Annotated in this window: 100 protein-coding genes and 4 tRNA genes (2 of these 104 running past the window's edge); 61 read left to right on the top strand and 43 right to left on the bottom strand. The window is 63.7% G+C overall.

Annotated elements, in window-relative coordinates:
• Both QEN71_RS22990 and QEN71_RS22985 read left to right on the top strand, forming a co-directional pair.
• Positions 1-1286, top strand: the 3' portion of a protein-coding gene (locus tag QEN71_RS22990) for an FAD-binding oxidoreductase (protein ID WP_201657288.1). It extends 295 nt beyond the left edge of the window; only the last 1286 of its 1581 coding nucleotides appear in the window; its start codon lies beyond the left edge, outside the window; its stop codon occupies positions 1284-1286.
• Between the two features lie 8 nt (positions 1287-1294).
• Entirely contained in the window at positions 1295-1687 is a 393-nt protein-coding gene (locus QEN71_RS22985) for a hypothetical protein (RefSeq protein ID WP_201657285.1), read from the top strand.
• On the opposite strand, the gene QEN71_RS22980 is transcribed toward QEN71_RS22985, so the two are convergent.
• The 8 genes from QEN71_RS22980 to QEN71_RS22945 all read right to left on the bottom strand — a co-directional run bounded on the left by QEN71_RS22980 (position 1688) and on the right by QEN71_RS22945 (position 13500).
• Complete coding sequence (locus QEN71_RS22980; protein WP_201657282.1) at positions 1688-2617, bottom strand: DUF1571 domain-containing protein; 930 nt, start codon at positions 2615-2617, stop codon at positions 1688-1690.
• Between the two features lie 63 nt (positions 2618-2680).
• Positions 2681-4471, bottom strand: coding sequence for an AMP-binding protein (locus QEN71_RS22975; protein WP_201657279.1), 1791 nt, complete (start codon positions 4469-4471; stop codon positions 2681-2683).
• Positions 4472-4548: 77 nt separating this feature from the next.
• A complete protein-coding gene (locus tag QEN71_RS22970) occupies positions 4549-5889 on the bottom strand; it encodes an acetyl-CoA C-acetyltransferase (protein ID WP_201657276.1) in 1341 nt (446 codons plus the stop codon).
• An 87-nt stretch (positions 5890-5976) separates the two neighbouring features.
• Positions 5977-6894, bottom strand: coding sequence for a MaoC/PaaZ C-terminal domain-containing protein (locus QEN71_RS22965; RefSeq protein ID WP_201657273.1), 918 nt, complete (start codon positions 6892-6894; stop codon positions 5977-5979).
• A 4-nt stretch (positions 6895-6898) separates the two neighbouring features.
• Positions 6899-8314, bottom strand: coding sequence for a 3-oxoacyl-ACP reductase (locus QEN71_RS22960; protein ID WP_201657270.1), 1416 nt, complete (start codon positions 8312-8314; stop codon positions 6899-6901).
• 130 nt (positions 8315-8444) lie between these two features.
• Positions 8445-10943 (bottom strand): acyl-CoA dehydrogenase, encoded by a 2499-nt coding sequence (locus QEN71_RS22955; RefSeq protein WP_201657267.1) that lies wholly within the window; start codon positions 10941-10943, stop codon positions 8445-8447.
• A 200-nt stretch (positions 10944-11143) separates the two neighbouring features.
• Positions 11144-11998 (bottom strand): TetR/AcrR family transcriptional regulator, encoded by an 855-nt coding sequence (locus tag QEN71_RS22950; protein WP_201657264.1) that lies wholly within the window; start codon positions 11996-11998, stop codon positions 11144-11146.
• A gap of 272 nt (positions 11999-12270) precedes the next feature.
• Positions 12271-13500 (bottom strand): MFS transporter, encoded by a 1230-nt coding sequence (locus tag QEN71_RS22945; RefSeq protein WP_201657261.1) that lies wholly within the window; start codon positions 13498-13500, stop codon positions 12271-12273.
• A 318-nt stretch (positions 13501-13818) separates the two neighbouring features.
• Here QEN71_RS22945 and QEN71_RS22940 point away from each other — a divergent pair, with 318 nt between their 5' ends.
• Positions 13819-14313 carry a GNAT family N-acetyltransferase gene (locus tag QEN71_RS22940; protein ID WP_201657258.1) on the top strand — a complete coding sequence of 165 codons (495 nt, stop codon included), beginning with the start codon at positions 13819-13821 and terminating at the stop codon, positions 14311-14313.
• A gap of 71 nt (positions 14314-14384) precedes the next feature.
• On the opposite strand, the gene QEN71_RS22935 is transcribed toward QEN71_RS22940, so the two are convergent.
• Both QEN71_RS22935 and QEN71_RS22930 read right to left on the bottom strand, forming a co-directional pair.
• A tRNA-Leu gene (locus tag QEN71_RS22935) sits at positions 14385-14471 on the bottom strand.
• 178 nt (positions 14472-14649) lie between these two features.
• Positions 14650-14736: transfer RNA gene (locus QEN71_RS22930), tRNA-Leu, on the bottom strand.
• 255 nt (positions 14737-14991) lie between these two features.
• Between QEN71_RS22930 and rnr the strand changes: the two genes are divergently transcribed.
• The 8 genes from rnr (at position 14992) to QEN71_RS22890 (ending at position 26986) form a co-directional block, all read left to right on the top strand.
• On the top strand, positions 14992-17448 hold the full coding sequence (gene rnr, locus QEN71_RS22925; protein WP_201657255.1) for a ribonuclease R: 2457 nt from the start codon (positions 14992-14994) through the stop codon (positions 17446-17448).
• Between the two features lie 129 nt (positions 17449-17577).
• Positions 17578-18321, top strand: a complete 744-nt coding sequence (gene rlmB, locus QEN71_RS22920; RefSeq protein ID WP_201657252.1) for a 23S rRNA (guanosine(2251)-2'-O)-methyltransferase RlmB — start codon at positions 17578-17580, stop codon at positions 18319-18321.
• A 200-nt stretch (positions 18322-18521) separates the two neighbouring features.
• Positions 18522-19661, top strand: a complete 1140-nt coding sequence (locus QEN71_RS22915; protein WP_290468217.1) for an IS481 family transposase — start codon at positions 18522-18524, stop codon at positions 19659-19661.
• A gap of 225 nt (positions 19662-19886) precedes the next feature.
• Positions 19887-20753, top strand: a complete 867-nt coding sequence (locus QEN71_RS22910) for an N-acetylmuramoyl-L-alanine amidase (RefSeq protein ID WP_201660392.1) — start codon at positions 19887-19889, stop codon at positions 20751-20753.
• A gap of 84 nt (positions 20754-20837) precedes the next feature.
• A complete protein-coding gene (gene rpiA, locus QEN71_RS22905) occupies positions 20838-21533 on the top strand; it encodes a ribose-5-phosphate isomerase RpiA (protein WP_201660377.1) in 696 nt (231 codons plus the stop codon).
• A 612-nt stretch (positions 21534-22145) separates the two neighbouring features.
• On the top strand, positions 22146-23213 hold the full coding sequence (locus tag QEN71_RS22900) for a sugar transferase (protein ID WP_201660374.1): 1068 nt from the start codon (positions 22146-22148) through the stop codon (positions 23211-23213).
• A 260-nt stretch (positions 23214-23473) separates the two neighbouring features.
• Positions 23474-24676 (top strand): polysaccharide biosynthesis/export family protein, encoded by a 1203-nt coding sequence (locus tag QEN71_RS22895; protein ID WP_377791836.1) that lies wholly within the window; start codon positions 23474-23476, stop codon positions 24674-24676.
• Positions 24677-24733: 57 nt separating this feature from the next.
• Positions 24734-26986, top strand: a complete 2253-nt coding sequence (locus QEN71_RS22890) for a GNVR domain-containing protein (RefSeq protein WP_201660367.1) — start codon at positions 24734-24736, stop codon at positions 26984-26986.
• Between the two features lie 462 nt (positions 26987-27448).
• Here the strand turns inward: QEN71_RS22890 and QEN71_RS22885 are convergent, their stop codons facing one another.
• Entirely contained in the window at positions 27449-28483 is a 1035-nt protein-coding gene (locus tag QEN71_RS22885; protein ID WP_201660364.1) for an acyltransferase family protein, read from the bottom strand.
• Between the two features lie 331 nt (positions 28484-28814).
• Here QEN71_RS22885 and QEN71_RS22880 point away from each other — a divergent pair, with 331 nt between their 5' ends.
• Positions 28815-29666: a methyltransferase, TIGR04325 family gene (locus QEN71_RS22880; RefSeq protein WP_201660362.1), complete on the top strand. Its 852-nt coding sequence runs from the start codon at positions 28815-28817 to the stop codon at positions 29664-29666.
• A 98-nt stretch (positions 29667-29764) separates the two neighbouring features.
• Positions 29765-30757 carry a cupin-like domain-containing protein gene (locus tag QEN71_RS22875; RefSeq protein ID WP_201660359.1) on the top strand — a complete coding sequence of 331 codons (993 nt, stop codon included), beginning with the start codon at positions 29765-29767 and terminating at the stop codon, positions 30755-30757.
• Positions 30758-30817: 60 nt separating this feature from the next.
• Here QEN71_RS22875 and QEN71_RS22870 read toward each other — a convergent pair whose 3' ends face one another.
• Positions 30818-32188: a calcium-binding protein gene (locus QEN71_RS22870; RefSeq protein WP_201660356.1), complete on the bottom strand. Its 1371-nt coding sequence runs from the start codon at positions 32186-32188 to the stop codon at positions 30818-30820.
• A gap of 419 nt (positions 32189-32607) precedes the next feature.
• Between QEN71_RS22870 and QEN71_RS22865 the strand changes: the two genes are divergently transcribed.
• The 7 genes from QEN71_RS22865 (at position 32608) to QEN71_RS22835 (ending at position 40875) form a co-directional block, all read left to right on the top strand.
• Positions 32608-33711, top strand: a complete 1104-nt coding sequence (locus tag QEN71_RS22865; protein WP_201660353.1) for a glycosyltransferase family 4 protein — start codon at positions 32608-32610, stop codon at positions 33709-33711.
• The gene (locus tag QEN71_RS22860) at positions 33699-34919 is read left to right on the top strand and encodes a glycosyltransferase family 4 protein (protein ID WP_201660350.1); all 1221 of its coding nucleotides are present in this window, start codon (positions 33699-33701) and stop codon (positions 34917-34919) included. The genes QEN71_RS22865 and QEN71_RS22860 overlap by 13 nt, the downstream gene beginning before the upstream one ends.
• Before the next feature lie 58 nt (positions 34920-34977).
• Positions 34978-36396 (top strand): hypothetical protein, encoded by a 1419-nt coding sequence (locus tag QEN71_RS22855; protein WP_233472124.1) that lies wholly within the window; start codon positions 34978-34980, stop codon positions 36394-36396.
• Positions 36397-36525: 129 nt separating this feature from the next.
• Positions 36526-37434, top strand: coding sequence for a glycosyltransferase family 2 protein (locus QEN71_RS22850; protein WP_201660347.1), 909 nt, complete (start codon positions 36526-36528; stop codon positions 37432-37434).
• A 51-nt stretch (positions 37435-37485) separates the two neighbouring features.
• Complete coding sequence (locus QEN71_RS22845; RefSeq protein WP_201660344.1) at positions 37486-38592, top strand: glycosyltransferase family 4 protein; 1107 nt, start codon at positions 37486-37488, stop codon at positions 38590-38592.
• An 89-nt stretch (positions 38593-38681) separates the two neighbouring features.
• Positions 38682-39785, top strand: coding sequence for an acyltransferase family protein (locus tag QEN71_RS22840; RefSeq protein WP_201660341.1), 1104 nt, complete (start codon positions 38682-38684; stop codon positions 39783-39785).
• Position 39786: 1 nt separating this feature from the next.
• Positions 39787-40875, top strand: a complete 1089-nt coding sequence (locus tag QEN71_RS22835) for an acyltransferase family protein (RefSeq protein ID WP_201660339.1) — start codon at positions 39787-39789, stop codon at positions 40873-40875.
• A gap of 258 nt (positions 40876-41133) precedes the next feature.
• Here QEN71_RS22835 and QEN71_RS22830 read toward each other — a convergent pair whose 3' ends face one another.
• The gene (locus QEN71_RS22830) at positions 41134-42312 is read right to left on the bottom strand and encodes an acyltransferase family protein (RefSeq protein WP_201660337.1); all 1179 of its coding nucleotides are present in this window, start codon (positions 42310-42312) and stop codon (positions 41134-41136) included.
• 268 nt (positions 42313-42580) lie between these two features.
• On the opposite strand from QEN71_RS22830, the gene QEN71_RS22825 reads away from it, so the two are divergent.
• Positions 42581-43366 carry a glycosyltransferase family 25 protein gene (locus QEN71_RS22825; protein WP_201660335.1) on the top strand — a complete coding sequence of 262 codons (786 nt, stop codon included), beginning with the start codon at positions 42581-42583 and terminating at the stop codon, positions 43364-43366.
• Positions 43367-43576: 210 nt separating this feature from the next.
• On the opposite strand, the gene QEN71_RS22820 is transcribed toward QEN71_RS22825, so the two are convergent.
• From QEN71_RS22820 to QEN71_RS22790, 7 genes are all read right to left on the bottom strand, one after another.
• Positions 43577-44872 (bottom strand): oligosaccharide flippase family protein, encoded by a 1296-nt coding sequence (locus tag QEN71_RS22820; RefSeq protein WP_201660333.1) that lies wholly within the window; start codon positions 44870-44872, stop codon positions 43577-43579.
• The gene (locus QEN71_RS22815; protein ID WP_201660331.1) at positions 44860-46824 is read right to left on the bottom strand and encodes a hydrolase; all 1965 of its coding nucleotides are present in this window, start codon (positions 46822-46824) and stop codon (positions 44860-44862) included. The genes QEN71_RS22820 and QEN71_RS22815 overlap by 13 nt, the downstream gene beginning before the upstream one ends.
• A 249-nt stretch (positions 46825-47073) precedes the next feature.
• Complete coding sequence (locus tag QEN71_RS22810; RefSeq protein WP_201660329.1) at positions 47074-48252, bottom strand: SGNH/GDSL hydrolase family protein; 1179 nt, start codon at positions 48250-48252, stop codon at positions 47074-47076.
• 22 nt (positions 48253-48274) lie between these two features.
• Entirely contained in the window at positions 48275-50602 is a 2328-nt protein-coding gene (locus QEN71_RS22805) for a condensation domain-containing protein (protein ID WP_201660326.1), read from the bottom strand.
• Positions 50603-50605: 3 nt separating this feature from the next.
• Positions 50606-60526, bottom strand: a complete 9921-nt coding sequence (locus QEN71_RS22800; protein WP_201660323.1) for a non-ribosomal peptide synthetase/type I polyketide synthase — start codon at positions 60524-60526, stop codon at positions 50606-50608.
• 528 nt (positions 60527-61054) lie between these two features.
• The gene (locus tag QEN71_RS22795; RefSeq protein ID WP_201660320.1) at positions 61055-61765 is read right to left on the bottom strand and encodes a 4'-phosphopantetheinyl transferase family protein; all 711 of its coding nucleotides are present in this window, start codon (positions 61763-61765) and stop codon (positions 61055-61057) included.
• Positions 61766-62439: 674 nt separating this feature from the next.
• The gene (locus QEN71_RS22790; protein WP_201660317.1) at positions 62440-63174 is read right to left on the bottom strand and encodes a Crp/Fnr family transcriptional regulator; all 735 of its coding nucleotides are present in this window, start codon (positions 63172-63174) and stop codon (positions 62440-62442) included.
• A gap of 143 nt (positions 63175-63317) precedes the next feature.
• Here QEN71_RS22790 and QEN71_RS22785 point away from each other — a divergent pair, with 143 nt between their 5' ends.
• From QEN71_RS22785 to lepB, 4 genes are all read left to right on the top strand, one after another.
• On the top strand, positions 63318-63575 hold the full coding sequence (locus QEN71_RS22785) for a hypothetical protein (protein WP_201660314.1): 258 nt from the start codon (positions 63318-63320) through the stop codon (positions 63573-63575).
• Between the two features lie 1102 nt (positions 63576-64677).
• The gene (locus tag QEN71_RS22780; protein WP_223957428.1) at positions 64678-65448 is read left to right on the top strand and encodes a FadR/GntR family transcriptional regulator; all 771 of its coding nucleotides are present in this window, start codon (positions 64678-64680) and stop codon (positions 65446-65448) included.
• Between the two features lie 117 nt (positions 65449-65565).
• Positions 65566-66570 carry a Gfo/Idh/MocA family protein gene (locus tag QEN71_RS22775; protein ID WP_201660311.1) on the top strand — a complete coding sequence of 335 codons (1005 nt, stop codon included), beginning with the start codon at positions 65566-65568 and terminating at the stop codon, positions 66568-66570.
• Positions 66571-66708: 138 nt separating this feature from the next.
• Positions 66709-67410, top strand: a complete 702-nt coding sequence (gene lepB / locus QEN71_RS22770) for a signal peptidase I (protein WP_201660386.1) — start codon at positions 66709-66711, stop codon at positions 67408-67410.
• Positions 67411-67420: 10 nt separating this feature from the next.
• Here lepB and QEN71_RS22765 read toward each other — a convergent pair whose 3' ends face one another.
• The 5 genes from QEN71_RS22765 to QEN71_RS22745 form a co-directional block, all read right to left on the bottom strand.
• Entirely contained in the window at positions 67421-68455 is a 1035-nt protein-coding gene (locus tag QEN71_RS22765; RefSeq protein WP_201660309.1) for a quinone-dependent dihydroorotate dehydrogenase, read from the bottom strand.
• A 102-nt stretch (positions 68456-68557) separates the two neighbouring features.
• On the bottom strand, positions 68558-69397 hold the full coding sequence (locus tag QEN71_RS22760) for an arginyltransferase (RefSeq protein WP_201660306.1): 840 nt from the start codon (positions 69395-69397) through the stop codon (positions 68558-68560).
• Positions 69398-69565: 168 nt separating this feature from the next.
• A complete protein-coding gene (gene aat / locus QEN71_RS22755; RefSeq protein WP_201660303.1) occupies positions 69566-70303 on the bottom strand; it encodes a leucyl/phenylalanyl-tRNA--protein transferase in 738 nt (245 codons plus the stop codon).
• A gap of 16 nt (positions 70304-70319) precedes the next feature.
• Positions 70320-70865 carry an NUDIX hydrolase gene (locus QEN71_RS22750; protein WP_201660300.1) on the bottom strand — a complete coding sequence of 182 codons (546 nt, stop codon included), beginning with the start codon at positions 70863-70865 and terminating at the stop codon, positions 70320-70322.
• Between the two features lie 191 nt (positions 70866-71056).
• Positions 71057-71133: transfer RNA gene (locus tag QEN71_RS22745), tRNA-Met, on the bottom strand.
• A 282-nt stretch (positions 71134-71415) separates the two neighbouring features.
• Between QEN71_RS22745 and QEN71_RS22740 the strand changes: the two genes are divergently transcribed.
• Together QEN71_RS22740 and QEN71_RS22735 are read left to right on the top strand one after the other, a co-directional pair.
• Positions 71416-71913: a heme-degrading domain-containing protein gene (locus QEN71_RS22740; protein WP_201660297.1), complete on the top strand. Its 498-nt coding sequence runs from the start codon at positions 71416-71418 to the stop codon at positions 71911-71913.
• A 3-nt stretch (positions 71914-71916) separates the two neighbouring features.
• Positions 71917-72255: a DMT family transporter gene (locus QEN71_RS22735; protein WP_201660294.1), complete on the top strand. Its 339-nt coding sequence runs from the start codon at positions 71917-71919 to the stop codon at positions 72253-72255.
• A gap of 41 nt (positions 72256-72296) precedes the next feature.
• Here QEN71_RS22735 and QEN71_RS22730 read toward each other — a convergent pair whose 3' ends face one another.
• Together QEN71_RS22730 and QEN71_RS22725 are read right to left on the bottom strand one after the other, a co-directional pair.
• On the bottom strand, positions 72297-72650 hold the full coding sequence (locus tag QEN71_RS22730) for a hypothetical protein (protein WP_201660292.1): 354 nt from the start codon (positions 72648-72650) through the stop codon (positions 72297-72299).
• Between the two features lie 114 nt (positions 72651-72764).
• Complete coding sequence (locus QEN71_RS22725) at positions 72765-72998, bottom strand: hypothetical protein (protein WP_201660289.1); 234 nt, start codon at positions 72996-72998, stop codon at positions 72765-72767.
• A 155-nt stretch (positions 72999-73153) separates the two neighbouring features.
• On the opposite strand from QEN71_RS22725, the gene QEN71_RS22720 reads away from it, so the two are divergent.
• Together QEN71_RS22720 and QEN71_RS22715 are read left to right on the top strand one after the other, a co-directional pair.
• Complete coding sequence (locus QEN71_RS22720) at positions 73154-73429, top strand: hypothetical protein (RefSeq protein WP_201660286.1); 276 nt, start codon at positions 73154-73156, stop codon at positions 73427-73429.
• A gap of 232 nt (positions 73430-73661) precedes the next feature.
• The gene (locus QEN71_RS22715; RefSeq protein WP_012401047.1) at positions 73662-73949 is read left to right on the top strand and encodes a DUF1488 family protein; all 288 of its coding nucleotides are present in this window, start codon (positions 73662-73664) and stop codon (positions 73947-73949) included.
• A gap of 42 nt (positions 73950-73991) precedes the next feature.
• On the opposite strand, the gene QEN71_RS22710 is transcribed toward QEN71_RS22715, so the two are convergent.
• A complete protein-coding gene (locus tag QEN71_RS22710) occupies positions 73992-74972 on the bottom strand; it encodes an NAD-dependent epimerase/dehydratase family protein (RefSeq protein WP_201660283.1) in 981 nt (326 codons plus the stop codon).
• 141 nt (positions 74973-75113) lie between these two features.
• Between QEN71_RS22710 and QEN71_RS22705 the strand changes: the two genes are divergently transcribed.
• Both QEN71_RS22705 and QEN71_RS22700 read left to right on the top strand, forming a co-directional pair.
• Positions 75114-75839: a TetR/AcrR family transcriptional regulator gene (locus tag QEN71_RS22705; protein WP_201660383.1), complete on the top strand. Its 726-nt coding sequence runs from the start codon at positions 75114-75116 to the stop codon at positions 75837-75839.
• Between the two features lie 102 nt (positions 75840-75941).
• Positions 75942-77072, top strand: coding sequence for an enoyl-CoA hydratase/isomerase family protein (locus tag QEN71_RS22700; protein ID WP_201660280.1), 1131 nt, complete (start codon positions 75942-75944; stop codon positions 77070-77072).
• A gap of 25 nt (positions 77073-77097) precedes the next feature.
• On the opposite strand, the gene QEN71_RS22695 is transcribed toward QEN71_RS22700, so the two are convergent.
• On the bottom strand, positions 77098-77517 hold the full coding sequence (locus QEN71_RS22695; protein ID WP_201660277.1) for a hypothetical protein: 420 nt from the start codon (positions 77515-77517) through the stop codon (positions 77098-77100).
• A gap of 584 nt (positions 77518-78101) precedes the next feature.
• On the opposite strand from QEN71_RS22695, the gene ssuD reads away from it, so the two are divergent.
• Genes ssuD through QEN71_RS22675 form a run of 4 tightly spaced genes read left to right on the top strand, consistent with a single transcriptional unit; the run spans position 78102 to position 81362 of the window.
• Complete coding sequence (gene ssuD, locus QEN71_RS22690) at positions 78102-79259, top strand: FMNH2-dependent alkanesulfonate monooxygenase (protein WP_201660275.1); 1158 nt, start codon at positions 78102-78104, stop codon at positions 79257-79259.
• Between the two features lie 57 nt (positions 79260-79316).
• On the top strand, positions 79317-80141 hold the full coding sequence (gene ssuC / locus QEN71_RS22685) for an aliphatic sulfonate ABC transporter permease SsuC (protein WP_201660272.1): 825 nt from the start codon (positions 79317-79319) through the stop codon (positions 80139-80141).
• The gene (locus QEN71_RS22680) at positions 80138-81091 is read left to right on the top strand and encodes an ATP-binding cassette domain-containing protein (protein WP_201660269.1); all 954 of its coding nucleotides are present in this window, start codon (positions 80138-80140) and stop codon (positions 81089-81091) included. The genes ssuC and QEN71_RS22680 overlap by 4 nt, the downstream gene beginning before the upstream one ends.
• Positions 81092-81146: 55 nt before the next feature.
• On the top strand, positions 81147-81362 hold the full coding sequence (locus QEN71_RS22675) for a TOBE domain-containing protein (protein WP_012401038.1): 216 nt from the start codon (positions 81147-81149) through the stop codon (positions 81360-81362).
• 56 nt (positions 81363-81418) lie between these two features.
• On the opposite strand, the gene QEN71_RS22670 is transcribed toward QEN71_RS22675, so the two are convergent.
• The gene (locus QEN71_RS22670) at positions 81419-81694 is read right to left on the bottom strand and encodes a hypothetical protein (protein WP_201660266.1); all 276 of its coding nucleotides are present in this window, start codon (positions 81692-81694) and stop codon (positions 81419-81421) included.
• Between the two features lie 204 nt (positions 81695-81898).
• Here QEN71_RS22670 and QEN71_RS22665 point away from each other — a divergent pair, with 204 nt between their 5' ends.
• Both QEN71_RS22665 and QEN71_RS22660 read left to right on the top strand, forming a co-directional pair.
• The gene (locus QEN71_RS22665; protein ID WP_201660264.1) at positions 81899-82099 is read left to right on the top strand and encodes a hypothetical protein; all 201 of its coding nucleotides are present in this window, start codon (positions 81899-81901) and stop codon (positions 82097-82099) included.
• Between the two features lie 71 nt (positions 82100-82170).
• Positions 82171-82422 (top strand): hypothetical protein, encoded by a 252-nt coding sequence (locus tag QEN71_RS22660; RefSeq protein ID WP_201660261.1) that lies wholly within the window; start codon positions 82171-82173, stop codon positions 82420-82422.
• Positions 82423-82802: 380 nt separating this feature from the next.
• Here QEN71_RS22660 and QEN71_RS22655 read toward each other — a convergent pair whose 3' ends face one another.
• Entirely contained in the window at positions 82803-83069 is a 267-nt protein-coding gene (locus QEN71_RS22655; protein ID WP_201660258.1) for a hypothetical protein, read from the bottom strand.
• A 370-nt stretch (positions 83070-83439) separates the two neighbouring features.
• On the opposite strand from QEN71_RS22655, the gene dusA reads away from it, so the two are divergent.
• The gene (dusA, locus tag QEN71_RS22650; RefSeq protein WP_201660255.1) at positions 83440-84441 is read left to right on the top strand and encodes a tRNA dihydrouridine(20/20a) synthase DusA; all 1002 of its coding nucleotides are present in this window, start codon (positions 83440-83442) and stop codon (positions 84439-84441) included.
• 92 nt (positions 84442-84533) lie between these two features.
• A tRNA-His gene (locus QEN71_RS22645) sits at positions 84534-84609 on the top strand.
• A gap of 103 nt (positions 84610-84712) precedes the next feature.
• On the opposite strand, the gene QEN71_RS22640 is transcribed toward QEN71_RS22645, so the two are convergent.
• Positions 84713-84928: a DUF3820 family protein gene (locus QEN71_RS22640; protein ID WP_201660253.1), complete on the bottom strand. Its 216-nt coding sequence runs from the start codon at positions 84926-84928 to the stop codon at positions 84713-84715.
• A gap of 218 nt (positions 84929-85146) precedes the next feature.
• Here QEN71_RS22640 and QEN71_RS22635 point away from each other — a divergent pair, with 218 nt between their 5' ends.
• From QEN71_RS22635 to QEN71_RS22625, 3 genes are all read left to right on the top strand, one after another.
• Positions 85147-86199 carry an NADP(H)-dependent aldo-keto reductase gene (locus QEN71_RS22635; protein WP_201660250.1) on the top strand — a complete coding sequence of 351 codons (1053 nt, stop codon included), beginning with the start codon at positions 85147-85149 and terminating at the stop codon, positions 86197-86199.
• A gap of 279 nt (positions 86200-86478) precedes the next feature.
• Positions 86479-87537 carry a permease gene (locus QEN71_RS22630; RefSeq protein ID WP_201660247.1) on the top strand — a complete coding sequence of 353 codons (1059 nt, stop codon included), beginning with the start codon at positions 86479-86481 and terminating at the stop codon, positions 87535-87537.
• 230 nt (positions 87538-87767) lie between these two features.
• A complete protein-coding gene (locus QEN71_RS22625; RefSeq protein ID WP_201660245.1) occupies positions 87768-88190 on the top strand; it encodes a hypothetical protein in 423 nt (140 codons plus the stop codon).
• A gap of 65 nt (positions 88191-88255) precedes the next feature.
• Here QEN71_RS22625 and QEN71_RS22620 read toward each other — a convergent pair whose 3' ends face one another.
• Positions 88256-89083, bottom strand: coding sequence for an ABC transporter permease (locus QEN71_RS22620; protein ID WP_290370821.1), 828 nt, complete (start codon positions 89081-89083; stop codon positions 88256-88258).
• A gap of 22 nt (positions 89084-89105) precedes the next feature.
• The gene (gene nodI, locus QEN71_RS22615) at positions 89106-90020 is read right to left on the bottom strand and encodes a nodulation factor ABC transporter ATP-binding protein NodI (RefSeq protein ID WP_201660242.1); all 915 of its coding nucleotides are present in this window, start codon (positions 90018-90020) and stop codon (positions 89106-89108) included.
• 263 nt (positions 90021-90283) lie between these two features.
• On the opposite strand from nodI, the gene QEN71_RS22610 reads away from it, so the two are divergent.
• Positions 90284-90748, top strand: coding sequence for a universal stress protein (locus tag QEN71_RS22610; protein ID WP_028365167.1), 465 nt, complete (start codon positions 90284-90286; stop codon positions 90746-90748).
• 30 nt (positions 90749-90778) lie between these two features.
• On the opposite strand, the gene QEN71_RS22605 is transcribed toward QEN71_RS22610, so the two are convergent.
• The 3 genes from QEN71_RS22605 to lexA form a co-directional block, all read right to left on the bottom strand.
• Complete coding sequence (locus QEN71_RS22605) at positions 90779-91441, bottom strand: DUF2939 domain-containing protein (RefSeq protein WP_201660239.1); 663 nt, start codon at positions 91439-91441, stop codon at positions 90779-90781.
• A gap of 114 nt (positions 91442-91555) precedes the next feature.
• Entirely contained in the window at positions 91556-91900 is a 345-nt protein-coding gene (locus QEN71_RS22600) for a hypothetical protein (RefSeq protein WP_201660236.1), read from the bottom strand.
• Between the two features lie 27 nt (positions 91901-91927).
• Positions 91928-92578, bottom strand: coding sequence for a transcriptional repressor LexA (lexA, locus tag QEN71_RS22595; RefSeq protein WP_201660233.1), 651 nt, complete (start codon positions 92576-92578; stop codon positions 91928-91930).
• 365 nt (positions 92579-92943) lie between these two features.
• On the opposite strand from lexA, the gene QEN71_RS22590 reads away from it, so the two are divergent.
• The 8 genes from QEN71_RS22590 to QEN71_RS22555 all read left to right on the top strand — a co-directional run bounded on the left by QEN71_RS22590 (position 92944) and on the right by QEN71_RS22555 (position 101001).
• Positions 92944-93987: a sulfate ABC transporter substrate-binding protein gene (locus tag QEN71_RS22590; protein WP_201660230.1), complete on the top strand. Its 1044-nt coding sequence runs from the start codon at positions 92944-92946 to the stop codon at positions 93985-93987.
• 119 nt (positions 93988-94106) lie between these two features.
• The gene (gene cysT, locus QEN71_RS22585; protein WP_201660227.1) at positions 94107-95000 is read left to right on the top strand and encodes a sulfate ABC transporter permease subunit CysT; all 894 of its coding nucleotides are present in this window, start codon (positions 94107-94109) and stop codon (positions 94998-95000) included.
• A complete protein-coding gene (gene cysW / locus QEN71_RS22580; protein ID WP_201660225.1) occupies positions 94997-95965 on the top strand; it encodes a sulfate ABC transporter permease subunit CysW in 969 nt (322 codons plus the stop codon). The genes cysT and cysW overlap by 4 nt, the downstream gene beginning before the upstream one ends.
• 15 nt (positions 95966-95980) lie before the next feature.
• The gene (locus QEN71_RS22575; RefSeq protein ID WP_201660223.1) at positions 95981-97039 is read left to right on the top strand and encodes a sulfate/molybdate ABC transporter ATP-binding protein; all 1059 of its coding nucleotides are present in this window, start codon (positions 95981-95983) and stop codon (positions 97037-97039) included.
• Positions 97040-97094: 55 nt separating this feature from the next.
• Positions 97095-98021 carry a CysB family HTH-type transcriptional regulator gene (locus QEN71_RS22570; protein ID WP_201660220.1) on the top strand — a complete coding sequence of 309 codons (927 nt, stop codon included), beginning with the start codon at positions 97095-97097 and terminating at the stop codon, positions 98019-98021.
• A gap of 78 nt (positions 98022-98099) precedes the next feature.
• Positions 98100-99128 carry an asparaginase gene (locus QEN71_RS22565; protein WP_233472123.1) on the top strand — a complete coding sequence of 343 codons (1029 nt, stop codon included), beginning with the start codon at positions 98100-98102 and terminating at the stop codon, positions 99126-99128.
• Between the two features lie 308 nt (positions 99129-99436).
• Positions 99437-100699 (top strand): PQQ-dependent sugar dehydrogenase, encoded by a 1263-nt coding sequence (locus tag QEN71_RS22560; protein ID WP_201660215.1) that lies wholly within the window; start codon positions 99437-99439, stop codon positions 100697-100699.
• Entirely contained in the window at positions 100696-101001 is a 306-nt protein-coding gene (locus QEN71_RS22555) for a c-type cytochrome (protein WP_201660212.1), read from the top strand. The genes QEN71_RS22560 and QEN71_RS22555 overlap by 4 nt, the downstream gene beginning before the upstream one ends.
• 571 nt (positions 101002-101572) lie before the next feature.
• Here QEN71_RS22555 and QEN71_RS22550 read toward each other — a convergent pair.
• The 4 genes from QEN71_RS22550 to gcl all read right to left on the bottom strand — a co-directional run bounded on the left by QEN71_RS22550 (position 101573) and on the right by gcl (position 106819).
• Positions 101573-102712, bottom strand: coding sequence for an IS481 family transposase (locus tag QEN71_RS22550; RefSeq protein ID WP_290468220.1), 1140 nt, complete (start codon positions 102710-102712; stop codon positions 101573-101575).
• 416 nt (positions 102713-103128) lie between these two features.
• A complete protein-coding gene (locus QEN71_RS22545; RefSeq protein ID WP_201652055.1) occupies positions 103129-104037 on the bottom strand; it encodes a 2-hydroxy-3-oxopropionate reductase in 909 nt (302 codons plus the stop codon).
• An 80-nt stretch (positions 104038-104117) separates the two neighbouring features.
• A complete protein-coding gene (gene hyi / locus QEN71_RS22540; protein ID WP_201652057.1) occupies positions 104118-104918 on the bottom strand; it encodes a hydroxypyruvate isomerase in 801 nt (266 codons plus the stop codon).
• A gap of 125 nt (positions 104919-105043) precedes the next feature.
• Positions 105044-106819 carry a glyoxylate carboligase gene (gcl, locus tag QEN71_RS22535; RefSeq protein WP_201652059.1) on the bottom strand — a complete coding sequence of 592 codons (1776 nt, stop codon included), beginning with the start codon at positions 106817-106819 and terminating at the stop codon, positions 105044-105046.
• 187 nt (positions 106820-107006) lie between these two features.
• On the opposite strand from gcl, the gene QEN71_RS22530 reads away from it, so the two are divergent.
• A complete protein-coding gene (locus QEN71_RS22530; protein ID WP_201652061.1) occupies positions 107007-107918 on the top strand; it encodes a LysR family transcriptional regulator in 912 nt (303 codons plus the stop codon).
• Positions 107919-107939: 21 nt separating this feature from the next.
• On the opposite strand, the gene QEN71_RS22525 is transcribed toward QEN71_RS22530, so the two are convergent.
• Together QEN71_RS22525 and QEN71_RS22520 are read right to left on the bottom strand one after the other, a co-directional pair.
• On the bottom strand, positions 107940-108263 hold the full coding sequence (locus QEN71_RS22525; RefSeq protein ID WP_233471948.1) for a cupredoxin domain-containing protein: 324 nt from the start codon (positions 108261-108263) through the stop codon (positions 107940-107942).
• Between the two features lie 67 nt (positions 108264-108330).
• Complete coding sequence (locus QEN71_RS22520; protein WP_201652065.1) at positions 108331-109224, bottom strand: metallophosphoesterase family protein; 894 nt, start codon at positions 109222-109224, stop codon at positions 108331-108333.
• A gap of 156 nt (positions 109225-109380) precedes the next feature.
• Between QEN71_RS22520 and QEN71_RS22515 the strand changes: the two genes are divergently transcribed.
• From QEN71_RS22515 to QEN71_RS22475, 9 genes are all read left to right on the top strand, one after another.
• Complete coding sequence (locus QEN71_RS22515; protein WP_201652067.1) at positions 109381-110220, top strand: RNA polymerase sigma factor; 840 nt, start codon at positions 109381-109383, stop codon at positions 110218-110220.
• Positions 110210-111160, top strand: coding sequence for an anti-sigma factor family protein (locus QEN71_RS22510; protein ID WP_201652069.1), 951 nt, complete (start codon positions 110210-110212; stop codon positions 111158-111160). The genes QEN71_RS22515 and QEN71_RS22510 overlap by 11 nt, the downstream gene beginning before the upstream one ends.
• A gap of 201 nt (positions 111161-111361) precedes the next feature.
• A complete protein-coding gene (gene rpsF, locus QEN71_RS22505) occupies positions 111362-111736 on the top strand; it encodes a 30S ribosomal protein S6 (RefSeq protein WP_201652071.1) in 375 nt (124 codons plus the stop codon).
• Between the two features lie 76 nt (positions 111737-111812).
• Positions 111813-112112 (top strand): primosomal replication protein N, encoded by a 300-nt coding sequence (gene priB / locus QEN71_RS22500; protein WP_201652073.1) that lies wholly within the window; start codon positions 111813-111815, stop codon positions 112110-112112.
• A 2-nt stretch (positions 112113-112114) separates the two neighbouring features.
• Positions 112115-112390 (top strand): 30S ribosomal protein S18, encoded by a 276-nt coding sequence (gene rpsR, locus QEN71_RS22495; protein WP_012400321.1) that lies wholly within the window; start codon positions 112115-112117, stop codon positions 112388-112390.
• Between the two features lie 27 nt (positions 112391-112417).
• Complete coding sequence (rplI, locus tag QEN71_RS22490) at positions 112418-112870, top strand: 50S ribosomal protein L9 (RefSeq protein WP_201652075.1); 453 nt, start codon at positions 112418-112420, stop codon at positions 112868-112870.
• A gap of 174 nt (positions 112871-113044) precedes the next feature.
• Positions 113045-114433, top strand: a complete 1389-nt coding sequence (locus QEN71_RS22485; protein ID WP_201652077.1) for a replicative DNA helicase — start codon at positions 113045-113047, stop codon at positions 114431-114433.
• A gap of 149 nt (positions 114434-114582) precedes the next feature.
• Complete coding sequence (locus tag QEN71_RS22480) at positions 114583-115209, top strand: DUF47 domain-containing protein (RefSeq protein ID WP_201652079.1); 627 nt, start codon at positions 114583-114585, stop codon at positions 115207-115209.
• A protein-coding gene (locus QEN71_RS22475) for an inorganic phosphate transporter (protein WP_201652081.1) crosses the window boundary here: on the top strand, positions 115209-115343 show its beginning. The gene runs 876 nt beyond the window's last position; only the first 135 of its 1011 coding nucleotides appear in the window; it begins with the start codon at positions 115209-115211; its stop codon lies beyond the right edge, outside the window. The genes QEN71_RS22480 and QEN71_RS22475 overlap by 1 nt, the downstream gene beginning before the upstream one ends.

Genomic DNA, 115343 nt, shown 5'->3' with positions numbered 1-115343 from the left:
TGCCGGGCTCGGTCGTGCTCGATTTGCAGCGGATGAACCGCATTCTCGCCGTCGACGAATCGCTCGCGTATGCGCTCGTCGAACCGGGCGTCAGCTACTTCGATCTGCATCACTATCTGCGCGAGCGCGGCTACAAGCTGTGGGTCGATCCGCCCGCGGCGGGCTGGGGCAGCATCGTCGGCAATACGCTCGAACGCGGCTTCGGCACGACGGCCTATGGCGATCACGCGGCGACGCAGTGCGGGATGGAAGTGGTGCTCGCGAACGGCGACGTGGTGCGCACGGGCATGGGCGGCATCGAGATCGGCACATCGTGGCAGGCGTTCCGATACGGCTACGGGCCGTCGTTCGATCCGATGTTCATGCAGTCGAACTACGGCATCGTCACGAAGATGGGCGTCTGGCTGATGCCGGCGCCGAGCGCGTATCGGCTCGGCGAAATCCAGTTCCGGCGCGACGACGATCTGGAAGCGATCGTCGAGACGTTGAGGCCGTTGCGCCTGAACGGCACGATCGGCAACCAGGCGGTGATCGAAGGCGGGCTGCGGCGCGCGGCGGGTCTCAGCGCGCGCTCGCAGTGGTATCGGGGCGCGGGCGCGATGCCGGAAAGCGCGATTGCGTCGATGATCGAGAAGCTGAACATCGGCCGCTGGAATCTGCACTACGCGCTGTACGGCGAGCGCGAAGTCATCGACGCGCAAGAGGTTATCGTCCGGCGCACGTTCGGGCGCATTCCGGGCGCGCGCATGCTGTCGAAAACCTACGATGGCAGCGCGGAACCCGAAGCGGGCGGCGACCGCAACCTCGCCGGCATTCCGGCGATGACGGCATTCCGGATGCTCGACTGGCGCGGCGGACGCGGCGCGCACGTGGACTTTTCGCCCGTATGTCCGGCGACGGGCCGCGACGCGATGCGTCAATACACGATGGCGAAGGCGCGTGCGAATGAATACGGCTTCGACTACTACGGCGGCTTCACGGCGGGCGAGCGGCATCTGCATCACATCGCGGCCGCTATCTTCGACGGCAGCGACGCGCGCCAGAGCGAACGGGCGGGCGATCTGCTGCGAGCGTGGATGAGCGACGCGCACGGCGCGGGCTACGGCGAGTATCGCTCGCATCTCGTCTACATGGATTTCGCGGCGGCGCGCTACAACTTCAACGACGGCGCGATGCTGCGGCTGTCGGAGACGGTCAAGGACGCGCTCGATCCTGCGGGCATCCTGTCGCCGGGCAAGCAGGGCATCTGGCCGAAGGCGTTTCGCAACTGGCGCGGCTATACGTAAGAGGCGACATGCAGCGACGCACTTTCCTCGCAGCGGGCGCGTGGCTTCCGGCGACGGCGGCCTGGCGCGTGCCGTGGCTCGACGCCGACGACCTGCGCGCGGCTCTCGTGCTGATCGACAGCACGTTGCCCGAAGCGGCCGCGCTATCGGATCGCGCCGCGCGCATGCGTCTACCCGTGATCGACCTCGGCGCCGCGCCGCACACCGATATCGCCGCGCTCTGGTACGACACGCTCGTGCCGCGCGCCGCGCAGTCGGAAGGGCGTCTGACGCTGATCGGCGTCACACGCGCCGCGGACTATTTCGTGCTCGCGCGTCTCGCGCTGCCGCCCGCCGCGCGGACGACGCACGCGCGCAGCGTGCCGCAACGCGCGTCGGTTGCATTCGCACTCACGACCTGATCAGAACCTGTACTCGGGGTTCTTCGGATCGAACGCCATGTCGTCGAAGGTTTTCGGCGTGATCGTGAGGAACACGATGCGTTCGAAAATCTGTCCGTCGTTGCCATACGATTCGGCCATCCGGAAATACGGATGCCGCAGATCGAGCCCGAGCACTTCCTTCTTCGCGTAGTAATCGGGCTGGCCCGTCGGCGTCTCGTAGGTGAAGGCGATCACGCGCACGCCATCGACGGTTCTCACGTCGATCTGCGCCGGATGCCGGATGCCCGCTTCGGCGAACTTCTTCCCTTCGTCGAGAAACTGCTGCGCGATGAACTCGGTGCCGAGATCGCGCACCCGATGGTTCGACTGCGAGCGAGCCAGGCTGCCGTTGACCGACGTCCACAGCGGCATGATGTTGAAGATGCCGCCGAGGTGCCCGTACATCTCGTCGGCGCGCTTCGATTCGTCGTAGATGATTTCCTGGCCTTTGTGCGGACCGTCGGGCAGCCAGCGCGCGTAGATGCGCAGCGGCTCGCGCGTGAGCCGCACCAGCATGCGATCGGGCCGGCGCGGCCAGATGCCGCGAATGCGCTCCTGGCGCAGCATCGTGAACTCGTACGACGGATAGCCGTTCGGTCCTTCCTCGATATAGCGCGGCAACGTCATGGGATCGAACGCTTCGAACAGCGCGACCAGTTGCGCGTCGTCCATCTGTTCGAGCGTGCCCGTTTGCGCGGCGTTGCGCAGCCATTTGACCTGCTGCTCGAGCGGCAGGCCCGCGACTTTCGACGCGATATCGCTCGCGAGCGGCGCGCGCTGCGCGGTGGGCGCGGACGCCTCGTTCTGCGCGAATGCGGCCGCCGTGCTGACAACGAGTGCACACGCGAACTGCAGCGCGCGCAGCTGCATCCAGCGCGAGCGCCGTTCCACAACCTTCGGGTAACGCATGCATCGCTCCCAAAAGCGCGGACGGCCTCGCTGCTGGACGACGTCGTCAGACGCGCGCAGCCGTCACGGGTTTTTCTGTTTTGCCAGCTCCTGATCGCGCAGCTCGCGCCGCAGGATCTTGCCGACATTCGTTTGCGGAAGCTCGTCGCGGAACTCGACGACCTTCGGCACCTTGTAGCCCGTCAGATTCTTGCGGCAATGCGCGATCACCTGTTCCTCGGTGAGCGAAGGATTGCGCCGCACGACGAACACTTTCACGCGCTCGCCCTGCGCGACATCGGGAATACCGATCGCGGCGACTTCGCGCACGTCGGGATGCATCGCGATCACGTCCTCGATCTCGTTCGGATACACATTAAAACCTGAGACGAGAATCATGTCTTTCTTGCGGTCGATCAGGCGGATATAGCCGCGCGAATCCATCACGCCGATATCGCCCGTCGCGAGCCAGCCGTCGTCGTCGAGCACCTTCGCGGTTTCCTCGGGACGGTTCCAGTAGCCTTTCATCACCTGCGGACCCTGCACGCACAGTTCGCCCGGCTCGCCGATGTTCGCCCAGCTGCCGTCGTCCTTGCGAAAACGCACCTGCGTCGACGGCGCGGGCAGACCGATCGAGCCGTCGAACTCGCGCATGTGCTTGAGATCGACCGGGTTCATCGACACGATCGGCGAACATTCCGTCAGCCCGTAGCCTTCGATGATCGGCTTGCCCGTCACCTCACGGAAACGGTCGGCGACGGCTTTCTGCATCGCCATGCCGCCCGCCATCGCGAGCTTGAGCTTCGAGAAGTCGCGCTGGCGGAATTCCTCGTTGTCGAGGAACGCGTTGTAGAGCGTGTTGACGGCCGTGATCCCCGTGAAGGTTTCGTTGCGCAGGATCTTCATCACCATCTTCGTGTCGCGCGGATTCGCGATCAGGATGTTGCGCCCGCCGAGTCCCATGAAAATCATCGCGTTCACGGTCAGCGAATAGATGTGATAAAGCGGCAGCGGCGTGAGCACCGTTTCGATTTCGTCGGTCAGCTGGCTTTCGGCCCACACCTTCGCCTGCAGCAGATTCGCGACGATGTTCCGGTGCGTGAGCATCGCGCCTTTCGCGACGCCCGTCGTGCCGCCCGTGTATTGCAGGAAGGCGAGGTCGGCGGGCGAAATCGGCACGGGCGAGAGCGTGCGCTTGTAGCCCGTCGCGAGCGCATCGAGCAGCGGCACGGCTTGCGGCAGGTTGTACGCGGGCACGAGCTTCTTCACATGGCGCAGGATGAAGTTGATCAGCTTGCCCTTGAAGTTCAGGCCTTCCTTGAGCAGATCGCCGAGCCCCGTGACGACCACGTTCTGCACGCGCGTGCCGGGCAGCGAGTCTTCGACCGTCTTTGCGAAGTTCTCGAACACAACGATGGTCTGCGCGCCGCTGTCCTTCAGTTGATGCGACAGTTCGCGCACCGTGTAGAGCGGATTCACGTTGACGACGATCGCGCCCGTCTTCAGCACGCCGAACAGCGCGACGGGATACTGAAACGTGTTCGGCAGCATGATCGCGACGCGGTCGCCGGGCTTCACGCCGATACTCTGCAGATACGCGGCGAACGCCGTCGCCTTGCGCGCCAGTTCGCCATACGTGAGGCTTTCGCCGACGCTCACGTACGCGACGCGCTCGCGAAAGCGCGTCGTGCATTCGTCGAAGAACGCGACGACGGACGCATACTGCGACGTGTCGATCTCGCGCGGCACCTCGGGCGCGTAGGACGCGTACCAGATGCCGTCGGTGTTCGGCGCGCGCTGCGTCGGCGGCTGTGCCTGCGTTTGGGTCTGCGTCTGCGTTTGCATCGCGGAGTGCGAAGTGGTCGGCTCGGTCATCGTGCGTCTCCCTCTACCAGCATTGTCGTTGTATGTGTCGTGTGCATGAATCGTGCAATGTGCGGTGGCGCGCGATTCTACCGTTCCAGAATCGCGACGACACCCTGGCCGCCCGCCGCGCAGATCGAAATCAGTCCGCGCGCGGTGCCCGCCGGCTTGTCGAGCTGCGCGAGCAGCTTCGCGAGTCCCGCGACGATGCGTCCGCCCGTCGCCGCGAACGGATGGCCCGTCGCGAGCGATCCGCCGTTCACGTTCATTTTCGCGCGATCGATGCTGCCGAGCGCGCCGTCGAGTCCCAGCTGCGTGCGGCAGTATTCGTCGTCCTGCCAGGCGGCGAGCGTGCACAGCACCTGGGCCGCGAACGCCTCGTGAATTTCGTAATAGTCGAAATCCTGCAACGTCAGGCCCGCGCGTTTCAGCATGCGAGGCACCGCGTACGCGGGCGCCATCAGCAAGCCTTCTTTCTTTTCGAAGAAATCGACGGCGGCCGTTTCGTGCCACGTCAGCCACGCGAGCACGGGCAGATTGTGCGCGGCGGCCCATTCCTCGCTCGCGAGCAGCACGGCCGATGCGCCGTCCGTCAACGGCGTCGAGTTGCCCGCCGTCATCGTGCCCGCGTCTCGGTCGAATACGGGTTTCAGCGACGCCAGCTTGTCGAGCGTCAGGTCGCTGCGCAGATTGTTATCGCGCGACAGGCCGCGATACGGCGTCATCAGGTCGTTCAGAAAGCCGCGCGCGTACGCTTCCGTCAGCTTGCGATGGCTGTCGTAGGCGAGCACGTCCTGGGCTTCGCGCGAAATGCCCCAGCGCTTGGCCATCAACTCGCAATGCTCGCCCATCGACAGGCCCGTGCGCGGCTCGCTGTTGCGCGGCAGCAGCGGCCTGAAGAACATGCCGGGCCGCAACTTCGCGAGCGCGCCGGCGCGCTGTCCCGCCGACTTGCCGCGATTCGCTTCGAGCAGGATCTTGCGCAGCTTTTCGTTGACGCCGATGGGCGCATCCGAGGTCGTATCCACTCCACCCGCAATCCCAACATCTATCTGTCCGAGCGCGATCTTGTTCGCCACCAGAATCGCTGCTTCGAGGCCAGTTCCGCAGGCCTGCTGCACGTCGTAGGCGGGCGTTTCCTTGGCGAGCGTGGTCGACAGCAGCGCTTCGCGCGTCAGATTGTAGTCGCGCGAATGCTTGATAACGGCGCCCGCCGCGACTTCGCCGAGCCGTTCGCCGTGCAGGTTGTAACGATCGATCAGCCCTTGCAGCGTGAACGTCAGCATGTCCTGATTCGAAGCCGTCGCGTACGCGGTGTTCGAGCGCGCGAACGGGATGCGGTTGCCGCCCAGTATCGCGACGCGGCGCACGGCGGGCGGCGCGTTCGTCTGTGCTTGTGACTGTGACGCGGACTGTGACTCATTAGACATCGGGTGGCTCCCTGTGGCGTGTTCCGCCGCGCGTCGCGCGCGGCGTCCATGCAAACTCGTGAAAGCGGATTCGCGGTTGCGGATTCGCTATTGCAGATTCCACTGGAAGCGGCCGCGCAGATGCGGCTTGCCGCCCGTCGGATCGCGCACCTCGAACTCGCGCGAAGTGGGCGAGGGCGACGCCGTCCATAGCGACGCTTCGCCAGGCAGCAGCATCGGCAGCTTGAATTCGCCCGCGAGTGTCGCGTCGGCGAGCCGCTTGGGCGGCTGCAACGCGGCCGCCGTGCGCGCGAGCGTCCACATGCCGTGCGCGATCGCGCGTGGAAAGCCGAATGCCTTTGCGGAGAGCATCGACAGATGGATCGGATTGAAATCGCCCGATGCCTTCGCGTAATCGCGGCCGAGTTGCGACGCCAGTTGCCAGCGTGCCGCGCGTGCGAGTGTCTCAGAAGGCGTTTCCAGCGGCGACAGCGGATCGCCGTCCGCCTGCACGCCGCGCTTCAGATAAACGCTGTCGCCGTCCCACACGGCTTCGCCGCGCCGATAGACCCTTGTTTGCAGCACGAACGCCTGCCCCTTGTCGTGACGCAGCCGCGCGCCGAATTCGACTTCGACGCGCAACGTGTCGTCGAACGAAAGCGGGCGGCGCATGTGCACGCTATTCGCCAGATGCACGATGCCGAGCGCGGGCCACGGAAACGCCGGGTCCGTCAGCAACAGCAGATGCAACGGAAACGCGAGCAGATGCGGAAACGTAAACGGAATGCCTTGCTCGGGAAAAAAGCCGCATACGCGCGCATAACGTTCGATCGCGACGGAATCGAGCGACACGGCGGGGCGCACGAGCCGCAGCGCGGGCAGATCGGTCGGCCGGTTGCGCTGGAAGCCCTTGATCACGCCCGACAGTGCGCGCGCATAGAGCTTCGCGGGCTTGGGCAGTTCGGGCAGCACGACCGTTTTCGGGCGCGGCGCGCCGAACATCGAGCTGGAGTCGTAGAACGCCATGAACTCACGCTCCTATCAGGCTTTGTCCGCACACGCGCACGAGCTGGCCCGTCACGCCCGCCGAACCCGGATGCGCGAGCCACGCGATGGCTTGCGCGACGTCGGCGGGCTGGCCGCCCTGGCTCATCGAATTCATCCGGCGGCCGGCTTCGCGCAGCGCGAGCGGCATCTTCGCCGTCATCTGCGTTTCGATGAAGCCGGGTGCGACCGCGTTGATCGTGATGCCGCGCTGCGCGAGAAACGGCGCCATGCTTTGCACGCGCCCGATTACGCCCGCCTTCGACGCCGCGTAGTTGGTCTGACCGAGATTGCCCGCGATGCCGCTGATCGACGACACGCACACGATGCGCCCGCCGTCGCGCAGCGTGCCCACTTCGAGCAGCGCGTCGTCGATGCGCTCCTGCGCGGACAGATTGATGTCGATCACGTCGCGCCACGCCGCCGCGCTCATCTTCGCGATGGTCTTGTCCTTCGTGATGCCCGCGTTGTGCACGAACACGTCGACGCCGAGTTCGTCGAGCGCGGCCGCGATCTGCGTCGGCGTCTCGGGCGCGGCGATGTCGAACGCGAGCGCCGTGCCGCCGATCTGGCGCATCGTGGCGTCGAGCGCATCGGTGGCCGACGGAATGTCGATGCCGATCACATGCGCGCCTTGCGCCGCGAGCACGTTCGCGATCGCCGCGCCGATGCCGCGCGCCGCGCCCGTGACGACGGCACGCTGGCCCGCGAGCGGCTGGGTCCAGTCGAAGTCGGCGGGGAGCCTGGAGGGCGCCGTGCCGATCCGTACGGTCTGGCCTGACACATAGGCCGAACGCGGCGACAGGAAAAAGCGCAGCGTCGATTCGATGCCGGCTTCCGCGCCTTGCGCCACATAGATCAGGTTCGCTGCGATGCCGCGCCGCGCTTCCTTGCCGAGCGAACGCGTCACGCCTTCGAGCGCGCGCTGCGCAGTCCAGGCGCGCGGCGTCGCGCGCGATTCGGGCGGACGGCCGAGCACGACGATCCGGCCGGATTTGTCGAGCGAACGCAGCGCGTCGTGAAAGAACGTATAGAGCGAGTCGAGCTGCGCGCTGCTGTCGATGCCGCTTGCGTCGAACACCAGCGCCCGCACCCGCGCCTGCGAGCCGCCGGAAGGCTCGGCGGGTTCGAAGCGGCCCGTCATCAGACCGTGGCGGTTGGCGAGCGGCACCCACAGGCCCGCGCCCGGATGCGCGACGCTCGTCATGCCGATATGCGCGACGACGTCGGCGAGGGCGTCCAGCAACTGAGGCGACGGCCCCGCGCCGACGGCGACGATGCCGTCGAATTCGGGCGCATCGGCGCGGTAGCGGCGCAACACCTCGGGCTTCGGCAAACCGAGCGAGCGCGCGACCCGCGCGCCCAGCGGCGAATTGACGAAGTTCAGGTAGGAATCGTTCATTCTTATTGGCTCCCGGCCGGACGCATGGCGTCAGTGTGCACGGAGCGTGTGACTTGCCGCAAGCCACGTCCCTGTTCCCGTTGCGGCCACTTCGAGGTCGCTACGGGATCAGGCTGCATGAGCGAAGCCGTCATGCGGCGAGGTCCATCGCCTTGTCGAGCGCTTCCTTGCGTCGTTGCAGGTCGGCGAGCAGGCCGAAATCGGCGGGGAAGTCGTCGACCTTCACCACTTCGGCGCCATAGCGTGCATACGCGTCGAGCACCTTGCGCTCGTCTTCGTCGATCAGGCCGCGCTGCTGCGCCGCTTCGTTCCATTCGGCCAGATCGGCGAGACTTTGCGGAATGGGCTCGATCTTGCCGGCCTTGACGGCTTCGCGCAGGCGCTTCTCGATGTGCGCGACGCGCGGCGTCAGTTCGAACGCCAGTTCGCCATAGCCGATCGGATCGACGCCGACGTGCGGCACGTACGAATCCGCGATCAGCCGGTCGCGCGTGTCGCCCGGCGTCTGCATCAGTTCGGCGATCGCGCTGCCGAGCGCATCCGACGGCGTGCGATGCGGCAAGCCGAACGGAAACGCCAGCAAACGCACGAGACCTGCGGCGAAACGGTTCGGATAGTTGCGCAGCACGCCGTCGAGCGCCGTCTGCGCGCGATACAGCGCATCTTCGACGCCCCACTGCACGAGCGGCAGGTCGCTCTCGTGCCGGCCTTCGTCCTCGAAGCGCTTGAGCGTCGCCGAGATCAGATAGAGCTGAGACAGCACGTCGCCGAGCCGTCCCGAGATGCGCTCGCGCCGCTTCAGATCGCCGCCGAGCACGAGCATCGACACGTCGGCGAGCAACGCAAAAGCCGTCGAGAGGCGCGTGGCCGCGCGGTAGTAGCGCGCGAGCGGCGCATGCGCGTGCCGCGGCTTCGCGATCAGCAGGCCGCCCGTCACGCCGTTCACGAAGCTGCGCATCGCGTTCGACAGCGTGAAGCTCATATGGCCGAAGAACGCATCGTCGAAACCGCGCAGTGCTTTTGCGCGGTCGGGTTCACGCGTCGCGGCCATTTCCTTCAGCACGTACGGATGGCAACGGATCGCGCCCTGACCGAAGATGATCAGGCAGCGCGTGAGAATGTTCGCGCCTTCGACGGTGATCGAAATCGGCACCTGCTGGTAGGCGCGCGCGAGGAAATTCGACGGCCCCATGCAGATGCCTTTGCCCGCGACGACATCCATGCCGTCGTCGATCACTTCGCGATTGCGCTCGGTAATGTGGTACTTCGATATCGCCGAAATCACCGACGGCTTTTCGCCGAGATCGACGGCCTGCGCGGACAGGCGGCGCGCGGCGTCCATCACATAGAGATTGCCGCCCATGCGCCCGAGCGCTTCCTGCACGCCCTCGAACTTGCCGATCGACGTGCGGAACTGCCGCCGCACGGCCGCATATGCGCCGACGCCGCGCACCGCGATCTTCGACATGCCCACGTTCGACGACGGCAGCGAAATCGCGCGGCCGGCCGCGAGACATTCCATCAGCATGCGCCAGCCGTTGCCGACCTGTTCGCGGCCGCCGATCACCCAGTCGAGCGGGATGAAGACGTCGTTGCCGGAGTTCGGGCCGTTCTGGAACACGGCGTTCAGCGGCCAGTGACGTCGGCCGATGTTCACGCCGGGATGGCGCGTCGGAATCAGCGCGCAGGTGATGCCGGGTTCGTCGTCGTCGCCGAGCAGATGGTCGGGATCGAGCGCGCGGAAGGCGAGGCCGAGCACCGTCGCGATCGGACCAAGCGTGATGTAGCGCTTGCTCCACGTCACGCGGAAGCCGAGCGTCTCGCGGCCTTCGAACGTGCCTTTGCAGACGATGCCGATGTCGGGAATCGATGCCGCGTCGGAACCCGCGTAAGGACTCGTGAGCGCGAAGCACGGAATGTCGTCGCCGCGGGCGAGACGCGGCAGGTAGTGGTTCTTCTGCGCTTCCGTGCCGTAGTGCAGCAGCAGTTCGGCGGGGCCGAGCGAGTTCGGCACCATCACGGACACGGCGGCCGCCGAGCAGCGCGTCGCGAGCTTCATGATGACCTGCGAATGCGCATACGCCGAGAACGCCTTGCCGCCGTACTGCTTCGGAATGATCATCCCGAGAAAGCCTTTGTCCTTGACGAATTGCCACGCCTGCGGCGACAGGTCCTGCCAGATGGCCGTCGTTTCCCAATCGTTGGCGAGATCGCAGAGCGTTTCGCATTCGTTGGCGAGAAACGCCTGTTCTTCTGGCGTGAGCTTGGCCGGGCCGTAGCCGAGCAGCGTGTCCCAATGCGGACGTCCGGAGAAGAGCGCCGCGTCCCACCAGACCGTGCCGGCTTCGATCGCGTCGCGCTCGGTCGGCGACATGTCGGGCAGGATCTTGCGGAACAGGTTGAGCATAGGGCGGCTCAGCAACGCGCGGCGCAGCGGTTTGAGCGTCAGCACGAGCGCGGGCAGAACGAGCACGACAGCCAGCACGATCGATGCCGTCACGCCGACCGTGCGCGTCAGCGAGACCGCCGCGACCCACGCGGCGAGGAACGCGAGCCACCACGCGGCCCGCGCCTGCACATAGACAAGCGCCCCGGCAACCACGATCAGCGCAACGATGAACCACGTCATGGCAATCCCTCCTTCCGATTTCGCAGGGCGAGCGCAACCGCGCGATGCACGGCGGGCTCGCGATGTCTTCGAGTTGTCTGGTGGCGCGGCGATCGGCGTTCGCCGCTATCGTTCGCCTTTGTTCGCCGTTATTTCGCCAGTATCCGTCGCAGCCTGTGTGCCCGCCGCACCGAGAGGCGCGTCTAATGCGGGCGTCGTCGTCAGCCTTGCGCCGCGTAGCGCGTGCCGAAGTTCTGCGGGTCGTCGGATTGCGCCGTCGATGGCGGCTCGGACGTGCCGGCGGGTGGTGCGCTGCCATGCGTCGCCTGATCCGTCTGCGCCTGCCGCACGGCCTCGCACGCGATGTCGTCGCTGCCCGCGTCGCCGAGTACGGAGGCGAACACGGCCAGCTGGCTCGCGTCGGGCAGCGGCGCCTTCAGCGCGGACACGATCAGCGACGCGAGCCGCGCGATCAGTTGCAGGTCGTTCATCGACTTGCCTTGCGAGAATTCGCTGATGAGGCTGTCGGTGTCCGCGCCCGCCAGCACGCCGGAGAGCGCACCGATCGCGAAGTGCAGCCGCCAGCCGAGTTCCTCGCGCGGCAGATGCGGTAGCGCGCGCTGGAACGCATCGAAGAAACGCACGGCGACGGACGCATAGTGCGCGCCCAGAAAATCGCGGATGAACGGCGACGGATCCGTGTACGCGCGGCCCAGCAGCCGCAGAAACGCCTTGCCGCCGATCCGCGTATCGCGCGACACGCGCAGCGCCGGAATGAACATCGCGCCGAGCACGTGCTCGCAGGTCAGGCGCGAGCCGAGCAGCGAGTCGAAGCGGTCGAGCAGCTTCAGGCGCTCCTCGTTCAGCAGATCGAGGCGGCGCGACAGCATCGCGTGCATCAGCGATTCCTTGCTGCCGAAGTGATAGTTGACGGCGGCCAGATTGACTTCGGCCTTCGATGTGATCTGCCGCAGCGACATCGCTTCATAACCGTATTCGATGAAGAGCGTCTCGGCGGCATCGAGGATGCGCGATTTCGTGTCGCCGGCGTGGCGGCTCGTCGTGCGTGTTGTCATCTCGTCTCCCTGTCGAGCCCGAGCCGCGCTGCGTGGCGAGACTCTGGACTCCTGCAAACAATCGATTCAAATTGGAATTTGAAACGTGCGTTCTTTTTCAGGATAAGAACGGGGCGCAGGATCGGGCAAGAGGGGAGTGTCGACAGATTCCTCTAAAAGCGGTTGGAACGGCTCGCTGTCTGGGCGGCGACGCGGACAAAAAAGCCGCTCCGACGCGGATCGGAGCGGCTTTTGGCGTGGCGCCGTAGCGCGTTGGTCGATTCGCCGTGTGCTCAGTGAACCGTCGCCGTCTCTGCGACCTGTTCGGCGGATCGCGTCATGTCGATACCGCGCCGTTCGCGGCTGAACATGATGAACACGGCGATCACGACGGCCACGATGCCGATCACGACGGCCATCACGGTCGCGTAGTCGTTGCCGTGCGCTTCGGCGACGCCCGCCTGTAGCGGGCCGTTCACCGACGCGATCAGGTTGCCCAGCTGATACACGAGGCCGGGGAAGGTCGCGCGGATTTCATCGGGCGAGATTTCGTTCAGATGCACGGGAATCACGCCCCACGCGCCTTGCACCGAAATCTGCATCAGGAACGCGCCCGCGGCGAGCAGCACGGGCGTCGACGAGAACGCCCACAGCGGCAGCACGGGCAGCGCGATCAGTGCGGCGATGCAGATCGCACGCTTGCGGCCGATCTTCTCCGACAGCGCGCCAAAGAACAGCCCGCCGACGATCGCGCCGACATTCAGCGTAATCGTGATCCACTGGACCGTGTGCGCATCGAAGTTGTGCTGGATGCGCAGGAAGGTCGGATACAGATCCTGCGAGCCGTGCGAGAAGAAATTGAACGCCGTCATCAGCACGATTGCGTAGACGGAGAGCACCACGTTCTTCTTCAGCGTCGTGACGAGACCGGGGCGCGTCCTCTTTTCGAGCGTCTTGAAGGCGGGCGATTCGGGCACGTGCGCGCGGATGTAGAGCACGAGCAGCGCAGGCAGCACGCCGACGAAGAACATCCCGCGCCAGCCGATGTACTGGTACAGCTGGCCGAATACCAGCCCGGCGAGCAGATAGCCGCTCGGATAGCCCGCCTGCAACAGTCCCGATACGAAGCCGCGCGCTTTGGGCGGCACGGTTTCCATCGTCAGCGCGCCGCCGACGCCCCATTCGCCCCCCATCGCGATGCCGAACAGCGCGCGCAGGATCAGCAGCGTGGTGAGATTCGGCGAAAGGCCCGACAGCAGTTCGAGCAGCGAAAAGCACGCGATGTTGATCATCAGCGTGGGACGGCGGCCGAACTTGTCGGCGAGAAAGCCGAAGATGAGCGCGCCGACGGGCCGCATCATCAAGGTCAGCATGATGGCGAATGAAACCGATTTGATATCGGTGCCGAATTCGCTCGCAATATCTTTCAGAACGAAAACCATCAGAAAGAAATCGAATGCGTCGAGCGTCCAGCCTAAATATGCCGCGATCGTGACGTTTCTTTGTTCCCGAGTCCAGCTCATTTCAATTGTTCTCCTGTGATCCCGAATCGACGCATTAATGCGTGATGCGGGTCTCATGCAACTGGCTGTTGCGGTCTCCCGATTAACCGTGCAGGCCATTCCGGGTACAGGCAGATGGCGCCGCACGCCGCGCCCCGTCAATGAAGGCTCCGAAGAGTGTACGCCGTCGATTAAGCGGCTGCATGAAACGGACCCGCTTTATCAGTGCTAATACCTGGATAATCGGATGTGAAAGCGGAGATAATGTCGGGCGAATGAAATTAATGTATTGTTATTGACTGGAACTGGTTTGTTATTCGTAAAAATCGGGAATAAACATTGCTCGCTCCTTTCGAATCTCCACGGATCTTTTTAAGGCCGCGCACGCTCGCCGATCTCGACGATTGCATGGCGATGGATCGCGATCCCGAAGTTACGCGACATGTGGATGGGCCGTGGAATGATCCTGTTGCGCATCGGCGGTTTGTCGTCGATCGCATCACGCGCGCGTATCCGGAGGGTCTCGGCTACTGGTCGATCTTCGAGCGCGATAAGCCGACGCGCTTCGTCGGCTGGGTGCTGCTGATTCCCGAAGACGCGAGCGGGCCGGAGATCGAAATCGGTTGGCGGTTGGTTCGTGACGCGTGGGGAAGAGGGATTGCGAGCGAAGCGGCGCGCATCGTCGTCGCGCATGCGTTCGATACGGTCGGACTCGATTCCATCGTTGCGGGTATTGCCGAAGGGAACACCGCGTCGCAACGCGTGGCAGAGAAACTCGGGATGAAGCGGGAAGGGTTCGCGGACGGCTATGTGCGCTTCCGGCTGACGCGATAAAGCGGCAACACAAACAAAAAACCCCGCAGGCTTATCGCTTTGCGGGGTGATCTGTTTTAGCTTTGAGAGAGTGGTGCCCAGGAGAGGACTCGAACCTCCACGGTGTTGCCACCGCTAGGACCTGAACCTAGTGCGTCTACCAATTCCGCCACCTGGGCACGTCTCAAGCTAGACCGCTATTTTAGCGAGAAGATTCTGCGTGTCAATCGGTATTTCGAAAAACGCTTCATCTTTTCGCCTGGTTGTTCGCGGATCAAATGACTCACGACCAACCGGTGCTGCAACTGCTCTCACTACAATGAAAAACCGCCCGAAGGCGGCTTTTCATTTGAATCTTGGTGCCCAAGAGAGGACTCGAACCTCCACGGTGTTGCCACCGCTAGGACCTGAACCTAGTGCGTCTACCAATTCCGCCACCTGGGCAAGGTGCGTTTGAAGCAGAGACCGAGATTATAGCGGGTCGAAGAATGGTGTCAAGCGTTTCGCGAAAACATTCGCGAGACACGCCAGCTGGCCCCGAACACACGCCGCGCGCATCTCGCAATCGCCCGCCAGGCGGCGCGTGGCGGCCGGGACGGGTGTTAGAATCCCTCGAAGTATCAAGCGCAGTTGCAGTAGATATAGCAGCGTCATCCAATCGCCGACGTCCACGCAACGAGAACAATCATCGACAAGCCCTTGAGCAAATATCCGTATCCGATTCCAAGCCGCGAAGAAATCCTCGGCGTGCTGCGCACGAGTGAAACGCCGCTTGCAGCGAACGACATCGCCGAAGCACTGTCGATCAAGCGCCAGGAGCGCGAAGGGTTTTTCAAGCGCCTCGCCGCCATGGAGCGCGACGGCCAGATCAGACTCGATCAGCGCGGGCATTATCAACTCACTCATCCGTCGAACTTCGTCGCGGGCCGCGTCCAGGGCCATCGCGACGGCTACGGCTTTCTGATTCGCGACGACGGCCAGGACGACCTGTTCCTGCCGACGGGCGAAATGCAGAAGGTCATGCACAACGATCGCGTGCTCGCGCGCATCGTCGGCTATGACCGGCGCGGACGACCCGAAGGCCATATCGTCGAGGTGACGGACCGCGCGAACAAGCGCGTGATCGGGCGTCTGCTCAACGAGAACGGCGCGCTGATCGTCGTGCCCGAAGAGAAGCGCATCGGCCACGACATCCTGATCACGCAGAACACGAAGAAGGCGAAGGTCGGACAGGTGGTCGTCGTCGAACTGACGGACTTTCCGAGCCGTCACTCGCAGCCGCTGGGGCGTGTGGTCGAAGTGCTCGGCGATATCGACGACCCCGGCATGGAAATCGAAATCGCCGTGCGCAAGTACGGCGTGCCGCACGAGTTCAGCCAGGCCGCGCTCGATGCCGCCGCGAAGCTGCCCGACGAAGTGCGACCCGTGGACATCAAGCATCGCGTGGATCTGCGCGATGTGCCGCTCGTCACGATCGACGGCGAAGACGCGCGCGACTTCGACGATGCCGTTTATTGCGAGCCGGTGAAGGTAGGACGCGGCGAAGGCTTCCGCCTGATCGTCGCGATCGCCGACGTGTCGCACTACGTGCTGCCCGACGGCGGCCTCGATGTCGATGCGATCGAACGCAGCACGTCGGTGTATTTCCCGCGCCGCGTGATTCCGATGCTGCCGGAGAAGCTGTCGAACGGTCTCTGTTCGCTGAATCCGCAAGTGGACCGCTGCGTGCTGGTGTGCGACGTGGTCATCACCGCGCGCGGCGAGATCAAGGCGTATCAGTTCTATCCGGGCGTCATGCATTCGGCCGCGCGTCTCACGTACACGGAAGTCGCGGCCGTGCTGACCAACACGAAGGGTCCGGAAGCGACGCGCCGCGCCGCGCTGCTGCCGCACCTGCAGAATTTGTACGGCGTCTACAAGGCGCTGTTCGCCGCACGCCAGAAGCGTGGCGCGATCGACTTCGATACGACGGAGACGTACATCGTCTGCAATGCGCAGGGCAAGATCGAGCAGATCGTGCCGCGTCATCGCAACGACGCGCACAAGCTGATCGAGGAATGCATGCTGGCCGCGAACGTCTGCGCGGCCGACTTCATGAAGCGCAACAAGCATCCGGGTCTGTATCGCGTGCACGCGGGTCCGACGACGGAGCGCCTCGAAAATCTGCGCACGTTCCTGCGCGGCATGGGCCTGACGCTAGGCGGCGGCGACACGCCGCACGCGAGCGACTACGCCGCGCTGATGGCGCACATCCGCGATCGTCCCGACGCGCAGATGTTGCAGACGATGCTGCTGCGTTCGATGCAGCAGGCCGTCTACAGTCCGGACAACATCGGCCACTTCGGTCTCGCGTACGAGGCGTATGCGCACTTCACGAGCCCGATCCGCCGCTATCCGGACCTGCTCACGCACCGCGCGATCTACGCGATCCTGCAAGGCCGCAAGTACGAGCCGAAGGCGCCGCATGGCGTCGAGCTGAACACGGCGCTGTCGCCGCGTGCGCGTGCGATGCAGGCGGAAGACGAAAAGCGCACGGGCCGCGGCCGTCCGAACACGGCGATCTGGGAAGAACTCGGCATGCACTGCTCGGCCAACGAGCGCCGCGCCGACGAAGCCTCGCGCGATGTCGAAGCGTGGCTCAAATGCTACTTCATGCGCGACAAGCTGGGCGAAGAGTATGGCGGGATGGTGAGCGGCGTGACGTCGTTCGGCATCTTCGTGCAGCTCGATGCGTTGTTCATCGAAGGCCTCGTGCACGTGACGGAACTCGGCTCCGACTACTTCCAGTACGACGAGATCAAGAACGAACTGCGCGGCGAGCGCACGGGCATCCGTTACCGGTTGTCGGACCGCGTGCGCGTGCAGGTGAGCCGCGTCGATCTCGATGCGCGCAAGATCGATTTCCGACTCGTGCGCGACACGCCCGTGAAGTCGCAGCATCGCGCGACGACTGCGGAAAAGGCGAGCGATCTCGGCGGCGGCCCGCGCGTGCGTTCGATGGAACGTGCGGCGCAAGTCGAAGGCGGCCGTCGCAAGAAGGCGCCGCCTGCGCAGACGGCGGCCGTGAAGGAAGCGCGCGCGGCGCGCAAGGCAGCGGCGTCGAAGAAGCGTGCGGCGTCGAAGTCGTCGGCGAAACCGGCGCACAAGAAGCGTTGATTTCGCGGTTGGTTTTCTAGCTGGTCCTGTAATCGATTCTGTTGTAACGCCGCGCACGTGTGTGCGCGGCGCTCGTTCTCATCGGGCGCGCTGCGATCGCGGCGTGCTCATTCAAAGGTTGTTTCAGTCATGTCACGTCTCAAGGTTCTCTACGGTTTTCACGCGGTGACGGCACGTTTGCGTCACGATCCTTCGTCGGTCGAAGAAATCTATTACGACCAGACGCGCCGCGATCGCCGGATGACCGAGTTTCTCGGCGTGGCGAAAGAGGCGGGCGTCCGTCTGATCGCCGCCGACGAAACACGTCTGTGGGGGCTTGCGCACACGGAGCGGCATCAGGGCGTGGTCGCGCGTGCGGGCGACTTGCCGCTGGCGCAGAATCTGGCCGAATTGCTCGACGGCATTCAGGGGCCGGCGTTGTTGCTGGTGCTCGATGGCATTACGGATCCGCACAATCTCGGCGCGTGTCTGCGTGTTGCAGATGCGGCGGGTGCGCATGCTGTGATCGCGCCGCGCGACCGGGCGGTTGGTTTGAATGCGACGGCGGCGAAGGTCGCCAGTGGGGCGGCTGATACCGTGCCGTATATCACCGTGACGAATCTGGCGCGTGCGTTGCGCGAACTGAAGGACGCGGGCGTGTGGGTCGTCGGTACGGCGGGCGAGGCGACGGCATCGTTGTATGAGACGAAGCTCGATGGGCCGGTGGCTCTCGTCATGGGTGCCGAGGGGGAAGGGATGCGGCGCCTTACGCGCGATACGTGTGATGAGGTGATGCAGATTCCCATGGCTGGATCTGTTGAGAGTCTTAACGTTTCCGTTGCTTCTGGGGTTTGTTTGTTTGAAGCTGTGCGGCAGCGGGCTGTCAAGAAGTAGGTTTTTTTGTCTGCGACGCTAGTCGCGATTTTTTTGTCTTTGCTTTGGCATCCGCGAATTCGTATCGGTGCTTCATGCGTTGCCCCTGTGCGGGGCGGCACCTACTTTTCTTTGCAGCGGTGTACAGACTGGAGACATAGCTGACAGGTGTACAGGGACATGGTTGACACTTTCGGGTAATCAAACGCCCGGATTCAACCATGCCCTGGGAAGCAAAAAACACCATGAATCTCCGCGAAGAATTCGTCAGCCTGGCCGCCACACAGGCCCTGTCATTCAGCGAGCTATGCCGGCGCTACCGGATCAGCCGCCAGACCGGCTACAAGTGGCTGGACCGTCACAAGGCCGAAGGCCCCGGCGGGCTGGCCGACCGCTCCCGACGCCCGCACCACAGCCCCCTGCGCTCACCTGAACACATCGAAGCGCGGGTGCTGGAACTGCGTCGCGAACATGGCTGGGGCGGACGCAAGATCGAACGGCGCCTGAAGGATCTGGGCGAGACAGAGGTGCCCGCGCCCGCCACGATCACCGAAATCCTGCGCCGCCATGGGCTCATCGATGAACAGGCGTCGCAGCAGCGCCAGCACTGGCAGCGCTTCGAGCACGCGCATCCGAACCTGCTGTGGCAGATGGACTTCAAGGGCGACGTCCAGACGCTGAAGGATGGGCGCTGCATGCCGCTGACGGTCATCGACGATCACTCGCGCTACAACCTCGTGCTGAGCGCCTGCTCGCGTACGACCACACAGGTCGTGCAGGCCGAGCTTGAGCGCGCGTTCCGCTGCTACGGGCTGCCCGCGCGCATCAACACCGACAACGGCGCGCCGTGGGGCTCGCCCAGCGCGCCGGGGCAGCTCACCGAACTCGCGGTCTGGCTGATCCGGCTGGGCATCCTGGTGAGCTACAGCCGGCCGTATCACCCGCAGACCAATGGTAAGGACGAACGGTTTCACCGCACGCTGAAGGCCGAAGTGCTGGACCGGCAGGCCTTCAGCACACATGCGCACATGCAGCAGGCACTGGATCGCTGGCGGCACGTGTACAACGTCGAACGTCCGCACGAGGCACTCGGGATGGCCACGCCCATCACGCGCTACGCGTGTAGCCTGCGCGCGATGCCCGAGCGGGTGCCCGAGCCCGAATACGGCCCCGGCGATGAAGTGTTGCGGGTCAATGCCAGCGGCGTGGTGCGCCTGCGCGGCCAGAAACTGAAGCTGTCGATCGCGCTCAAGGGGCTGCAGGTAGCCGCCCGCATGAGCGAGAAGGAAGACGGGGTGATCGAGATCTGGTTCGCCCATCAGCGGGTCGCAAAACTTGACCTGAAGACTCCCAAACCCTGACCATCAGGTGTCAACGATGTCCCCGTACAGGTGTCAACCATGTCTCCAGTCTGTACACCGCTGCAAAGAAAAGTAGGTGCCGCCCCGCACAGGGGCAACGCTAATAAACCGAAAGCAAATCGCGGATGCCAGCGAAACAGTCAGCGCAGGGGCAACGCATGAAGCACAGATGCGAACCCGCGGATGCCAGCGAAAAAAGCCAGACCAAACAGAGACACAAAGGCAATGCAGATCAACCCCCGCATAACATCACTTCTAGCGTTAGCAGCACTGCTAACAGCCTGCACAACAACCCTGACAAACAAAGGCACCTACTACACAGACACATCACGCGAAGCGCAATACAAAGACACGCGCATCAGATTCCTGGTAATGCACTACACAGAAATCGAAGAAAAAGAATCGCTGGACGTACTGACGCAACAACAGGTCAGCGCACACTACGTAATCCCGGACCATCCCCGCCAGAAAGCTGGCGAGCCCATCATCTGGCAACTCGTCCCCGAATCGCAGCGGGCCTGGCACGCAGGCCTGAGCTCCTGGCAGGGCACAACAGAACTGAACGCCGCCTCGATCGGCATCGAAAACGTCAACCTCGGTCCCATCGACACGCCCCAAGGCCGCACCTGGCAGCCCTATCCGCCGGAACAGGTCAACGCGATGATCCGCCTGTCGAAGGACATCGTCACGCGCTACGGCATTCCGCCGACACGCGTCGTCGGCCACAGCGACATCGCGCCGCAACGCAAGATCGATCCGGGTCCGCTCTTCCCGTGGAAGCAGCTCTACGACGCCGGCATCGGCGCATGGCCCGATGATGCAACCGTCGCGCAGGAACTCGCCGGCCGCGATCCGCACGCGCTCGCCGATGTGCAAAAGCTTCAGCAAAAGCTCGCGCGCTACGGCTATGAAGTCGCGACGGACGGCGTGCTCGACGAGAAGACGCGCCGCGTGTTCGCCGCGTTCCAGATGCATTTCCGTCCCGCCGATTACTCGGGTACGCCGGACGCCCAGACGGACGCGATCGCCCAGGCGCTCCTCGACAAATACGTGCCGGCTAGTGCGCAAGAGCCGGCCAGGACCGCGCCATGAGCGGATTCGGGCGCAATAAGTCGAACCCCGCGCGCCGACTCCGGTAAACTCGATGTTTTCCGCCTGCCTGAAGCATTTCCCATCATGACTCAAGACGAACTCAAGCAACTGGTCGGCCGCGCCGCCGCCGACTACGTGATCGCCAACGTCCCCGAAGGCGCCATCATCGGCGTCGGCACGGGCTCGACCGCGAACTGCTTCATCGACGCGCTCGCCTCGCACAAATCGCGCTATCGCGGCGCCGTGTCCAGCTCGGTCGCGACGACGGCGCGCCTGCAATCGCACGGCATCCAGGTGTTCGACCTGAACGAAATCGACTCGCTCCAGGTGTACGTCGACGGCGCCGATGAAATCGACGCCAGCGGCGCGATGATCAAGGGCGGCGGCGGCGCGCTCACGCGCGAGAAAATCGTCGCGTCGGTGTCGGAGAAGTTCGTCTGCATCGCGGATGCGACCAAGCGCGTCGACGTGCTCGGCCAGTTCCCGCTGCCCATCGAAATCGTACCGATGGCGCGCACCGCGATCGGCCGCCGCGTGACGGCGCTCGGCGGCGTTCCCGTCCTGCGCGTCGCGAAAGACGGCACGCCGTTCATCACCGACAACGGCAACGAAATCCTCGACGTGAAGGGCCTGCGCATCAGCGATCCGCGCACTGTCGAAGCGCACATCAACGCATGGCCGGGCGTCGTGACGGTCGGGCTCTTCGCCGCACGCGGCGCTGATCTGTGCCTGCTCGGCACCGACAAGGGCGTCGAGAAGATCGAATACGCGCGCAGCTAGCCAGTCTGTAAACAACGCCGCGACACGGCGCTACATAACAGCGCCAATCAACAGCACCAGCAGCAAGCATCAACGACGCACCGCCTGCATCACGCAGGCGGTGCGTTTTTTTTTTGCGTGCCGTCCCGATACAGACGGCGAAGCATCCCATCGCGCAAGACCACCATCCTGACAGCGCGTCCATGCGCTCTCCGTTGGGTAGACCACACATCGCCATGCGTGCACCCGACATCGCGCGATCGACGCGTTCATCGGAAGAACGCATTCGTCGAGAGAAAGCGCGTTACGTACGCAAGCGCACATAGCGCGCGTAGTGGTTGCGATCGCATCGACCCGGCACGACAAGGCCTGGCGGGAGACTGTGAATGGTTGGTGGGGTTGCGCACGGAATACTCGACACTGTCCCCTTACCGTAGCGGCGTGGATTCGGATATCGCGAAGAAGGCAACGCTGGCAGCGCGGTACTGCTCGAGCCGCGCATGACAGGCTTGCGGCGATTGACGGATTGCGACGTCCCTGCGGGGAAGATGGTTCGCGGTACGGGAGACAGCCATGGAAACGGCAGGATGGCTAAACAACGACACTGAAAATGCGACGCAGCGGAGTAGGAATATGTCCGAGCTGGTGCAACGTACGATCGATATTGCGCTAATCGTGCTGGGCGCTTTCGGCGCGCGGCACCTGAATCTGAACGTGCTGCAGATCGGGCCGCCGCATGCGCTCGATCCGACACTGGTTGCCTTCGTCGCCGCGCTGGCGCTCTCGGTGTTTCCGGCGTGCGGCACGTATCCGCCGCGAGGCAGCCGCTCCGTCGCGAGCATCGCCGGGCGCACCACGTTCGCGTGGCTTGCGGTGCAGCTGTGCGGGTTGGCGCTGCTTTACGCGATTCATCGCGATCACCTGATTTCGTTGCCGTGGTTCATCTACTGGACGCTCACCACGGGCATTTCGCTGCTCGCTTCGCACACGCTCTTTTTCGCGGAACACAGCGTGTCGCGCCAGGTGGCGGCATGGCTGCGGCGCGAGGACGCGGCGCCCGATCTGCCCGACGTCGAAGCGCACCCGCGCACGATCCGGCACGTCGTCAAACGCGCTTTCGACGTCGTGGCGAGCCTGATGTTCATCGTCGCGCTGTCGCCGCTGCTCGTCGTGCTTGCGCTGGTCGTGAAGAGCGACGGCGGCCCGGCGTTTTATGGGCACACGCGCGTCGGCAGGAACGGGGAGAAGTTTCGCTGCCTCAAGTTTCGTTCGATGGTGGTCAATTCGGAGCAGGTGCTCAAGGATCTGCTCGCCAACGACCCCGCGGCGCGAGCCGAATGGGAGCGCGAGTTCAAGCTCAGGCACGACGTGCGCGTGACAGGCATCGGCCACTTCCTGCGCCGCACGAGTCTCGATGAGCTGCCGCAGCTGTGGAACGTCGTGCGCGGCGAGATGAGCCTCGTCGGCCCGCGTCCGATCATCGCGCAGGAACTGGAGCGCTACGGCGTCAACAGCAAGTACTACCTGATGGCGACACCCGGCATCACGGGGCTGTGGCAGGTCAGCGGGCGCTGCGAGACCGATTACGCGACGCGCGTGCAGCTCGATGTGAAGTATGTGAAGAACTGGTCGCTGCGCAGCGACATCGGCATTCTCTTCAAGACGTTCTTCGTGGTGATCAGGGGCAATGGTGCTTACTGACGAAGGAGCGGACGAAGGAGCGGACGAAGCGGCAGCGAGTCAGGGAAGCACCGTGGCGTGGTTGGTGGCGTGAACGAGAGCAGAGCGGAACAAGGCAAAAAATATAACGACAGATGGCGGACACAGGCCGTCGTCGATTGCGCACAGGACGCAGCGACGGCCAACAGTCAAGGTGGGGTTGAAAGATGAGATTCGATAGCGTTTGGCGAACGGGGATCGCGCGGGCGCGCGCGATTCGCCCGGAATCATGGAGGCGAGGGATGGACACGATTGCGTGGCCGGACGGGGCACGCGCGATCGGTGCCGCGGTGTTGCGATATCTCGCACCCGTGGCAGCGGCCGTTGCGTTGGCGGGATGTGCGTTTTCTCCGGGGATGACCTATCGGGGTTCATATACGGACAGCGCAGGCGCGACCTCGCAGGTCGCGGCGGCTCGCGAGGCGGGTTCGCACGAGGCGTCGGGCGGCGATCGCGCGCCCGCGGGCTCGCTGGTCGAGATCACGGACGACCTCGTCGAAAAGCAGTTGCTCGCGCAGCCATCGGGTATCCCCGACGGCGTGCGCAGCCTGTTCGCGAAGGCGGGTCCGTATCAGGTCGGTCCCGGCGACATCCTGAACATCGTGGTGTGGGATCACCCGGAACTGAATCTGCCCGCCGCCGGTGGTGGCGGCTCGGACTCGTCGGGCGCGAATTCCGTCGCGGCGGGCTACACGGTCGACACCGACGGCTTCATCCAGTACGCGTACATCGGGCCCGTCAAGGTGGCGGGGCTCACGGAGATGGGCGTGCGCGATCTGCTCTCCAGCAAGCTCGGGCGCTATGTGCGGCAGCCCCAGGTGACCGTGCGCGTGCAAACCTATCGCAGCAAGCGCGTCTATCTCGATGGCGAAGTGAAGACGCCCGGCGTGCAGGTGCTCAACGACATGGTGATGACCTTGCCCGAGGCGATCAATCGGGCGGGCGGTTTCACCGACCGGTCCGATCGCTCGCGCGTCGCGCTCACGCGCGGCGACGAGACGGTGATCGTCGACATACCGGACATGATCCGCAAGGGCGTCAACCCGGACCGGATCATCATGCGCGACGGCGATCTGGTGCGCATCTACGCGCAGAACGACAGCAAGGTGTTCGTGATCGGCGAAGTGCAGCGCCCCGGCGGATTGCCGTTCAACAACGGACGCATGACGCTGAACCAGGCGCTGGGCGACGCGGGAGGCATCAGCCAGGTCTCCGGGGACGCGTCGCAGGTGTATGTCGTGCGTAATCGCGATGCGGGCAAGCGCGTGGTGTATCACCTCGACGCAACGTCGGCCTCGGCGATGGCCACGGCCGACTCGTTCGAACTCAAGCCGAACGACGTCGTGTTCGTCGACGCGTCCGCGCTCGTGAAATGGAGCCGCGTGATCGGCCTGATTCTGCCTGCGACACAGGCGGCGGCGACGACCCGGGCGATCGGCTACTGACAGCCGTATATCGATGCACGTGCCCGCCACGTTGGCGGGCACCGACGGAGAGACAGATTGAAACAGCGCGAATATCTGCTAGAGGGGTCGCTCGACGACGGCATGGCGCCGCCGGACGGCGGGTATGTCGGCAAGCTTCTCGACACCCTGTATGAAGGCCGGAAGACCATCGTCATCGTCACGATGCTCTTTACGCTCGTGGGCATCGTCTACGCGATGCTCGCGCGTCCTGTGTATCAGGCGGACATGCTCATCCACGTGGAAGACAGCGACGGCGCGACCAAAAACGCGCTCGCCGATCTGTCGGCGATGTTCGCCGTCAAGACGGCGGCCTCGGCGGAGATCGAAGTGCTGCGCTCGCGGATGGTCGTCTCGCGCGCCGTCCAGGCCACGCAGCTCTACATCAGCGCCACGCCGCGCTATTTCCCGGTGGTGGGCCGCTGGATCGCGACGCACCTGAACGTGTCGAGCTGGTCGGGCCGCGGCGGGTACGCGTGGGGCGACGAGGCGATCAGCGTGAGCCGGTTCGACGTGCCCGACCGCCTGCACGGCGCGCGATTCATCCTCACGTACAAAGGCAACGGCGAGTACGTCCTTGTTCACAATGGGATGGACCTGCGGGGCAAGGTCGGCGAAACGCTGCATGTCGAGGTGCCGGGCGGCGCGATCGACCTGCTGGTGAGCGCGATCGACGGTCATTCGGGCGCGACGTTCGAACTGTCGCGTTCGTCCGAGCTTGCGGCGACGCTCGATCTGCAAAGCCGGCTGATGATCTCCGAGAAGGGCAAGGAGTCGTCGGTGATCGGCGCGGCGCTGGAAGGCGGCGACCCCGTGAAGACGAGCGTGATCCTGAACGCGATCGGCAACGAATACATGCGCCAGAAAGTGCAGCGCACGCAGGAAGAAGCCGAAAAGTCGATCGCGTTCCTGAACCAGCAGTTGCCGGAACTGAAGGCGACGCTCGAAAGGGCCGAAGAAGAATACAACCAGTTCCGCTCCGAGCACGGCGCCGTCGATCTCGGCGCCGAAGCGGCGGCCTTGCTGCAGAGCACGGCGGCTGCGCAAGCCCGCATCGCCGACTTGCGCCAGCAGCGTGCGCAACTCGACGCGCGGTACATGCCCGACAACCCCGCGCTGATCGCCATCAACGGGCAACTGTCGGAGGCCGAGAAGGCGATGGCCGAACTCGGCGTCCAGACCAAGCGGCTGCCGCCCCTCGAACAGAGCGTGCTGCGTCTGCAACGCGAAGTCCAGGTCGACACGAACATCTACACGAACCTGTTGAACACCAAGGAGCAGATGCGCCTGCTCAAGGCGGGCAAGGTCTCGAACGCGCGCCTGATCGACAGCGCCGCGGTGCCCGAAGGCCCGATCCGGCCCAGGCGGACGCTGATCGTCGTGGCGGGATCGCTCACGGGTGTGTTCGTCGGCGCGGCGATCGTGCTGTTCCGGCGCAGGATGAATAGCGGTATCGCAATGGTCGATGAAATCGAGGCAGGCGCGGGCCTGCACGTGTACGCCTCGGTGCCGCGCAGCCGCGTACAGCAGACGCTCGCGCGCCGGCTGCCCGAAGGCGTACCCGGAACGTGCAGCGTGCTGGCGCGGACGGCATCGTTCGACGCCGCCGTCGAGAGTCTGCGCAGCTTCCGCGGCGCGCTCGAGTTTGCGTTGCGCGATGCACCCAATCATGTCGTTCTGCTCGCCGGTCCGACGCCGATGGTGGGTAAGTCATTCGTGTCGGTGAACCTGGCGGCGCTGCTCGGCTCGTCGGGGCAGCGCGTGCTTCTCATCGATACCGACTTGCGGCGCGGCACGCTGAACGCGTATGTGGGCGTGCGTTCGATGCCGGGCATCACCGACATCATGCAAGGCGCGCCTTACGAGAGCGTGGTACATCGGCAGATCATGCCGGGTGTCGATTTCGTCGCTAACGGCGGTTACGTGGCCAATGCGAGCGAATTGCTCCGGCATAGCCGCTTCAGACGCTTCGTCGAGTGGGCAGACGGCGAATACGACGTCGTGCTGATGGACGCACCGCCCATTCTGCCCGTCGCCGATTCTGGCATCGTCGCTCATCTGGCGGGCATGGTGTTCCTTGTCGCGCGCCAGGGCGTGACGAGCGTGTCGGACCTGCGCGAATCGGTGCGGCGCTTCGGACAGATCGGCGTGCCCATCCGCGGCGTGGTCTTCAACGACATGACCTCGCGGCCCGGCAAGTACGGCAGCGAGTATGCAGCTTATGGCTATGCGAGCTACAGCAACGCAGACGGCGACGTGGGCAACGCAAGCAACGCAAGCAACGCGAGTTGAGCGCATGACGGGCATCGCGGGCGGTAACGACGCTCAGCGATGCCGGTGTGTCCTGTGAACGTATCAACGCAGTGGCGATCGACGCCGGACGGCGGTGTTCGCGGCAGATCATCGCCCGTGCACCGTCAATGCACCGTCAATGCAGCCAGTTGCCGAAGCATGGCCCGGGTATGGGTTTCGACATCGGGTTTCGACATCGGGCCACGCCCATCGGACACAGCGAGTCAGCTGTTTCTCCACTCCCCAATATGAATGTTTCGCCGACGCCGTCGAATCGCTCCGCGACCTGACGGCTTTGCGCGTCCCAGACTCCGTTGAACGGTCCGTCGCGAAGGCCGTGGCAGGCGCTACCCGGTCGACGCCGTCGACCGCCTGAAACGCTCCGGGATTGCGCTGCGCGTGAGCGATGAATGGCGCACACGTTCCGCGTGAGAGCGTCGTGTGCGGCAACGGATTCGCGGCCTAGGCCTGCCCGCCGGATTCGCGCAATCGCACGGCGGGCGCAGGTTGCAGCAGTCGACGCGCGCTTTTGTGCAGCGGTCTGTCGACGAACCAGTAGAGCGCGACGCCGACGGCCGTCGCCATGACGATGATGAGCGTCACGCCGATGGGCGCCGTTGCGCGGAAGCTGTCGGGCGCGCTCGCCAGCAGTCTGCGCGCGGCTTCGACGCAATACGGATGGCTCAGATAGATCGCATAGCTGGCATCGCCGATCAACAATGCGCCTTTCGTCAACGAGCCGGAACCGATCGCCGGTTCGAGACTCAGGCTGCTGGCGACCAGCAGGAAGGCGGGAACGCCGAAATAGACCAGATGCGCGCGCGACAGTTCGTTCCAGTTGATGTACGCCATCGATACATAAGCGGCCACTGCGATGAACCCGGCAAGCACAGGCGGAATACGGACGCCGCGTTTCCACAGCCGGTAGGCGACGAAGCCGAGCGGGAACTCGAAGATGCGCTGATAGGAATAGAACTCGGCGATGGCGTCGCGTGAACCCGACGCGGATGCCGCGCAGAAAATCACCAGGATGATCGCGGACGCAAACAGCAACCGGTACCGGCGCAGCATTCCCAGCGAGACGGCCGCGACCGCATAGAACATCATTTCGTAGTTCAAGGTCCAGCCGACGAACAGCATCGGGAAAATCAGGCCGCTTTCCTTGCGATACGGAATGAAGAACAGCGACTTCAGCAGATTGCCGAGATCGGCTGCCGTCGAGCTGAAGAGGGTGGGTGCGACGAGCGTGCCGGCCAGGACGACGAACGTCAGCAGCCAGTACAGCGGCACGATCCGCGCAATGCGATCCAGCACGAAACGCCGCGGGTTGAGATGGGGCGTGTCGAGCACAAGAGCGATCACGAATCCGCTCAGCACGAAGAAGATGTCGACGCCGAACTCGCCGAACGTGTGCCCCGTCGGCGCCATGATGTGATAGAAGATGACGCTGACGGCTGCCACGCCGCGCAACACGGTAAGGGACTGTAGCTTGTTCATGTCGGGAGCGCGGTCCGCGCATAAGCTCTGCATTTTCGCGGCTATTCTGACATTACAAATGCTTACGCGAGTGTGCAGTTGTGTGCGTGACCGCACGCACGGCAGCAACTGCCTCCACTGTCCCCACGCTTTCACGCGTCTGCGTCTGCCCGTCTTTTCTCATCCGGATATTTCTATCGCCTTGTCGTCATGACCTGAATCGACGGGGATGTTCGTCAACGCACGTTGGGTCTTCGGACGGGATAGTAGCCTCAACGCATGATTCGCCGCGTGCCATGAAGATACACGCATGCCTTTCGGATAATCGCCGTCGAGCGCACCTGGAACCCTCATGAAGAAAGTGCTGAAAGCCATTCTGATGCATAGCGTCCTGGGCGCCTGGCTCGGGAAGGTGCCAGGCGTGTCGCGGCTTTACGCAAGAACCGTCTGGTACGCGCAGATGAATCATTATTTCGGCCTTTACGGTAGCTTCGAAGATGCCGAGCGCGCCGCGACGGGTTACATGAAGGTCGGCTGGAACGACGAAGGCATCGCGAAAGTGCTCGTCAACGAGAAGCCGGAAGAGCCGCCGCAAGTCTTTCAGACATCGCAATTCGCCGTGTTGCTCTGGCTCACCAAGCTGCTGAAGTCGGGCCACGCGATTCTGGACATCGGCGGCGCGGGCGGGGTCTTCTACGAAATCTGCATGCGCTACGGCCTTCTGTCCGCGCCGATGCGCTGGCATGTGGTCGATGTTCCAGAGATGGTGAAGCGCGGCATCGCGCGCCATGAGCAGCTGAAATCGCCGATGATCAGCTTCGGCACGGATCTCGTGGAAGCACCCGCATCCAACATCATGCTGATGCTGGGCGTCATGCAATATCTGCCCGATCCGCTCGGCGAAAAAGGGCCGGGCATTCTCGAAAGCGTGCAGACGCTTCCGTCGCACATCCTCATCAACAAGGTGCCGCTGATGGACGACGGCGAAGCGTGGACGATCCAGAATCACGTGACGAGCGCGATGCCATACCGGCTCTTCAGCCGTCGCAAGTTCATGGACTATTTCGAAGCGCACGGCTACCGTCTGCGCGACCGCTGGATCGTTCCCGAACTGAGCATCGACATTCCGTTTCATCCCGAACGTACCGTGCCGTTTCTCGAAGGCGTCCATTTCGAACGTCATCCCGTCGCGGCAGCCGCGTAGCGACGCGCCGCCCAGAAAGGACGGGGTGTGGGATGCAGTGGCCGCACGCCTGATGAAGTGCATTCGCGTTGTGTTTCTCTAACCTGTGAAGGTGTCCCATGTCTGTGCCGAGCGATGCGGCTGTATTGAGTGATCCAGCACACGAACCGCCCTTCGACGACAAGATGCTTCGCGTGTCCGGAAGCGACTTCAGAAGCCGTTTCAATCTGCATTCGTTCCAGTTCGAGCATACGTTGCACCGGACGGGGCTGTTCGAGATTCCTCGCATCGTCGAACTTGCAAGGCGGATCATCGACAGCCATTCGAATCGCGATTTCAGCGCGCTCAACTTCAAGCGCGCGTCGATCGATGCAAAGTTCACGGCGATGCCGCCGGGCGAGCGGCTCGCGGAAACGGTTGCCCGTCTGGGTGAAATGGGCACGTGGATCAAGCTGAGCCGCGCGCAGGACTACGACCGCGAGTACGCGCAAGTGCTGGACCGCATCACGTCCGAGCTCGAAGACCTGTCCGGCCTGCCGCTGCGTAAGGACATCACGTGGGCAACGATGACGCTGTTCCTCGCGTCGCCGAAGATCGCCACGCCGTTTCATATCGATCACGAAACCAATTTCCTCTTCCAGGTGCAGGGCTCGAAGGACGTGTGCCTGTTCCCGGCGAGCGACCGCGAGCTGGTACCGGACCAGGAAGTCGAACGCTTCTATAACGGCAATGCGGAAGCCGCGCGCTATCGCGAGGAAATGCAGAATCGCGGTACCGTCTATCGGCTGACGCCGGGACAGGTCGTGCATCACCCGCCGTTGGCGCCGCACTGGGTGCAGAACGACGACAACATCTCGGTGAGCGTGAGCATCGGCTACTGCATGAAGCCGCTCGAGGAACGCGCGAGGGTCTATCAGGCGAACTACATTTTGCGCACGATGGGACTCAGGCCGTTGCCGCCCGGACTGTCGCCGTTGCGCGACAGCCTGAAGAGGAGGGTCATCTCGACCTTCGAGCATCGCGATCCGAAGAGCTACTACGACATCGTATTCGCGCCCATGAACCGGCTGAAATCGCCGTTGAATGCGGTACGGCGGCTGGTCGGACGTTGACTGCACCGGCGCGCCGGAATGGGCGCGCCGTTTTCCCGCACTCGCGCGCGACGCCGCTGTTCAGGTTCCCGGCGTATCCGCCGGCGTGATTTCCAGCAGAATGACGTGATCGGGTACGTCCACGGGCAGTTGACGCACGTCGCGATGGCTCGCCTGCGGCTCGGCCGAAACGAGCGGATCGTACACGTCGACATGGCGCACCGATGCACCGAAATCGATGCTGATGCGAGCGGGTGGATGCGTCACGGGCTTGCCGTTCGCGCGGTCCCAGATCTGCGTCTCGTTCCATAGCGCCAGCACGAAGCGTCCGTCCTTCTTTTGCAGCAGCAGGCTGTTTGCAGACACGGGCATGTCGGCGAGCGTATAGGGCAGCGTGCTGCGCGCCGGGTCTTTTGTCCTGCGCGCCGTGCCGGCTTTCAGGATCGTCGTGAGATTGCGGATCGCGTAGGCTACCGGCTTGGGACTGTTGTCGAAGCGAAACATGCCGAAGTGCATTTCGCCGCTCTTGTTCTGCGGATCGGCTTTTTCGTCGAGCAGTTCGTAGACATAGATCCGCTTCACGCCCGCCACGGCTGAATCCAGGTAGCCGTTCAACACGGCCTTGGCCTGCGTCGGCTCGTCGACGCCAATCATGTACCAGCCCGATTGCGGCATCGAGAAATAGCCGAATTCGGTGATGACGATCGGCAGGTTGAATTTCTTCACGCTATAGATAGCCGCGGGAATCCAGCTGCCGCCCGGCGAGTTGTACGTCGGCTGATTGCCGTTCTGCGGATATGCATGCTGATTCGCGTAATCGGCGGAATCGGCGCGCGACTCGACCGTTCTCGTGTCGAAGCCCGTCAGATCGTAGACGGGAACGCCCTTGAGTTCCGGCGTGCCGCGTACGCGCGTGTAGATTTCACGCTGCGCGGCGAGTCCGGCAGCCTGCCCCGTGAGCCCGCGATAGGGGATCGGAAAGTTGTCGATCTCGTTGAAGCCTTCAATGGCCGCGATGCTGCCGGGCACTTCCGTGTTCAGGCGCGCGGCGAGTTCGATCGACTCCGCAATGTTCGAGCGCACGAGGAAATTGAACCTGACGCCGCGCTGTGCGAGATACGCGTAGCTGGCGAACGGCGCGCTCGGGCCGGGCGTGTAGTCACGCGCGTGACGGATGCCGAGCCATGCCATGTCGTCGGCGACATTGCGCACGTTCAGATACGCGCCATCCGTGTAGTTGACGTGGGTGACGACGCCGAGCGTGTCGAGGAAGGCGTCGACGGGCATCATCCGCACAGGATTGTCGGCCGCGTGTGCCGCCGCTGCGCCGGCGAGCACGCAGACGCACGCCGCGACACTCGCGACGGCGCGCGCGCCCGTCCTCATGCGCGAAGCGCGAGAGACGGGTGGGGAGGCCGCGAGGCCGGGGAGGGTTGCGACGGGATGCTTCACGGCGAATTCCTCGCGTGCGAACGTCGCCGGTTTCGGGCGCTTTGTTCCTTGCCGGCGACTGGATGAGTTGGCCTTTTCTGAAGGCGCGTGCAGCGCACATTCTGCTGCGTCGTTGCATCCCCGGTGTGTGCGACGGCGAACGGATAGGGTCCACGAAGAAACATCGCGCGGACCCGACGCAATCTTCTTTCATCCTGCGCATCGGACAACACGTCGCGATCTGTGTGCGGGTTCACGTAATGCGCCATTCATGCGCGATCCACGATGCGGGCGGAACGCGAATCGACCTGCCATGCGCGCCGGCGAACATTCGCGGGGGAGCGGACCGGCTACGCTCGCGTCATATGAACTACATGGCGTGGCGTGTCGGATCCGTCGTCTCGGCGACGGTCGATATGAGCGATGCCCGGACCCTGTCGATGACACACGTGCCTCGCCCCAACCTGCTGATCAACGGCCGCTTTCTCGGCCGCCGTGCGACAGGGGTCGACCGCTTCGCGTTCGAGACCATCCGTGCGCTCGATCAGCTGATCGAACTGCGCGATCCCCTCGTCGCCGGATTGCGGGCTGAGATCGTCGTACCCGAAGCGCTGACGGATATGCCCAACCCCTTCCGCCACGTCGGATTGCGGGCAAGCGGGAAGGGCGGCGGTCTGCGCTGGGAGCAGCTTGCGCTGCCGTACGCCGCGCGCGGGCGGCTGCTTCTCAACCTGTGCAATTCGGGACCGCTGCTGTATTCGCGTCAGGTGACGGTGCTGCACGACGCAGCGCCAGCGCGCGTGCCCGACAGCTATAGCCGCTCGTTCGTCGCCTGGTACCGGCTGATGGCGCCGCGCCTTGGCCGCGTGTCGCGGCGTGTGATCACCGTATCGGAATTCTCGCGGCGCGAGCTATGCGACGCATACCGGATTCCGGCCGGCAAGATCGGCGTCGTGCCGGAGAGCGGCGAGCATATGTTGCGCATGCCCGTGGATGAGGACGCCGTCGTGGCGAAGCTGGACGGGCGGCCGTTCGTGCTCGCTGTCGGCAGCCTCAACCGGCACAAGAACTTCCGGCTCGTGGCCGACGCCGCGCGTCTCATCGTTGATGCGCAATTCGACATCGTCGTGGTCGGCGGCGGCGATGCGCGCGTGTACGGAGAGGGTAAGGACGCGTTGCCGGCCTTCGTGAAGCACCTGGGCTACGTGACGGATGGTGAACTGGCCGCGCTTTACCGGCGTGCCGCGTGCTTCGTCTATCCGTCGCGCTACGAAGGCTTCGGGCTGCCGCCTGTCGAAGCGCTGGCGCTGGGCTGTCCCGTCATCGCGTCCAGGCTGCCGTCCGTCCAGGAAGCCTGCGGCGACGCCGCGCTCTACACGTCACCGGACGACCCCGCCGAACTCGCCCGTCTGCTCGAACGCATCACCGCCGACGCCGCATTGCGTGCGAGCCTGCGCGAGCGCGGCCGAGCGAGGACAGAAGAACTGACCTGGCGCGCGACGGCCGCCCGGTTGATCGAGGAGATCTCGCCGTGGCTAATGTGACTCTTGCCCCAACCGCTGGCATCGACTTCCGACGTTTCGGCCGGGTCGCGCTCGTGCATGACTGGCTCGCTGCGTACGCGGGTTCGGAGAAAGTGGTCGAGCAGATTCTGCAGCTCTTTCCCCACGCCGATCTCTACAGCGTCGTCGACTTTTTCCCTGAAGCGCAACGCGGCGTGCTGGGCGGCAAGCGCGCTCATACGTCGTTCATCCAGCACCTGCCGCGCGCACGCAAATCGTTTCGTCATTACCTTCCGCTGATGCCGCTCGCGATCGAGCAGTTCGATCTGTCCGGCTACGATCTCGTGATCTCGTCGAATCATGCGGTGGCCAAAGGCGTATTGACCGGGCCGCATCAGGTGCACGTGAGCTATGTGCATTCGCCCATTCGCTACGCGTGGGATCTGCAGCATCAATATCTCGCCGAAGCAGGGATGCAGCGCGGCGTCAAAAGCTGGATCGTGCGTCTGCTGCTGCATTACATGCGCATCTGGGACCACCGGACCGCGCAAGGCGTGGATGCCTTCGTCGCCAACTCGGCGTTCGTCGGACGACGCATCAGAAAAGCCTACGGAACCGAGGCCACGGTGGTCTATCCGCCCGTCGATGTCGAGCGGTTCGAACTCAGCACGCAGCGTGAGGACGTGTATCTGATCGCCTCGCGCATGGTGCCGTACAAGCGCATTCCGCTGATCGTCGAGGCGTTCACGGCGATGCCGTCGCGGCGCCTGGTGGTGATCGGCGACGGCACCGATTTCGCGCGTGCCAAGGCTTGTGCGACGCCCAATGTGACGCTGCTCGGCTATCAGCCCGACGAGGTGCTGGTCGAGTGGATGCAGCGTGCGCGCGCGTTTGTTTTTGCAGCGGAAGAGGACTTCGGCATTTCCGTCGTCGAGGCGCAGGCGTGCGGGACGCCCGTCATTGCGCTGGGCCGTGGCGGCGTGCGGGAGATCGTCGTCGAGTCGTCCGACCCCGAGCGGGCGACGGGACTCTTCTTCAACGAGCAGAGCGTGACTGCCATCGTCGACGCCGTCGAGCGCTTCGAGCAGTTGCCGCCGTTCAGCGCCGAGGTGTGCCGCAGCAATGCGATGCGGTTTACGAAAGAGCGGTTCCGCCGCGAGTTCATGGCGGTCGTGGAGAGCGCCGTCGAAGCCGGCCGCGTGCCGACCGGTTCCGCGCTGCCGGAGATTCGCCGCTGGCGCTCTGCCTGAGCCGTGCAACAACAGGTCCGCTCGTGCAGGCGCGCACCGGCGGACAGGAGATGAAGCAGTGCCGTCCATATACGGAATCATCGTTATCCTGATCGGGCTACTGGTGCTCTATACGTCGTTTCGCGGCGCGATTTACGCGATGGCGGCGTTTTCGCTGTTCGCCTGCACGCAGGCGCTCGGATTGGGCAGCATCGGCATCATGCCCGCGCAGCTTTTCCTCGTCTTCTTTGCGCTGAGAGCCTTCAATCTGTCGGGCGGAAAGGGGATCACCGATGCGTTCGCGATGGACAAGGCGGGGTTCTGGCTGCTCTGCACCACCGTGTGGGGTGTCGCAGGCGCTGTGATATTGCCGCGTCTCCTGCAAGGCTCGACGCTCGTGTTTCCCGTCGATCGCGGCATCACGGGTGCGGCGATGCTGCAGCCACTCGGCCCCGTCTCCGGCAATCTGTCGCAGGCGATCTATTGTGTCGGCGATCTGGTGGTGTATGCGTGCATGGTCGCGTTCCTCAAATATCGCGGCGCGTATCGGGCGCTCGCGAGCGGCATTTTTCTGCTCACATGCCTGGACGTTGCCGCAGGCGTGATCGATTTCGTCACGCATGCGGCCGGTCTCGATGTGATGTCGGTTATCAAGACCGCTTCGTACGCGGATCTGAGCGGCGAAGAACTGGGCGGGCTGGTGCGCATCACGGGCACCTTTGCCGAGACCTCTGCGTTTTCGAGTTTTACGCTGCCGCTGTTCGTCTTTTGCCTCAATCTCTGGCTGCTCGGTTATCGGCCGAAAATGGCGGGCTTGCTCGCCATCGCGACGGGCACGCTGCTGCTGATGTCAACGTCGGGCACCGCGTATGTCGGGCTGGCCGCGTACATGGGCGTGCAGATGATCAGCCGGCCGGGTCGTGTTTCGCCCGGCGCGGTCGAGCGCCAGCAGCGCATGTGGATCATTGCAGCCTGCGCTGGCGTGCTCGGCACGCTTTACGTGATCCTGTTCATGCCGGGTGTGGCGAAAGCGCTTGCCGACTTTGTCGACACCACCGTGATGAGCAAGGCGGACAGTTCGTCCGGCATCGAACGGATGAGCTGGAACACGCAAGGCGTGACCAATTTCCTCGATACCTACGGGATCGGCGTTGGCCTGGGCAGCATTCGCGCATCGAGCTTCGTCGTTGTCGTGCTGGCGAATCTCGGCGCGGTGGGCGTGGTCTGCTACGGAATGTTTCTCGCCAAAACGCTGCTGTCGCCCGTGTCGACGCATTATCCGCCGACGGAGCGCGCCGTTTGCCATGCGGCGCGACACGGCATGATCGCGACGCTGATCGTCGCGTCGCTTGCGGCCGGCGTGTTCGAACTCGGTTCGACCTTCTACATGTTCGCGGCGGCAGCGGGCGCGCTGTCGCAGCGTGCGCCCAGACGCGTGCCGAGGAGTCGCGAGTGGGTGACGCAGCACGTGCATGAAGGGGTGCCGGACTCGCGCTGACAAGCCATGCTTGCGCTTGCACGATGTTCCCGTTTGCGTGGGTTAGCCAGCAGTACGGCGCGGGTTGCATCGATAACATGTGCGTCGACATGCTGAAGATTGGATTCGAGTATCTGCCGGGGAACGATCATGTCCAGTGAAACGAGCCTGCCTTCGTCAGGCGGGAAAGCAAAGGTTTGCCTGATCTTCGCGACTCGCGGGCGTGCCGAAGTGCTCGAGCGTGTGGTGTCGTTCGTCGATTCGCAGACGGTAAGGCCGGATCTGATCATCGTTTCCTGCGTGTCGGACGAAGACGCCGGCCATCTTGCGAACCGGCCCGGGCTGCTTGTCATCAAGGGGCGGCCTGGCCTTACCGCGCAACGCAACCACGCGTTGAAACAGGTATCCGACGACTTCGACGTCGTGGTCCTGCTGGACGACGATTTCCTGATGCACGACCGATGGATCGCGGAAGTACTCAAGGCGCTGGATAGCGATCCTTCCATTGCCTGTGTCACGGGAACGGTACTCGCCGACGGCATCCATGGACCGGGTTATTCCGTCGAAGAAGGGCAGGCGATCCTCGCAAGGGCGACGGACGTTCCATGCAGTCTGCGCATCGTGCCGACGGGTGGCCCGTACGGGTGCAACATGGCGTTCCGGGCTCGCAGCATCGCGGGGCTGCGCTTCGATGAGCGTCTCGTGCTCTACGGCTGGCAGGAAGATCGCGACTTCGGCGGTCAGATCTGGAATCGCGGCGGCCGTGTGGTTCGCATCAACACGGCGCTCGGCGTGCATCTGGGTGTGAAGCGAGGCAGGGTATCGGGCCGCAAGCTCGGCTATTCGCAGGTCATCAATCCCCTCTATCTGGCGAGAAAGAAGACCATGCCGTTGCGCGCCGCGCTCGATCACGTGATGCGCAATGTGGCGAGCAACATCGTGCGCAGTTTCGCGCCGGAGCCGTGGGTCGACCGCCGCGGGCGTCTGGGCGGCAACCTGATCGGCCTGTGGGATTTCATTCGCGGCCGCTTGACGCCTGAACGGGCGGCCAATCTTTGAAAAACCGAACGACTTCGATTCCGCCAACCTTCTGCCAGCGAGGCCATGCTGATGTACAAGACGATAGCGTTTAACGGCAAGTTCTTTGGGGCGGGCCCAACGGGCGTGCACAAGGTTGCCGAGCAACTCATCGCCGCCACGGATGCATTGATTTCGGAGCAGTCCGCTGACGACGTCGACTACGCGCTCGTCGTCAGAAACAGCGTCAAGGTGCCGTCTTACCGGAAAATCATGTGCGTCCAGGAAAATCCGCTGGCTCGCCGGATGCACCGGATCATGTGGGAACAATGCTATCTGCCGCTCGCGCGCAGGAAGGATTTCATTCTCAATCTCTGCAATCTCGGCCCGCTGTGTCATCGCGATTCGGCAACGATGATTCACGATGCGCAGGTTTACTCGGCACCGGACTCGTATTCGCTGGGCTTCCGGCTGTGGTACAAATTCCTGTTCTTTTTCATCGGCAGGCGGCACCGGCTCATCGTCACGGTGTCGGAGTTCTCCCGCAACGAACTCGTACGCTACGGCGTCGCAAGCGCCGACAAGATCGTGGTCGTCCACAACGGCTGCGATCACGTGCTGCAGGTACGGCCCGACGACAGCAAGGTCGCGGCGCTGCACCTCACGCCGAAGCGCTACGTCCTCGCGCTCGCCAACACGCAGAAGCACAAGAACATCGGCATTCTCCTCAAGGCTTTCGCGAAGCCTGAAATGAAGGACATTACGCTGGTTCTGTTCGGCGGCGCGAGGAAAACCGACTTCGAGGAAGCGGGGCACGCGGTGCCCGCCAATGTGACATTCACCGGCTGGGTTAGCGATGCCGAACTGGTCGGTCTCATGACCAACGCGGGCGTGCTGGCGTTCCCGTCGCTCACGGAAGGGTTCGGGTTGCCGCCGCTGGAGGCGATGGCGCTCGGCTGTCCCGTCGTGGCCGCGCCCTTCGGCGCGCTGCCCGAGGTCTGCGGCAATGCCGTGCTGTATGCCGACCCTTTCGACGCGGACGCATGGAGCCAGCAGATGCTCACCGTGCTCGACGATTGCGCCGTGCGTCAGTCGCTGATATCGACGGGACGTCGGCAGGCGGGCATCTTTACATGGAAACAGGCGGCTCGAAATCTGTTCGACGCCGTGAGAGCCGTCGCCCCTGCTTACCCGCGATAGAACGGGAAAGCAGGGCAGCGCGTTCGGTCTCGCGCTTCGTCGCTTTACCACGGTGCTGTCGGCGCGAACCGGTTTGGGAGGACAACGCAATGAAGAAGCTGGAGTCGGTCCAGGTGCTCCGCGCCGTCGCGGCCATGCTGGTGGTGTTTTGCCACGCAGCGGGGCAGGTGGGCGGCCACGGCGCACATGCGTCGCAGATATGGACGCTCGTCAACATCAAGGGGCTGTTCGGCGTCGATATCTTCTTTGTCGTCAGCGGCTTCGTGATGATGTACATCATTTCGGGGCAGCGCTCCGGCGGCACGACGGCGCGCCGGTTCTTCGGCGAGCGCATCGTGCGTGTCGTGCCGCTGTACTGGGCGGTGACGCTGCTGTCGATCGGTATCGGTCTCGCGCTGCCGGCGCTCAAGTACAAGAACTGCTACGAGGTCGGGTATGTGTTGCGCTCGCTGTTTTTCATACCGGCCATCAATCCGCTGACGGGTGCGCCGGAGCCGGTGCTCGGACTCGGCTGGACGCTGAACTTCGAGATGTTCTTCTATACCGTCATATCGCTGGTCCTGCTGCTCGGCGTGCGGCGCGTCTATCTCGCGATCGTGGCGATCTTCGTGACGCTCGTCACGCTCGGGCTCGTGTTGAAGCCCGAGTACCTGATCCTGAAGGGATGGACGCATACCATCATTCTCGAGTTCGTGTTCGGGGTGATGTTCGCGCAGTTGCGTCTGTCGGGGTTCCGGATCGGCGGCACGACTCAGGTCGCGCTGATCCTCGCGGGCGTGGCCGGCTGGCTGATGACGGGGCCCTCCGCGGACGGCACGTTCGACATGCGCGGCCTCATTTGGGGGCCGCCCGCCGCCGCGATCTTCGCGGGCGTCGTCATGGGCCGTCGCGACGTGCAGTATCCGAAGCTGCTTCTGCTGATCGGCGACGCCTCGTACAGCCTGTATCTCACGCATCTCTTCATCATGCGGGCGTCGTGGCTGATCGCAAACCAGCTGTCTGTCGGCGACGCGCTGCGTATCGCCGCGTTCTTCGCGCTGTTCGTGCCCGGCTGCGTGTGCTTTGCGATCGTGTCCTACCGGAAGTTCGAAATGCCGGGCATGCGCTTCGGGCGGCGCTTTCTGCTGGCGCGGCAAGACAAGGGTGGCCTCGCCGAAGGCGTTTCGGCTGGAACGCAGCAGGTGAGAACCTGAGATGACTATCGCCACGGGACGTCCCGCCCGACTCTACGGACTGGAGCATCTGCGCTTTCTCGCGGCCTTTGCCGTCCTGATACACCACATCCTCGAAGAGGCGTCGGGCAGTCCGCTCGCGCTCGTCTCACCCTCGGCGCAGCGGATAGGCGCGTGCGGCGTCGATATCTTCTTCGTCATCAGCGGCCTGGTGATGTGGCATACGACGTCGGGGTTCTCCGCGCAGACATCAGCCAAAGGTTTCGTCGCGCGACGTCTCACGCGCATCATGCCGTCGTACTGGGCGTGTCTCGCGATCGTCGTCGCGCTGGCCGCGAGCGGCGTCGCTTACCGGCACGTTCCGCTCGATGGCGTCGGCATTGTCGAATCGATTCTGCTGCTGCCGCCGACGGCGGCGTCCGGCCTGATCATGGGCGTGTCGTGGACGCTCGTCTATGAGCTTTACTTCTACGCTATCTGTACGGCCGTGCTTTGTCTTCCGTGGCAAAGGTATCGCGTGGCATGGATCGCGGTGCTGCTCGCGGGTGTGCCCGTCGTCCTCGACCTTGCGGGCGCCACGACGTCGGCCCGTTATTACGCGAATCCGCTTGTCGTCGAATTCGTGTGCGGCATCCTGCTCGGAGCAGTCAGTGCGCGGCTGCCTGTGCTGGGGCTCCGGAGCCGGTGGCTGGTGTTGATCGCATGCGTCGCGCTGTTCGGGTGGGGTTCGTTTGCTTCGCCCGATCAGACGACTTCCGGACTTGCGCCCTCGTTCAGGTGGTGGGCGTGGGGACTTCCCGCCACGCTGCTTGTCGGCGCGTTCATCCATGCAGAGGATAGGGGCGGACGCATCAGCCGGTCTCTGACGTTGCTCGGCAATGCGTCGTATGTGCTTTATCTGACGCATGGTTTCTGGATGAACGTATTCGCGCGTGCCGTCAAATCCGGGACGTTCCATACGTCCGTCAGCCTCTATCTGGCAGCTGCGTGCGTGGCCGGCGTTGCCGTTGCGTTTGCGCTCGCTGTTCACCTGTACCTCGAGAAGCCTGCCCTCGGCTGGCTCAGCAGCAAGCGGTCGCGGGTTCGTCAGACGGCGCTGACTTCGGGCTGAGTCGAGACGTTCTGATGCAGACACGAAAGGCAGGATTGCTTCGCTTCGGTATGCCCCTTCTGATGTCCCCGTCTGTCAGAGCAAGAAGATCGACGGGGATCGTCGCCGCACGGGGCTGCGCCGTGTCTGTCCGGGCTTGTTCGCAGCGGGTATGAAAAAGAGCCGATGCTGCGACCGATCCCAATAGCCTTCGTGAAAAAGGCCGATCGAATCACCTGATCGGCCTTGCGCTTTTCAACGTGAATCCACACCGGACAGTCAACCGGCGTTCGGGTCCGCCATTCCGCCGGGCGTGACGGTCCTGGCTCGCGCTGCCGACGACCGGGCAAGTCTCTTCGAGAGGAAAGCGCGTATCGGCTCATCGACATACTTCGTCACGATGATCGCACTCACCAGCGTAGTCGCGCACGCGACGGCGATGGGAACGGCGGCTGACTCGTTGTGCTTGCCGAGCAGCATGAACACGGCACGGCCAATCGGAAAGTGCAGCAGGTAGACGGGATACGAGAGCCAGCCGAGAAACTGCGCGGTTTTAGCTTCGAACATCGAAGCGCAAGGCAGCTTGGCGCCGACCATCACGAGGCAAGGCGCCACGCAGAAAATCACGAATGCGGGATAAGCGCCGCGCAGCGACATCGGGAACAGGAACATGATGAGCGCAACGATATAGAGGCCGTATGAATTGCGAAGCACGCCTTTCAGGGCGTCCACGATGCGCAGATCGACGCCCGCGCTCCTCAGGTTGTAGAGCAGCACGCCCGATACGAAGCCGAATATGACGCGGTAGAACCCGCCGTCGAGCCTGCCGCCGGACCAGCCTTGCGAGAAGTCGACGACAGAGTGCCCATGAAACTCGAAACTCGTCAGGGCGCCTGTGATCAGAAACATCAGACCGCCGACGACGCTGATCCTGAACATCGTCGACCGGCTCAGCCTGACGATGATCACGAAGGCAATGCTCGCGACCATTTCGAAGAATAGCGACCACGCGGGCGGATTAGCCGGGAATATCTCGCCGATCGTCAGCTCGGCAGACACGGCGCCCGCAGCCACCATGTTTGCATTGCCGAAATGGCCGATGTACGGCGTGAAGAACAGATTGTGAAGGGTCGCCGAAATGATGCTTTGCATCGGATAAGTCGACAGGCCGAGCGCTTTCGCGCCGATCAGCACAGGCAAGCCGATCAGCAAGGAGATCAGCAGCATCGGATACAGGCGGATGACGCGTCTTTTTACGTATTCGGCGGCCGTCATGCCGTCGAGGAGCCGCGCTCCATACGAGTGAGCGATGACGAAGCCGCTCAGCATGAAGAAGAGATCGACGGCGACGTAGGCGTTCCTGAACGCTTCCTGAGTGAAGTGCGACATCATCACGGCGATGGCGGCGACGCCTCGCAAGCCGTCGAGCGCATCGTATCTGCTGTTTGTCGTAGCCATCGCGTCTCCACATCTTGTGATCCACCAGGGCGGGTCTTCGCCGCGCATCGGGGTCGTTGCTCTCAACGAGTCTAGCGGCCCGGCCGAAGCGGCTGTGTGCGATTGACAACGCATGACGGGCGAGGGCCGCCATCCTGTCGACATTGTTTGGCACCCCACGGAAAGGCGCGGGGAAAAGTCTTACGCTAAGGCCGTAGCGTGTCGCGCCGTGTGCGGTCGCGGCCGCCCGTTCAGGGCACTCCATTGTTCATTCAGGACGCTAGAGAAAATGAAGATTTTCGTCATCAATCTCGACAGGTCTACAGATCGACTCAACCACATGACGGTCCAGCTCGAGAGGCTTGGCTACCCGTGGGAACGCTTCTCGGCTCTGGGGCCTGCACAGGTCGAAGAAATGAGCCGGACGCTCGAATTGCCCCTGCTGCGCGGGACGTGTACGGCGGGCGAAAAGGGCGCCGCGCTCAGTCACTATTCGATCTGGGAAAAAGTCGTGAAGGAAGGCATCGATCACGCGCTCGTGCTCGAGGACGATGTGCATTTTTGCCGCGACGCGCGCCATCTTCTCGACTCCATCAACGAGAGGTTTTCGCGCGGGTTCCGCTATGACGTCATCAAGATGGAAACGTCGCTGGCGGGGATATTCATCGACCGGAAGGGGCTGGATCTGTCGACCCGCACGGGGCTGCACCGGCTGCGCAGCAATCACACGGGGGCGGGCGCCTATATCATCTCGAACGCCGGCTGCCGCAAGATGATCGAACGCTTCGCAATGAATGATCGCGCGGTGGATCTCGTCATGTTCAATGGCGATCTCGAAGAGACGTACGTGTATCAGTTGCACCCGGCGGCATGCATTCAGGATGTCTGGTTAAAGAGCGGCAAGAAGGGAATGACATCCGAAATCGGCGAGGAACGATCCGACTGGAAGCCTGGATCCGTCTGGCTGCAACGCGCCAAGTCGCCTTTCCGTGGCGCGTACGACTTCGTTCAATCGCTGCGTGTCTGGAACAAAGGTCTGGTCAAGATCCGGTCGAGTTACATGGATGGGATCTGAATTCCGTTTGACCTGAGATTCGCTCTGCGTTGGAAGCCAGCGGCTGAACGGCTGGCTTCAGCAACGCTTCGAACCCAGCTGGCTTGAACGCCGCACGGGTCGCGCCAGAGCGATCTTCCGCTGTGCATTTCCCGTTCATTTCCCGTTCAGGAACGGCACCGCAGCCAATACGCAGGCGCCCGTTCCAGGCGCGCTGGGCATCGCGGCGCGTCACCCTTTCCCGCGAGGGCGCAGCGCGAAAAGCGGCGTGCTTCCCGTCGCCAGCATCTCTGCGATCAGACCCGAGCGGATCAGCGACACGAGCAGCGTCGCCAGCAGCGTCAGTTCTCCCAGCAGACGCGCGGCCACCATGCCCATCGCGCCCCAGTGGCTCGCGAGCGGAATCGCGGCGACGATGCTGACGACCGCGGTCGCGACGCCGGCGCGGGCAAGCATGCCGTCTCGATGCCGCGGGATCAGGAAGTAGAGCCCGAGTGTCTGGTTGACGACACTCAACGGTAACACCAGCACGAACACCTTGAGCACAGGCACGGAACTCTGGAAGCCCTTGCCGAACACGAGCGGCACCACCCAGTCGGCGAGCAGCATCGTCAACGCGACGCCCACGAGCGAGCCGAACAGGAAGAAGGCGAGAATGCCATACGCGAGCCGGTTGGCTTTCGCCGGATCCTGGCCGACGAGATACGTGACTTTCGGGATCAGGATCTGCGAGGCGGGGACCGTGAGGCTGAGCGCGACGGCGATCAGGCGTTCCGCCACGCCGAACGCGCCGACCTCGGCGGCTGGCGCGAGCACGGAAAGCAGATACGTGGACGCGGTAATCAGCAGAACCGACGTGCCCGTATAAATGAAGATCACCTTCGAGCGCTGGATCAGGTCGATGCCCGCCTTGATCGACGAAAACCATCCGGCGAACTCTCGCCTGATGACGCCGTAGCCGAGTACCGTTTGCAGCACGCAGGACGCGAGCAGCAGGAAGAACACCAGCGACAGATCTGACGGGTCACGGATGAACAGGAAGATGAGCGCGAGCGAGGTGACGAAGCCGACCACTTCGATCAGGATGCTGGTTCTCGCGCGTCCTGTGCTCGTGAAGTACCAGCCCGGGTTGAACGCGGCGAGCAGGCCGAGCAGCACCGTGGTGCAGCCGAGCATCGGGTGCGCCGACAGCACGGGCGAGAACGCGACCGCGCCGAGTCCGAACACGGCCGTCGGGATGCACAGCAGCAGCCGACCCGTCATGTGGCTCGACAGGATGGCCGCGCGTTCGGTGCCATCTTTCGCATAGACGGTATCGCGGCCGCCGACCGTCGGGAATCCGAAATTGACGAAGCGCCAGAGCGTATTCGACAGCGACATGCCCGCCAACACGACGCCATAGCCCGCCGGCCCCAGCGTTCTGCCGTAAAAGGGCAGAAGCAGCAGCGGATAGACGTAGCGCACCACATAGGCGAAGTACGTCGCGACGAGTTCCGCGCGGGTTTTCGAAGGCTTTACCTGATCCATGATCGTACCGTGTAGCTCAATCTGATCGTTTTCTGCACGAGCCGATGCGAATTCGGAAACGCGCGAACCACGGCGCCGCTCGGCCAGAGCGACTGTTTCGCGACGTGAAGCCGCGTCCACGCGTTGGCCTGCCTCATGTTCGGGCCCGTCACGGACACCGTGCCGTCGCGCCCGTAATCGAGCGAGCGGTCGCGCTCCGTGAGCCGGTTGACCAGCTCCGGGTCCGGAAACATGATCGCGCGCTCGAGGCGCCCGGCGGCCAGTTCGAAGGCGGCAAGCGACGTATCGGCTGCGGGCTGCTTCGCGCTCCCGGCGACATAGCGGGCTACTTCGTCGAATTTCGGATGAGGCATGCGCGCAAGTCTCTGTTGCCAGCCTTCCGTTTCGAGGTTGGAGACGAGGCTGCCGTCCGCACCTCTGTCGAAGCGGCGCACGCTTTCCAGGTCGGGCTCGACGAGACCTTCTATCAGATGCCAGAAAGCCAGGACCGACGAGATCGAGTCGCCCGGCTTGTAGCCGTTGCGCTCCGTCAACAGCCCGGTGACGGCCGGAAAATGCTCGCGCCCATGATGCTTGTAGTCGCAACGCGCGAGCTGGACGCAGTGGCTGCCGTTGGCGAGCCCGCTTTGCATCAGCATCTTGATGGTCGAGCCATAGAGGCCCGTATCGCACAATACGATGCCCGGCTTGCCCGCCGTGAGCGTCTGCCACACTTCGCGAAAGCGCCGGGCCTGCTCGACGATCTGCTCCCACAGATGCGGCTCGCGTCCACTGCGCAGCGCTTCGATAAACGGGCGCACGGTGGCGTAGTTGCCCTGCGGCGCGAGATCGGCGCCACTGAGCGCCCGTGCGAGCGCCGATACGTTACGCACTTCGAACGAATAATCGAGTTCGTCGACGACACCGTCGCCGCCGTACACGAGCGCGTCTCTTGCCGCGACGAGGCGAGAGATCATCAGCGGTTCGATGCGGATATCGTCGCGCGCGGGCAGTTGCGCGGCATACAGCCTGTAGAGCTTTTCGAGCCCCAGACCGCCGCGCGCGCAGAAGAGGGCGGCCACGGAGCCTTCGACGGCCGCCGTCTGTTCCAGATAGACGTGCAGTCTGCGGCAGTATTCCGCAAACACGGGACCGAGCACGTCCGTACCGAGCGTGTCGCCCGTCGTGCGCGCGCTGCCGTTCGCCGCTCGCCTGTAGCGCCCGTCGTGCCGCCAGCGAAACCACTGCGACTGGCCGCGCGCGAGTGCCGCGTTGGCGCGCAGCATCGCGACGTGCAGACGGGAACGCGGGCGCAGAATGGCCGTCATTCCGCAACGGCGCGGCATCGACTCGTCCGCGGTCGGGTCGTCGCCGATGTGCGCCATCCGGGCGAGCGGGACACAGGCGGCATCCGACACCGCCGCGAAAATCGTTCCGTCACGCTTGGTAAGTTGCAGGTCGGCGCTCGTATGGATAGCGTCCCATTGAAGGCCGGGTGGACAGACGGCCGTGATCAGCTGGCTGAGCGCGTCGCACGACAGGCTCGTATCGCTCACCACGCGCAGCGACACACCGCCGGCGCGCAGCCGTTCGAGCTCTCGTATCAGCGGCAGGTTCGGCACCAGGCATTCGCGTTCAACAGCGAGTTCGCACGCGATCCATTCGGGCACGAACGCGGTATCGAGATGGGCGAGTTCCAGCAGGCTCGATGCGACGCTTTCGAGGCGCACCTCGCCATGTCCGGCGACATTGCGCGCACGGAAAGCGAGTTGTTCGATCTGGCGCCGGCGCCGCGCGAGCGCATGCGGCGCGAACTGGTCCGGACGCAGTGCCAGACGTTTGCAGAACAGCCTGGCCGCCTTCAACAGACGCTGCTCCAGCGACACGGGTTTGCGCAGCAGCAACGTATCAAAGGCATCGACGCAAAGCAGCGTGCTTTGCGCTTCTTCCAGCAACCGTGGGAGAGACTTCACGAATGGCCATCCTCTCAGCAATCAAGCTGTATCTGATTCATTGGCTTCCTGGGCGGCTTTTTTCTTCAGTCGAGCCGCGAAGCTCTGATTTCCGGTCCTGTCGATGCCGGACGAGGATGCGCCAGCGCGACTTTGCGATTCATTGTGAACAATGAAGAGGGGTGTGTTTGTGCGAGGGCGTACGCAGAACGGCCTATTTGCCCGGCCTCGCGACGACCCTTGACGGGACCGCTTTCGGCCGGCTTTCCGTTATCGGCTCACGATGTTCGCGAGGTGATTTTCGGTAACGGGTGCCCGTGCCTGCGACGCCGACCGCTCGCTCGCGTCGAAACTCGGCTGCAGAAAACGGATGACCTCGGCATCGGAGATCGGTTTGAGCTGCAGCCCGAACGCCGCATTGAGCGAGAGGACGAGGTGCTGCGCCCACAGGGTATTCCAGACGACGCCCGCATGGCCGTCGGACGTGGCCGCGTTGTGCGGATCGTCGCCGGAGGTGTTGGTGATCGCCCAGCCGGGCGACAGATGCACCGTCTTGTAGGCGGGACGTCCGTGCTCGTCGCGCGCGCCCCATACACCAGCGAACCACGCGCGATCGCCGAGGAACGCGACATGGCGATCCGTCGCGGCGAGCTTGCGCAAACCGGCGTCGAAGCGGTTGAGCCCGGCATCGATGTTGGCGATCGCCTGCGCCGATTGCCAGCTGTCGAACTCGCCCGACCAGTCCGCATTGCTGAGCACGCCGATGAGCAGCACGTAGGTGTCCGGATGATGCTTGCGGATCAGTTCGACAGCCTTGCCGATTTCGCCGATACAGCCGTTGATCTTCGACGTGGTCAGCGGGCCATTCGGATCGCGGGACATGGCGTCGAGCACGTCGTGCGCGCCGACATCGTTGATGCCGATCCGGATCAGCACGACGCCGCCTTTCCAGGCTTGCGGCTCCGTGTCCATCAGCGCGACGAGGCGGACCGCCTGACGCATCGGCGGTCCCATCAACTGATTGCACCAGGCGCCGCTGATCGCGAAGTTGTAGCGGTAGTCCTCTTTTGCGGGCGCGCGGCCGAGACCTCCGAAAGCGTCGTCGATATACGCGCGATACCGGTTGGTGCCCCATGCGCCCCATTGGCCCTGGTCGATCTGGTCGCCCCGCAGTCGCGCGAGCACTTCCGTCCATTGCCACGTGGTCGCGCGATACACGCCGCCGCGCGCATTCGGCTCCGCGGCCCTCAGCGTGTCGTGATAGGACTGGCTGTCGGAATCGCCGAGCACGGCAAGCCGGATGCTGCCGGGCGGCAACGGCGCGCCGTCGGCGACAGCGGCAGCCGGCCGGCGGAACAGGTCGGCGCCAGCCAGCCTGACGTAGATCAGACCGGCCAGCGTCAAACCACCGAGGAACACGAGCAGCAGCGCTCTACGCAAACGGGACATGGTCCGACTGCCTTATCGAGAGCTAGGCGCTGCGGCGCGATGCCGATGCGGCGTCCGTCTCGCCGGAGGCCGCGGCATCGTCCGTCCCGGCTTCGGCTCCCGTCAGACGCGCCCGCAACTGCTTGCCGATCACCGCCGCCCCCGCCGACCGGAAGATCTGATCGTGCATACCCGGCACTTCGGTGACGACCACGTCGCCCGTCGTCACGGAGGCCCAGCCGAGATCGTGGGCGAACAGGCGGCCCCTGAGCACCTGCGCGCTACGGAAGATCTGGATCGCGCCGTCGTACGGTGCGGGCCGGTGCCGCGCCTGTTGCGCGAGCAGATACTCGATGTACCAGCGGTTCTCCGCCACGGCATGCTCCGTCGCATTGCCCCGGATGAGTCCGAGCTTGTACGCAAGGTCTGCGATGCCGAGCCAGCGAATGATCCGGTACTGCTTCAGAAACGACAGCATCGAGATGTCGCCGCGCTTGACCTTGCGGATGTCGCGCGGAATGTTGTCCACGCGCACCAGCATCTTGCGCAACTGCTTGTCGTGCCAGGGCATCGACTCGCGATAACCGGGGCACCAGGAATCGTTGAGGATCACCAGTTCCACCGTTTCGCCCTCGCGCCGTAGTTGTTGCGCGGCCTCCAGCGCGATTGCGCCGAGCACGCAGTGCCCCATCAGGATATACGGGCCATTCGGCCGTGCCATTCTGATCAGCCGCACGGCATCGGCGGCGAGGTCCTGGAAGGCGCGCAGCGGGAACTCGCGCGGCGGGCCTTCCGGTACCATCGGAATGTCGATCAGCGGCCGGTCGGTGCCGATCCGCTGGGCCAGTTCGTAAAACACGGCCGTGTTGTTGAGCGCGATGACGGGCGTGCCCGGCGCATCCTCGTTGAAGCGCACGATGCTGCGTGCTTTCGCCTCGAGTTCGGCCTGGCTCATGAAGCCGCTGACACCGACGCCCGCCGCGATGCTCTGCGCCGCTTTCCTTGCAGCAGGTGCCACCGGCAGCTTCGCGTCGATCTCGACGGTTTCCAGTACCGCCCGCCACGTCGCCAGATGGCCGTCGATCGTCTCGATGTCGTAGAGATCCGTGTCGCCTTCACACGAGATGCGCCAGCCGTCCGGGCGCCGCACCATGAAGAAGTTGAGGTCGTAGAGCGCGCCCGCGTTGAAGGAGGGCGAGGTCGTCGCGGCGAACTCACCCCGGCGAACCTCATCGCCCACGCCGACGAAGCTTTGCTGCAGGGCGAAATTGACCGAACACAGCGGCGGGCGTTCCGCATCGGATACCTCGCCCGCCATCTCCATCATCTCTTCGAACGGCAAATGCAGATGTTCGATGGCGTCGCTGAGCTTGGCGCCGCACTGCGCTGTGACGGCGGCAACACTGCTGCCTTGAGGAATGTCGAGGCGCAGTATCACCGTATTGATCAGCGGCCCGACTACGCCCTCCAGTTCCTGCTGGTCGCGCACCGACATCTGCGTGCCCATGGCGACCTTCGTCTGGCCGGCCGCCTTTTGCAAGGCCATCGCGAGGCCCGCAGCCGCCACGCTGAACAGCGTGACGCCTTGCGCCTTGGCAGCCGCGATCAGGCGGTCGCTGAGCGCGCCGGGCAGCAGGATCGAACGGATGATGCCCTGGAAGCGTCGCGCCTGCGGCCGCAGACGATCGCCGGAAACGTCGAAGCGGCTGAAATCCCGAAGTTCCTGGCGCCAGTGGGCGCGAGCGAGATCGAGCGCGCCGCTGGCAAGGAACTCTTCTTTCCACAGCGCGTAGTCGCCGTGGTGAAGATCGACATCGGGGTAAGCGGGCTCGAGTCCGGCATGAACAGCGGCCAGTCCTTCCACGAGCTCGCGCACGAGGATCGCGAACGACCAGCCGTCCATCACGAGCGAATGGAAGGTCAGCTGCAGTTCGCCCTGCGTGATCGAGCGAGGCAGCCACACGGCCCGGAAGAACGAAGGAGACGACAATGCGAAGGGCGTGCGCGCCTGCTGGCCGCCGACACGCTCCGCTTCCGCAAGGCCATCATTTTCCTCGAAGCCGGTGAGGTCGACTACTTCGAGCTGGAAGGGCGCGTGGCTCCAGACCTGCTGCCGCAGCCCCGCACCCGTCATCAGGAAGCCGGTACGCAATACCTCGTGCCGCGCGACCAGCTCGCGAAGCACCTGTTCGATGCTCGCGGCTTTCAGCGGCCCCGACAATTGCAGCCGGAACGCGATGTTGAGCGCGGACGCCTTCTGCGACGCCTTCTGCTCATGCCAGTACCGCACCTGGCAGGCGGTCGCCGGAAACAGGGCGTAGCTGGCTTCGACCTCGTGAGCAGGGGCGACCTTCAAGGCTAATCCGTTCATCGCTCAGACTCCTTCTGCAACCCGACGCTTGAAATTGAGGATCGACGGCCGGGCGACGGCAGGCGCCACCATCAGCTCTTCCGCCGGCGGGCCGTCGAGGCTCGCCGCCAGTTCGGCGATCGTCAGGTTCTTCATGAGCTGACGCGCATCGACACCGAGGCCGCGCTCGTTCATTCGCGCGACGATGCGGAACAGCTGGAGGCTGTCTGCGCCGAGGCTGAAGAACTGCTGGTCGATGCCGACATGCTGGAGACCGAGCACGTCGCCCCAGATCGCGGCGATCGTCGACTGCGTCTGCGTCAGGGCCACGGGTTCAGCCGCCACGGGTTCGATCGTGATGGCGTCAGCCGCTGCAGGCCCGGTCGATATCGGGGCAGGCGGCACTACCTTGAGCGCAGCATGCGGCTGACGCACGGGCGTGGCCACCATGTCCGCGGTCGGCACGGGCAGGGCTTTGCGGTCGAGCTTGCCGTTGCTGGTCTGCGGCAGTGCGTCGAGCGTCATCCACAGGGTCGGCACCATGTAGGCCGGCAACTGCCCGGCGACATGCGCGGCGATGGCACCCTGGTCGGCCTTGTCGGCGGCAGACGAGACGATGTAGCCCACGAGGCGCGGACTGTCGCCGACGGTATGCAGTGCGACGGCAGCGGCGGCAACGCCGGGCGCCTTGCGCAACGCAGCCTCGATCTCCTCGATCTCGATGCGGAAGCCGCGCAGTTTGATCTGCTGGTCGCGACGGCCGAGGTGCTGCAGCGAGCCGTCGGCGAGGCGCTTCGCAAGATCGCCCGTGCGGTACAGCCGGCACGGCGCAGCGCCCTCGATCGAAACCGACCGGAACGCGGCATCCGTCAGATCGGGCCGGTTGAAATAGCCCTTTGCGAGGCCGTCACCGCCGATCCACAGTTCGCCGCTCACGCCTTGCGGCGCCAGATGCAGGTCGTCGGTCAGCACATGCAGTTGCGTATTGGCGAGGGGCGCGCCGATCACCACCGCGCCGTCTGCCACGACACGCGAAGCGGACGACCAGATCGTCGTTTCCGTCGGGCCATAGAGGTTCCACACTTCAGCGCCCGTCGCCAGCAGCGCGTCGGCGAGATCACGCGGCAGCGGTTCGCCGCCGCACAGGATCCTGAAGCCCTGCGGCGCCTTGAAGCCCGCTTCCAGCAGCATGCGCCAGAGCGACGGCGTTGCCTGGAGAACGGTGGCGGCCTGCTCGTTCAGCCGCGTCACCAGCTCGTAGCCGGTGCGTACCTCGGCATGTCCTGCGATAAAGGTCTGCCCGCCAGCGATCAACGGCAGGAACAGCTCGAGACCGGAGATATCGAAGGAGAACGTCGTAACGGCGACGATGCGGTCTTTAGCGGTAAAGCCCGGCGCTTCCGCCATCGACAGCAGGAAGTTGCTCAGCGCGCGATGGGGAATCTCTACGCCCTTGGGCTGGCCCGTCGAGCCCGACGTAAAGATCACGTAGGCCGGGTCCGTCTCCGATACGTTGGGCAGCGTCACGGCTGCGTCGTCGCGTGGCGCAAGGAGCGTCTCCAGATCCAGCACGCGATGCGCGCCCGGTTCCAGCACGGCCCGGCTGGCGCCATCGGTGAGGATGGCGGCGATGTCGGCGCCGTCGAGGATCTGGCGCAGGCGCGCAGGCGGCATCGTCATGTCGAGCGGCACGTAGGCGCAACCGGCCCGCCACACGCCGATCATCGCGGCCACTGTCATCACGCTGCGGTCCATCGCGATGGCGACGCGTCCGCGCGGCGCGATACCTGCCGCCACGAGACTGCGGGCGATCTGGCTGGCGCTCGCATCGAGCTCGCCGTAGCTCAGCCGCAGGACTTCATCCGACACGGCCGGCGCATTGGGCGTCTGGCGGGCTTGCGCGGCGATCATGGCGGGAGTCGTGTGCGAGAGATCGTAGGCACGCTGGGAGTCGTTCAGCTCGTCGCGCAGGTGATGGATCTCGGCTTCGTTGAGCAGCGACAGTGCCGCGACCGTCGTTTCGGCATCATGGGCGATCGCTGTCAGCACGTTTTCGTAGTAGCCGAGCCAGCGCTGGATCGTCGCTTCGTCATAGACGTCGGTATTGAAGTCGCAGTCCAGACGCAGACCCTTTGCCGATTCGATCACGTTCAGGAACAGATCGAAGTTGCTGCAGGCCTTCGCGTTCGGCGCGAAGCGCGTCGTCACACCCGCCATGTCGAGCTCGCCGTCGACCTTCTCCAGATTGAACTGCAGATCGGTCAACGGAAGGCGATTGAGATCGCGCTTGACACCGAGGTCGCGCACCAGCGCGCCATAGGTGTAGTTCTGCCGGTCACCGGCGTCGTACAGATGATCGCGCACCGCCTTCATGTGCGTGGCGAAAGGCTGGTTGCGGTCGAACTTCACGCGCAGGGGCAGGAAGTTGACGCAGTGCCCGACCAGCAGCGCTTCGCCCGCTTGCGACTGGCCCGCCATCGGTGCGGCGATCACGACATCGTCATTGTTCGACAGGCGGCCGAACAGCACCTGCGCGGCGCCGAACAGCGTGGCGAACAGCGAGCAGCCCTGTTTCGAGGACGCGGTCTTCACCTGCTTCAGAAGATCGGCGCCCAGATGGCGTGTCGTCGAAGCGCCGCTGAAGCTCTTGAGTTCCGGGCGCGGACGGTCGCCGGGCAGATCGGGCTGCGGCGCAGGGTTGCGATGGAGATTCATCCAGAAGTCGCGCGTGTCCGCGTCGACACCGGCTTCATCCTGCGCCTTGGCGAAGGCGAGAAAACTCTGCACTTCGTCGAGTTCAGCCTGTGCGCCCGACACTTCCGCCGCGTAGAGCGCGGACAGATCGCGCAGGATGATGTTGATCGACCATCCGTCGCAGACGATGTGATGGGCAGTGAACACGAACGCCCACTTCTGGCTTTCGAGCCGCACGAGCCCGGCGCGCGCGAGCGGACCACGCGTGAGATCGAAGACCTCGCGGGCTTCCGCATCGATGATGGTCTTCAGTTGCTCAGCCGCATCCGCGTGGCTGGACAGGTCGATCTTTTCCAGCGGCACGATCGTTGCCGGATCGACGAACATCATGTCGCCGACGCGCGAGAAGTGAACACGCAGCGCATCGTGGCGGGCCACCGTTGCCGCGAAGGCGCGCTCGAACGCGGCCTCGTTCAGCTCGCCGTTCAGTTCGAGCGTGAACGACTCGTTGAACGCGAGCGACGCTTCGTGGCTCACCTGCGCCGACATCCAGATTTCCTTCTGCGGCTCGGTCAGGGGCGCCTGCGTGAGTTGCGCCGGCGCGGTAAGCGGTGCGTTGCCGAGAATGCCGACGCGTTGCAGCGCATCGATACTCGCGATGAACGCATCGCCGATCTTGCGGATGTCTTCGTCCGAGTGGCTCGTCGTCAGGAAGCAGGGGAAGCCTTCCATCACATGCACGCCCAGGTAGCGCATGTACGGATAGAACAGGCTGCCCAGACGGTCTTCGCCCGCGAAGCTGACATAGAACCAGCTGGAGAACGATTCGGCGCGCGTCGCGATGCCGACTTTCTCCAGATACGCGTTGATGCGCTGCACGAGGCCGTCCATGCGGCTCGCGAGCTTGTCCTGCAGCGCCGGGCCGGCCTCCTTGAGATGCAGCAGCACGGCTTTCATCGCGGCGAGCACGACCGGGTGGCGCACGAACGTGCCGGCGAAGAAGGTCGGCGGCACTTCGGGCACCGAGTTGTCGCCGAACTGCCACTGGCCGCCGTCGAGCGCATCCATGTACTGCGCGCTGCCCGCGAGCACGCCGACGGGCAGGCCGCCGCCGACCACCTTGCCGTAGGTCGCCATGTCGCCCTGGATGCCCCAGTAGCCTTGCATGCCGGCGGGGTGGACGCGGAAGCCCGTCACGACTTCGTCGAAGATCAGCGCGGATTCATTGGCGGCCGTGACTTCGCGCAACTGCTGCACGAACTCCTTCGGACGCAGATTGGGGTGACGCGACTGCACGGCTTCGAACAGCACGCCGGCGATATCGTCGATGTTGGCCTTGATCCACTCCAGGCTTTCCGTGCGGGCATACGGCAGCACGACCATGTTGCCGACGGACTGTTGCGGGATTCCGGGGGCGAGCGGGAACGCGCGCGGCACGCCCGCTTCGCTGCCCGGCTTGACGAGCACTTCGTCGAACTGGCCGTGATAGTCGCCGTCGAAGCAGACGATCTTGTCCTTGCCCGTCACCGTGCGTGCGAGCCGCATCGCGGCCATCACCGCCTCCGAGCCGGTATTGCAGAACGTCACGCGCTGATGGCCCGTCATGTCGGCGAACATCTGCGCGACTTCACCCGCGAGCGGCGACTGCGGTCCGATCGCGAAGCCTTCTGCCATTTGTGCGTTGACGGCGTCCACCACGAAATCGGGCGTGTGGCCGAACGCGGTCTGGCCATAACCGTTGACGATATCGATATATTCGTTGCCGTCGATATCCCAGATCTTCGAGCCCTTCGAGCGCTGCGCGACGATCGGATAGACGAGCTCCTTCCATTCCTCGCGGAAGCCGCTCGCCGTGCGCGGATCGGCGAGCACGGATCGATAGGATTGCGTACGGGATTTCGACTTGGGCGTTTTCGCCGAGTAGCGCGAGGTCAGATCGCGGATGAATGCGCCCTGCGCATCCGACATCTGCGCCGAGTTGGTCGCACCGGGCTTGTAGGCGGTAAAGCGCGTCGGACGGTTCTCCTCGAACTTGATCTCCGGCCCGGCGGCGCGCGCAGGCGCGGCAGCCACGGCGACGGGCGCTGTTGCGACGATCTGGGCGATCTGGGCAGGCGCCACGGCGGCCTGAACGGCGGCTGCGGGTTGTGCGATGGCCACGGGCGCGCCTTGAAGCACGTCGAGCTGTCGCGTCATCAGCGACTGCATGGCGGCGATCTGGTCGCGGATCACCGACTGGATATCGCCCGTCGCGGCGCTCGGCGCGAACTGGGCGGCCATCACGGGCGCGGCGGCGACGACGATCGGCGCAGCAGCCACGGCGGCTACGGCAGCAGCGGGTGCAGCGGCAGCAACAGGCGCGGCCTCGGCGGCTGCCGGCACGGCCGGCTGTTCCGGATCGGGCGGCAGCGTGCCGTCGAGGAACTGCGCGAGCGCGGGCAGCGTCGGATAGTCGCTCATGATCTGCCGGAAGCTGATCGTCACGTCGTAGCGGCGGCGCAGTTGTCGCGAGACTTGCCCCATGAACAGCGAGTCGTAGCCGAGATCCCAGAAGGTCACGTCCGGATTGGACGTATCGGGTGCTTCGCCCGACATTTCGGCGAGAAGCGATGCCAGTTCGGCAATGAGGCGCGGTTGACGGTCGATTTTTGCGGGTTGGGCCATGGCGGTCTGCGGAGTGTCGGTTGTGGTCTCGGGCGAGGCGGGCGCGGCGGGGGCCGCAGCGGGCGTCGTCTGGGGACGTGATGAAGAAGTCGTGGCGGGAGCGTCGATCCAGTAGCGTTCCCGTTCGAACGGATAAGTGGGCAGCGAAACACGGCGGGCGGCGTCTGCGCGGACGGTCTTCCAGTCCGGCGTGACGCCGTTCAGCCAGACACGCCCGGTCGCTTCGGCGAGAACGGCGAGTTCCCGCTCGCGCATCGCGAAATCAGGCAGGGAAGCGATGGCGCCTGCATGGCGGTCCTTCGGCAGACCTTGCGACGCGAACGTCGTCAGCGTGCGGCCGGGGCCGATTTCGAGCAGCACGGGCCGGCTTTCCGACGTCACCGTGCCCAGCGCGTCGCTGAAGCGCACGACGTCGCGGCAATGTCCCGCCCAGTAGCGGCCTGTGACGGGCTGATCCATCGACGCCCACTGTCCCGTCACCGACGACACGTACGGAATCTTCGGGATAGCGAACGAAAGCGTGTCGGCGAGCTTCGCCAGATCCTCGACGACACCGGACATCATCCGCGAGTGGAACGCATGCGACGTATGCAGCCGCCGATGATCGATCTCGCCTGCCTTCAGCGTGGACTCGAAAGCCTCGATGGCCGCGAACGGACCGGCGACGACGCTGAGCGACGGCGCGTTGATGGCGGCGAGGTCGACATCGGCGGGCAGGATCGCTTTCAGTTCGGCTTCCGGCAGCCGCACGACGAGCATCGCACCCGGTTCGGCCGACTGCATCAGCGCGCCGCGCTGCGCGATCAGGTACAGCGCATCTTCGAACGCGATCGCCTCGGCGACGCATGCCGCGACCAGTTCGCCGACGCTATGACCGATCATCGCCGCCGGCTTGACGCCGCGCGATATCCACAGCTGCGCGAGCGCATATTCGACGAGGAACAGGGCAGGCTGCGCGTAGATCGTCGAGCGGATCGGATGCGGCGTGTCGTCGCCTTCCGGCGTTTCGCTGAAGAGCAGCGTGCGAATGTCGAGCCCGAGGTGCGGCGTCAGCGCCTCGGCGCCCTTGTCGATCCACTGGCGATAAACGGGTTCCGTGCGATACAGCGCGTCGCCCATGCCGGGATACTGCGCGCCCTGGCCGGGGAACATGAACACGACGGGCAGCGCGTCTTGCGGCGCCTGGCCTTCGATTGCGCCTTTCTGCAGTTTGGCCTGCGCCTGTTCGACGCTGTCTGCGACGACCACGGCGCGGTGCGCGAAGGCGCGGCGGCCTGCTTGCAGCGTCGCGGCCACGTCGGCGAGCGAGGTGTCGGGACGCGTCGTCAGATGCTGCGCGAGATTGGCTTTCGCGCGATCGAGCGCGGCTGCGCTGCGCGCCGAGAGCGGCAGGATCTGCACGCCTCGTTGCGATTCGCCCGCGACTTCGCGCGGGGGCGCTTCTTCGAGCAGCACGTGCACGTTCGTTCCGCCGACGCCGAACGAACTCACGCCGGCGCGGCGCGGCGTCGGACCGTCGGCCCACGGACGCGCCGCGACGTTGAAGAAGAACGGGCTGTTGCTCACGTCGATGCCGGGGTTCGGCGAACCGAAATGCAGCAGCGGCGGCAAGGTCGCGTCGCGCAGCGCCAGCGCCGCCGCGATGAATCCCGTCACGCCCGCGGCGGCGTCGAGGTGTCCGACATTCGCCTTCGCCGAACCGAGCGCGCAGAACTGGCCGCCTTCCACGCCGCCGAGCCGGAACGCCTGCACCAGCCCCGCGAATTCGATGGGATCGCCGAGCGGCGTCGCCGTGCCGTGCGTTTCGATATAACCGACGGAAGCGGGATCGATGCCCGCTTCCGCGTGCGCGATGGCGATCGCGCGGGCTTGCGCATCGACGCTCGGCGCGGTGAAGCCGACCTTGTCGGAACCGTCGTTGTTGATGCCGACGCCACGGATCACGGCGTAGATCGGGTCTGCGTCGGCGATCGCGTCGTCGAGACGTTTCAGCAGCACGACGCCCGCGCCGCTGCCGAACACCGTGCCTTTCGCATCGGCGTCGAACGGACGGCACACGCCGTCGGGCGCGCCCATGCCGCCTTCCTGATAGAAGTAGCCGCGCTTCTGCGGGAAGGTGATCGACACGCCGCCCGCGAGCGCCATGTCGCAGCGTCCCGCGCGAAGGTTCTCGACGGCCATGCCGATCGCCGTCAGCGACGTCGAGCACGCCGTCTGCACCGAGATCGCGGGTCCCGTGAGGCCGAGCTTGTACGCGGTGCGGGTGGCGACGAAATCGCCTGCGCCGACCAGCTTCTGATACTCGCCGATCTGGAACTGGCTCGTGAATTCGTCGATGACGCCGCGATCCGTCAGCACGTGCTTGAGGAAATACGTATTCATCGACGTGCCCGCGAACACGCCGACGGCGCCCGCGATCGTCGCGGGATCATAGCCCGCGTCTTCGAATGCTTCCCACGCGATTTCGAGGAAGAGGCGCTGCTGCGGATCGGTCAGCGCCGCCTCGCGCGCCAGCACGCCGAAAAAGCCGGCGTCGAAGCGGTCGACGTCGGCGAGAACCGGCCGCGCTTTCACATACGATGCGTCGCGGCGCAAGGAATCGTCGAAGGTGTCTTCGAGTTCCGTCACATCGAAATGCGTGATGCAGTCGCGGCCCGCGAGAATGTTCGCCCAGAGTCCGGCGACGTTGTGCGCGCCCGGAAAGCGGCCCGACATGCCGACGACGGCAATCGCGCCGCTGTTCGCATCGGGGCGGCGACGGATCGATCCGTCGCTCGCTGTTTCGAGCGTCGCGTGCAAATGCGTGGTCAGCGCCTCGACATTGGGATGGCGGAACAGATCCACCAGCGCGACCTTCGCCGACACGTCGCGCAGGATGATCGCGTGCGCGCGCATCAGATCGAGCGAGCGCAGCCCGAGATCGAAGAAGTTCGCGCGGCGATCGACCGCTTGTCCGAGCAGTCCTTCGAACACGGACGCCAGCTTCCCGGCAATATCGTCGTCGACGGGCGGGGCTTCGGCCGATGTCGCGGCGGTCGTGTCGAGGCCCGCGAGCAACGCCTTGCGGTCGATCTTGCCGTTCGGCGTCAGCGGGAAGTCGGGCAGGACGCGCAGCGCCGTCGGCATCATGTAGTCGGGCAACGCTGACTTGAGGTGCGCGCGGATCTGCTGCTGCAGGACGGCGGGTGCTGCGCCCGACTTGACGAAGGCTGCGATGGACTTGCCCGTTTGTGCGTCGAATGCAGCGACGGCGGCATCCGCGACGCCGGGCGCCGCGCGCAGCGCATGTTCGATTTCGTCGAGTTCGATGCGCTTGCCGGCAATCTTGATCTGCCGGTCGTTGCGGCCGAGAAAATCGATGGCGCCGTCTGCGCGTCGACGAACGAGATCACCCGTTCGATACAGTTTTGCAACAGGCGAGAAGACGTCGTCGACGAACTTCTCCGCCGTCAGTTCCGGGCGATTGAGGTAGCCGAGCGCCACGCCGTCGCCGCCGACGACAAGCTCACCGACTTCTCCTTCGCCGACGGGAACCAGCTTGTCATCGACGATGTAGACGCGCGTGCCCGCAATCGCATCGCCGATGGGAATCGCGCCGCCGTCGGCGAGCGCGTCGCCCTCGCGTGGAATGCGATAGCAGCAGCTGAAGGTTGTGTTTTCCGTCGGACCGTAGCCGTTGACGATCTGCAGCGACGGATGCGCGTCCATCACCTTGCGCACGTGAACGGGCGACAGCACGTCGCCGCCCGTCAGCACTTCCTGGAGCGGACGGAAGGCTTCCAGCCGATAGTCGGCGAGCGCGTTGAAGAGGCCCGCCGTGAACCAGGCGCTTGTCGCGCCGAGTCGCGCGATATCGGAAGCGATCGTGTCGAGCGACGGCTGCACTGCATCGATGATCGCGGCGCAGCCGCCGTTGAGCAGCGGGCCCCAGATTTCCAGCGTGCTGGCATCGAAGGCGAGCGGCGCGAGATTGAGAAAGCGCGTCTGCGGCGACAGCGCCGTGAAGCTCTGGCCGTGCACGAGGCGCAGAATCGCACGCTGCGGGACGATCACGCCCTTCGGCTTGCCCGTCGAACCAGACGTGTACATGATGTACGCCGGGTCGTCGCGATGTGACGCATGCAGCGGAGCAGGATCGGCCGCTTCCGACGACGCCACGATACGGGCGAGATCGACCAGCACGCCGTTCAGATCGCCGACGCTCGCCAGCGCCGACCCTTCCGCGATGATGAGCCTGGGCTCGCAATCGGCCACGATGAAATCGAGTTGCGCGCGCGGATAGGCGGGATCGAGCGGCACGTAGACAGCGCCCACGCGCAGGATCGCGAGAATCAGAGCGAGCGTGTCGCGGCTGCGCGGCACCATGATCGCGCAGCGCTCGCCGGGTTGCAGTCCCATCGCGAGCAGGACGGTGGCAAGACGTGCCGAACGTTCGCCGAGGGCAGCGTAGCTTTCCTGCCCCGTCGAATCGATCACAGCAAGATGATCGGCAAACTCCGCACGGACTTCGTCGAAACGCGCTGCCACGCCGGGCATATGACCTGTCCCGCCCGGCAGGTTGCCTGGAAATCCATCTCTGTGTGACATTTGCCGCTCTCCAGTTATGAAATGAAGGCCTTGCCGAGCTACGCCTGACACTGGCGCGCAGCGAGCGCACATCACGGCGACCGGTCACGGGAGACGCAGGCAGCACGCGGATCGACGCGCCTGACCTGTGACCCGAACGCCAAATTTGCGGTAATGGAACGTTAAACGCCCTCGTCATACGTATCCGTACGCCTTCGCACACACAGGCGTGTGAACAACACTTTGCGTGGAGAACCGCGCCCAGAGCGGATGAGGCACGTCCGTTCGGGTTTGCGCACGGCGATGCGCGTGCGCACGTTCGGAGTGCGCGAAGGAGCGGGCGAGCAGGTCGCGTGAAGACTCGCGCGCTGATTTTTTGCGTGAATGCGGTGCGCTGGCGAACGCAGCGTCGGCGGAAATGTGGGCTTTTAAATGGTGTCCGGCGGCGAGTGTGCGATGCCGCACAGAATGCCGTACAGAACGTTGAAGCCGGAGCTTTCGCTTTGAGTTTTGTTAGGACTGCGCGGGATGACGACGAAACGTCGTTGCTCAATTCATCCGGACGATCGACCAGTCCGTGCGCCGGGCCGCCACCGCGCCCGCGCAGCTCGCGCTGGGCGAAAGATCGCGAACGCGCCAATGAGCGGCTTCTTCCGCATCGCCGCCGACCAGATGCGGCGTCGTGTCGCCGCGAATGGACAGGTCGAACTCAAAATGCGTAGGTGGAAGTATGAAGCCGGTGCCGAGCGCTTTCAGGCAGGCTTCCTTGCGTGCCCAGGTGTCGAAGAAGACGGGTTGGTGCTGTGCTTCCGGCAACGCGTTGAATTGCGCGCGTTCTTCGGCGGAGAACACTTCGAGAGGCAGATTGTCTTCGATCGGGCGGATCAGTTCTACATCGATGCCCACCTCGAAACCATTCGAAACCGCGAGCGCCGCCGCATTCTCGCTGTGACTGAGATTGAAGCAGAGGGTCCACGCCGAAGGCTGCGTCGTGCAGAAAGGTTTGCCATCCGAACCATAGTCGAGCGCGATCTCGCGCGGCGACAAACCTGTATAGCGGCTGAGAAGCTGTCGGAGTTCTCCGCGTCCCGCGACGAAGCGGCGGCGATGCCGTTCGTGGTGGAAGCGGTTCGCGCGCTCGCGTTCTTGCGTCGAGAGCGTTTCCCAGTACCCATCGACATTGTCGCCGAGGACGGCCAGATCCCACTGCCAGACATGCACTTCTTGCGGAGACGGCGGTGTGAGAAGGGAAGGGGACATGGAAAGCCTGGTTTCGACTGACGGAGCGCTTGCCGATTCTACCGTGATGCGTCAACTTGCACGGCGCGGTGAGTAACGGTGTCGAACATGAAACATGTCGCACGGGGCGATAGGTGTTTCAGTCGCGATACAGGCGGCCGGCAACTGACGCGAACGATTCTTCGACGAACAGCCTTCGGTTGTGATCCGTAGCGCTTCCAGTTTTATCGCTTCGATGCAACGTACCCGAGCGTTGTACCGTCGCGGGTACAACGCAATGGGGCGTCGTGATGTTGAATGAGCGGGTTGAAGCGCGTGCACGTCAGGCGTCGCATCGGGACGCGTGACGTGTCGGTCCGTTGCCGGTGCAACGAACGCGCCGCGGCAGACTGCGCATGAACGCGGCCCGGCGGCAGGTGACACGCGGTCGCTGCGTGCACATCGGGCATTATTGCCGCATAGAGCGGCACGCTGATCATCGACTGAAGCAAGCGGCACAGACCGCGCAATCGTAAAACACAGGGCTTCCGTCAAGTACACGGATCACGATGCTCGCGCAACGATCCCGCTGGCGGCGCGCGACGCGTCACTAACGAGGATGCCGCCGCCATCGCTGCTTCCGTGCGGTGCGAGACTCGCGCGCTGATGAACCGCCGCGCTGCGCGAGTATCGACACGATGCCCTCTGGCAATTGCTCAAGCAGTCGTCTCGGCTTCACGCAGACGCGGCAGCAGCCGGTCGAATTCGCGCTTCACGAGGCCGTAGCATTCGCAGGCGCGCGCCTCGAGACCCTTGCGATCGAGCACGCGGATGTGGCCGCGGCTGTGATGGATCAGGCCGTCGTTGTGCAGCTTGCCTGCCGCTTCCGTGATGCCTTCGCGGCGCACGCCGAGCATGTCGGCGATCAGCTGTTGCGTGACGGACAGATCGTCCGATGCGACACGGTCGACTTCGATCAGCAGCCAGCGGCACAGTTGCTTGTTCAACGAATGATGCCGGTTGCAGGCCGCCGTCTGTGCAACCTGCGTGAGCAGCGCGTGCATGTACAGCAGCATCAGGCGACGCAGGAAATCCGAACGGGCGAATTGCTGACGCAGCGCTTGCGCCGACATCCGGTATGCGAAGCCCGAGCACTGGACCTGCACGCGGTTCGGCATCGTTTCGCCGCCTGTTAGCACGGGTACGCCCGTCATGCCTTCGCGGCCCACGGCGGCGATCTCGACGGAGCCGCCGTCTTCCATCGTCGACAGCATCGAGATGATGGCCGTCGTCGGGAAGTAGACGTGGTGAATGCGCTGTCCGGAATCGCACAGCAGCTGTTCAGTGCGCAGATGGACGAGTTCGAGATGGGGGGCAATGGCTTGCCACTCGTGAGATGGCAATGCGCCGAGCAAATGGTTGCCGTGCAGATCGGATTGAAGCGTCAACATGATCGGTCCTCGCGTGAAGCCGTGCCCTGCACGACCCCTTGTCTTTTTAACCCGGCGCTGCGCGTTCTCACTGCCTTGCCGCGTGACTCGCGGCGAGAATCCTGCAGACCGGCCCCGTCAGCCCTCGTCGATGGTTGTTCTGGATGTCTGCATCGTCGTGGCTTTCGCTGCGCAACTCATTTAGCGAGGACCGTGCCAATCCGCTGGAGAATGAGTCCCGGTGCGGCGCTGCGTCACGCGGAACCTTCGATGAGGAGGCGAAATGCGCTGTTTTGTTTCAAATCTGCAAACTGGGTTATTTCGGCGCTATTCGAGAAAGCATCTTAACCAGGCGTTCTAACTCCCTGATTTTGCGCGAGTTGAAAACAACGGGAAGCATGCCGGGCGCACACGTTCCGTGATGCGACATGCCTGAAACGCCCTGTTAAGACAGTTTCAGAGCCGAGCAAGAATTGATTCAGATGTGTTCCACACATTTTGTGTGCTGCCGCACCGAAGATCGATTTCTGTCGAAGCGCGACGTCGCGGCAGCGGCATGCGTCTGACGAATACCAACAGTCGCGGCGCAAGCGTTGGGTTCTGCCGTCATCTTCGGACGCAGCGACGAGGCGAACGCGATGGAAGCGCAAACGTTTGGCAGTGCCGCGTGGCGCGGTGATGGCGTTGATCGGATGCGTTGCGGCTGGTTGCCCGTCGCGTCGCCGGCGTGCAAACGGGAAAGGAATCTGCACGACGATGGGCGAAGCGGGCGCCGCGCCGCGTGCCGCGTCGTGAACATTGCGATTCTGCACACCGGACTCGAGCCGGACCGGTTCGAAAGGCGGACGGGGTCGTGAGGCTCGCGCTTGTCCGGGTTGTCTCATCGATGAGAAACACGTTCTTCGCGCAGACCCTTCGAGGCGGGCAACATGGCAAGTTCCTCGACGACGCATGCGCTCCTCTTCTGCACCCGCTCGCGACGGGTTGGCGACCCGGGTCACGCTCCATCGATTGCAACCGGCGCGCTTCGCGATCGCTGCCGCGCGATCCGTTGTCGCTCAACAGACGAATTCGGCGTGCAACGTGTGTTCTCGAACAGAGCAGGAAGTTCGCGGTTTGCTTCAATGGCACCGATGTTGATTAAAGGACTTCGTGCTATCGATGCGCAGGCCAAAGAATCACAGATGCGACGTGCTTGTATGAGGATGCGGACTGCTAATTGATTCGATTGGTAACAAACGTAACGGATGTAACGGCAGTGGATGATACGAAGCGTGCGTGCAGTACTTTCGATGCAAATTTTCCCCATTGCGAAGAGCGGTTGCGTTGTGCGTCGACACTTCGCTTCACGCGGCGTTACACGAAAGAAACAATTCATCGGAGGGAATACCCTGTCGGGTGGTTTCCCGACTGGCGCGTATAGATAAAGCGAAGCAACGTAATGTTCACAAAATAAAGAGTGACACGAGGGCACGTGATCAACATTCAGCGCAGGCGAGAAGCGCCGCATCGGGGAGAAGGATGATGGAACAAACCAATAAAGAGCGGTCCTTGGTCAGCAAGGTCATGGATGGCCTCGTGACCGGGATCGTCGAAGAAAAGTACGGTGCGGTCTTACCGCCGCAAGACGTATTGTCGAAGGAATTCGATGTCAGCCGCACGGTGATGCGCGAGGCGCTGTCGATGCTGCTCGCGCGGCACATGCTCGACGTGCGACCGAAGATCGGCACGCGCATCAGGCCGATGCACGACTGGCGCATGATCGACGAAGACGTCGTGAACTGGCGTTTCCGCGCGAAGCCCGATCCGACGTTTTTGCGCGACGTGATCGAGTTCCGCGTGCTGATCGAACCTCGTGCGGCCGCGCAGGCGGCGACGCGCGGCAATGCTTCGGACATCGCAGCGATTCGCGATGCGTTCGAGGCTTTGCGCAACAGTCCGCCTGGCGAGCCCGGGCTGCAGACTGCGGATGAAGCGCTGCATACGCGTATCGTGATTGCAAGCGGCAACCAGTTCTTCCAGCAGATGGCGGCCATCATTCGCGGTGCGCTGTCGGCGCTGAAGCCGCTCGTCGATCTGCCGCCGGACGCGTGGGAAGAAACGGTGCGGCTGCATTCGCGCGTGGTCGAGGCGATCGAGCGGCACGATGCGAAGGAAGCGGAAGCAGGATCGATTGCGCTGATCGATTTCTCGATGAGCCGCATGAGCGCCTCGGTGTCGGATACATCGATGGGCAGTGCGGCGTCGGTGACGCCGGCCGCGCCTGCAGCACCCGCGGCTCCCGCAGCGCAGTAAGGCAAGCAGGGCGGCATCAGGTTTCGACGGGCCGAGAGAGGTCTGTCCGGCAAGGTGATACGCGACATCGGCGACAATGTCGGCTGTCACTCACTGCATGGACACTTCTCGCGACCGATGAATAACGCAGCAACCCTTCACCCATCCGGGCGTTCGGCGACGATACGCTGGGGCATCGTTGGCACAGGCCGCATCGCCCATCGTTTCGCGCAAAGCCTCGCGCATGTTCCCGACACGCAGCTGACGGCAGTCTGGTCTCGCCGTCGCGCTCCCGCTGAAACGTTTGCGCAGCAGCATGGCGGACAGGCCGTCGAGAGCTTCGACGCGCTCCTGCGCAGCGGCATCGACGCGCTCTATGTCGCGACGATGCAGGACAGCCACGCGCATTACGCGAGCGTCGCGCTCGAAGCCGGTATTCATGTGCTGTGCGAAAAGCCGGCAACGGTGAACGCGGCGCAACTCGATCGCGTGATCGCGAGCGCGCGCGCTTCGCAGCGGCTCTTCATGGAAGCGATGAAGCCGCCGTTCTATCCGCTCTACCAGAAACTGCGCGAGCATTTATCCGCCGATCCCATCGGCGATATCGGCCTCGTACGCGCGGGCTGTTCGGTGCCGGGCGTACCCGACGATCATCCGTCGCTGTCGTTCGAGCACGCGGGCGGCGCGCTGCTCGATATCGGCATCTACGAGATGTTCCTCGCCGTCGACTGGCTCGGCGCGCCGCTCGACGTGCAGACGATCGGACGGCTCGGGCCGACGGGCGTCGATACGTTCGCGAGTCTGAATAGCCGCCACGAGAAGGGCATCGCGCAGTTGTTCTGCGGGCTCGATCTGTTCGGCAAGGGCGATGCGTTCATCGCGGGCACGCGCGGCAACGTCACGATTCACGAGAACTGGTGGAACCCGGCGCGCGCGACGGTGCGCTACGTGGATGGACGCGTGGTCGAACTCGATGCGCCGTTCGAAGGCGGCGGCCTGAACTACGAGACCGCGCATTTCTGCGATCTGATGCGCGCGGGGCAACTCGAAAGCCCCGTGATGACGCACGCGAAATCGCGCCAGATGATCGAGATGGCCGATGCGGCGCGCGCGGCGCTCGGTCTGCGCTTCCCTTGCGAGTGAAACTGCGCGACGAGGGTGCGTGGTGGTAGGATCGGCGCGGGCTGGTCAGGGCGTTTGCAGATGAAAACCCGGCCGGCCGCGTTCGTTTCCCATCACGTATCCAGGTGGTTTTCCATGTCGTTTGCGAGGAGCGCGATGATGCGCATGCTGGCCAGACTGTGGCGCGAGTACAAGAGTCTCGTCGCGTTCATTTTCCTGATGGTGCTGTTTCGCAGCGCGATCGCCGACTGGAACGTGGTGCCGAGCGGCTCGATGCTGCCGACCATCCGTGAAGGCGACCGGATTCTCGTCGACAAGATGGCCTACGATCTGCGCATTCCGCTCACGCATATCGCGATTGCGCATCTGCACGAACCGCAGCGCGGCGATATCGTGACGATCGATTCGTCCGCCGCGAAAGAGCTGATCGTCAAGCGTCTGATCGGCCTGCCCGGCGATGTCGTCGCGATGCGCGACAACGTGCTGTACGTGAACGGCGTGCGGGCGGGTTATCAGCCGCTCGCGCTCGCGCCGCTGCCCGGCGATGCCGTGTCGCCCGGCGACTATCTGACCGAGCGATTCGCGGGCGTGCCGCCTGGCTTGCCGCATGCCGTGCGGCTGTCGGAGATTGCGCCGAGTCCGCGCCGCTCGTTCGGCCCCGTGACGGTGCCGGCGGGCGAATATCTGATGCTCGGCGACAATCGCGACGACAGCGCCGATTCGCGCTATTTCGGCTTCTTTCCGCGTGAGGAACTGATGGGCCGCACGCGCCGCGTCGCGTTTTCGCTCGACCCTGATCATTACTACCGGCCGCGTTTCGACCGGTTCGGCGTGCGGCTGGATGCCGTGGCGGCGCGCTAGGGCGCGATGCTTACGCTGCGCGTCGGGCGAGCGCCTGCGCGCATTCGGACACGAGGGCGGGGCCGCGGTAAATGAAGCCCGTATAAAGCTGCACGAGCGACGCGCCCGCGTCGAGCTTCGCCTGCGCGTCCGCGCCCGAGAAAATCCCGCCCACGCCGATGATCGGCACGTCGCTGCCGACTTCCGCGCGCAGCTTGCGAATCACTTCGTTCGATGCATCGAACACGGGACGTCCCGACAGGCCGCCCGCTTCGTCCGCGTGCGGCAGACCTTGCACGGCGCTGCGCGAGAGCGTCGTGTTGGTCGCGATCACGCCTTCGAACTTGTGACGCAGCAAGGTATCGGCGATCGACTTCACCTGGTCGTCGTCGAGATCCGGCGCAATCTTCAGCGCGAGCGGCACGAGCTTGCCGTGCAGATCGGCGAGACGCTGCTGCTTGTCCTTGAGCGCGGCGAGCAGCGCGTCGAGTTCGCCCGCGCCTTGCAACTGGCGCAGGTTCTTCGTGTTCGGCGACGAGATGTTGACCGTCACGTAGCTCGCGAACGGATAGACGCGTTCGAGACAGTACAGATAGTCTTCGGCGGCGCGTTCGATCGGCGTGTCGGCGTTCTTGCCGATGTTCAGCCCGAGCGTGCCGCGATAGCGCGCGGCCTGCACGTTCTTCACGAACTGGTCGACGCCCGCGTTGTTGAAGCCCATCCGGTTGATCACGGCATTCGCCTGCGGCAGACGGAACATGCGCGGGCGCGGATTGCCCGGCTGCGGGCGGGGCGTCACGGTGCCGACTTCGATGAAGCCGAAGCCGAGCGCGGCCAGTCCGTCGATGCACGCGCCATCCTTGTCGAGCCCCGCCGCGAGGCCGACGGGGTTCCTGAACGTCAGGCCCATCACGGTGCGCGGCGAGTCGGGCACGTGCGGCGCGAGCATGCCTGCGACGCCGGTGCGGCCGGCGGCGCCCAGCATGCGCAGGGTCAGGTGGTGAGCGTCTTCCGCGTCCATGCGGAAGAGTTGGGCGCGTACGAGCGGATAAAGGGAACTGAACACGGCGGGACGCCTGGCGGCTGAAAAATGAGAACCCGCTATTTTAACGGGTCGGCACGACGGCGATCGACGTTTCGGTTTTCGTGCCTGTCGACGCGAACCGGGTCAGCCTCGCTCGACGCGCAGTCCGCGTGTGCCGCCTTTCGCGGCTTCGACGGGGGAGAGATCGAGCGCGGTGGGGTCGAGCACCTTCCACGCGCCGTCGAACAGGCCTTCCAGCGGCGTGAAATTGGCCTTGTAAGCCATCTTCGGGCTTTCGCGGATCCAGTAGCCGAGATACACATGCGGCAGCTTCAGGCTGCGCGCCTGCTCGATCTGCCAGAGGATGTTGTAGGTGCCGTAGCTGGTGTGCGGCTGGTCGGGATCGAAGAACGTGTACACGGACGACAGACCGTCGCCGAGGATATCGATCATGCTGACCATGCGCAGCGTGCCGGGCATGTCGGGATGGCCGAGATAGCCGGGATTGGCCGGCTCGCGGAATTCGACGAGACGCGAGTTGATCCGGCTCTGCAGCAGGAACTGCTCGTACTGGTCGCGGCTGTCGCGGTCCATGCCGCCGCCCGCGTGTCGCGCCGACTGATAGCGCATGTAGAGCGCGTAATGCTCTTCGTCGTAGTGCAGCGGCGCGACCGTCGCGATCAGGCCGCCATGCTTTTTCCACACGCGCCGCTGCGTGCGGTTCGGCGTGAAGCGGTCGACGGGTACGCGCACGGGGACGCATGCGCGGCAGCCGTCGCAATACGGCCGGTAGGTGAACACGCCCGAGCGGCGGAAGCCTGCGCGAACGAGTTCGGTGTAGACGTCGGAGTTGATCAGATGGCTGGGCGTCGCGACTTGCGAGCGCGCGACGCGCCCTTCCAGGTAACTGCAAGGGTAAGGCGCTGTTGCGTAGAATTGCAGCGCCGAAAGCGGTGAAAGCGGCAGCTCATTCGGGTGAGTCACGTTAGCAGCTCTCGAAGCGTTTCTGGTTTTGCCAATCCGGCGCGCTGCTGGCTATCGGGCTAAATGCCGGGCTATACGCTCGATACTAGCTTGCAGCGTGCCCGATGGACACGTCGATGATGCGCGGCGTCGTTCATGCAGCGGCGTTGGCCCTCGACACTGCATGCATCACGCCGCCGGCGCAAAAAGATCGCGCAGCACAGTTTTGTCGAACGACCAGGGGATGGGCGCCGAGCCGACCGCCGCGCGCACATGCGCGACGAACGCCTTGCGCGCGATCTCGCGGCCGCCCAGCGACGCCAGATGCGACGTGTTCTGCTGGCAGTCTATCATTTCTATTTCATGACGTCGCAAGTGGAAGACGAGCGCGGAGAGCGCGATTTTCGACGCATCGGTGACTTCTGCATACATCGATTCGCCGAAAAACATCTTGCCGAACGACACGCCATACAAGCCGCCCACACGCTTGCCTTCATGCCACGTTTCGATGCTGTGCGCATCGCCGTGACGATGCAGCGTCGAATACGCTTCGATCACGTCCGACGTGATCCACGTGCCGCGCTGGCCGTGACGCGGCGCGAGTGCGCAGGCGCGCATCACGGCGGGGAAATCGGCATCGACGCGGATTTCCCATGCGTCGTCGCGCAGTACGCGCTTGAGCGTCTTTTTCAGCGAAGGGGAAATCTTGAACTCGCGCGGACGCAGGATCATGCGCGGATCGGGCGTCCACCAGAGCACGGGCTGGCCGTCTGAATACCACGGAAAAATGCCGCGCCGGTACGCGTCGATGAGTCTCGACGGCAACAGGTCCGCGCTCGCCGCGAGCAGGCCGGGCGCGCCACTCGCCGCGGACAGTGCGCGCTCGACGGGCGGAAAGGGATCGTCGGGGCCTAGCCAGGGAACCATGCGACCGCTGTGGTGATCAGCCGTCGCGCAGCGAGCGGAAGATATCGCCCGTGTGCAGGCCGTAGTTGCCCGACGTGCGGTCGGTGAAGAAGAAGCGCAAAGTCTGCGCGACGGTCGGGAACGCGATGTCGTCCCACGGAATTTCGTGTTCTTCGAAGAGGCGCACTTCGAGGCTCTCTTCGCCCGCTTCGACATCGATATCGAGCAGCCGCGCGAGATAGAACAGATGCACCTGATGCACGTGCGGCACGTTCAGCAGCGTGTACAGGTTCTGCACTTCGACGCGCGCGCCGGCTTCTTCGAGCGTCTCGCGCGCGGCGGCCTCGGATGTCGTCTCGCCCATTTCCATGAAGCCTGCGGGCAGAGTCCAGTAGCCATAGCGCGGTTCGATCGCGCGACGGCACAGCAGCACCTTGTCGTCCCAGACGGGAACGGTGCCGACCACGTTGCGCGGATTCTGGTAGTGCACGGTGCCACAGCTCGCGCAGACGAAGCGCTCCCGGTTGTCGCCGGGCGGAATGCTCAGGCTCACTGCGTGGCCGCAGACGGAACAGAATTTCATAGAGAGGGGACGGAGAACGGTGATGGGAGTGTATCACCGGGCTGGGTGTTGACGATGACGCTCGGGGAGTGGTGGCGCTGATGCAATGGCTGCGACCGCGCTCGAATCGTTTCGCCGACTCCAAAACAAAAAACCCGCCATTGGCGGGTTTGATGATGCGACGGCTCTTGGAGCATGTGCCCAGTGAGAACTGGTTGCGGGGGTAGGATTTGAACCTACGACCTTCGGGTTATGAGCCCGACGAGCTGCCAGACTGCTCCACCCCGCGTCCGTCGAAGAAAAGATTATAGGGCAACTGCATGCTCGATGCAATCAGTTTTTAAGAATCGACATGAAAGTGTGGAATGCGACGGCCATCTGACTCGCCGCGACACCCGTATTCGACATGCGCCCAACATGTGCCGGACCTATGAGAGCATGGCCGCGTAGCGCCGCATGCCTGCGCTAGAATCGCCGTTCTTCCGTGCCGCGCGACGCGTTGTTTCGTGGTTGCATCGTGATCGTATCCGCGCGCGGCACATCATCCCGTTCAAGGTTCTCTCGACACGTCATGGATATCGCTCACGATTTGCAGTCGATCGCTGCGCAGGAACACACGCTCGTCTTCCCTCATTTCGACGCCGATACTGCATGGCAACTTGGCGCCTATCTGCATGAGATCGCCAAGGCGCGCAGCCTCGCGCTCGCGATCGACATCCGCACCTTCGGTCAACCGCTGTTCTTCTCGGTGCTGGAAGGCGCGACGCCCGACAACGTCAATTGGGCGCGCCGCAAGGGCAACACGGTCGCGCATTTCCGGCGCAGTTCGTATGCCGTCGGCCTGAAGCTGCAGGAATCGAATGCGACGCTTGCTGACAAGCACAGTCTTCCCGTGGCCGATTACGCTTCGCACGGCGGCGCGTTTCCGCTGATCGTGAAGGGCGCGGGCGTGATCGGCTCGGTAACGGTGTCGGGTCTGCCGCAACGCGCGGATCATGAACTCGTCGTCGAGGCGCTGTGCGCGCATCTCGGCCATGACTACAGCAAGCTCGCGCTTGCGAAGGCGTAGCGCATGGGCGTGCCTCCTTATGTCCTGCTCGCGGTCGCCATCGTCGCCGAAGTGATTGCGACTTCTGCGTTGCGTGCTTCGGACGGCTTCACGCGTCTCGTGCCTGCGGCTGTCGTGCTGCTCGGCTACGGCATTTCGTTTTACTGCCTGTCGCTGACGCTGAAGAGCCTGCCCGTCGGCATCGTCTATGCGATCTGGTCGGGCGTCGGCATCGTGCTGATCACGCTGGTCGCCATCGTGATGTATCGACAGGTGCCGGATCTTGCCGCTGTCGCCGGGCTCGGGCTGATCGTCGCGGGCGTCGTCGTGCTGAATCTGTTTTCGAAGATGCAGGCGCATTGACGACGCGCGTCGTTTAGCGGCAGCGAATCAATGACGATGAATCACTTGCAGCGAATCACCATCGAGCGGCCCTTCACGTTCGCCGACACGACGTTCGAAATGCTGCCGCCCGATGTACCGCCTTCGTCGTTGTCCTTCGACACGATGTCATAACCCGTCGCGCCGCAGGCCTTGCCGGCCTGCACGTAGCACGAGGCCCAGCTCGAGCTTGCGTCCGCGCCGCTGCAGCTGACCGCGAAGCCCGTTTCGCCGTTCGGCAGATTGATCAGCGACGTCGAGTTCGACGACGCGCACGCGCCAAGGCTCGAAATCGCGAGTGCGGCTAGCGGCAGCGCGGCGGCACGGATCGCGTGAGAGACAAGAGAGTGGCGCGCGCGCCGTTCGGTCGACTTCATTGTGTTTCCTTGCAGAAATAGGGTGTCACGGGAGAGCAGCGAGCAAGGACGCCGAGCGGCGCTTGGTCGGCCGCTTCATCGGCAATCGACGAGGCCGTGAGAACCGCCAGCGATTCACGCGTCCCGGCTTTCGGGTCTGAGGCCGGTGTGTCCCGTGTCCCGCAGATCGATACGGATGTCTGCCTGTCCGACGAGGCGCCGGCTTTCAGCGCCTTCTTCCGTCGCGGCGTCCTCCCAGATGCTGATCGCCTTCGGAATGTCCATGCCATGGCCTTCCGCGTACGCGAACCACGCATTGGCGGCGTCCGGTTCGGCGATCTCGCGCTCTCGAAGAAAATATTTTCCCATATCGTCGGTTCTCGTCCGGAAATTGCAGATATCGGGTGAGTCGGCTGGCCGCGCGGAGAACTTATCGCGCGATGCGAAGACTTACCCGTAACGCACGTGGCGTGCCGCGTGCTGTCGGTTCCATGACTTGCAGCAAGTTCGAACGAGAGGCGAATATGGCAGAACGGGTGAGCGGCCCTTATCGGGGCTATTACATCAGCGCGTCGGCGCGGCTTGTGCCGGCGCACGAGCAGGCGCGGCGCGCGGGCGAGCAGGAAGGGGTGTACGTCGGATCCGTCAGCCTGTCAGAGCGCGGACCGGACGATCCGCACCGGATGGAAACGCTGATCGAAATCGGCGACGAGCATCGCTTCACGACGGAAGACGAAGCGCTGGTTTATGTCGAGAAAGCCGGCCGCGCGTATGTCGACCGGCTGCTGGACGGCGAATGAATGCGTTACGGGGTACGCTCATCGGATGAGCGCGAATGAGCGTCGATGAGCGATGCGTATCGAACGCCGCGCCAGTGAGGCGGTTTCCGTCGATGCGGCGCTGGACCGCCGCCTGCCGCTACGAGTACCATAAAGCCCGCCGATCGGGCCTGTGGGCCGCCTGTCACGCGAAAGCGAAAAGCACACGCGCGGCCACTCGCCCATAACGCCGGATTTTCCCGATGAGGTCATCATGGAGATTCGTTTTCCCACGGACGCGCCTGCTTACCGCGACTTCAACCTGACGCTGGTGTTTCCGGCGCTGGTCGATGGCGAACGGGTGCCGTGCGCGATTTCCGTCGAAGCGCTCGAAGATCATTTCGGCGCCGACACGAACGACACGGACGGCTGGCGTCGTGCGTTCGATGCAGGCCGCGAGCGTATCGAAGCCGTCGCGCGCGAGCATCTGCTGATCAGCAACGGCACGCCCGTTCTGCTGAAGAGCGGCCACTTTCCGCCGGGCAACCTGGCGGGAAGCTGACACGCAGTTCCTCCAACGCAAACGCACGGGCGGCGCCGACGATCACGCCGCCTGTACGCTCCCTTGCCGCACCGCGCGCTGCGCGGCCGCCAGCGACTGCGCAATCCCCGACTCGTAGGACGTCTTCACGACAGGACCGATCAGCGTCGTCAGCGCCGAGTCGTCGAGCACGACGGGGGCCGTCAGCAGGTAATGCATTTCCACCAGTTCGCGCAGCATCGGGTTCACGAGACCCATCACGCGCAACATCGTCTTGCCCGCCACCATCAGCCTGGGTTCGCGCTGCGCGAGCGCGTAAGCGCGTTCGGCGATTTCACGCTGCGTGATCGTGCCCGCACCCGCCAGATGCAGCACGCGGCCGAACGCTTCAGGCGTACGCGACAGCCGTTCGACGACGGCGCCGACGTCGGGCATGAACACGAACTCATGCGGCACGTCGATCGGGCCGATCATCTGCGCGCGCGAGCCGCTCGCCGCGCCTTCGAACACGCCATGCAGAAAGCTGCGTTCGACGCCCGGACCGTAGAAATCGGGCAGGCGCAGCACGAGCGTTTCGAGTCCGTGATGTCCGTGCGCGTCGATGACGAGGTTTTCCTGCGCGAGCCGCATCTTGCCCTTGAACGTGTGCGGCTCGCGCGGGTGAGATTCCGTAACGGGCAGGGCGCGCGGACGCCCGTACGGATACACCGTGCCGATCAGGATCAGGCGCTGTACGCCGGCGGCGCGCAAGCCGTCGAGCGTCTTTTGCATCAGGACGGGATGCCGGTCGAACTGGTGATACGGCACGCCGACGAGATACACGGCCGTCTGCAAGCCCGCCGCGGCAGCGGCGATCGTGGCGGGATCGTCCGAATTCCACGTGACGATTTCCGCGAGCGGATCGTGTCCGAACGACGCCTGCAGCGCCTCACGCCCACGTCCAATCACGCGATAACGCCGTCCCGCCGCGCTGAGCGCGTGAGCGATGCTGCGTCCGGCGGCACCCGCCGCGCCAAAAAGTCCGATCTGTGCTGCGTTTTCCATGACGTCTCCCATCGAATGCACCAGGCCAGGGCGCCCGGTTCCGGCAGCCGGACTGAGCGCAAGAAATTTACTGAACACTGTTCACTGAACGATGTTCAGTTTAATTTGACTTTTCAGTTTGTCAACCTGAAAATCGTCGGTATGGGAATCGCCGAACGAAAGACACGCCAGAAGCAAGAGCTACGCGAACGCATCCTCGATGCCGCGCGGCGCATCGTGATGCGCGAGGGCTTTGGCGCGCTGTCCATGCGCAAGATCGCCGACGCGATCGAGTACTCGCCCGCCACGCTGTATCTGCACTTCGAGAGCCGCGACGCGATCGCGCGCGCGCTGTGCGCGGAGGGTTACGCGCAACTGCTCGCCACCTTCGAACCGCTCGTCGCCATTGCCGATCCCGCCGAGCGGCTGAAGGCGATCGGCCGGGCGTACGTCGCGTTCGGCGTCGCGCATCCGGAGACCTACCGGCTGATCTTCATGGAAGATCCGTCGTACACGGGTGCGGCGCTCGTCGGCGGCGAGGGCGCGGATGACGCTGAAAAGGCGGACGACGCGGCGTTTCGCCTGATGGTCGAATCGATCGATGCGCTCAAGGAAGAAGGCCGCCTGCGCGGTGCGCCCGACAGCCTGGTATGCGCCGAGGCGTTCTGGGCGACGATGCACGGTATCGTCGCGTTGCATCTGACTTGCCCGGTGTTCCCGCGTGCGCCGCTCGATGCCGTGATCGATGCAGCGCTCGTCGCGTGGTTCGGCGCGGGTGCGGGCGAAGCGGACGATGCCGGCGCCGCATCGGAAAACGATGCAAGCGGACACAGCGAGAAGGCAGTCAAGCCGCGCCGCAGTGCGCCATCCAAAGCGGACACCGCGTAATCAGGCTGAGTGCCGACGCGCATTGCCGGTTTCACTGAAGAACTCGATGACGCGTGCTACCGTTGGCGTCGCACATCCATTGAACCGCTTCACGCACACGCCATGTCGACACCCGAATCGCGCCTCGCCTCCGACGAACTCATCGCCTATGTCGCCAACCGCATCGGCTTCATCGAGCTGAACCGCCCGAAGGCGCTCAACGCGCTATCGCTCGACATGATGCGCGCGATGCAGGCGACGCTCGATCAATGGCGCGACGATCCCGATGTGCTCGCCGTCGTCGTGCGCAGCACGAGCGAGCGCGCGTTCTGCGCGGGCGGCGACATCCGCTATCTGTACGACGCGTTCCGGCGCGGCGACGGCGATGCCGTCGATACGTTTTTCATCGACGAATACAAGCTCGATCACGCGATCTTCACCTACACGAAACCGTATATCGCGTTCATGAACGGCATCGTGATGGGCGGCGGCATGGGCATTTCGCAGGGCGCGCATCGCACGGGCGGCTTGCGGGTCGTGACGTCCACTACGCGTATGGCGATGCCGGAAACGCGCATCGGCCTGTTTCCCGATGTCGGCGCGGGCTGGTTCCTCGCGCGCACGCCGGGCGCGATCGGCCGTTATCTGGCCGTGACGGGCGAAACCATCGGCGCCGCCGATGCGCTCTACGCCGGTCTCGCCGACGCTTTTCTGCCCGACGACGCGATTCCCGCGTTGATCGATCGTCTGAAGTCGCAGAGCTTCGAGGTGGGCGCTGATGTGGTCGCGTGCGTGCAGCAGGAAGCGGAACAGCACCGGGTCACGCCGTTGCCCGACGTCTCGCCGCTCGCCGACGCCCGCATGCTGATCGACAGGCACTTCGCGCTGTCCGACGTCGCGCAGATCATCCGTTCGCTCGATCTCGAAGGCGATTGCGCCTATGCCGACTGGGCCGAGCAGACGGGCGCGGTGCTGCGCGAACGTTCGCCGCTGTCGATGGCGGTATCGCTGGAAGTGGTGACGCGCGCCGAAGGCACGATGGCGGAATGCCTGCGACGCGATCTCGATCTGACGCGCTCGTCGTTCGAGCGCGGCGACGCGCCGGAAGGCATCCGCGCGCGCATCATCGACAAGGACAATCAGCCGAAGTGGCGGTTCGCGCGAATCGAAGACGTGACGCGCGCGGACGTGGAGAAGATGTTCGAGAGCCCGTGGGCCGCGAACGAGCATCCGTTGCGCGATCTCCAGGGCTGACGTTAAAAAGGAAAGAGCGGGGCGCTCAGTCCTCGCTGGTCATGAAGGCGCGCATGAACACGAGCGCGCCCCAGCCCCACATCGCGTTCGACGCGAAGCCGAGCGCGAGGCGCGGCAGCATGTTGCCCGTCGGCCAGATGCCGCGAATGGGATCGACCACGAACACGCCCGCCGCCGTCAGCACGATGCCGCCGAACAGGAACGCCTGAACCCACGGCGCTGGCCGTTCGGGCGACACGCGCAGCAGCCACGCCATCAGCACGGCCCACACTGAACACCAGATCGCGTTTGCGATGAATTCCGGCAAGCCGACGGGCACGAACGGCGCCGTCGAAAACCCTGTCGGGTCGATGAGGCCGGCGGCGTGCAGAAGCGCGAGCGTCGACTCGTGAAAGAACAGCGACGCCAGAAAGCCGGACACGAACGGCAGGATAATTTTTTGCATGCTTGACAGCGGCAGTCGCCGGGCGTCGTCGACTTGGCGTAGCCCGTGCAGGTTGATCGGAACGAGCGCCATTATATCGGCGGCGGGCGCGGGTTTTGGTGCGCTGGCATGCGTCCCGTGCGCTTTTGCTACGTATGCTGCAACGTCAGGTAAATCACGAAAGTGGAAAACCTAAGCTCAAAAAAATCGTTCAAAAGAAAGAGCGCGGTCCATAGACTGTTTTCCCATGCAGGCGACGGTACGCATCGCTCAGGCGGCTGACCATGCGTTGCGTGCGCCATTCATATCGATTCATTTGAGAGAAACCGTCGCGATGTGCCATCCGATGCTCATGCGCGTGTGCCCGGCGGCATGGTCCGTGGCGCGCGTCAATTGCCCGCTTTACGGCCCGCTTCACGGCCCGCTTCACGGCCCACTTCACGGCCCACTTCACGGGTCGCTTCGCTGTCGCTGCTGACGCGCAGTCTTCTTCAATCAACCCGGTTTTGATGCACCGCCCGTGCGCGGCGGGGCGTGCTCACGCCTGCGCAAAGCGCGACCGGCACGTCTCATTCGACATCACACGAACAACGCAGGAGCAGCACATGAATGTGTTCTGGTTCATCCCGACTCACGGCGACAGCCGCTATCTCGGCACGTCGCAAGGCGCGCGCGCAGCTGATTACGACTACTTCCGGCAGATCGCCGTCGCCGCCGATACGCTTGGCTACGAAGGCGTGCTGCTGCCGACGGGCCGTTCGTGCGAAGACGCGTGGGTCGTTGCATCGAGCCTGATTCCCGCGACGAAGCGCCTCAAGTTTCTCGTTGCGATCCGCCCGGGCATCACGTCGCCGGGCTTGTCGGCGCGCATGGCGGCGACCTTCGACCGTCTGTCGGGCGGGCGTCTCTTGATCAACGTCGTGACGGGCGGCGACGCGGCGGAGCTCGAAGGCGACGGACTCTTCGTCGATCACGACACGCGCTACGAAATCACCGATGAATTCCTGCGCATCTGGCGTGGCCAGCTGGCGGCCGCGCACCACGGCGAGAGCGTCGATTTCATTGGCAGGCATCTGAAGTCGAAGGGCGGCAAGCTGCTGTATCCGCCTGTGCAGAATCCGCATCCGCCGCTATGGTTCGGCGGCTCGTCGCCCGCTGCGCACGAGATGGCGGGCGAGCACATCGACACGTATCTCACCTGGGGCGAGCCGCCCGAAGCTGTCGCGAAGAAGATCGCCGACATCCGCGCCCGCGCCGCGCAGCATGGTCGCACGATCCGCTTCGGCATCCGTCTGCACGTGATCGTGCGCGAGACGGAAGACGAAGCGTGGGCCGCCGCCGACAAGCTCATCAGCAGGCTCGACGATGAAACCGTCGCGCGCGCGCAGGCGTCGTTCTCGAAGATGGATTCCGAAGGGCAGCGGCGCATGGCCGCGCTGCACGGCGGCAAGCTCGGCTCGCGCAAGGATCTCGAGATTTATCCGAACTTGTGGGCGGGCGTGGGGCTCGTGCGGGGCGGAGCGGGCACGGCGCTCGTCGGCAGTCCCGAGCAGGTCGCGGCGCGCATGCAGGAATACGCGGAGCTTGGCATCGAGACGTTCATTCTGTCCGGCTATCCGCATCTCGAAGAGTCGTATCGCTTCGCAGAACTGGTGTTTCCGCTGCTGCCGGGACGTCAGCACGCGAGTGCGAGCGGTCCGCTGTCGGGGCCGTTCGGCGAGATCGTCGGCAATCACTATGCGCCGAAGGCGTCGCAAAGCTGATCGGTTTGCAGCGATGCGTGTGTTCGATGCATCGCTTCATTGAAGGAGTTTGGGTCTATGTCGACTGTTACTGGCAACCGTGTTGTGAGCGCAAGCCTCGCGTCCTTCGCGCCGCTCGCGCGCAAAGTCGCGCCGTGGATCGTCCCGCTCGTCATTCTCCTCGCGTGGGAACTCGCTGCGCGCAGCGGCGTGCTGTCGACGCGCGTGCTGCCCGAACCGCTCGCCGTCGTGAAGGCCGCGTGGTCGCTGATCGAATCGGGCGAAATGTGGGCTGATGTGAAAGTCAGCACGTGGCGCGCGGTGTCGGGATTTGCGATCGGCGGCGGCATCGGCTTCGTGCTCGGGCTCGCGACGGGTCTCTTTCGTCCTATCGACATCGCGCTCGACACGACCGTGCAGATGATCCGCAACATCCCCGCGCTAGCGATGATCCCGCTCGTGATTCTCTGGTTCGGCATCGAGGAAGAAGCGAAGGTGTTTCTCGTCGCGCTGGGCGTGTTCTTTCCGATCTACGTGAACACGTATCACGGCATCCGTTCCGTCGACGCCAATCTGATCGAGATGGCGCGCAGCTACGGCGTGAAGGGTTTTGCGCTGTATCGCGACGTGATTTTGCCGGGCGCATTGCCGTCGATTCTCGTCGGCGTGCGCTTCGCGTTCGGACTGATGTGGGTCACGCTGATCGTCGCCGAAACGATCTCCGCGCAATCGGGCATCGGCTACATGACGATGAATGCGCGCGAGTTTCTGCAAACGGATGTGGTCGTCGTCGGGATTCTGCTATACGCGGCGCTCGGCAAGCTCGCCGACATGCTCGCGAAAGGGCTCGAACGCGTGTCGCTGCGCTGGCATCCCGCGTATCAGCGAGGAGGAAAAGCATGAGTGCGAGCACCTTGTCCGCATCGTATGGCGGCGTCGCAGGCGCCGATCTCGAAGCCGAACTGCAGCAGCCGCGCACGCACGATCGCGATACGGCGTCGTTGCACGAGTGGGCCGCTGAATCGGGCGCAGGCGCGAGCGCCGCGTTGCGTGAAAGAGTGCGCGAAGGGCAGGACGTATCGGTCGAATTGCGCGGCGTCGGCAAGCGCTACGGCGAACGCGCGGTGCTGGCGGACTTCGATCTGTCGATCGAACGCGGCAGTTTTGTATCGATCGTCGGGCGCAGCGGCTGCGGCAAGTCGACCTTGCTGCGGCTGATCGCCGGTCTCGAAGCGCCGACTTCGGGCGCGCTCGAAAAACGCGCCGACGGCGCGCAGCCGTTCGACACGCGGATCATGTTTCAGGACGCGCGTCTGCTGCCGTGGAAGACGGTGCTGCAGAACGTGATGCTCGGGCTTGGCCGTTCGTCGCGCGACGATGCGCGCGCGGTGCTCGCCGAAGTCGGTCTGCTCGAACGCGCGAACGACTGGCCCGCGCAGCTGTCGGGCGGTCAGCGGCAACGCGTGGCGCTGGCGCGTGCGCTCGTGCACCGGCCGCAACTGCTGCTGCTCGACGAGCCGCTCGGTGCGCTCGACGCACTGACCCGTATCGAGATGCATGCGCTGATCGAACGGCTGTGGCGCGAGCATCGCTTCACGGCGCTGCTCGTCACGCACGACGTGCAGGAAGCTGTCGCGCTCGCCGATCGCATCCTGCTGATCGAAGAAGGCCGCATCGCACTCGATCAGCCCGTGCCGCTGGCGCGTCCGCGCGAACGGGCGTCGACGGCCTTCGCAAAGCTCGAAGAACGCGTGCTGCAGCGTGTGATGAAGACACCCGCAACGGAAGAACACGCGTCGTTCGATTCGAACGCGCACAGCGTGCATGCACGCGAATTTCGCTGGGCGGTATGACGGATTAATAGACGTTGCCCGGCCACTTTTTCATCGACCCACGGAGCTATCCGATATGAGCATTTCCGCGATCAACGTACGTAACCAGTTCAAAGGCAAAGTGAAGGAGATCATCCGCGGACCTGTCGTGTCCGAAGTCGACGTCGACACGCCGTTCGGCATCGTGACGTCGGTGATCACGACGCGCTCGATCGACGAACTCGAATTGAAGGTCGGCGCGGAAGTGGTCGCGCTCGTCAAATCGACGGAGGTGTCGATCGCGCGGCTGTAACGGCTGCATATTTCCGACGCGCGGTCTCGCGCGTCGGAGCGTGCATGGTCAGTCCGCTATTTCGCGTTCGTCGCGCTCGCGGGCGGGCTGTGCGACATGTCGTCGTTGGTCGGTTTGCGCGGCTTCTTGACGGGCATATTGTCGGGATTCGTCGCGCTTGCCGCGCCCGACGCGGCGGCGGGCGGCGGTTTCACGATCGGCGCGCCCGGCCCTTGAGGCGCAACGGTCTGGCCCCACGCAATCTGCGCCGTGCCTGCCGATACGGCAAGCAACATGGCGCCGCCAAGCGTCGCCCAGGCGTGGCGTTTGATGCTGATTCTGATCGGAATCATCGCGATCTCCGTGCGGGTTTTTCGGGGCTGTCGCTAAGCGCGTGCCAGCCCCTGCATCTCGCGCCATTATTTCGGCCCTTTAACTGACAGGCTGTCTCCGTGCAATGCGTCCGGCAATTGCGGCTGGAAGTGCTAGCATGAACTGAGCATCGACTGGCGCATTGCCATACGGGCGGCGCGCCGCCAACGAATGCGGAGGCTGCGATGACGAAGTCCTTGAGTGCGGATGCAATCGATACGCTGCGGCAACTGAACGACGTCGGCACGGGGCAGACACCGCCCGCCGTCGAGCCTGTCGTCGAGAAGGAATTGCTGGTCGCGGGACTGGTGGCGAAGGCGGGGAAGGGAACGGGCGTCGAAATCACCTGCGACGGCCGGAAGTATCTGTCCGGCGATTGCGATTGATTGCTACGAGTTTGCCCGTGCGTTTGCTCGCGGACGTACGAGACGCGGAAAAGAAGCGAAAGGGAGGCGCGATGGAGCCGAAAGGCATCGATATGGGCGACTACCAGGAACGCTACAAGGACTTCGATATGGAAGTTGCCGTCGAGCAGGTGCTGACGGGCGTGAAGGCGCATTTTCGTGTGCTGAAGCGCGACACGGTGATGCTCGACTGGCGGCTTGTGAACATCGACGGATTCTGGCCGACCGAGCACGCGGCGGCCGAAGCGGGCTTTCGCGCAGCGCGCGAGGCCATCGACGTCGAATTGCTCGCCGCCGGCGGTTGAACGCCACATTTCCCGACGCGCAAAAAAAACAAAGCCGGATGCTCCGTGGAGAACATCCGGCTTAACTACACCTGCAACAACAACGACAGACTGCGTGGTACTTCCAGGGTACGGCAACTTCGAACTGCGGGTACTTCCAGATACTGCTACTTCGCCATCAACGGTACTGCACAACTACGGTCAAGCTTCGACTGCGGTACTGCCTGCTGCTACATCTGGAACTGCAACTTCAAGACTGCGCACTACGACTGCAAGAACTGCAATTTCAACACTGCGTACTGCCACTGCCAGAACTGCGTGCTACCACTGCCCGATACTGCTGGTACTGCCTGCTGCGAAATCTGCTGCATATACGCCTGGCTTTAGGCCTGGTTTTCGGCTTAATGACCGAAGAACACCGAACCCGGGCCCGTCACGGGCTCATGCTTGCCAGCTTGCGACAAACCGTTTTGCACGCCGCCGTAGGCGACTGCGTTGGCTTGCTGCGCTTCGGCTGCCAGCGTCTGCGAGTTCTGGCCTTGTTGCGATGCCGGTGCGCCGACCGTCGGGTTGTAATGCGGAGCCGGACCGTAGCCGCTTGCGAAAGCGGGAGCAGCCAGCGTGGCGGAAGCGGCGATCAGAACTGCGGCGATAAGCTTGGTCTTCATGGTGAACTCTCCGTAATGTTTGATTCAGTAAGACGTTGCGGTGTTTGCCGGTGTTTGCTTCGTGGCGCTGTGTTCGCAACGTCGATGGAAGCCAGTGTATACCCTTACTATCGAATTTTTGTATCGATAATTTGAAATTACTATTCTGCGATCGGAAACAATGCGTAGAGGCCCGCCAGGCGCGGGTTTCGCGTGTATGTGCCGCGATAAGGGGCTGGTCGCGGCCCGAAAAACCTCAGCGAAATCATGGGCTTCCGGGGTTGTTGCGGCGCGCAATGAGGGATTCGGGGCGGGCTTGCGGTAAAATTACGGGTTGGTTGTTCGCTGTTTATTCTTCTTCTGCTGTTTCTTCTTTCTGGTTCGCCGTCTCATGTCTTCGAAGCCCACTGTCAGTCCCCGCCGCGTGTCCGTCGCCCCGATGATGGACTGGACCGACCGCCACTGCCGCTCGTTCCACCGCACGCTGTCCCGGCACACCTGGCTGTATACGGAGATGGTGACGACGGGCGCGCTGATTCATGGCGACGTCGCGCGCCATCTAGCGTTTACGGCCGATGAAGCGCCCGTCGCGCTGCAACTCGGCGGCAGCGAGCGGGACGATCTGGCGCGTTCGGCGAAACTCGGCGAGCAGTGGGGTTACGACGAGATCAATCTGAACTGCGGCTGTCCGTCGGAGCGCGTGCAGCGCGGCGCATTCGGCGCGTGCCTGATGAAAGAGCCGGAACTCGTCGCCGATTGCGTGAAGGCGATGCGCGATGTCGTGTCGGTGCCTGTGACCGTCAAGCACCGGATCGGCGTGGATGACGTCGAAGACTACGCGTTCGTGCGCGACTTCGTCGGCACGATCGCCGAGGCCGGTTGCGAAGTCTTCATCGTGCATGCGCGCAATGCGATCCTCAAAGGCCTGAGCCCGAAAGAGAACCGCGAGATTCCGCCGCTCAAGTACGACTACGCGTACCGCCTGAAGCGCGACTTTCCGCAGCTCGAGATCATCATCAACGGCGGCATCAAGACGCTCGACGAAGTCGAAACGCATTTGCAGCACGTCGACGGCGTGATGCTCGGACGTGAGGCGTATCACAACCCATACGTGCTCGCCGATGTCGACGCGCGTTTTTACGGTTCGACGGATATCGCGCCGACGCGCGAGGAAGCGGAAGCGCAACTCATCGAATATTGCCGCGCCGAACTCGCGCGCGGCACGTATCTCGGCGCGATCGTGCGCCATGCGCTGGGGTTGTATCGCGGCGTCGCGGGTGCGCGCGGCTGGCGGCGCGTGCTGTCGGACAACAAAAAACTGGCGGCACGCGATCTCGCGATTTTCGACGAAGCGCGACAGCATTTGCGCGAGCCCAGCGAAATCTTTGAATAAAGGGCTTTGCAAATACGATTCGTGTTTGTATAATCTCGCTTCTTCGTTGCTGAGCGCCGCTCGGTAGCAGGTAGCGAAGGCGTAGTGCAGTGGTGGCTGTAGCTCAGTTGGTAGAGTCCAGGATTGTGATTCCTGTCGTCGTGGGTTCGAGTCCCATCAGCCACCCCAGAGAATTGAAAAACGGCATTGTGAGTAATCACAATGCCGTTTTTGTTTTGTGCGTCGATCAGGCATGAAGCGGGTTCGATAAGCATCGAACGCCCACTTCCCATCACGAACGTTTGCGCAACGGCTCCAGCAATCCCTTCAGGCCGTTGTGATCGATCTCATGCATCAGCGCGAGCAGCCGCCCGATCTCACCCGGCGGAAATCCTTCGCGTGCAAACCAGTTCAGATAATGTCCCGGCAGATCGGCGATCACGCGCCCTTTGTACTTGCCGTACGGCATCGTACGTGTCACGAGCAATTCAAACTGTTCGACGTTCATCGTCAGGCACGATCCACAAATTCAAGGCAAATCAAACGAGTTGAAACATCAGCGGCAGCGCACCGCAACGCGGACGGAGAACGTTGTAAGCGCATCGAAACCGATGATGTGCGCTCGCGGCCAGACGACATTCTATCCACGCACGCGATCCGCGCGGACGTGTTAATTTCGCCGTTTACCGATGGATCAACCGTCAGCACACGAACAGGAAAGAATCGATGGAATACCGCAAGCTCGGCGATACGGACGTACAGGTCAGTCTGATCGGTCTCGGCACGATGACGTGGGGCGAGCAGAACACGGAGCGCGAGGCGCACGAGCAGATCGACTACGCGCTCGACCAGGGCATCACGCTGATCGATGCCGCCGAGATGTATCCGGTGCCGCCGCGCCCTGAAACGCAGGGCTCGACGGAGCGCTATATCGGCACGTGGCTTGCGCAGCATCGCTCGATGCGCGACAAGATCGTGCTCGCGACCAAGATCGCCGGCCCCGCGCGCCAGCCGCACAACCCGCGTCACATTCGCGGCGAGGGCAACCAGTTCGATCGCAAGAATCTTACCGAGGCGCTGAACGACAGCCTCAAGCGTCTGCAAACCGATTACGTCGATCTGTATCAACTGCACTGGCCCGATCGCAGCACGATGACGTTCGGCCGTTCCGCATATCCGTGGATCGACGATGCGTACACGGTGCCCATCGAAGAGACGCTCTCCGTGCTCGCAGAGTTCGTGAAGGAAGGGAAGGTGCGCCACATCGGCGTATCGAACGAAACGCCTTGGGGCGTTGCGCAGTTTCTGCGTGCGTCCGAGAAGCTCGGCTTGCCGCGCATCGTGTCGATCCAGAATCCGTACAGCCTGTTGAACCGCACGTTCGAAGCAGGGCTCTCCGAGTTCTCGCATCGCGAGCATGTCGGTCTGCTCGCGTATTCGCCGCTGGCGTTCGGCTGGCTGTCGGGCAAGTACGAAGGCGGCGCGCGTCCTGCGGGCGCGCGCATCACGCTGTTCGAACGCTTCCAGCGCTACAGCAAGCCGCAAGCCGTGCAGGCGACGACGCGCTACGTCGAACTCGCGAAGCGCCACGGTCTGTCGCCCGCGCAATTCGCGCTCGCGTTCGTCAACAGCCGGCCGTTCCTGACGAGCAATCTGATCGGCGCGACGTCGCTCGATCAACTGAAAGAGAATATCGCGAGCGCCGACGTGAAGCTGTCGCCGGAAGTGCTCGCCGAGATCGACGCGCTGCACGAACTGCAGCCGAATCCCGCGCCCTGAACGCGGAGTGTCGATCGACATGATCGACAGTCGCTCAGCGCGCCGCATCGTCGCGGCGCGCTGAAGCCACCGAATGCTTGCGCGCGAGGCGTGAGCAACCCACTGCGCCTGGCAACTCGCGTACGATAGCGCGCTCCCGACAGAACCGGGCCGGGGCGCTGCGTCGCCCTTACTTTTACGGTTTCGTGTCGATCCGTGTACAGTGCGCACTATTCGCGCACGTATGCTTTCGTGCGGCTGCCGCATCAACAATAGAATCCCCGAATTACACCCACGACGATGAACACCACGCGTCCCACTCCTTCGCCCGCCGCTTCGACCTGGCCGATTTTCGTGCTGCTCGCCATCGTCGGACTTTTCTACGTCAAATGGTTTCCGTATTACAACCGCGCGTTCACGGCCGCGTCGACGCATTCGATCGGCGCGTCGATCCTGATGGGCACGGCGGCGAGCCCGCCCACGCCGTCGTGGAACGCGGCGCTCAGCTACGCGCTGGCCTACGGCAAGGCGATCTGGCAGGCGATGGTACTCGGGCTGCTGCTCGGCTCGGCCGTGCAGGCGCTGCTGCCCGCGCATTGGGTCGCGCGTCTGCTCGGCAAGACGGGCTTCGGCAGCGTCGCGGCGGGCGGTTTGCTCGCGCTGCCGGGCATGATGTGCACCTGCTGCGCGGCGCCCGTCGTCGCCGGCTTGCGTGAGCGGCAGGCTTCGCCGGGCGGCGCGATCGCGTTCTGGCTCGGCAATTCGGTGCTCAATCCGGCGACGCTCGTGTTCATGGGCTTCGTGCTCGGCTGGCAGTGGGCCGGTCTGCGGCTCGTGCTCGGCGTCGCGATGGTGTTCGGCCTCGGCTACCTGGTGAACCGGCTCGTGACGCCCACGGAAGCGCAAACAGCCGATGCGCGTCTCGTCGAACTTGTCGGCGATCAACGCGCGGGGAATCCTTTCGCGCGCTGGCTGTCGATCTTCGTACGGATGGCCGTGCGCCTCGTGCCGGAATACATCGTGCTGATCCTCTTGCTCGGCGCGGCGCGCGCCTGGCTGTTTCCGCATGTCGGCCCGGAGATCGGCAACGATATCGTGTGGATCGTCGCGCTGGCTGTCGCCGGGATGCTGTTCGTGATCCCGACGGCGGGCGAGGTGCCCATCATTCAGGCGATGCTGTCGCTCGGCATGGGCGTCGGTCCCGCAGGCGCGCTGCTGATGACGCTGCCGCCTATCAGCGTGCCTTCGCTGGCGATGCTCGCGCGTTCGTTCCGTCCGCGCGTGCTGACCATCGTGGCTGTTGCCGTGGTCGGATTCGGCGTGCTGGCCGGGCTGCTCGCCATCGCGCTCGGATTCTGAGTAGCGTTTGAGTAAGCGTCCGTCATAAAACGCGGCGCCGCGATTCCGATTCTCGTCCTACACTGGGGAGGCAAGCGGATGATTGCGCGCCTCGCCGGGTGGACAAGGCCGGCGCCTGTTGCACCGCAAGGCGCGGGCGGCGCGAGACGAGTGCTACGATAACGCCCCGCACGAGGCATTCAGCTGCACAAACGGCGCTCAGGCGCCAACCCGTTAAATCAGGACATCGCATGGCCCAACAAAAGACCAATCCGAAACTCGAGCAGGCGCTGACGCGTGGGGATCTCGCCATTCGCCAGGCCAACTCGGCACGCGCGACGGCCGTGCTGCGCGCATTGGGCAAGATGATCGTCGATGCATCGCAGACGATCGGCGTCGAGGCGCACACGTCGATCCCCGACGGCGACCGTATTTACGATCCCGTCGAAGGCTTGTGGCCGCAGGCGCTCTTGATTTCGCTCGACGGTCCCGTCGAGGAAGCCGACCCGGAAGAACTGCGCACGGTCCGCCTGCGCTCCGACGATCCGGGCACGATGTTCCGCGTGGAGTGGCATCGCGCGGACGGCAAGATCGGGCGCCAGGAAGGCGGCCCGTTCGCGACGGTCGAGTTCATTTCGGACGTCGACGTGCCCTGGTCCGACGACGAAGAGTGATCTGATCCAATCCGCCTGAGGGCGTCGCCGCGCATCAAAGCATCACTGATCGCGCCGCGGCGCCCTTAGCGCATCATGCGCCGGCGAAACAGCACCGCCGACACGCAGAACGGCACCACCACATACGCAACCAGCACGCCGACATGCAGCGCGGCATCGTCGATCGGGCGGTCGAGCATCGCGGGCCGGATCAGGTCCACCGCATGCGCGAGCGGCAGCAGCTGCGCGGCCACCTGCGCGGCGGGCGGCAATTGCGACAGCGGAAAGAACACGCCGGAGAGCAGCAGCATCGGCGTGAGCACCAGCGTCTGGTAGAACATGAAGAAATCGTACGATGGGGCGAGCGCCGTCACGATCATCGCCGTGCTCGCAAACGCGAGTCCCGCCAGCACGATCACGGGCAGCGCGATCAGCATCGACGGAAAGCTCGCATAGCCGAGCGCGCCCGCCACCAGCATGATCGCGACGCCCGACAGCACGGCCTTGCTGCCCGCCCACACGACTTCGCCGAGCACGATGTCGCCGAGCGTCAGCGGCGTATGCATGATCGCCTCCCACGTGCGCTGAACGTGCATCCGCGAGAAGCCGGAATACATCGATTCGAAGCTCGCCGACATCATCACGCTCGACGCCACCGTCCCCGCCGCGAGAAACGAGATGTACGACACGCCGTCGACATGCCCGACCATCAGCCCCAGCCCGAAGCCCAGCCCGAACAGATAGATCATCGGATCGGCGAGATTGCCGAACATCGACGCGAGCGCGAGCTTGCGCCACACCAGATAGTTACGCCGCCAGACGGCCATCCAGTTGACGGCGTTCGCGGGCAGCGCGGCGAAGCGTTCGCGCATCGACGCGGGGTGCTCGGGGGAATCGTAGGTGCGTGCGTCCATTTGGCGTGTTTGTGCGTTTGGGTCAGTCCTGCATCTCGCGGCCCGTGAGCCGCAGAAAAACGTCTTCGAGATTCGCCGGCCGATGCAGATAACGCAGCCCCGTTCGCTGCTTGAGCAGCGCATGAACGGGTTGCGGATCGTCGACATAACAGAAGAGCGTCTCGCCGCTGATCTCGGTGCGCACGGAGAGCGGCGCCAGTTCGTCGCGCAGCGTGACCGGGTCCGGGCCGTACACCTCGATCACGTTGCAGCCAATTTCTGAAGCGATCAGTTCATTCGGCGCGCCTTCCGCGATCTTGCGTCCTTCTTCGATCACGCACAGCCGGTGGCACAGACGCTCCGCTTCCTCCATGAAGTGCGTGGTCAGCAGAATCGTCTTGCCGCGCGCGAGCAGCGAACGCAGCCGTTCCCAGATCAGATGACGCGCCTGCGGATCGAGTCCCGTGGTCGGTTCGTCCATGATCAGCACGTCGGGGTCGTTGATAAGCGCGCGCGCCAGCGTCAGACGCCGCTTCATGCCGCCCGACAGTTCACCGACGCGCGCATCGGCCTTGCTTTCGAGCCGCGCGAATTCGAGCAACGTCGGCACCATCGCGCGACACTGCGCGGCCGAGAGTCCGAAGTAGCGGCCGAACACGAGCAGGTTTTCTCGAACGGTGAAGTCGGGATCGAGATTGTCGAACTGCGGCACCACACCGACGCGCGCCCGAGCGAAACGCGAGCGGCCCGGAATCGGTTCGCCGCACAGACGGATGCGGCCCGCATCGGGCGCGGCGATGCCGAGGAGCATGCGCAGCGTGGTCGTCTTGCCCGCGCCGTTCGGACCGAGCAGTCCAAAGCATTCGCCGGCGCGCACATGAAACGACAGGCCATCGACGACAATCTTCTCGCCGTAACGCTTTTCGACCTGATGGAATTCGATTGCAGCTTCGGACATACGAGACGAAGGCTCCCTGAATGTGTGCGCGTCCATGTGATGCATGTAGCAATCCATGCGGCGGCTGCCTATTTTAGGGCATCGGGTCCATCTCGTTTGGCGCCTGAATGCGCATTCGTGGCGGATCGCGTGCACGATCTTGCAGCGCGTCATGCCTGACTGCGCGGTCTGTCGCACTTAGCGTTTTCCATCCCTTGCATGTGGAATTGCGGCGCACCATGATGCAAGTGAGACCGCGATGGTCGCGGGGAGGGGGAAGCGAAATGGCCAGCTACAACAAGATTCTGCTGTGCTACGACGGCTCACGCGAAGGCCGCAAGGCACTGCGCGTCGGCGCGAATCTGGCAATGGACCTGGGTGCGGAAACGCATTTGCTGTCGGTGGTCGACATGCGATCGAGCATTGCGCAAAGCGCGGGCCTGTTGACGGACGTGGCGTGCGGCAGCTTCGAGAAGACCGCACGCGAGATTCTGCAGGAAGGTGTCGACTGGCTCACCGAGCGCGGCGTCAAGGCGACGGGACACTTTGCGTTTGGTCATCCGATCGACGAGATCGCGTCATTGGCCAGCGAACTGCATGTCGATCTCGTCGTCGTCGGGCATCGATGCCGCACCGGGTTGTCGCGCTGGTGGATGGGCGCGGGCAACACACCACTGCTCGACCGCGTGTCGTGCAGCATTCTGGTCGCCTGTTCGTCGGCGGCTGAAGAGGAGCAGGCGGCCGCCTGAAACGGCCGCCTTGATACGTTGATGCGTGCGTCAGCCGTTCAGATCGACGGCTGACAGTTTCCACGTAAACAGATTCTGGCGACGGAAGATCGCCGAATAGCGCGTGTCGCCGACACCGTGCTGATAGCTCACGACGAACTCGTTGATGCCGCGGTAGCCTGCCGTCGTTTGCGGCGGCTGCGGCGGCGTTTTGCCATTGCTGCCATTGCCGTTCGCTGCGCCTGATCCGGGCGCAGGCGTTGGCGATGGATTCTCAGCGGGCTTGCCCGTCGAGTTATCGGTCTGTGCAGCGGGCGGCGGAGGCGGGCGCTCGCCGGGTTCGCCGCGCGGCGGCATGCCATTAAGCAACGCAGCGACGCCGTCAGGCGTTGCATACGCATCGACGAGCGGTCCAATCAACGCCACTCCGATCATCGCGCCGATCGCGGCAAGCGGATTGCCGTTGTGCTGGACATCGAGACGGCGTGTGAGCAGCCCCGTGACCTGCAGCTTGAGACTGTCGCGCAACGCCGGATAGTCGACGTACTCGTTGACCGTCTCGACGTCGCGCGAGTCGGCGGCGCGTTTGAGCCGGTCGAGCGCGATATACGGCGACGCATACGCATAACCCAGCGCGGCGATGACGACGATCGCAATCAACGCGATCAGAAGCGGCCGGGCAACCCCGCCTTTCATGCGAACCAGACCTGCCATTGTGCGGGACACTCCGTTTTCAGTTTCGATCTGATGTGGACCCGATCGGCGTTGAAACGATCCCGCGAAGATTGCAAGCAAGCGTTACGCGGCAACGATGAAACCGATGGCCGCTTACGCTGCCTGCTTGGCCAGCTGATCGCCTTGCTCTGCGATCGCGCGATCGATCATGTTGCACACGGCGTCGACGGTGCCGACCATGATGAGTCGCGACGGGCCGTGATAGACACGCACGGGTGCGCGGCGCGCAGGTTCTGCGTTGAGCGCCGAGTTCAGCGACACGCGTGCGAACGCCGGCTGCGCGGACGGCAGCGGTTGCGCTTCGTCATCGAACAGCGATGCCGTGCGATCAGCGACGTTCGACGCAAGCGCCGTCAGCGAACCGCAGGGAACGAGATTGCGCAGATGGCGCAGACGACCGAACTGGCGAAAAGGCAGCAAGCGGGCAAAGCGTTCCATGAGTCTCTCCAGACAGTGTTCAGCTAATTAGAATTCCGACGGCCGGATCAGCCCGACCGCGATGCCTTCCAGCGCGAATTCCGCGCTGCCGGCCTGAACAAAAATATTTTCGTAATCGGGGTTCTCGGCGATCAGCTCGATGCCGTTCGGCCGGCGCTTCAGGCGCTTCACGGTCACGTCGTCACCCAGACGCGCAACGATGATCTGGCCGTCTTTCGCTTCGCTCTTTTTCTGCACGGCGAGCAGGTCGCCGTCGAAGATGCCCGCGTCGCGCATCGACAGGCCGCGGACCTTCAGCAGGTAGTCGGGCTTGCTCGAGAAGAGCGACGGGTCGCACGTATAGGTCTGCGAGATGTGTTCTTGCGCAAGGATCGGACTACCCGCGGCCACGCGGCCCACGAGCGGCAGCGACAGCTGCATGATGCTGGCGTGCGGCAGCGTGAACTGGTGCGGCAGGTCGTCCTGATTCGTGATCAGCCGGATGCCGCGCGAAGCGCCCGCCGCCAGTTCGATCACGCCTTTACGCGCCAACGCCCGCAGATGTTCTTCCGCCGAGTTCGCCGAGCTGAAACCGAGCTCGGCCGCGATCTCGGCGCGCGTGGGCGGGAAGCCCGAGCGCTCGATGGCGCGGCGGATCAGATCGAAAACCTGCTGCTGACGTGCGGTGAGTTTGGTCATTGGCGCCACTGTATGGATAGACAGGTGACTGTATTTTTATACAGTATTCGGCGCATTTCAAGCTTTACTTTAAGTTCATCGCTGCGGGTGTCGCGTGAGCGTCGAAAGCGGGCGCTGCAACGGCTTCCGGGATGCTTCGGCGGACGCCAGGCGTTCCTTTACCACTATTGCGTATTAAAAAATGAAGAAACATTATTTTTAATGATGTAAGCCGTTGGATAGACTGGCCTCCACTGATGCAACAACAACGCACACGCCGCGCAAGAGCCGCTTCCCGCAAGCGAAACGGCGAATCGCGGCAGTCAGCGGAAACAGGCAGAAACGGGCAGAAGCCGGAAGTCAATCCAACAAGACGGAGAAGGTCGATGGGTATTCGGAATACGGGGTTTGCAGGAGCAGGGAAGGCGAAGCGGTTGATCGCGGCGCTCGCGCTGGGCGCGGCGTCGGCGTTCGGGATGGTCGTGCAGGCGCACGCCGATACGACGCTGCTGAACGTGTCCTACGATCCGACCCGCGAGCTGTATCAGGACGTCAATCAGGCGTTCGGCAAGGAATGGAAGGCGAAGACGGGCGAATCGGTCACGTTCAAGCAGTCGCACGGCGGCTCGGGCGCACAGGCGCGATCCGTGCTCGACGGCCTGCAGGCCGACGTCGTGACGCTTGCGCTCGCTTATGACATCGACGCGCTCTCGAACAAGGGGCTCATCGACAAGAACTGGCAGAAGCGTCTGCCCGACAACGCGTCGCCGTACACGTCGACGATCGTGTTCCTCGTGCGCAAGGGCAACCCGAAGCACATCAAGGATTGGGACGATCTCGTGAAGCCGGGCGTGTCGATCGTGACGCCGAACCCGAAGACGTCGGGCGGCGCGCGTTGGAACTACCTTGCGGCGTGGGCGTACGCGGCGCATCTGCCGGGCGGCAACGACCAGAAGGCGAAGGAATTCGTCTCGAAGCTGTACAAGAATGCGGGCGTGCTCGACTCCGGCGCGCGCGGCGCGACGACGAGCTTCGTGCAGCGCGGCATCGGCGACGTGCTGATCGCGTGGGAAAACGAAGCGTTCCTGTCGATCAAGGAATTCGGCACGGACAAGTTCGAGGTCGTCGTGCCGTCGGCGAGCATTCTGGCCGAGCCGCCCGTCGCGGTGGTGGACAAGGTGGTCGACAAGCACGGCACGCGCAAGCTCGCCGAGGCGTATCTGAACTTCCTCTATAGCGAAGAGGGGCAGGAGATCGCGGCGAAGAACTTCTACCGTCCGCGTTCGAACAAGGTGCCCGCCGACCTGACGTCGAAGTTTCCGAAGCTGAAGCTGTACACGGTCGACGATTCGTTCGGCGGCTGGACGAATGCGCAGAAGACGCACTTTGCCGATGGCGGCGTGTTCGATTCGATTTACCAGCCGCAGTGAAGCAACGCGGCAGTGAAGTTTGAGCAAGGCGCGCCCTCGGGCGCGCTTTCGGCAATGTGCGTTCAGCCGAACGCGGCAGCACGCGCAATGCAACGCATTAACCTGAAAGAGCCTTTCGCATGACGACGTTGACCTTTCGCAAGCCAAGCGCGATACCCGGCTTCGGCCTGACGCTAGGCATTACGGTGGCGTATCTGAGCCTCGTGGTGCTGATTCCGCTCGCGGCCACTTTCCTCAAAACGGCGACGCTCGACTGGAGCCAGTTCGTCCGCGCCGTCAGTTCGCCGCGCGTGCTGGCGTCGTACCGGCTGACGTTCTTCTCGGCGCTCGGCGGCGCGTTGATCAACGCGCTGTTCGGCTTTCTGGTCGCGTGGGTGCTGGTGCGCTACCGGTTCCCGTTCAAGCGGATCGTCGATGCCGTCGTCGATCTGCCGTTCGCGCTGCCCACTTCAGTGGCGGGCATTTCGCTCGCGGCGATCTATTCGGGCAACGGCTGGATCGGCCAGTTTCTCGAACCGCTCGGCATCAAGATCGCGTTCACGCCTGTCGGTGTGCTGGTCGCGCTGACCTTCATCGGCTTGCCGTTCGTCGTGCGGACAGTGCAGCCCGTGCTCGAAGAGTTCGAGCGCGAGCAGGAAGAAGCGGCCGCGTGCCTCGGCGCGTCGCGCTGGCTGACGTTCCGGCGCGTCGTGCTGCCCGCCGTGTTTCCGGCGCTGCTGACGGGTTTCGCGCTCGCGTTCGCGCGCGCGTTGGGCGAATACGGCTCCGTGATTTTCATCGCGGGCAACGTGCCGATGAAGTCCGAGATCACGTCGCTGCTGATCATTACGAAGCTCGAACAGTACGACTACGCGGGCGCAACGGCGCTGGCCGTCGTGATGCTGGTCGTGTCGTTCCTGATGCTGCTGCTGATCAACACGCTGCAGTGGTATCTGCAACGGCGCACGAGCCGCGGACGCACCGCGCCGACCGTCGCGCCTTCAACGACCGTTGTTGCAGGAGGTGCGCAATGAGCCAGGATTCCGCCGTGCTGTCGAGCGCTACGCCGAACAACGCGAATGCCGCGCGCCGTCCCGATCCCGTGACCGAGCCGCGCGTCGTGCGCTGGATCCTCACGACGATCGCGCTGCTGTTTCTCGCGCTGTTTCTGGTGCTGCCGCTCGTCGCCGTGTTCTATCAGGCGCTGAGCAAAGGCATTGCGTTTTACTTCGAATCGCTTGCCGATCCCGATGCCGTGTCCGCGATCAAGCTGACGCTGCTGACGGCCGCGATTGCCGTGCCGCTCAATCTCGTGTTCGGGCTCGCGGCGTCGTGGTGTATCGCGAAGTTCGAGTTTCGCGGCAAGGCGCTGCTGACGACGCTGATCGACTTGCCGTTCTCGGTGTCGCCAGTGATTTCCGGTTTGATCTACGTGCTGATGTTCGGCGCGCAAGGCTGGTTCGGTCCGTGGCTTGCCGATCACAACGTGCAGATCATCTTCGCGGTGCCGGGCATCGTGCTCGCGACGATCTTCGTCACGTTCCCGTTCGTCGCGCGCGAACTGATTCCGCTGATGCAGGCGCAAGGCAACGACGAAGAAGAAGCGGCGCACGTGCTCGGCGCGTCGGGCTGGCAGATTTTCAGGCGCGTCACGCTGCCGAACGTCAAGTGGGGTCTGCTGTATGGCGTGATTCTCTGCAATGCGCGCGCGATGGGCGAGTTCGGCGCGGTGTCGGTGGTGTCGGGCCACATTCGCGGCCAGACGGACACGATGCCGCTGCACGTCGAGATTCTCTACAACGAATATAACTTTTCGGCGGCGTTCGCCGTGGCGTCGGTGCTCGCGTTGCTCGCGCTCGTCACGCTCGGTTTGAAGCTGCTCGCCGAACGCCACATGTCGGCGGAAGCGGCGAGTGCGCGCGATGTGCCTGCGCATGCCGGTCCCGCCAGCACGCCGTCCGTCGCGGCAGCGGCAAAAACGGTTCAATCGGTTCAGTAAGGAGAGTTGTCAAAGATGGGTATCACCGTACGCAATCTGCAAAAACGCTTTGGCGATTTCACCGCGCTCGACAACGTCTCGCTCGATTTTCCGCCGGGCGAACTGGTCGCGCTGCTTGGACCGTCCGGTTGTGGCAAGACCACGCTGCTGCGAGTGATCGCGGGCCTCGAATATGCCGATGCGGGCCAGGTCGTGCTGCAAGGCCAGGACGTCGCGGAAGTCGGCGCACGCGAGCGCAATGTCGGCTTCGTGTTCCAGCATTACGCGCTGTTCCGTCACATGACGGTGTTCGAGAACGTCGCGTTCGGTCTGCGCGTGAAGCCGCGCAAGGAACGTCCGTCGGAAGCCGTGATCCGCGAGAAAGTGCATGAACTGCTGAAGCTCGTGCAACTCGACTGGCTCGCGCAGCGCTATCCGTCGGAACTGTCGGGCGGCCAGCGCCAACGTATCGCATTGGCGCGCGCGCTCGCCGTCGAACCGAAGGTGCTGCTGCTCGACGAGCCGTTCGGCGCACTCGATGCCAAAGTGCGCAAGGAACTGCGCAGCTGGTTGCGTCGCCTGCACGACGATCTGCATATCTCGACGATCTTCGTGACGCACGACCAGGAAGAAGCGCTAGAAGTCGCGGACCGCATCGTCGTGCTGAATCACGGACACGTCGAGCAGGTGGGTAGTCCGCAGGACGTGTACGACCATCCGCAGACCTCGTTCGTCTACGAGTTTCTCGGCGCGGCGAATCGTCTGCACGGCAGCGTCGACGGCAAGGGTTTCGTCGTCGATGGCGCTGCGCAGCCGATCACGATCGAAGCGAATTTTCAGGGCCCGGCATTCGCGTATGTGCGTCCGCACGATCTCGTGCTGTATCCGCAAGCGTCGGGGCATCGTGACGGCATCGTTGTCGGCGTGCTACGCGTGGTACCGCTCGGTGGCTCGGTGCGTGTCGAACTCGAAGGGCGCGAAGGGCATGTGCTCGAAGCGGAACTGGATCGCGAAGCATGGCGCGAGTTGCAGCTGAACGTCGGCGACGGCGTGACGGCCGTGCCGCGTGCATTGCGTGTATTCCCCGCGCATTGAACCCATCGCACGTAATCAAAAACAACTTCACTCTGGCCGAACCGGAGACATCGATATGAATTTTCAGCAGTTGCGCTTCGTGCGCGAAGCAGTGCGGCAGAACATGAACCTGACGGAAGTGGCGAACGTGCTGTACACGTCGCAGTCGGGTGTGTCGAAGCAGATCAAGGATCTCGAAGACGAACTCGGCGTCGATATTTTCATTCGACGCGGCAAGCGTCTGACGGGTCTCACGGAGCCCGGCAAGGCCGTGCATCAGCTGATCGAGCGGATGTTGCTTGACGCGGAGAATCTGCGCCGCGTCGCGCGTCAGTATGCGGATCAGGACAACGGCCACCTCGTCGTCGCGACGACGCACACGCAGGCGCGTTATGCGCTGCCGAAGGTCGTGCGCCAGTTCACCGAGGTGTATCCGAAGGTGCATCTCGCGCTGCGTCAGGGCAATCCGCAGCAGATCGCGCAGATGATCATCAACGGCGAAGCGGATATCGGCATTTCGACGGAAGCGCTCGACCGTTATCCCGACATCGTCACGTTCCCGTGCTATTCGTGGCATCACGTCGTGGTCGTGCCGAAGGGGCATCCGCTCGTGGGCCGAGAGAACCTGTCGCTCGAAGAGATCGCCGAATATCCGATCGTCACGTACGACCAGGACTTCACGGGCCGCTCGCATATCGACCAGGCTTTTGCGAAAGCGGGCGCGCTTCCCGACGTCGTGCTGACGGCGATCGATGCCGACGTGATCAAGACGTATGTCGAACTCGGCATGGGCATCGGCATCGTCGCGGCAATGGCGTTCGATCCGAAGCGCGACACGGAACTCGTCGCACTCGATACGCAGCATCTGTTCGAAGCGAGCACGACGCGCGTCGGTTTGCGCAAGGGCGCGTTCCTGCGTGCGTATGCGTATCGGCTGATCGAAATGTTCGCGCCGCAATTGCATGAAGCGGATATCGCGAGCCAGTTGCGCGAAGCGGCTTGAGTGAATTGATGTAACGCGGGCCGCAGGCTCGCGTTTTCATCGATGGCGGCGTTGCGTGCATCGCTTACAATCGCCGCAATGAATACTTCCACTTCTATCTCATCGCGCGTGCTGCCGCGCATTGCCGTGCTCGCGACGGGCGGCACGATCGCGGGCGCGGCGCCCGACGCGACCAATACATCGGGTTATCAGGCGGGCGTCGTCGGCGTCGGGCAATTGCTGGCCGCCGTGCCGTCGCTGGCATCGGTGGCGAACGTGCAGGCCGAACAGGTCGCGAGCGTCGACAGCAAGGACATGGCGCTTGCGTTGTGGATCACGCTCGCGCAACGCGTCAACACGCTGCTCGCTTCCGATGAAATCGACGGCGTCGTCATCACGCATGGCACCGATACGCTCGAAGAAACCGCGTATCTGCTGCATCTGACCGTCAAGAGCGACAAGCCCGTGGTGCTGACGGCGGCGATGCGGCCTTCATCGGCACTTTCCGCCGATGGTCCTCTGAATCTGCTCAACGCCGTGACCGTCGCGGGCAACGCGCAAGCCAAAGGGCAGGGCGTGCTGGTCGCGTTCAACAACCGCATTCACAGCGCACGCGATGTCGTGAAGACGAGCACGTATGCCGTCGATGCGTTTCATTCGCCCGAAATCGGCGCACTCGGCTGGGTGCAGGATGGACGCGTCGAGTTTCAACGCAGCGTCGTGCGGCCGCATACGCGCGCGACGCCGTTTGCGATCGAGTCCGTGGCGTCGGCGTGGCCTGTCGTTGAAATCGTCGCGAGTTATGCGGGCGTGTCGCGTGTTGCCGTCGATGCGTTGGTCGCCGCAGGCGTGAAGGGCATCGTTGTCGCCGGGACGGGCAACGGTTCGATCCACGCGACCGTGCAAGCGGCGCTTGCGGACGCAGCAGCGAACGGCGTGGCGATCGTGCGTTCGTCGCGAGTCGGCTCGGGCCATGTGATGCGCAATGGCGCAGCCTCCGACGATACGCTCGGCTTCGTCTCGGCGGGCGCGCTCAATCCGTACAAGGCGCGCGTGCTGCTGATGCTCGCACTGGCTGCGGGTCACACGACGCCGGTTGCATTGCAACAAGCCTTCGATACCTACTGATCGATTGATTTCCGGCGAACGCTCCCGCCGGATACGTCGCGTTTCCCTTCCTCTATCCGGATGCCTGCATTGCCGATCGCGCGATGCAGGCATTCGTCCTTTCGTTTGACCGAACATCGTCTATAACACTCATTAGCCAGACGATTCGAAATCACGTTCTCCCACGAGTCAGGCAAGCTTTCAGATAGCATCGCATGCGCTGTCCGTTGTCTTTGCAACGGCTCGCCGCACGATCGCCGCATCGCCACGTTCATGTCTTTCCCGTTTTGCAGGTCCCCGAACCGCATCAGAATGACAGGAGACATCCGATGAACGCATCGCTGAAGATCTTGCCGCTCGCCGTCAGCGCGGCGCTCGCTGTTTTTCCCGCAGCGCATGCCGCGCAGGACAACGTGCAGACGCTGTCGAACTTCAAGACGACGGGCAACACCAAGCCCGCGGAAACGGTGCCGCAGACGGGCTCGCGCGCGGATGCGCTGCGCGAGAACCTGAAGGCGATCAAGCTGCCGCCCGGCTTCAAGATCGAGTTGTATGCCATCGTGCCCGAGGCGCGCGCGATGGCGATCGAGCCATCGACGGGCGTGGTGTTTGTCGGCTCGCGCAAGGATCGCGTGTGGCAGGTAACCGACCGAACCAAACGGCGCGTCGCCGACGACGTCGTGCAGTTCGCGAGTTCCGTCACGTTCAAGGTGCCCAATGCCGTGTGCTTCTCGCCGGACGGCGTGCTATACACCGTCGAGCAGAATCGCGTGCTCGCGTTTCCCGCCGCGCAGTTCTTCGGCGAGGGCGGGCCGGATGTGGCGGCCGCTGTCGTGGTGCCGCAAGGCAAGCTGATTCCGACGCAGTTCGAGAGCTTCAATCATGGCGCGCGTTATTGCCGCGTCGGACCCGACAAGAAGCTGTATATCGCGCTGGGTCAGCCATGGAACGTACCGCCCAAGGACAAGCTCGCCGAACTCGACAGGAACGGTCTTGCGGGCATTATCCGCATGGATCAGAACGGCAAGAATCGCGAGGTGTTTGCGCATGGCGTGCGCAATTCGGTGGGCCTCGATTTCAATCCGAAGGACAAGACGTTGTGGTTCACCGATAACCAGGTCGACGGCATGGGCGACGACATTCCGCCTGGCGAACTGAATCATGCGACGAAGGCGGGCGCGAACTACGGCTTTCCGTGGTACGGCGGCGGCAAGGTGCGCACGGAGGAGTACAAGAACGACACGCCGCCGGCGGGTGTCGTGTTCCCTGTTGTCGAATATGCGGCGCACGCTGCGGATCTCGGCATGTCGTTCTATACCGGGAAGATGTTCCCTGACAAGTACCACGGCGGCATCTTCGATGCGGAGCACGGTTCGTGGAATCGCACGAAGCCGATCGGTGCGCGGATCATGTTCACGGCTGTCAAGGATGACGGCAGTGTCGGCGAGACGGAGGTGTTTGCGGAAGGGTGGCTCACGCCGAATGGGGAGTACATGGGGCGGCCGGTCGATGTCCAGCAGTTGCAGGATGGGTCGTTGCTCGTGTCTGACGACTATGCTGGGGCTATTTATCGGATTTCTTACGCGAAATGAAGCTTTTTATTTTTGCTCTTTCTGTTCTGGCTTTTGGGTTTGTGTGTTCCGCATCCGCTGCGGATATCGCGAAGGGGCGCGCGAAAGCCATTCAGTGCCAGGCATGTCACGGGATGGATGGCATCGCCAAGATTCCCGAGGCGCCTAATCTCGCCGGGCAGAATGAGGATTATCTCGTCAAGGCGTTGAAGGACTTTAAGTCCGGGGCTCGGCAGAATGACATGATGAGCGTCGTTGCCAAGCCTTTGTCCGACGATGATATTGCTAATTTCGCGGCTTTTTATCATAGCCTTGGGCGGTGAGTTTTTTTTGTCTGCGACGCTAGTCGCTGTTCTGGTTTTTGCGTTTTGCTGCGCTGGCATCCGCGGTTTCGTATCGGTACTTCATGCGTTGCCCCTGTGCGGGGCGGCACCTACTTTTCTTTGCAGCGGCAAAGAAAAGTAGGCAAAAGAAAGCCGCTTTTGAACCTCCGGTGCCTGCCAGGATAATGCTACGGCACACGGTCTCTGAGCTGTCGCGCAGCGACGCAAACACTCCGTAGAAAGCCCGCAGTCAGGCACGCGCGGCGCGAAAGATGACATCCACCTGGGGCACGTTCGGTCGGCTTGTTTTGTGTGTTTGCCGTCGGAGTGATTGCGGTGATATGTGTTCCGGATTGTGTGTGGAGTTTTCGCGCCGTGCGCGGTTGACTGCGGGCTTTCTGCGGAGTGTTGGCGTCGCTGCGCGACAGCTCAACTGCGGCATGCTGAAGCGCTATCCGGGCAGGCACCGGAGGTACAAAAGCGGCTTTCTTTTGCCTACTTTTCTTTGCCGCTGTGTACAGACTGGAGACATGGTTGACACCTGTACGGGGACATCGTTGACACCTGATGGTCAGGGTTTGGGAGCCTTCAGGTCAAGTTTTGCGACCCGCTGATGGGCAAACCATATCTCGATCACCCCGTCTTCCTTCTCGCTCATGCGGGCTGCTACCTGCAGCCCCTTGAGCGCGATCGATAGCTTGAGTTTCTCGCCGCGCAGGCGCACCTCGCCGCTGGCATTGACCCGCAACACTTCATCGCCGCAGCCGTATTCGGGCTCGGGCAGCCGCCCGGGCATCGCGCGCAGGCTGCACGCGTAGCGCGTGATGGGCGTGGCCATCCCCAGTGCCTCGTGCGGACGTTCGACGTTGTACACGTGCCGCCAGCGATCCAGTGCCTGCTGCATGTGCGCATGCGTGCTGAAGGTCTGCCGGTCCAGCACTTCGGCCTTCAGCGTGCGGTGAAACCGTTCGTCCTTGCCATTGGTCTGCGGGTGATACGGCCGGCTGTAGCTCACCTCGATGCCCAGCCGGATCAGCCAGACCGCGAGTTCGGTGAGCTGCCCCGGCGCGCCGGGCGAGCCCCACGGCGCCCCATTGTCGGTGTTGATGCGCGCGGGCAGCCCGTAGCAGCGGAACGCGCGCTCAAGCTCGGCCTGCACGACCTGTGTGGTCGTACGCGAGCAGGCGCTCAGCACGAGGTTGTAGCGCGAGTGATCGTCGATGACCGTCAGCGGCATGCAGCGCCCATCCTTCAGCGTCTGGACGTCGCCCTTGAAGTCCATCTGCCACAGCAGGTTCGGATGCGCGTGCTCGAAGCGCTGCCAGTGCTGGCGCTGCTGCGACGCCTGTTCATCGATGAGCCCGTGGCGCCGCAGGATTTCGGTGATCGTGGCGGGCGCGGGCACCTCTGTCTCACCCAGATCCCTCAGGCGCCGTTCGATCTTGCGTCCGCCCCAGCCATGTTCGCGACGCAGTTCCAGCACCCGCGCTTCGATGTGTTCAGGTGAGCGCAGGGGGCTGTGGTGCGGGCGTCGGGAGCGGTCGGCCAGCCCGCCGGGGCCTTCGGCCTTGTGACGGTCCAGCCACTTGTAGCCGGTCTGGCGGCTGATCCGGTAGCGCCGGCATAGCTCGCTGAATGACAGGGCCTGTGTGGCGGCCAGGCTGACGAATTCTTCGCGGAGATTCATGGTGTTTTTTGCTTCCCAGGGCATGGTTGAATCCGGGCGTTTGATTACCCGAAAGTGTCAACCATGTCCCTGTACACCTGTCAGCTATGTCTCCAGTCTGTACACCGCTGCAAAGAAAAGTAGGTGCCGCCCCGCACAGGGGCAACGCATGAAGTACAGATACGAATTCGCGGATGCCAGCGCAGCAAAAAGCAAAAACCCGAACAGCGACTAGCGTCGCAGACACAAAAAAACCCAGAATGGCGACTAGCGTCGCAGACAAAAAACAAACCCAAACCACAGCAGGACACCCGACGCTACCGTCTGACCGACCAAGGCTTCCCCGGCATCGTCGGGTGCCGCTGCGGACCCCACTTGTCGCTCTCAGCCCAGAGCGACATGATTTGCCCGATCCGATGCGTGCCGCGCGCCGGACCAGGCGCCCCACCTTCGCTGCGTGATTACGCAGCTTTCTGATCTGCCGTCGGCGCCTGCGCGACTTCGAAATTCGCCATGATTTCCAGCGCACGCACCATCGCCGAGTGATCCCAGGCCTTGCCGCCGTTCGCAGCACACACGCTAAAGAGCTGCTGCGCGCTAGCCGTATGCGGCAACGCAATGCCCAGCTTGCGCGCGCCGTCGAGCGCGAGGTTCAGGTCCTTCTGGTGCAACTCGATCCGGAAGCCCGGATTGAACGTGCGCTTCGTCATGCGCTCGCCGTGCACTTCGAGAATCCGCGACGACGCGAAGCCGCCCATCAGTGCTTTGCGCACGCGCTCCGGATCGGCGCCCGAACGTGCCGCGAACAGCAGCGCTTCGGCGACGGCTTCGATGTTCAGCGCGACGATGATCTGGTTCGCGACCTTGCACGTCTGACCCGCACCGTTGTCGCCGATCAGCGAGATGTTCTTGCCCATCAGATCGAACAGCGGCTTCGCGAGATCGAACGACTTCTGCGGGCCACCGACCATGATCGTCAGCGTCGCGTCGCGTGCGCCGATTTCGCCGCCGGAAACGGGCGCGTCGAGATAGTCGCAGCCGAGTTCGTTGATCTTCTTCGCGAACGCCTGCGTGTCGAGCGGCGAGATCGAGCTCATGTCGATCACGAGCTTGCCCTTCGTCAGACCCTTCGCGACGCCGTCATCGGCGAACAGCACGTTCGACACATCAGGCGTGTCGGGAACCATGATCACGACGATGTCGGCCGTCTGCGCAACAGCCGTCGAATCGGCGACGACGGTCGTCGTCTTGGCGAGATCTTCCGGCACCGGGTACGCGCCATTGACGAACAGCGTGTGTCCGCCCTTGATGAGGTTGCGCGCCATGTGCGCGCCCATGATGCCGAGGCCGATGAAACCGATCTTTGCCATTGAGTAAGTCTCCAGATAATGAGGTTCGAAAATGTGCTCGTTTGAAGCGTGGCGCTCAGGCCGCGGTTCAAGCCGCGAAATCAGGCCGACGCATGCGCGCGCTTCACGCCCGCGACGCTCTCCAGCCAGCCGAGACCTTCCGCGGTCGTCGTGCGCGGCTTGTACTCGCAGCCGACGTAGCCCTGATAGCCGAGCGAATCGAGCAGTTCGAACAGGAACCGATAGTTGATTTCGCCCGTGCCCGGTTCGTTGCGGCCCGGGTTGTCGGCGAGCTGGATGTGAGCGATCTGCGCGAAATTCTTCTTGATCGTCGCGGCGAGTTCGCCTTCCATCCGTTGCATGTGATAGATGTCGTATTGCAGGAACAGATTGTCGGAACCGACGGCCTGAATCACGTCGAGTCCTTCCGACGAGCGGTTCAGCGCGAAGCCCGGAATGTCGTACGAGTTGCACGGCTCGACGAGCAGACGGATGCCTTCTTTTTTCAACGCACCAGCGGCGAAGCGCAGGTTATCGACGATCGTCGCGCGCGCCTTGTCGGCATCGACGTTCTTCGGAATGCCGACGAGGCAGTTCAGTTGCGGCACCTTCAGCGCCTTCGCATATTCGATCGCGCGGCCGACGCCTTCCTGGAACTCGCTCACGCGATCCGGCAGCGACGCGATACCGCGTTCGCCTGCTTCCCAGTTGCCCGCGGGCAGGTTGTGCAGCACGAGCTTCAGCTTGTTCTGCTCGAGACGCTCCGACAATTCGCTGATCTGATACGGGTAGGGGAACAGAAATTCGACGGCATCGAAGCCCGCGTCGGCGGCCGCGGCGAAGCGGTCGAGGAACGGGACTTCGTTGAACAGCATCGTGAGATTCGCGGCAAATTTCGGCATGTTGCTTTTCTCTCTGGTCGGTCAAATTGAACGGCGTGAACTGCGTGAAGCAGGTGACAGGATGGACGCGCTTCGTGTGAAGCGCATCCATCCGGGTGATGCGGATACGACGGATATTGCGTGGATCAGTCGAGCAGCGTGACGGCGCTCGGCGCATCAGCGCGCGTGACGGCGAGCTCTTCGAACTCGTTGATCGCGTCGATTTCGGCGCCCATCGAGATGTTCGTCACACGCTCGAGGATCACTTCGACGACCACGGGCACGTTGAACTCGGAGAGCATCGACTGCGCCTTCTTCAGTGCAGGCTCGATCTCTTCCGGCTTGAACACGCGGATCGCCTTGCAGCCGAGGCCTTCAGCAACGGCCACGTGATCGACGCCATAGCCATCGACTTCCGGCGCGTTGATGTTGTCGAACGCGAGCTGCACGCAGAAGTCCATGTCGAACGCGCGCTGCGCCTGGCGGATCAGGCCCAGATACGAGTTGTTCACGACGACATGCACGTACGGCAGCTTGAACTGCGCGCCCACGGCCAGTTCTTCGATCATGAACTGGAAGTCGTAGTCGCCCGACAGCGCGACGATGGGGCGCTGCGGATCGGCAGCACGCACACCCAGCGCAGCCGGAATCGTCCAGCCGAGCGGGCCTGCCTGGCCGCAGTTGATCCAGTTGCGCGCCTTGAACACGTGCAGGAACTGCGCGGCGGCGATCTGCGACAGACCGATCGTGCTCACGTAGCACGTATCGCGGCCGAACACCTTGTTCATCTCTTCATACACGCGCTGCGGCTTGATCGGCACGTTTTCGAAGTGCGTCTTGCGCTGCAGCGTGCGCTTGCGTGCCTGGCATTCCTCGACCCACGCGCCGCGGTCCTTCAGCTTGCCGGCTGCCTTCCATTCCTTCGCGACTTCGATGAACAGTTCGAGCGCCGCCTTCGCATCGGAGACGATGCCGAGATCCGGACCGAACACGCGGCCGATCTGCGTCGGTTCGATATCGACGTGCACGAACTTGCGGCCCTTCGTGTACACCTCGACGCTGCCCGTATGACGGTTCGCCCAGCGGTTGCCGATGCCGAGCACGAAGTCGGAGGCGAGCATCGTCGCGTTGCCGTAGCGGTGCGACGTCTGCAGGCCGACCATGCCTGCCATCAGCGGGTGATCGTCGGGAATCGCGCCCCACGACATCAGCGTCGGGATCACGGGTACGCCCATCGTTTCGGCGAACTGCACGAGCAGGTCTTCAGCCGCAGCGTTGAGCACGCCGCCGCCGGACACGATCAGCGGCTTGGCCGAATCGTTGAGCATGGTGAGCGCGGCTTCGATCTGCTTGCGCGTCGCCTTCGGCTTGTAGACGGGCAGCGGTTCGTACGTGTCGATGTCGAACTCGATTTCGGCGAGCTGCACGTCGATGGGCAGGTCGACCAGCACGGGACCCGGACGGCCCGAACGCATCAGATGGAACGCCTGCTGGAACACGCGCGGCACGAGGGCCGGCTCGCGCACCGTGACGGCCCACTTCGTGACGGGCTTGGCGATCGATTCGATATCGACGGCCTGGAAGTCTTCCTTATACAGACGAGCGCGCGGCGCCTGGCCCGTGATCGCGAGGATAGGGATCGAGTCGGCGGAAGCGGAGTAGAGGCCCGTGATCATGTCGGTGCCTGCGGGGCCCGACGTGCCGATACACACGCCGATATTGCCCGGCTGTGCACGCGTATAGCCTTCGGCCATATGCGATGCGCCTTCGACGTGGCGCGCGAGCACGTGGCTGATGTTGCCTGCCTTGCGCATGGCCGAGTAGAACGGATTGATGGCGGCGCCCGGAACGCCGAAAGCCGTGTCGATGCCTTCTTTTTCGAGCACGAGCACCGCTGCGTCGACGGCTCTCATCTTGGCCATGAATGTCTCCTGGAAGTCTGTAAAGCGGATTGGTGTTGGACAGACTTTAAGACTGCATCTAAGGTTTGATAAGATCATCCACGGTCGCTTATTCCAAAACAAAAAGTATGGAATGCAGGAGGCGCACGGTGAGGCGCCCGCGGCGGCGCGCGGCCGCGAGAGGCTCTCAGAAGCCGAGGAGACAAGGATGGACCGCTTCAAACAGATCGAAACCTTCGTGCGCGTCGCCGATGCGGGCAGTCTCGCGGCGGCGGCGCTGGAAGAGGGCGTGTCGCCCGTGATTCTCGGTCGACGGATCGACGCGCTCGAAAAGCGGCTCGGCGTCAAGCTGATGTACCGTTCGACGCGGCGTCTCGTGGTCAGCGAAGAAGGCGCGGCGTTTCTCGAGCGCTGCCGCGGGCTGCTCAGCGAATGGGATCAGGCGGAAAACGAGCTGATGGCGGGACGGCGCTCGGTGAACGGGCATCTGATCGTGTCGGCGCCCGCCGCGTTCGGGCGCAAGCACGTCGCACCGCTCGCGCCGGAATTCCTGAAAGACAAGCCGGAACTGCAGGTGTCGTTCAATCTGACCGATCGTGTGGTCGATCTGGTGCGCGAAGGTTACGACCTGTCGATCCGCATCGGCGGCGCGGTGGATCCGAATTTCGTTGCGGTGAAGCTCGCGACCAACCGGCGTGTCGTGTGCGGCACGCCCGAATACTTCCGCAAGCACGGCAAGCCGAAGGCGCTCGAAGATCTGCCGAATCACAACTGTTTCGCGTTCAACCTGCAAGGCGGGCAGAACCGCGGCTGGTATTTCCGGCGCAACGGCAAGCTGACGACGGTGCGCGTGAGCGGCACGCTCGATTGCAACGACGGCGAACTGCTGCACCGCTGGGTGTCGGAAGGGCTCGGGCTCGGCTGGCGCTCGACGTGGGAAATCGATCAGCAGCTTGCGCGCGGCGAACTCGAAACCGTTCTCGACGAATACGCGCTGCCCGATTACGACATCCTCGCCGTTTATCCGCAGCAGCGCTATGTGCCCGCGAAAGTGCGCTATTTCATCGATTATCTGAAAGAGGTGTATGCGCGGAAGGATTACTGGATCAACGCATCCTGAGCCTCCTGCAGCTTCATGAAACTACCCGACGACGATCGTCCCGCTCATCGTCTCGTGCCCCGATCCGCAGAAAATGTCGCACAGAAAATCGACCGTGCCCGCCGGGCCCGCCTGCGCAGGCACGCGCACCACGGCCCCAGGCGGCACGTCGGCGCGCACGTTGTACTGCGGAATCGCGAAGCCCATGATCGTGTCCAGCGCCGTGAGTTCGAACACGACCTTCTCGTTCGGCGCGAGCTTGATCTGATTGGGCGTGAACACGAACCTGCGCGCCTGCACCTTGATCACGCGCGGTTCGGCGGCGCGTGCGTCGAAGCCGCCCGCCACCGTCAGAACCGCGCCCATCGCAGCGAGTGTCAGAAGGCGTCGTCGTTTGGTATCGATCGACATGGTTTGCATTGTGGTCTCCCCGTTATGACGTCTTGATCGGCATTTCATTGAGCGCTAGCGCACCCGACGGTCGCGCCACTTCCACCTGCCGCCATCCGAGCCCGCGATACGGCGCCGACGCATCCCACGGCACGGGCAGTTTCTTGTCCTGTGACATCGCGGCTGGCAGCGGGAACATCAGCGAGCGCGCGGCGTGGTGCGCGATGTTGCCCGTCACCATGTGATGCTCCTGATGGATATGCCCGTAAAACACGGTCACGTTCTTGCGCCGGCTCAGCACGTCGATGACCTGCGCGCCGTCGCGCGTCGCCCAGTCCCACTGCGGCGCGAGATCGAAGAGCGGCCGGTGCGTGAACACGACGATGCGCGCGTCCTGCGGCTGCCTGTCGATATCGGCGGCAAGCCACGCGATCTGCTCCGCGCCGACGCGGCCCGCCGGGTCCGACACGTTGTCGAGCGTGATGAAGTGCACGCCCTTGTGGTCGAACGTGTAGTGCGTCTGGCCGAAGTGCTCCTTGTACGCGGCGCCCGCGTCGAGGCTTGCGTCGTGCTCGCCGGGCATCAGATACAGCGGCTTCACCTTCAGTTGCGCGACGATCTGCTGGAACTGGCGCATGCGTTCGTGGCGCACGGCGGTATCGTCGGTCGTGTGCGTGAGGTCGCCCGTGAAAATCACGAAATCGGGCGGCGACGGTAACGCGTTCACCGCGGCGATCGCCTTCGGCAGCGTGCCTTTCGAATCAGGATTGACGCCGGGGCCTTCGAAACCCCAATGCGAATCGGACAGCTGGACGAAGTAGAAATCTTCGTCGCGAGCGTAGGAGAAGCCGGGCAACGCCGACGCGAACGCTGCGCCGCCGACTGCGGCAAGGCGCAGGAAATCGCGCCGCTTGAGACATTTAAGAGAGTTCTGCATGGTGGTCCTCGCGAGTTGATGACTCGTCTGCGGTACCGCCCGACTGCGCTTCCTATTCCCAGATTTATTTTTTGCAGGATGCGCGAAACCCGGGAATAAACTGGATCGAAGATAGGTTTTGCAGCCGTGAAGTCTGGGCAAGCCTGGAGGCGATCGGTGAATGAGACCGGAAAACATGCGGCGAGCGGCGAACGCGCAAATGACGCGCGCGCCGAGGCGGCACGCAGTCTGCGTTTTCAGCAGATGGCGCTGCCGCATCTCGATGCCGCATACAACCTTGCGCGGTGGCTATGCGGCAACGGCCACGACGCGGACGACGTCGTGCAGGAAGCGTTCATGCGCGCATACCGTTTCTTCGACACATTCCACGGCGAGACCGCGCGGCCCTGGCTGCTCGCGATCGTGCGGCGCACGTGGTACACGGAATGGCGCAGGCGTTCGGGCGGCGTGAACGCGACGGTCGAATTCGACGAGAACCTCGACGACGAATCGTTCGAAGGCTGGAGTTCGAGTTCGCCCGATCCCGAAGCGCTGCTGATCCGCGACGAAGACACGCGGCTCGTGCACGAGGCGCTGGAATTGCTGCCCGTCGAGTATCGCGAGGTGCTGATCCTGCGCGAACTGGAAGAGCTGAGTTACCGCGAAATCGCGACGATCGCGGATCTGCCCGTCGGCACCGTGATGTCGCGGCTCGCGCGCGGTCGACGCAAGCTTGCGACGGCGCTGACGACGTTGCAATCGAAGGGGAGCGCGCGGCCAAAAGGCGGCGCGCGCGATGGAGGCGCTGCGCAGCGTGCGCCGGACGGGGCGGGCGGCGTATCGGGGGCGCGGCCGGCGGTGCGCGCGGCGTCCCGGACGGCCGGCTCGTCCCGCCCGGCGCACGACGGCGGCGCTGGATCGCCCGACACCCCACGCAAAACCGACAGCGGCTGGATGCCGCACGCTCCCGGCGCGTTGCCGGGCGGACTCGCACAGGAGGCGCCCGATGGACTGTAACGAAGCACGGCCGCTTCTCGATGCGAATGCGGACCATGAACTCACGCCGCCGCAATCGCGCGACGTGCAGCGGCATATCGAAAGCTGCGAGTCTTGCCGGAGGGAAAGCGAGATGGTACGGGCGATGAAGGGCGCGGTGCGCTCGGCCAATTACTATCGCGCGCCGGACGAACTGCGCGCGAGCATCCTGGCGGCGTTGCCGTCGACGGAACCGGCGGCGCCGGAACGGACAGTGCGCGAAAGCGAGCCAGAGCGTGAACGGCAGCGCGAACCGCGCGCGAGGCAGCGCAAGGGCTGGCTGGAGTGGCTGCAGTTGCCTCAACTGCCGAAAGGCGGCGGTTTCGGGCCGCTGGCGGGCGAGGGCGCGGGCGGCTCGATGACCGGAGGCTGGCAGCAGAGTGCAGCCTGGCGCGGCGGTCTTGCGCTCGCGTTTTGCGCGCTGGTCGCGGCGGGCGTCGCGGTGACGCTGCACCGGACGGGCGAACCGCTGCCGCTCGTCGACGAACTGGTGGCGAGCCACGTGCGGGCGCAGCTGTCGGGGCACGATATCGACGTGGTGTCGTCCGATCAGCACACGGTCAAACCGTGGTTCAACGGCAAGCTCGACTATGCGCCGCCCGTCGAGGATCTCGCGGCGAGCGGGTTTCCGCTGGCGGGCGGGCGGCTCGACTACGTCGGGCATCGGCGGGTGGCCGTGCTGACGTACCGGCACGCGAAGCACGTCATCGACGTCTACGTGTTCCCCGAGGACGACCGCTCGGCGGGCAAGCCGGGCCCGGCGCTGGTGCAGGACGGCTATGCCGTCGCCCGCTGGCGCGACGACGGCATGATGTGGTGGGCCGTGACGGACGCCGCGCCCGAAGCGTTGACGGCGCTGCAGACGGCGCTGACGGCGCGGCTGCATGGCGCGGAGCCGGGAGCGCCGTATTCGGGCAGTTGATAACTCTTGCCGGCAGACTTTTAGGGGCGACGGGCGCTTTTCGAGCGTCCGTCGCCCCTAAATCATTGAAAACACGCCCGAATTGCGCCTCCGCCCCGCGCTTTATCTTGCAAACAGTGCCGATTCAGGTTATATTCTTCGGCTTCTCACTTGCCACACCGGTTCCGACGCCCGGGTGGCTTTAATCCAAAAGGAGTGAACATGCGTCATTACGAAATCGTATTCATCGTGCACCCCGATCAAAGCGAGCAAGTGCCCGCGATGATCGAGCGTTACAAGTCCACGATCACGTCGCACGGTGGCCAGATCCACCGTATCGAAGACTGGGGCCGTCGCCAACTGGCCTACATGATCGAGAAACTCGCGAAGGCTCACTACGTCTGCATGAACATCGAATGCGACCAGACGACGCTCGACGAGCTGGAACACGCGTTCAAGTTCAACGACGCTGTTCTGCGTCACCTCATCGTCAAGATGAAGAAGGCCGAAACCGGCCCGTCGCCGATGATGAAGGAAGTGCAGCGCGAAGAAGCCAAGAAGGCAGCTGCAACGCAGTCGGCCGAAGCGCAGGCTTAAAGCAGAACCGTTAAGCCATCAGAGTCACCACGCGCCGCTAATCAGGTCACTACGCGGGCAACCGTAAAAGGAACCGATGAACCGGCTGCAACTCACGGCAAGCGTCGTCGAACGCGAACCGGTGCGGTATACCCCCGCCGGCGTTCCGATTGCAGGCTGTACGTTGCAACACCGCACGCAGGTCGTCGAAGCGGGCATTGCCCGAACCGTCGAACTGACCTTGCAGGCGGTTGCGGCCGGCGAAGCGAGCGGCAGGCTGGAGCGGGTTGAAATGGGCGTCGATACGCTCTTCACCGGCTTCCTGGCGAAGAAAAGCCGCAACGCGAGAACTCTGGTGTTTCACATCACAGAATTGCAGGACATTGGAAAGGACTAATCATGCCCCGCCCGACTGGTAAGAAATTCGACAAGCGTCGTCAGCAACAAAACCCGCTCTTCAAGCGCAAGAAGTTCTGCCGTTTCACGGCTGCAGGTGTCGAACAGATCGACTACAAGGACATCGATACGCTGAAGGACTTCATCGGCGAAAACGGCAAGATCACGCCGGCACGTCTGACGGGTACCAAGGCCCACTATCAACGCCAGCTCGACACGGCCATCAAGCGCGCACGTTTCCTCGCGCTGATGCCGTACACCGATCAGCACAAGGCCTAATCCGTCGACGTCACAAGGAGCATCCGAATGCAAATCATTCTTCTCGAAAAAGTCCTGAACGTCGGCAACCTGGGCGACATCGTCAAGGTCAAGGACGGTTACGCACGTAACTTCCTGATCCCGAACAAGAAGGCACGCCGCGCAACGAAGGACGCAATCGCTGAATTCGAAGTTCGCCGCGCAGAACTGGAAAAGGTCGCCGCTGAAAAGCTGACGGCTGCTCAGGCTCAAGGCGAAAAGCTGGCAGGTCTGACGGTTCAGATCGGCCAGAAGGCTGGCGTCGACGGCCGTCTGTTCGGTTCGGTCACGAACGCGGACATCGCTGCTGCACTGGGCAAGCAAGGCTTCGAAGTGGAAAAGGCGCAAGTGCGTCTGCCGGAAGGCCCGCTGAAGATCGTCGGCGACCATCCGGTCCAAGTGGCGCTGCACACGGACGTCCTCGTCGATGTCACGGTGTCGGTGCTGGGCGAGCACGTCTAAGCATCGCGCCAAGACAAGAAGTCAGATCGCCAGGAAATTTCTGGCGATGAAGGGCAGGGGCCGGGAAACCGGCCTCTGCCTTTTTTGTCTTCGCAATCATCGATTTACGTGTCCGAGCGGTTTGCGAAGCGAGCAGCTATCCCGTCGTCTCTATTTGTTCGATAATTCCACCCCATGAACGCACCGTCGAAAGATCCTCAAATCGAGTCGCTGAAAGTCCCGCCCCATTCTATCGAGGCCGAGCAATCGGTACTGGGCGGTCTGCTGCTCGACAACGCCGCATGGGACCGCATCGCTGACTTCCTCGCGCAAAGCGACTTCTACCGCTTCGACCACCGTGTCATCTTCGAGCACATCGGCAGGTTGATCGCGGCGACGCGTCCCGCCGACGTCGTGACCGTGTACGAAGCGCTGACCACCTCAGGCAAGGCCGACGACGTCGGCGGGCTCGCGTATCTGAACGCGCTCGCGCAGAACACGCCGAGCGCGGCCAACATCCGGCGCTATGCGGAAATCGTGCGCGACCGCGCGGTGCTGCGCCGCCTTGTGTCCGTGGCCGACGAAATTTCCGCCGACGCCTTCAATCCGCAAGGCAAGGAAGTCCGCCAGTTGCTCGACGAGGCCGAGTCGAAAGTGTTCTCGATCGCCGAAGACGGCGCGCGCGGCACGCAGGGCTTCCTCGAAATCGGGCCACTGTTGACGCAGGTCGTCGAGCGCATCGACACGCTGTATCACACGGCCAATCCGAGCGACGTGACGGGCACGCCGACTGGCTTCGTCGATCTGGACCGCATGACGTCGGGCATGCACGGCGGCGAACTGATCATCGTGGCAGGGCGTCCGTCGATGGGTAAGACGGCGTTTTCGATGAACGTCGGCGAATACGTGGCCGTCGAGTATGGTCTTCCCGTTGCCGTGTTCTCGATGGAAATGCCGGGCACGCAGCTGATCATGCGTATGCTCGGCTCCGTCGGCCGACTGGACCAGCATCGTATGCGAACCGGGCGTCTGACCGACGAGGATTGGCCGAAGCTCACGCACGCCGTGCAGAAAATGAGCGAGGCGCAGATTTTCATCGACGAAACGGGCGGCCTGAACCCGATGGAACTGCGCTCGCGCGCGCGCCGTCTGTCGCGGCAATGCGGCAAGCTCGGGCTGATCATCATCGACTATTTGCAGCTGATGAGCGGCTCGTCGTCGGGCGAAAACCGTGCGACCGAAATCTCGGAAATCTCACGTTCGTTGAAGAGTCTCGCCAAGGAACTCGACGTGCCCGTGATCGCGCTGTCGCAGTTGAATCGAGGCCTCGAACAGCGCCCGAACAAGCGCCCGGTGATGTCGGACTTGCGCGAATCAGGTGCAATCGAACAGGACGCGGACGTGATCCTGTTCATTTACCGCGACGAAGTCTACAACCCGGACAGCCCCGACAAGGGCACCGCCGAAATTATCATCGGCAAGCAGCGTAACGGTCCGATCGGCCCCGTTCGACTCACGTTCCATGGACAATTCACGAAGTTCGATAACTTTGCGGGTCCGCAGAATTTCTACGGCGGCGAGTAGCACATCTGGGCGCAAACGGGGAAACCCGGTTGCGCCTGGCGTTGCGCGCGCGCACAAAACCTGGGCGCGCGGCGCACTCGGGATGGTCCGGAAAGGTACAATGTTGCGGTTTTATGACAGCCACACCGTGACCATTTCCCGGGACCCCAATGTTCGGTCGATTCATGCCCACCGAGGGCAAATTCTTTGAAATCTTCAACGCGCACGCCAAGCACATCGTTTCCGGCAGCCGCGAACTCGAACTGTTGATCGATAACCTCGGCGACGCCGAGATTCACAAGCAAAACGTGCAAACGGCCGAAAAAGCGGCCGACAAACTGACGCACGAAACCATCGATCTGCTGCACAAGACCTTCATCACGCCGCTCGACCGCGACGAAATCCACAAGCTGATCACCACGATGGACGACATCCTCGACCTGATGGAGGACGTCGCCACGGCTATTTCGCTGTACGACGTGCGGGCCGTCACGTCGGAGGCGAGCCAGCTCGCCCACATTTCGACGGCTTGCTGCGAACGCGTGCAGGCGGCCGTTGGCATGTTGTCGGACATGAAGCAGGCGCGCGAGATCCTGAAAGCGTGCGAAGACATCGACCGTCTGGAGTCGGATGCCGACCGCGTGCTGCGCTCGGCGATGTCGAAGCTCTTCCGCGAAGAGGACGACGTCAAGACGCTGATCAAGCTGAAAGCGATCTACGAACTGCTCGAAGCGATCACGGACAAGTGCGAGGACGTGGCGAACATCATCGAAGGCATCGTGCTGGAAAACGCGTAATGCATTCGATACAACTCGCCATCTGGGCGGTCGCGACGCTCGTCGTCGTTGCGCTCGTCTTCGACTTCATGAACGGTTTTCACGACGCGGCGAACTCGATCGCCACGGTCGTGTCGACGGGCGTGCTGAAGCCG

Origin of the sequence: Paraburkholderia sabiae (assembly GCF_030412785.1) — a bacterium.
GTDB classification, from domain to species: Bacteria; Pseudomonadota; Gammaproteobacteria; order Burkholderiales; family Burkholderiaceae; genus Paraburkholderia; species Paraburkholderia sabiae.
Note: the sequence above shows the minus strand (reverse complement) of the source record. Positions and strands in the feature narration are given on the sequence as shown.

Excerpts from the sequence above, each read along its gene's own strand:
- QEN71_RS22830 (WP_201660337.1), bottom strand. The coding sequence starts at position 42,312 with ATGGCTACGACAAACAGCAGATACGATGCGCTCGACGGCTTGCGAGGC.
- QEN71_RS22915 (WP_290468217.1), top strand. The coding sequence starts at position 18,522 with ATGCCCTGGGAAGCAAAAAACACCATGAATCTCCGCGAAGAATTCGTC.
- QEN71_RS22775 (WP_201660311.1), top strand. The coding sequence starts at position 65,566 with ATGAATAACGCAGCAACCCTTCACCCATCCGGGCGTTCGGCGACGATA.
- QEN71_RS22850 (WP_201660347.1), top strand. The coding sequence starts at position 36,526 with ATGTCCAGTGAAACGAGCCTGCCTTCGTCAGGCGGGAAAGCAAAGGTT.
- QEN71_RS22885 (WP_201660364.1), bottom strand. The coding sequence starts at position 28,483 with ATGAACAAGCTACAGTCCCTTACCGTGTTGCGCGGCGTGGCAGCCGTC.
- QEN71_RS22975 (WP_201657279.1), bottom strand. The coding sequence starts at position 4,471 with ATGACCGAGCCGACCACTTCGCACTCCGCGATGCAAACGCAGACGCAG.
- priB (WP_201652073.1), top strand. The coding sequence starts at position 111,813 with ATGAACCGGCTGCAACTCACGGCAAGCGTCGTCGAACGCGAACCGGTG.
- QEN71_RS22880 (WP_201660362.1), top strand. The coding sequence starts at position 28,815 with ATGAAGAAAGTGCTGAAAGCCATTCTGATGCATAGCGTCCTGGGCGCC.
- QEN71_RS22640 (WP_201660253.1), bottom strand. The coding sequence starts at position 84,928 with ATGAACGTCGAACAGTTTGAATTGCTCGTGACACGTACGATGCCGTAC.
- QEN71_RS22655 (WP_201660258.1), bottom strand. The coding sequence starts at position 83,069 with ATGAAGACCAAGCTTATCGCCGCAGTTCTGATCGCCGCTTCCGCCACG.
- QEN71_RS22705 (WP_201660383.1), top strand. The coding sequence starts at position 75,114 with ATGGGAATCGCCGAACGAAAGACACGCCAGAAGCAAGAGCTACGCGAA.
- QEN71_RS22710 (WP_201660283.1), bottom strand. The coding sequence starts at position 74,972 with ATGGAAAACGCAGCACAGATCGGACTTTTTGGCGCGGCGGGTGCCGCC.
- QEN71_RS22900 (WP_201660374.1), top strand. The coding sequence starts at position 22,146 with ATGTCCGAGCTGGTGCAACGTACGATCGATATTGCGCTAATCGTGCTG.
- QEN71_RS22630 (WP_201660247.1), top strand. The coding sequence starts at position 86,479 with ATGAACACCACGCGTCCCACTCCTTCGCCCGCCGCTTCGACCTGGCCG.
- QEN71_RS22565 (WP_233472123.1), top strand. The coding sequence starts at position 98,100 with ATGAATACTTCCACTTCTATCTCATCGCGCGTGCTGCCGCGCATTGCC.
- QEN71_RS22680 (WP_201660269.1), top strand. The coding sequence starts at position 80,138 with ATGAGTGCGAGCACCTTGTCCGCATCGTATGGCGGCGTCGCAGGCGCC.
- QEN71_RS22845 (WP_201660344.1), top strand. The coding sequence starts at position 37,486 with ATGTACAAGACGATAGCGTTTAACGGCAAGTTCTTTGGGGCGGGCCCA.
- QEN71_RS22660 (WP_201660261.1), top strand. The coding sequence starts at position 82,171 with ATGGAGCCGAAAGGCATCGATATGGGCGACTACCAGGAACGCTACAAG.
- QEN71_RS22730 (WP_201660292.1), bottom strand. The coding sequence starts at position 72,650 with ATGAAGTCGACCGAACGGCGCGCGCGCCACTCTCTTGTCTCTCACGCG.
- QEN71_RS22820 (WP_201660333.1), bottom strand. The coding sequence starts at position 44,872 with ATGGATCAGGTAAAGCCTTCGAAAACCCGCGCGGAACTCGTCGCGACG.
- QEN71_RS22750 (WP_201660300.1), bottom strand. The coding sequence starts at position 70,865 with ATGAAATTCTGTTCCGTCTGCGGCCACGCAGTGAGCCTGAGCATTCCG.
- QEN71_RS22560 (WP_201660215.1), top strand. The coding sequence starts at position 99,437 with ATGAACGCATCGCTGAAGATCTTGCCGCTCGCCGTCAGCGCGGCGCTC.
- aat (WP_201660303.1), bottom strand. The coding sequence starts at position 70,303 with ATGGTTCCCTGGCTAGGCCCCGACGATCCCTTTCCGCCCGTCGAGCGC.
- QEN71_RS22960 (WP_201657270.1), bottom strand. The coding sequence starts at position 8,314 with ATGAACGATTCCTACCTGAACTTCGTCAATTCGCCGCTGGGCGCGCGG.
- QEN71_RS22735 (WP_201660294.1), top strand. The coding sequence starts at position 71,917 with ATGGGCGTGCCTCCTTATGTCCTGCTCGCGGTCGCCATCGTCGCCGAA.
- ssuC (WP_201660272.1), top strand. The coding sequence starts at position 79,317 with ATGTCGACTGTTACTGGCAACCGTGTTGTGAGCGCAAGCCTCGCGTCC.
- cysW (WP_201660225.1), top strand. The coding sequence starts at position 94,997 with ATGAGCCAGGATTCCGCCGTGCTGTCGAGCGCTACGCCGAACAACGCG.
- nodI (WP_201660242.1), bottom strand. The coding sequence starts at position 90,020 with ATGTCCGAAGCTGCAATCGAATTCCATCAGGTCGAAAAGCGTTACGGC.
- QEN71_RS22520 (WP_201652065.1), bottom strand. The coding sequence starts at position 109,224 with ATGCAGAACTCTCTTAAATGTCTCAAGCGGCGCGATTTCCTGCGCCTT.
- QEN71_RS22810 (WP_201660329.1), bottom strand. The coding sequence starts at position 48,252 with ATGTCCCGTTTGCGTAGAGCGCTGCTGCTCGTGTTCCTCGGTGGTTTG.
- QEN71_RS22825 (WP_201660335.1), top strand. The coding sequence starts at position 42,581 with ATGAAGATTTTCGTCATCAATCTCGACAGGTCTACAGATCGACTCAAC.
- QEN71_RS22480 (WP_201652079.1), top strand. The coding sequence starts at position 114,583 with ATGTTCGGTCGATTCATGCCCACCGAGGGCAAATTCTTTGAAATCTTC.
- QEN71_RS22700 (WP_201660280.1), top strand. The coding sequence starts at position 75,942 with ATGTCGACACCCGAATCGCGCCTCGCCTCCGACGAACTCATCGCCTAT.
- rplI (WP_201652075.1), top strand. The coding sequence starts at position 112,418 with ATGCAAATCATTCTTCTCGAAAAAGTCCTGAACGTCGGCAACCTGGGC.
- lepB (WP_201660386.1), top strand. The coding sequence starts at position 66,709 with ATGCGCATGCTGGCCAGACTGTGGCGCGAGTACAAGAGTCTCGTCGCG.
- QEN71_RS22695 (WP_201660277.1), bottom strand. The coding sequence starts at position 77,517 with ATGCAAAAAATTATCCTGCCGTTCGTGTCCGGCTTTCTGGCGTCGCTG.
- QEN71_RS22525 (WP_233471948.1), bottom strand. The coding sequence starts at position 108,263 with ATGGGCGCGGTTCTGACGGTGGCGGGCGGCTTCGACGCACGCGCCGCC.
- gcl (WP_201652059.1), bottom strand. The coding sequence starts at position 106,819 with ATGGCCAAGATGAGAGCCGTCGACGCAGCGGTGCTCGTGCTCGAAAAA.
- QEN71_RS22720 (WP_201660286.1), top strand. The coding sequence starts at position 73,154 with ATGGCAGAACGGGTGAGCGGCCCTTATCGGGGCTATTACATCAGCGCG.
- QEN71_RS22725 (WP_201660289.1), bottom strand. The coding sequence starts at position 72,998 with ATGGGAAAATATTTTCTTCGAGAGCGCGAGATCGCCGAACCGGACGCC.
- QEN71_RS22510 (WP_201652069.1), top strand. The coding sequence starts at position 110,210 with ATGGACTGTAACGAAGCACGGCCGCTTCTCGATGCGAATGCGGACCAT.
- rpiA (WP_201660377.1), top strand. The coding sequence starts at position 20,838 with ATGACTCAAGACGAACTCAAGCAACTGGTCGGCCGCGCCGCCGCCGAC.
- QEN71_RS22865 (WP_201660353.1), top strand. The coding sequence starts at position 32,608 with ATGACACACGTGCCTCGCCCCAACCTGCTGATCAACGGCCGCTTTCTC.
- QEN71_RS22835 (WP_201660339.1), top strand. The coding sequence starts at position 39,787 with ATGACTATCGCCACGGGACGTCCCGCCCGACTCTACGGACTGGAGCAT.
- QEN71_RS22600 (WP_201660236.1), bottom strand. The coding sequence starts at position 91,900 with ATGGAACGCTTTGCCCGCTTGCTGCCTTTTCGCCAGTTCGGTCGTCTG.
- dusA (WP_201660255.1), top strand. The coding sequence starts at position 83,440 with ATGTCTTCGAAGCCCACTGTCAGTCCCCGCCGCGTGTCCGTCGCCCCG.
- QEN71_RS22590 (WP_201660230.1), top strand. The coding sequence starts at position 92,944 with ATGGGTATTCGGAATACGGGGTTTGCAGGAGCAGGGAAGGCGAAGCGG.
- QEN71_RS22795 (WP_201660320.1), bottom strand. The coding sequence starts at position 61,765 with ATGTCCCCTTCCCTTCTCACACCGCCGTCTCCGCAAGAAGTGCATGTC.
- QEN71_RS22970 (WP_201657276.1), bottom strand. The coding sequence starts at position 5,889 with ATGTCTAATGAGTCACAGTCCGCGTCACAGTCACAAGCACAGACGAAC.
- QEN71_RS22785 (WP_201660314.1), top strand. The coding sequence starts at position 63,318 with ATGTCTGCATCGTCGTGGCTTTCGCTGCGCAACTCATTTAGCGAGGAC.
- rpsR (WP_012400321.1), top strand. The coding sequence starts at position 112,115 with ATGCCCCGCCCGACTGGTAAGAAATTCGACAAGCGTCGTCAGCAACAA.
- QEN71_RS22575 (WP_201660223.1), top strand. The coding sequence starts at position 95,981 with ATGGGTATCACCGTACGCAATCTGCAAAAACGCTTTGGCGATTTCACC.
- QEN71_RS22555 (WP_201660212.1), top strand. The coding sequence starts at position 100,696 with ATGAAGCTTTTTATTTTTGCTCTTTCTGTTCTGGCTTTTGGGTTTGTG.
- ssuD (WP_201660275.1), top strand. The coding sequence starts at position 78,102 with ATGAATGTGTTCTGGTTCATCCCGACTCACGGCGACAGCCGCTATCTC.
- QEN71_RS22605 (WP_201660239.1), bottom strand. The coding sequence starts at position 91,441 with ATGGCAGGTCTGGTTCGCATGAAAGGCGGGGTTGCCCGGCCGCTTCTG.
- QEN71_RS22955 (WP_201657267.1), bottom strand. The coding sequence starts at position 10,943 with ATGACGTGGTTCATCGTTGCGCTGATCGTGGTTGCCGGGGCGCTTGTC.
- QEN71_RS22895 (WP_377791836.1), top strand. The coding sequence starts at position 23,474 with ATGGACACGATTGCGTGGCCGGACGGGGCACGCGCGATCGGTGCCGCG.
- QEN71_RS22800 (WP_201660323.1), bottom strand. The coding sequence starts at position 60,526 with ATGTCACACAGAGATGGATTTCCAGGCAACCTGCCGGGCGGGACAGGT.
- QEN71_RS22485 (WP_201652077.1), top strand. The coding sequence starts at position 113,045 with ATGAACGCACCGTCGAAAGATCCTCAAATCGAGTCGCTGAAAGTCCCG.
- QEN71_RS22675 (WP_012401038.1), top strand. The coding sequence starts at position 81,147 with ATGAGCATTTCCGCGATCAACGTACGTAACCAGTTCAAAGGCAAAGTG.
- QEN71_RS22950 (WP_201657264.1), bottom strand. The coding sequence starts at position 11,998 with ATGACAACACGCACGACGAGCCGCCACGCCGGCGACACGAAATCGCGC.
- QEN71_RS22625 (WP_201660245.1), top strand. The coding sequence starts at position 87,768 with ATGGCCCAACAAAAGACCAATCCGAAACTCGAGCAGGCGCTGACGCGT.
- cysT (WP_201660227.1), top strand. The coding sequence starts at position 94,107 with ATGACGACGTTGACCTTTCGCAAGCCAAGCGCGATACCCGGCTTCGGC.
- QEN71_RS22790 (WP_201660317.1), bottom strand. The coding sequence starts at position 63,174 with ATGTTGACGCTTCAATCCGATCTGCACGGCAACCATTTGCTCGGCGCA.
- QEN71_RS22570 (WP_201660220.1), top strand. The coding sequence starts at position 97,095 with ATGAATTTTCAGCAGTTGCGCTTCGTGCGCGAAGCAGTGCGGCAGAAC.
- QEN71_RS22980 (WP_201657282.1), bottom strand. The coding sequence starts at position 2,617 with ATGCGTTACCCGAAGGTTGTGGAACGGCGCTCGCGCTGGATGCAGCTG.
- QEN71_RS22780 (WP_223957428.1), top strand. The coding sequence starts at position 64,678 with ATGGAACAAACCAATAAAGAGCGGTCCTTGGTCAGCAAGGTCATGGAT.
- QEN71_RS22740 (WP_201660297.1), top strand. The coding sequence starts at position 71,416 with ATGGATATCGCTCACGATTTGCAGTCGATCGCTGCGCAGGAACACACG.
- rlmB (WP_201657252.1), top strand. The coding sequence starts at position 17,578 with ATGTCACGTCTCAAGGTTCTCTACGGTTTTCACGCGGTGACGGCACGT.
- QEN71_RS22665 (WP_201660264.1), top strand. The coding sequence starts at position 81,899 with ATGACGAAGTCCTTGAGTGCGGATGCAATCGATACGCTGCGGCAACTG.
- QEN71_RS22670 (WP_201660266.1), bottom strand. The coding sequence starts at position 81,694 with ATGATTCCGATCAGAATCAGCATCAAACGCCACGCCTGGGCGACGCTT.
- QEN71_RS22985 (WP_201657285.1), top strand. The coding sequence starts at position 1,295 with ATGCAGCGACGCACTTTCCTCGCAGCGGGCGCGTGGCTTCCGGCGACG.
- QEN71_RS22875 (WP_201660359.1), top strand. The coding sequence starts at position 29,765 with ATGTCTGTGCCGAGCGATGCGGCTGTATTGAGTGATCCAGCACACGAA.
- QEN71_RS22610 (WP_028365167.1), top strand. The coding sequence starts at position 90,284 with ATGGCCAGCTACAACAAGATTCTGCTGTGCTACGACGGCTCACGCGAA.
- QEN71_RS22910 (WP_201660392.1), top strand. The coding sequence starts at position 19,887 with ATGCAGATCAACCCCCGCATAACATCACTTCTAGCGTTAGCAGCACTG.
- QEN71_RS22945 (WP_201657261.1), bottom strand. The coding sequence starts at position 13,500 with ATGAGCTGGACTCGGGAACAAAGAAACGTCACGATCGCGGCATATTTA.
- QEN71_RS22620 (WP_290370821.1), bottom strand. The coding sequence starts at position 89,083 with ATGGACGCACGCACCTACGATTCCCCCGAGCACCCCGCGTCGATGCGC.
- QEN71_RS22530 (WP_201652061.1), top strand. The coding sequence starts at position 107,007 with ATGGACCGCTTCAAACAGATCGAAACCTTCGTGCGCGTCGCCGATGCG.
- QEN71_RS22550 (WP_290468220.1), bottom strand. The coding sequence starts at position 102,712 with ATGCCCTGGGAAGCAAAAAACACCATGAATCTCCGCGAAGAATTCGTC.
- hyi (WP_201652057.1), bottom strand. The coding sequence starts at position 104,918 with ATGCCGAAATTTGCCGCGAATCTCACGATGCTGTTCAACGAAGTCCCG.
- QEN71_RS22635 (WP_201660250.1), top strand. The coding sequence starts at position 85,147 with ATGGAATACCGCAAGCTCGGCGATACGGACGTACAGGTCAGTCTGATC.
- QEN71_RS22840 (WP_201660341.1), top strand. The coding sequence starts at position 38,682 with ATGAAGAAGCTGGAGTCGGTCCAGGTGCTCCGCGCCGTCGCGGCCATG.
- lexA (WP_201660233.1), bottom strand. The coding sequence starts at position 92,578 with ATGACCAAACTCACCGCACGTCAGCAGCAGGTTTTCGATCTGATCCGC.
- QEN71_RS22545 (WP_201652055.1), bottom strand. The coding sequence starts at position 104,037 with ATGGCAAAGATCGGTTTCATCGGCCTCGGCATCATGGGCGCGCACATG.
- QEN71_RS22715 (WP_012401047.1), top strand. The coding sequence starts at position 73,662 with ATGGAGATTCGTTTTCCCACGGACGCGCCTGCTTACCGCGACTTCAAC.
- QEN71_RS22805 (WP_201660326.1), bottom strand. The coding sequence starts at position 50,602 with ATGAACGGATTAGCCTTGAAGGTCGCCCCTGCTCACGAGGTCGAAGCC.
- QEN71_RS22965 (WP_201657273.1), bottom strand. The coding sequence starts at position 6,894 with ATGGCGTTCTACGACTCCAGCTCGATGTTCGGCGCGCCGCGCCCGAAA.
- rpsF (WP_201652071.1), top strand. The coding sequence starts at position 111,362 with ATGCGTCATTACGAAATCGTATTCATCGTGCACCCCGATCAAAGCGAG.